Here is a 92,180-nt window from a genome sequence, read left to right as displayed (position 1 = left end):
CGGGATACCTGCTTGCACGTCCCATAACTCGAATCCTCCCAAGATCGGGAGTCTCCGGACTTACCGGGACGGCTCACAGACCGTTCTGGCATACCTTCCCAGCCCCTCGCAGGGTGTCTGGCACCTTGGGCCGCTGCCGATCCGTGCCTACACGCTGTTGGTGATTGCCGGAATCGTGGTGGCGGCCGGGATCGGTGAGCGGCGATGGGTGGACCGGGGTGGTGCACCCGGAGCCGTCTACGACGTCGCACTATGGGCGATCCCGTTCGGCCTGATCGGAGGTCGTCTCTACCACGTGGCGACGGATTGGCGGACGTATTTCGGTACCGGGGGTGCGGGCTTCGGTGCAACGCTGCGAGTGTGGGCCGGCGGACTGGGGATCTGGGGCGTGATCGCGATGGGCGGGGTCGGGGCGTGGATCGCGTGCCGGCGTCGTGGCGTATCGACGGCCGGCGTTGCCGACGCCGTGGCCCCGGGCCTTGTACTCGCACAGGCGGTCGGGCGGATCGGCAACTACTTCAATCAGGAATTCTTCGGTCGTGCAACGGACCTGCCATGGGGACTGGCGATCTTTTCCCGAGAGGATTCCGCCGGGTTCGTCGACGTACATGCGGTCAACGGGGTTTCGACCGGCGAGGTGGCGCTGGTGGTGCATCCGATATTCCTCTACGAATCACTTTGGGATGTAATAGTATTCGTTTTCCTGATCAAACTCGATCGCCGGGTTCGATTGGAGCCGGGCCTACTGTTCGTGTGCTATGTGGCTTCCTATGCGCTCGGCCGGTTCTGCGTACTGTTGCTGCGTGGAGACGGCGTCGCCGAGGGCGCGATCGGGACGGACACTGTTATCTCACTGTTCATCTTCCTGGTGGCGACGACTTACTTCGTCATCAACCGGGACACCCTCAGGATCCTGAGATCGCCGGAGGCCGTCGGGAGCGGGACGCGAAGCACCGCAGCACATACCGTCCGGCCGGTCGAAGCCGTGGCTGCGGCCGCCGTCGAGCAGACCGCCGAACAGCGCGTTGCCGCAGCTGTGGCGCATGCCAAGAATGCGCAGCAGGTGGCGCGGGACGCGGAGTCGGAACTCGCCGCCCGAATGGCACGTGCCGCGAAGGCAAGGCAGATCCTGGCCGAGACAACAGCGGCCATCACAACGAGTGCGGCCGCTCTCGTGCGTGCGCGCGAAAGCGCACGTGATGCCTTGGCGCACGCGGAGGTCGAACTCGCCGGTCGGCTGGACGCAATGCAGGCGGCTGTTCGTGCCCGCGACGACGCCGAAGCCCGTCTCGCCACGTGCGACAGCGAGGTCACGCTACTCGCGGATGTGGTCACGTATGCGGCAGCGGCCGGAGCCGTCGCAGAAGCGGCGCGGTTCGCGGCCGAAAGCGCGCACTCGGACGCCCTCGAGCGTGCTGCGACGGCACGAGAATCCCTGGCGGCCAACGTAACCGCACTGGAGACAGCGGATGCCGCGGTCGCCGATGCCGAGACCGGAGTCGACGCGGCTAAGCAGAAACTGCGTGACACCGAAGCGGCGATCGCCGAGGCCGCCGCTGAAGTCGAGGCGGCGGAGCGGTCGTACCGTGACGCCGAGGCGACGATTCCCGAGGCGGCGGCCCGGGTGGAAGCGGTGAAACGGGCGGCACGCGATGCCGCGGCCGAGGCTGACAAGGCTGTCGCAGCTGCTGAACTCGAGACCGCTCGGCGTGCGGTAGAAGAAGCCGAGGCCGCGGCCGCAGCGTGTGCCGCGGCTACCGACGCTGCCCGGCGATCGTTGGTTGAAGCGCAGGCGGCAGCTGTCGAGGTGGCGGCAGATGCCGCGGAGATCATCGCGGCTGCAACGAAGCGGGCCGACGACGCCAAGGCTGCGGTCGAGAAAGCCAAGCTCGCAGTCAAACAGACCGCCGCGGATCTGGCCGCCCGCACCGCGCAAGTGAAGAGCGTGCGCCGCGCCTTCGAGGAACTAGACGCGGCCGGTGTCCCGGAAGGCGGCGGGGACGAGCCCGAATCGGGTGGGGACGCCGTGTCGGCGGCTAGTGCGCGATCGGCCCAGCAGATCGATGTCGCCGGATGCGAAGTGCAGGAGGCAGAGACGGACGCCGCCGCGTGTGCTGCCGAAGCCCAGGCTCTGATGGAAGTCGTCAGGCGTGCGGCAGAAGCCGGCCCGACCGCCGCGAAGGCACGCGGGGCGGCGGAAGTTGCGCATCGGGAAGCGGAGGAACGTCTTGCACAGGCGCGTGAGCGCGTCGAAGCAGCGCGGAACGCGTTGCGGGGCGCGGCGAAGTGTGATCAGGGCGCATCCGCGAGTGCAGCTCCTCCCCGCACTTCGGACGCTGAGACGTTGCTCGGTGCCGGTGTCGGGGGGTGAACTCCGGCCTGCCGCCCGGGGGCGGTTCATAGGGCAGCACAAAAAACATGTGCCGCTTTGGAGGTTTGGCTGAACGTGTTGTTTTGGCTGTCGTTGACGCAGGTCACTCACCTAGGCTCGGCCTCGAACAGTCACACTTCGCGACATTGTGACGACATCAATGGGGAGCGACAGTCGGGGGGCGAGTAGTGCTCGGATCGGGGTCTTGGCGCTCGGTGGAGCGGGATTCATCTCCCCGACTGATCAGTACGCGGTGCGCTGATGGCGGCATGGTCGAGCCGGCCGGGGCGGGCCCCGAATACCGTGAGAGCGGCACCGCCGCGTGAGGGAGATCCGTGTCGCCGCCGCCAAACCCGTACGAGTACTCGGTGGGTTCTTCGCGATGTGTCTGGACACGTTCGTCCAGCTGTTCCGCGCACCGTTCGCCTGGCGTGAATTCCTGACGCAGACCTGGTTCGTCGCGCGGGTGTCGCTTGCTCCGACGTTGGTCATGTCGATCCCGTTCACTGTCCTGGCCGTGTTCCTGTTCAACATCCTGTTGAACGAATTCGGGGCCGCCGACTTCTCCGGCACGGGTGCGGCGCTCAGCACTGTCCTGCAGATCGGCCCGATCCTGACGGTGCTGGTGGTCTCAGGTGCCGGAGCGACTGCGATCTGCGCGGACCTCGGGGCGCGTACCATCCGGGAAGAGCTCGACGCACTGCGGGTCATGGGTATCGACCCGATCCAGGCGTTGGTCATTCCCCGGGTGCTGGCGGCAACCCTGGTCGCATTCCTTTTGTCGCCCTTGGTCATTCTGGTGGGCCTGTTCGGCGGGTTCGTCTTCTCGGTGTTCACCCAGCACGTCACCCCCGGGGCTTTCGTGGCAGGCCTGACGTTGTTGACCGGAATCTCTGATGTCATCATCGCCTTCATCAAGGCGACGCTGTTCGGCATGACTGCCGGCCTGATCGCGTGCTATATGGGCATCTCGGTCACCGGCGGTCCGGCCGGTGTGGGCCGGGCTGTCAACGAAACCGTGGTGTTCTCCTTCATGGCGCTGTTCGTGATCAACATCGTTGTCACCGCACTGGGATTCCGGGTCGGGCTATGAGCCAACCAGTCGACGGCATCTCTTCGCGACTGACCCGGCGATTCGACGATTTCGCCGACCACTGGGACCGGCTCGGCGCGCAGATCCAGTTTCATGTCAAGACACTGTCGGCCACCCGGGACGTCTTCGTGCATTACCGCGTCGAGTTCCTGCGGGTCATCGCGCAGATGAGCCTGGGCTCCGGTGCACTTGCGCTGATCGGCGGGACGATCGCGATTGTCGCCTTCTTGACGCTCACGACGGGCGCAATCGTGGCAGCCCAGGGTTATAACCAGTTCTCCCAAGTCGGTGTCGAGGCGTTGACGGGATTTGCGTCGGCGTACTTCAACGTCCGGATCATCGCCCCGCTGACTGCGGAATTCGCGCTGGCCGCGACAATCGGCGCCGGTGCGACCGCCCAACTCGGCGCCATGCGGATCAATGAGGAGATCGACGCACTGGAGGTTATCGGGGTTCGATCGATCGCGTACCTGGCCTCGGCCCGTGTCATCGGCGGGCTGGTGGTAGTCGTGCCGTTCTATTGCGTGGCGGTTGTGATGGCGTTCTTCGCCGCCCGGGCCGGAACGATCTACGTCTACGGGCAATCCGCAGGCGTCTACGACCATTACTTCCGCACATTCCTGAACCCGACCGATTTGTTGTGGTCGTTTGCACAGGTAGCCACTGCCGGTGTCGTCATCATGCTCATTCACACCTATTACGGGTTCACCGCCAGCGGCGGGCCGTCTGGGGTCGGCGAAGCGGTGGGGCGCGCAACCCGCGCATCGCTGCTCGCGTCGGTCGTGGTGACCGTCGCGATCACCCTGGCCGTCTACGGAGCGACCGGCAACTTTCACTTGGCAGGTTGACATCTTGGATATCGCACCGGACGAGTCCCGCATCTCCCCACGATGGTGGCCGCTGATCTTCCTTGTCGTGATGGCGTTGACCACCTGGGTGGTCGCGAACCTGTTCACCGGATCATTCCACCGCTACAAGTCGGTGATGTTGACCTCGGATCGTTCCGGCCTGGTCATGGAGACCGGCGCCAAGGTCAAACTCAGCGGCGTACAGGTCGGGCGCGTCGGCGACATCACCAGCGTCGGTGATTCGGTACGGATGAAACTGGATATCGAACCGGCTCAGCTGAAGAACATACCGGCCAATGTGGAAGCCAGAATCGCGGCGACCACTGTTTTCGGCGCCAAATACGTGGACTTGATCTATCCGGCTGATCCCAGCCCCAAGAGCGTCGTAGCGGGCGCCACACTGCGATCACAGAATGTGTCGACCGAGGTCAACACCGTTTTCGAGAACCTGGTGGGCGTGGTCCGCCAGATCGATTCGGCGAAGCTCGACGCGGTGCTGTCCGCCCTCGCCGAGGGAGTGCGAGGTCAGGGCGAGAACATGGGTCGGGCGATCACCGCGACCGACCAGGTCCTCGAGGCGGTCAACGCCCGCACCGACACGATCGCCGGTGACTGGCGAACGTTCAGAGATCTCAGCGGGACCTACGCATCGGCGGCTCCGGATATTGTCAGCACGCTCGACGCGCTGGCCACGACGAGTACGACGCTGACCACGCACGCCAAGGACGTCGATGCGCTGCTGCTGGAATTGTCGGGTTTCGCCCGGGCCGGCGACAACCTGGTCGGGCCGAACCAGCAGAACCTGGCCCACAGCATTGAAGCGCTTAAGTCGACCACAAACCTGCTGTTCAAATACAACCCGTCCCTGACGTGCACACTTGTCGGTTCGCAGGTTCTGATCGATGACTATGACCTGCCCGGTTACATGGGGGGCCGCGACGGAGCGACCCTGATCGTGGATGTCGCGCTGCTGCTCGGTGACGAGATCTACCGCTACCCGGACAATCTCCCGATCATCGCGGCCAAGGGCGGGCCCGGCGGAAAACCGGGCTGCGGCTCGCTGCCGGACGTCAAGAACAACTTTCCGGTGCGCCACCTGGTGACCAACACCGGCTGGGGAACGGGCCTCGATCTGAGACCGAACCCCGGAATCGGCCAATTCTGCTACGCGGACTGGTTCCGTGTCACGCGCGCGGTGCCGTTGCCGCCGGCAGTCAGGCAGTGTCTGCCCGGACCGGCCGTTGGCCCGCAACCGAAGTACGGGCCCGAGACGCCGCCCTACGGGGCTCCGATGTACGGGCCCGACGGGGTACCGCTCTTCCCGCACGTTCCGCCGGCGCCGGAACCCGCGCCACCGGCCGACCCGGCGCCTGCACCGCCACCGCCACCGGGATGAGCCAGATGAAACAGCCAGGGGAAGGGACACAATCGCTGTGAAGCAGAAGTTGTCGGCCACTGCTGTGCGAGTCGGGCTGTTCGTGCTCGTCATGTCTCTCGCGGTGTTCGTGTTGATCACGATCTTCGGGCAGTTCCGATTCGGAGGGGCGAGTTCGTATTCGGCCGAGTTCAGTGATGTGACCGGGCTGTCCCGACGGGATTTCGTGCGCATCGCAGGTGTGGAGGTCGGGCAGGTCCAGCGGCTGTCCCTCAACGACAACGGGACCGTGAAGGTTGAATTCAGCACCGACCACTCGGTGGCACTGACTGAAGGCACCCGGGCTGTGATCCGCTGGGACAACGTCATCGGCGGCAGGTACCTCGCCCTCGAGGAAGGCGCCGGGGGCACGAAACTGCTCGCCCACGGCAGTGCCATCCCGCTCTCGCAAACGATGCCCGCGCTCGATCTGGATGCGCTGGTGCAGGGCTTCAGGCCGCTTTTCCGGGCGTTGGACCCCGAGCAGATCAACATTCTCACCAGTCAGCTCGTCGGTGCCTTTCAAGGTCAAGGGGTCACGGTCGGTTCGCTACTCGACCAGACGGCGATGCTGACCGACACCCTGGCCGACCGAGACATGCTCATCGGTGAGGTGATCACCAACCTCAACACGGTCCTGGGGTCTCTCGGTGACAACAGTCAGCAGTTCGGGCAGGCGATCGACTCGCTTGCCGAACTCGTACACGGACTGGCCGAGCGCAAGGAGGACATCGGCCGGGGTATTCGGTACGCGAATGCGGCGACGGCGTCTATCGGCAGGCTGTTTCAACAGGGGCGCGCACCAGTGCAGCGGATCCTCAATGCGACCGATCAGGTGTCGAACAATCTGCTTGCGCAGAAGGAGGACCTCGAGTATGTGCTTGAGCAGATGCCGGAATCGGTCAAGGCGCTCAATCGGCAGGCGCTGAACGGAGACTATTTCTCGTTCTACTTCTGCGAACTGGTGCTCAAGCTCAATGGCAAAGGCGGCCAACCGATGTACGTGAAGGTGGCAGGCCAGCCGTCGGGAAGGTGCACCCCAAAGTGACGTCGTTTCAGGAACGCAATCATCTGACGATCGGCATCGTCGGCCTTGCGACGCTCGTGGCGCTCGTACTGGGTACGTGGTACTACGATTCGATTCCGCTGATCTCGGCGACGAAGCGCTATTCCGCCTATTTCGCGGAGGCCGGGGGCCTGACTCCGCACGCGGAGGTACAAGTCGCCGGTATCACGGTCGGCAAGGTCAGCGACGTCGAGCTCGACGGGCGGCAGGTCCGGGTCACCTTCCGGGTCTCTGGGAAAGTGCGCCTCGGGGATCGCACAGAGGCGGCAGTCAAGACCAAGAGCCTGCTCGGTACCAAGATGCTGGGGGTGACGCCGCGGGGCGACGGCTGGCAGAAGGGCCCGATCCCGATCGACCGGACCACGCCGGCCTATCAGCTTCCCGATGCGCTGGGTGACTTGAGCGCGGCGATCAGCGGGATCGACACCGATCGGTTGGCGGACTCGCTGCACACGCTGGCGGAGACCTTTCAGGACACGCCGCCGGACCTGCGGGTCGCGATCCAGGGCGTGTCACGCTTCGCGAAGACCATCAGCAGGCGCGATAACGAGCTGCGCACTTTGTTGGCCAACGCCCGGAAATCGACGAACGTGCTGGCGCAGCGCAGTGACCAGATCGTTCGGCTGGTCGCCGAGACGGATGCTCTGCTCAGTCAGATCAACGCCGAGAGCGTTGCGCTGGGCCAGCTGTCGGCCAACATCTCGTTGTTCAGCCGGGAGATCAGCGGATTCATCGATGACAACCAGGAGTCGCTGACTCCGCTGCTGGACAAACTGAACGGTGTTCTGACGATCGTCGAGCAGCGCAAAGAGAAGCTGCAGGAATGGCTGAAGAGATTCAACTGGCATGTCCTCGGGCTCGGTGAGGCGGTCTCGTCGGGCCCGTTCTTCAAGGCCTATGTGGCAAATGTCGTGCCGGGACAGTTCATTCAGCCCTACATCGAGTCGGCGTTCTCCGACCTGGGGCTGGACCCCAACGTCCTGCTGCCGTCGGACCGCACTGATCCGCAGGTCGGTCAACCCGGTACGCCGCCGCTACCGGTGCCGTACCCGAGGACAGGCCAGGGCGGACCACCACGGGTGTACCTGCCCGACGCGATCACGGGTAACGCCGACGACCAACCGTGTCCGCTCAACTGGGGCACCGGCTGCTATCCGCTTCGTGATGAACCGCCCGCCCCGCCGCCCGGAGGTGCGCCGCCCGGTCCGCCCGCGCCGGCGCCCCAGGACCAGCAGTCCGCGCCGGTCCTGCCGCAGCGGCCGATTTTCCAGACCGCCCCCGGTGAGGTAGTGCAAGGAGGTGCGCGGTGAGCGTCACGCGACGGACCGCCAGGCGGGCTGCGGCCGGTGTGCTCGCCGTCCTCGGGGTCGGCGGTGCGGTGCTGCTGTTCGGATCTGACCGTGGGATCGGCCGAACCCATGCGTCGGCCTATTTCGACAGCGCCAACGGGATCTACTCCGGCGACGAGATACGGATTCTGGGGGTGCGCGTCGGGGAGATCACCAAGATCACCCCGGAACCCGAACGTGTGAAGATCGATTTCTGGTTCGACAACAAGTATCGCGTCCCGGCCGAGGTCAACGCCGTCATCTTGTCGCCGTCACTGGTCAGCGCGCGGGCGGTCCAACTCACCCCCGCCTATTCCGGGGGCCCCGTGCTGGCCGATGACTCGGTGATACCCCGGGAGCGCACCGTGGTTCCGGTGGAGTGGGACCAGTTCCGCGAACAACTGCAGCGGCTGACGAAGACGCTGCAGCCGATCAAGCCGGGCGGTGTCAGCACACTCGGTGAATTCGTCGACACCGCGGCGGACAACCTGCGGGGCAGAGGCCCCGAGATTCACGAGACGATCATCGAGTTGTCACGGGCGATATCCGCGTTGGGGGATCACAGTGACGACGTATTCAGCACCGTCAAGAACCTGTCGATCCTGACGACGGCGCTGCGGGACAGCGACGACGTGTTGCGGCACCTGAATCGAAACCTCGCGACAGCCAGCTCCGCCTTGACCAGCGACCCGCAGGGGATCGCGAATGCCGTCGCGGATCTCAATGTCTTGGCGGAGAAGGCGGGCGCATTCGTGGCGAAGAACCGGGAGCCGTTGGGCGTGGTGGCGGATAGGACCGCCTCGATTACCGAAGCGCTGGGCCAGAGCATCGGGGACCTGAAGCAGTTCCTCCATGTAGCTCCCAATACCGCTCAGAACTTCCTCAACATCTACCAGCCGGCCCAGGGGACGTTGACGGGCGCGCTATCGCCGAACAACCTGAGCGACCCGATTTCGTTCGTCTGCGGTTCAGTCCAGGCGGCCTCGCGCCGCAATTCCGAGCAGGCAGCGAAACTGTGTGTTCAGTACCTCGCGCCGATAGTCAAGAATCGTCAGTACAACTGGCTACCGCTCGGCGAGAACCTGTTCGTCGGCGCCAGTGCTCGGCCGAACGAGATCACCTACAGCGAGGACTGGCTGCGCCCCGATCACGTACCGGACGCGCCGGCGCCGCAACCCGTTCCGCCCGCGCAGCCCGGTCCGCCGGCCGCCGACTTCTGGGCGGCGCTGCCGGGCCAGGTCAACGCGGCGCCGTCGAATCCGGAATCAGGCCTGACCGGGCTGTTGCTTCCCGGCGGTGCGCAATGAGACCGGCAAGCCGCAGCAGGTTGGCGATCGTGATCGCGACGCTGCTGATGGCGACACTTTCGGGTTGTGGGTGGCGCGGCCTCAACACGCTCCCGATGCCGGGCACCGAGGGGCGCGGCCCGGGCTCCTACACCGTCTATGCACAGCTGCCCGACGTCAACAATCTGCAACCGAACTCGCGGGTCCGGGTCGGCGATGTGACGGTCGGGACGGTCACCCGCATCGAACGGCAGGATTGGCATGCGCTGCTGACGATCCGCCTCAACGGCGACGTCCAGCTGCCGGCCAATGCGACCGCGGGCCTGGGCCAGACGAGCCTTCTGGGATCGCTGCACATCGAACTCGCACCGCCCAAAGACGATGCCCCGCAAGGCAGGCTCGGTGACGGCGGGCTCATCTCACTGGCGTCGGCGGCCAGCTATCCGACGACCGACCAGACGCTCGCGGTGGTCTCCACATTTCTCAACGGCGGCGGTATCCGGCACGTGGAGGAGATCACCAAGGCGTTCGCCACCGCGGTCGATGGCAGGGAGCAGGATCTCCGTAGCCTCATCGCGCGACTGGACACGTTCATGGGCGATACGAACAAGCAGACCGACGACATCATCGGTGCCACCGACAACCTGAACAACCTGGTGGATAAGTTCGCAACCCAGAAAGACGTCGTCGACACGGCGCTGCGGACAATTCCCGACGCGCTGACCGTGCTCAAGGATGAACGGGAGAAACTGACCGAGCTGGCCGATCAGCTGAGCAAGTTCGGTGAGTCCTGGTCGAATTCGATCGGTCGGACGCAGGCGACCCTGGTCGCAGAACTCAACGACCTCGCCCCGGTCGCCGAGTCGCTGGCGAACGCCGGGCCGGCGCTGCTGCGCGCCCTGCATCTGTTCCCGAGCTATCCGTTCTTCCTGGACACGGTCCCGAACTTCTTTCGGGGCGACGCCGCGAATCTGACGGCGATCATCGACTTGACCCTGAGTCGCCTGGACGCGTCGTTCTTCACCGGGACGAAGTGGGAGTGCGATCTGACGGAGCTGGAATTGCAGTGGGGCCGCACCATAGGCCAGTTCCCCAGCCCCTGCCTCAACGGCGGCTATTTCAATCAGGGCAACCCGCTCACCGTCCCATACCGCACCGATCAGGGGGCCTGACTTGATTTCCCAGAGGATCCGAGTGCAGCTGGCCGTGTTCGCGGTGATCAGTGTGATCGGCGGTTCGATAATGGGCTTCGGTTACATGCGGTTGCCGGAGCTGCTGTTGGGGGTTGGGCATTACCGGGTGACCGTCGAGTTGACGAACGCTGCCGGCCTGTACGCGACCGGAAACGTGACGTACCGCGGTGTCGAGGTCGGTCGCATCAAGGACGTCACGCTGACACCGCGGGGTGTTGCGGCGGTCCTGGCACTGGATTCCGCTGTGCCGATCCCCAAAGACCTGGATGCCCACGTGCACAGCGAGAGCGCGATCGGCGAGCAGTACGTCGAGTTGGTGCCGCGCAGCGGCGATGGCCCCGCCCTGCGGAACGGGGACGTCATCGCAGCGGATCGCACCTCGATACCACCGGATATCGGCAAACTGCTCGACGCCACCGACAAGGGCCTGATGGCGATTCCGCGGGACAATCTCCGGACGGTCGTGGATGAGTCCTACGCCGCATTCGGAGGTCTCGGACCGGAGCTCGCCAGACTGGTCAAAGGCTCCACCAAGCTGGCGATAGACGCCCGCAACAACCTGGATTCGATCACCAACCTGATCGACAACTCGGGACCCCTGATGAGGTCGCAGGTCGACACGTCGGACGAAATCCAGCGTTGGGCAGCGAGTATCGCCAGTGTCTCGGAGCAGTTGAAGTCACGTGATCGCGACCTCGTGTCACTGGTCAAGAACGGACCGGGTGCGTCAGCGCAGGCACGGGCGCTGTTCGATCGACTGCAGCCCACCCTGCCGATCATCCTGATGAACCTGGTGAGCGTGGCTGATGTGGGAGTCACCTACGCCGCGGGGCTCGAGCAGCTGGTGGTGCTGCTGCCGTCTCTCGTCGAGGTCCTGCAGGCGGCAGGGACTGCCGCGCACAACACCAAGCAGGGGATGCGCGGGGCGTATCTCAGCTTCAACCTCAACGTGAATCTCCCGCCGCCGTGTATGACCGGTTTCCTCCCGGCGCAGCAAGCACGGGTGAGCGCGCACGAGGATTATCCGGACCGGCCGGAAGGCGAATTGTATTGCCGCGTACCGCAGGACGCGATGTTTAATGTCCGCGGCGCGCGCAATCTCCCGTGCGAGACACGTCCGGGAAAGCGTGCGCCGACGGCTGCGATGTGCGAGAGCGACGAGGAGTACGTCCCGCTCAACGATGGATTCAACTGGAAGGGAGATCCCAATGCGACGATCACCGGGCAGGACATCCCCCAATTTCCCCCGGGGGTGGTAGGCGTGGCCGAATACAACCCAGCCACTGGCACCTACGTGGGACCCGATGGGGTGATGCGCCGGCAGTCGAACCTCGCCAAGGGGGCACAGCAGGGGCAGTCGCTGGAATCCATGCTGGTACCGCAGGCAGGTCTGCAGTGACCGCGGGTGACGAGACGGCGGTTGCGTCGGCGGAAACGGCCGCTGACGAGACGGTCGCCCGGAATCACCGGCGACCCAAGAAAGCGGTGGTAGTCGGTCTGATCGCAACGGTGGCGCTGGGGGGCCTGGCCGGCTGGCTGGGAATCCGACTCCACAGCTACCACCGAGACGATGCCCAACGCGCGGAGTATCTCCGGGTGGGACGGCAAGGTGCATTGAATCTGACCACGATCGACTACGAGCACGCCGAGGCGGATATCCAACGTGTCCTCGACTCATCGACGGCCGGGTTCTACGACGATTTCAAGAGCCGATCCAATGCCTTCCTCGAGGTAGTCCAGAAAGCGCAAGCGAAGTCGGTGGGAACCGTGACCGAAGCGGGTATCGAATCCATCGATGCGGACGGAGCGGCTGTGCTTGTCGGGGTGAACGTCGAGACGACGAACCTGGGATCGAAAGAGAAGACACCGCGGGCATGGCGGATGCGCGTCTCGGTGAGTCGGGTCGGGGGAGAGGTCAAGGTGTCCGATGTCGCCTTCGTCCCATAGTCGATCGGCGGCCGGCACTGGATCAGGTGAGTCATGAGGGTGGAGTCGATGACAGACACAACGCAATTAGTGGACGACGTCGTGTTCGATGCGGACCGGGAGGACGCGTCCGGGGACGCGACCGCGGAGACCGCCGCAGGCGACGTGACTTCGGCGGACGGCGCACCCGAAGAGGAAATGTCATCCGGGGAGTCGACGGGGACCGCAGATCCCGAGACGGCCCCGGGTGCCGGGCGCCGGCCGCGGTCCTGGCGGGGCGTTGCCTTTCGGTGGACCCTCCCGGGAATCCTGCTGCTGCTGGCGATCGCGGCGGCGGTCATGGCGTGGCTCGACGCTCAGGCGCGCGCGGTCGACGCCGCACGCACGGAGTCGGTTCGGGCCGCGACGGAATCGACGGAGGCGATGCTGTCCTATCAGGCGTCAACCGTCGCGGATCAACTCAAGGCGGCCGAGGAGCGACTGACGGGTTCGTTCCGGGACTCGTTTCGAGAACTCGTCCACGACGTCGTCATCCCGGGTTCGGAGAAGAAGCACATCTCGACGGTCGCGGCCGTCCCGGCCGCAGCTTCGGTCTCGGCGACTCCCAGGCACGCCGTTGTCCTGGTGTTCGTGAATCAGGTTGCGGTCGTTGACACGGAGGCGCCGACGGACACGGCGTCCATCGTCAGGGTCACGCTCGAGAAGATCGACGGGCACTGGCTGATCTCCGCATTCGAACCGATCTGATGAATCGAGGGCTGACGGTGAGCGATCCAGGTGCGCGCGGGCAATGCGGCCCGTATTCGAGGGCGGGGTGGCTTCTCGGGTTGGTTGCCGCAGGTCTGTGTCTCGCAGGCGTCTGGGCCCCCGTCGGTGTCGCCGACGTCGAGTGGGACAAGAAAATGGCATTTCTCATTCAAGTCACGGCCCGGCCCGGCTACAACTTTCCGAACTCCGACGCGGCGTTGGCATACGGGGAGGCGTTATGCGAGCAAATAGCGTCCGGACGGCCTTATCCGGTAATGATCGGCGAAGTCCAGAACGATTTCAACACCATCGATGATTATCAGGCGTCATATCTCATCGATCGCGCGGCGAACGAACTGTGCCCCGAACAGATTTGGCAGCTCCGACGGTCGGCCGCACACTATCGGCCCGCGCCCGCCGGGCCGTGATCAGGGAGATGGGTTGGATGGGTCACCAGCTGAAGTTACGGCCGGCGCTTGTGCTGCTCGGGGTCGCTGCGGTCTTCGGCGGCATTGGAGTCGCAGCGGCGGACAACGACGTCAACATCCTCATTGCGAATAACAAGCGGATGAACGACAGCGTCATAGCGAACGTGTTCACGATCCAGCACAACAGATCCGGGTGCCGAAATGACGTGCGGCCCGATGGCCGACTGATACTGGCCGCCCAACGGCACGCCAGGGATCTGATCGACAATCGGGGACTGGACTCCGACGTCGGGTCCGACGGCTCGAATCCGCAGGAGCGCGCCGAGGCGGCAGGCTACCGGGGCAGGGTGAGCGAAACGGTCGCCGTGCATCCGGCACTCGCGATCAGCGGCGTCGAACTGATCAACCGCTGGTACAACGATCCGGCGGCATTAGCCATCATGTCCGACTGTGCCAACAGTCAGATGGGCGTATGGACGGAGAACCGGATAGACCGGACGGTTGTCGTCGCGGTGTACGGGCAGCCGTCGGACCCGATGGACACCACCGGTCAGAATGTGCCGCTCGATCCCTCCCCTGACTACGACATGAGCGATGAGGTCGAGTTCGGCAACAGGTGGTGGGCGTGGATTCTGCGCGGCGTGTATCCACCGCCGGGGCAGGAGCCGCGCTGAGGCGCAGATCGGATTGCTGGGTTGCGGCGGGTTTGGAAAGGGGTGGAAAGGGGATGTCGCATGGATAGTTCAGCTCAGAGTGATGGGGTAGCGGGGCAGGCGGTCGAGCAGACAGGCGGCTGCCGAGGGTACTCCGCTGTGCTGGCCGCCCTGGTCTTGCTCACCGGACTGTGGTCGGCCGGTTTCACACCGGCGTGGGGCGCGGGCATCGAGGCGCTGATGGTGCCGTCGGCGGCGATGGGCCGCGACATACCGGTGACCTTCATGCCGGGCGGACCGCACGCGGTGGTTCTGCTGGACGCATTCAATGCCGCTCCCGAGGTGAGCAACTGGGTGACGGCCGGTGGGGCGATGAACCGGCTGACTGGGAAGGGCATTTCGGTGGTCGCTCCCGCCGGCGGTGCGTGGAGTATGTACACCAACTGGGAGCAAGACGGCGGTCGCCAGTGGGAGACGTTCCTCGTGCAGGAATTGCCGGACTGGCTGGCGGCCAACCGGGGGTTGGCGTCCGGCGGGCACGGCATCGTCGGTGCCGCGCAGGGGGGAACCGCCGCGTTGGCACTGGCCGGGTCGCACCCGGAGCGCTACCGGTACGCGGGGTCGCTGTCGGGTTTCCTGACACCGTCGAGATCCGACGTCAACGGAGCCATCACCGCGGGGATGGCTCAGTATGGTGGCGTCGACACCCAGCACATGTGGGGTCCCGCCCAGTTCGGCCGCTGGAAATGGCACGATCCGGACGTGCATGTGGCAGCGCTGTCGGCGAACAACACCCGGCTATGGGTATACAGCCCGTCGACGCCGACCTGCAGCGACCCGGCCGCGATGATCGGTTTCTGCGACGTGGCCCAGGGCAGCAACCGCGCCTTCTACCAGCATTACCACACGGTCGGTGGGGCCAACGGCCATTTCGACATCCCGCTGCAGGGGGAACATGACTGGTCGACTTGGGGTCCGCAGCTGGGGGCCATGTCGGGTGATCTCGCAGCGACGATCAGGTAGACCCAGCCGGGGGCGACTTGTCTCGTGGAGACGAAGATCCGTCCCACCTTTGGCCGCCGGACACCTATGACGAGGCGTCGGGCGACGTAGGCTTTGAACCCGGGTCAGGGTGTGAAGCGATGGGGGAAATCGGTGGACATGTTTCCGGTCAGTAGGCTTTCGGCTGCTCTCGCCTCCGGAGGGGGTGGATACCGAAGCGCACCGATCACGAATCCGTCCGCGTGACGGGCCATCTTGTCGTCGATGTGGCGGCCCTGAGTGGGACGGTCGGCGGTTCGGACTGCAACCCGCTGACACTGTCCCAGGATTCCCCGGCACCGCTGATCGATGCACTGCTGCTCGATGCACTGCTGCGCCGTGTCCCGGATGTCGCCGCACTGACCCGCGAGGCGATCGTGGGCGAGCTTCCGGTGTATGCGGTGCTGGAACCGACGGTCCTGGAACGTGACCTCACCCGTTCGATCGAATGCTGCCTGCGCTCGGGCAACGGTGGGTGCGCGATGATCGATGACGTCAAGTGCGACGAGCCGGCTGTAATCGGCGCAGCACGAGTGCGGCAAGGTATCTCAGTGGATGAGATGCTGCGAGAGTGGCGCATCGCGGTCGGGATGGTGATCAGTCATGCCCAGCTGTTGAGTCGGAAACTCGGTATCGCGGATGCTGCGGTTTTGGCGTTCGTCCGGGCTGCTCTCACTTGGTCCGACCTCGCTATGGTGGCCGCCGGTGATGCGTACCGGCGGACCGAGGTCGCGTGCCGATTCGCTGAAGATGTGCGTGCGAGCTTTGTGCGCGATGTATTACTCGGAACCATTTCCGGCGCCGAGCTGGCGATTCAAGCCGATGCTCATGGCCTAGACCCGGCCGGCAGCTACGTTGCGATTCGTGCCTTGCTGATGCCCGGCATGTCGAGGCGAAAGTTGGAGTGGGCGCTGGGATTCCATGGCGTGAGCCAACGAACGTCGGGTCTGTGCGCGGTAGTCGACGGATGTGTGGCGGGCTTCTTGAGTGAACGACCAAGCCGGGAACTGGACGTCGTCGCCGGTGCCGGGCCGGCGCTGCCGCTCGCTGAGATGGCGGCGTCGTATCGACTGGCGACGCGGGCGCTGATCACGGCTCAGAAGTTCGGTATGCGGGGGGTGCAAGACATCTCGTCAGTCGGGCTGCGTGCCGCCACGGTGGCTGACACCGAGGTCGGGAAGGCGATGCGGACGCGTTATGTCGGCCCGCTGCGGGACAGTGGGTCCGCTCAAGAGTTGCTCACGACTATTGATGCGTACCTCGCATGTGGAATGAACGTAGAACGGACTGCGAAGCAGCTGTATGTCCACCAGAACACCGTCCGGTACCGATTGGCGCGATTCGAGGAACTGAGCGGCTGCGACATGCACGATGTGGAGGATCTATTCGGGATCTGGTGGGCATTGAAGTGCCGGTAGCGAGTTGGCGTCGGCGCGGCGACGGACAGTGCGCTGAGGAGTACTGGGTATGTCCGAGTGGTTGGCCTGAGATCGGCCAGACGGGTCGGTTCTGAAATAGATCTCCTGGGTTGTGGTGCTTGACCTGTTCACAGGTGCCCGAACAGCCGTCGTAACAGCAGCGCCACCTCGACGTCGAGGCGGTCGCTGCCGATGGGTCGGCCGCGGCGTAGCTCGGCCCGGCCGATTCGGTACCGGACCGAGTTGAAGTGCAGGTGCAATTCCGCAGCTGCGGCGGTGAAACTCGATCCGCTGCGCAGAAACACGCTCAGAGTCTCGCGAAGCCGTTTATCGCTGTCAGTGTCTTCTGCAAGTGGGCCGAGCACCTCTCCGATCCACTTGTGCACCGAGTCTTGCTTCTCTTTGAGTATCGCCGCGAGCAGAATTCCCGGCTCATCTGCCGGGGTGAACCGCTTGCTCCGTGCATCCGACGCGACCGCGACTGCAAAAACGTCGGCGGCCTGTTCGTGAGAGCGACGGAACCCGGCCAGCCCGGGCTGGGGTATGCCGGCAGCAAGATACGGTGCACTGGGTTCGCTACGGACGAATTCACCGACACGCTCCAATGCCGACGTGCCGTCGCACGTGGCCAGCGGAATCCAGGCCCATCCGGTCAAGCGATCCGCGGGAATGAACAACGGCTTCTCCTGTACCCCAAGCAATTCCGCAACACGGTGCACGAACCGCTCCAGACTGGCCAGTTCGTCGTTGTTGCCGGATTCAGCTGTCGACAACACCAATGCGAGGTGCGTTCGTCTCAGTGGGTATCCGATCGAGGCGGTCATGAGATCGGTGTCGACGTCGCCACCTTCGAGAACCTCGCGGACGCGTAAGGCGCGCAAGCTGCTTCGCTTGTCCTGCCAACGATCGTGCTCTTGTTGATACGCCGCGATCGACTGTTGTGTCACCCAGTCGATGTATCCGAAGGACAGCTCGGTTATTAGCTCGAATGTATCCAGCTGAAGTTTGATTTCCAGTCCAGACGCGCGGACAGCGTCCAGCATGATGCCCAGGACTGTCTGATGCCCAAGGCGATAAGCCCGGATCAGTGCCGTGGACGCCACTTCCCGCTGAGCCAACCTGCGCGCGTATTCCATGGCCGCGGTCGGCGGCTCGAGACTCTCCAAGGGAATGTTGTTGCGAAGTGCGGTGAAGAACGTATCGATGTTGGCCGCGGTGTTGTCGCGCAACAGTTGTAGCAACTGCGTGTCGCCATGCAACTCCGAAACGTCGCGCAGGAGAACCTCCTGGGTTGCCTGAGTGACCGCACCCAGCTGGTCTCCAAGGCGAGCGATAATGCCGGCTGCGGACTCGGCCACGCGCTCGGTGTATTCACGGTTTTGTGCCGTCATGACCAGGAACCCTAGTAGCACGTCAGGCACATCGGGCGCGGGTTTGTATGCAGCGCATAAAAACACTGCGCGAGTTGGTCCGATCACTACGTCGTCGCGGGGCGGAAATCGCCGTACTTTCGTTGATGCGCCAGCAAACAGTGTCAGCTCGGTCATAAATCATCTCTCGGCGCTCGTCCACGTACTTCGCAGGCCGTACACCCAGCCGTCAACACCTTGACCGGAAATGGAGCCCCGATGTCGATCATCAATTCCATCGACAGCACCGAGCAGGAGCCCGCCGGAAGCCATGCCCTCCCGGACCCCGGTGCGCCAGTCCCGACGTTGGCATGGCCGACGGTTAGCTTATTCACCGGTTCACTCGTCGCATTCGTCATATCCACGCTCGGCTACGTCCAGGGCTGGCTGCCAGCCTGGGTGACCATTCCGGTCAACGCGACCGTCACCTTCACGATGTTCACCGTGCTGCACGACGCCATCCACTACGCGATCAGCACCGTGAGATGGGTGAACGGACTGTTCGGTCGATTGGCCATGCTGTTGATCGTGCCGATTCTGTCGTTCCCTTCTTATGCGTTCATCCACATCGAGCACCATCGGTATGCGAACGACGACGACAATGATCCCGACGCCTGGGCCTCCCATGCCCCGACCTGGCAAGCGCCGGCACGCTGGGCGTTGGCCGAACTGTTCTATGGCAAGTTCCTCATCCGCACGATTCCCAACCGGCCGAAGGCCGAGGTCGCCGAGACCGTCTTCGTGTTAGCACTGAGCGTCGTCGGACTGCTCGTGGCGATTGCCACCGGCCACCTTTGGACCCTCTCCGTCGTGTTCCTCATCCCGCAGCGCATCGGAATGTTCTTCTTGGCATGGTGGTTCGACTGGTTGCCACATCACGGACTGGAAGCCACGCAGCGCAGCGACCGATACCAGGCCACCCGCGCGCGCGTCGGGATGGAGTGGCTGTTCACCCCGCTGATGCTGTCGCAGAACTACCACCTGGTGCATCACCTGCACCCGTCCGTGCCGTTCTACCGCTACGTCAAGACCTGGCGGCGTAACGAGGAGGCCTACCTGGAGCGCGACGCCGCGATATCCACTGTCTTCGGCCAGCAACTGAATTCGGATGAATTTCGAGAATGGAAGCAGCTCAATAGCAGGCTCGGGCGCCTGGTGCCGGTGCATATGCCGGCCAGGTCGAGTGCGACTCACGCAGTGCTGCACCGCGTTCCGGTGGCATCGGTCGATCCCATCACCGATGACAGCACAATGGTGACGTTCGCGGTGCCGGAGGCGCTCCAGGACGAATTCCGATTCGAACCGGGTCAGCACGTGACGGTATGCACCAACCTCGGCGGCCAAGGCGTGCGGCGTGTTTACTCGATCTGCGCGCCGGCCACTAGGGCACAACTGCGGATCGCAGTCAAAGACATTCCCGGCGGGGCGTTTTCAGGCTTTGTGGCCAACGAGTTGAAGGCAGGAGACGTACTCGAACTGATGACCCCCACCGGCCGGTTCGGCACCCGGCTGGACCCACTGGCGCAAAAGCACTACGTGGGTTTAGCCGCCGGCAGCGGCATTACGCCAGTCCTGTCGATCCTGGAGACAGTTTTGGAAATCGAAACCGAAAGCCGCTTCACGCTGATCTACGGCAACCGCACCAAAGAGTCGACCATGTTCCGCCGCGACCTGTACCGCCTCGAATCCCGCTACGCGGACCGTCTGGAGGTCCGGCACGTGATGTCGTCTGAGCCACTGCATACTCCGGAGCTGAGGGGGCGGATCGACGCAACAAAGCTCGACCGCTGGCTGACCACCTCGCTACGGCCCAGCACCGTCGATGAATGGTTCGTGTGCGGACCGGCGGGCATGTCGACGACTGTGCATGACACCTTGCTCCAGCACGGCGTGGACGCGGAACGGATTCACTTGGAGTTGTTCACCGGCTTTACGAAAACCAAGTCCGCAGCACATCATTACCCCCCCGCCACGCTGACGTTTCGGCTGTCGGGCCAAGAGCAGACCGTCGATCTGGCAGCGGGTGAGTCGGTCCTGGAGGCAGCGCTTCAGGTCCGCGGCGATACGCCCTACGCCTGCATGGGCGGCGCCTGCGGTACCTGCCGCGCCAAGTTGCTGACCGGGACCGTCGAGATGGACCAGAACTTCGCTCTCGGACTGGCTGAATTGGACGCCGGCTACGTGCTGACCTGCCAGTCGCACCCGAGCAGCCCAACCGTTTCCGTCGACTACGACGCATAGCAGAACTTCGTGACATCGCAGCGCATAGTCGCCAGCGGACGAAGGTGCACCGGGTTCTCGTAGTCGGTGAACGATCAGCTGCTGGCTGCGTCGAGGACTGGAGCCGAATCAGCCCAACACGAAATACCGCAACCACAGATACGGCGCCGCCAGCGCCACCGAGACCACGGTGACCACGATGCCCTTGCGGGTGAACTCCCAGAATGTGATGGGATTTCCGGCTCGGCGGGCGATTCCGAGCATCACCACGTTGGCGCTGGCCCCCACCGCGGTCAGGTTGCCGCCGAAGTCGGCGCCGAGCGCCAACGCCCACCACAGCGCGTCCGGGTGCAGGTCGTTCGGGAGAGTGGTGCTCAGTTCGGCCACAATCGGCGTCATGGTGGCGACGTAGGGGATGTTGTCGATGATGCCGGACACCGGAGCAGACACCCCCAGAATTCCCATTGTGGTCAACAAGGCGTTACCGCCGGTGAGTTCGGTGGCGCCCTTGGCCAGGGCGGCGACCGCCCCGGTGTCCACCAGAGCGCCGACCATCACGAACAGACCGGCGAAGAACAGCAGGGTCTCCCACTCGACGCCGGACAGGTAGTCCGAGCGCTCCATCTTGGAGATCACGATCAACACCCCGGCGCCGAGCAGTGCCACCACCGACGGCTCGAGGTTCAGCGCGGAGTGCCCGATGAACCCGGCGAACACCCCGGCCAGCACCAGGCCGCACTTGATCAGCAGGCTGCGGTCGCGGATCGCCTCGTTCTCCTCGAGTGCCATCACGTCGGCGACCCGATCGGGGTCGACATCGAACGATCCCGGAAACAGCCGCGGCAGCAGCACGATGAAGGCGACCAGGACGATGGCGACGATCGGCGCCATGTGTACCAGGAAGGCGTTGAACGACAATCCCGCTCGGCTGGCGATGATGATGTTGGGTGGATCGCCCACCAGCGTCGCGGCGCCGCCGATATTGGAGGCGAACACCTCGGCCATCAGAAACGGTGCGGCGTTGATCTCGAGCCGGTCGCAGACCAGCAGCGTCACCGGGGCGATCAACAACACCGTGGTGACGTTGTCGAGCAGGGCCGAGGCCACTGCGGTGACCAACACCAGCAGGATCATGATCCGCAGCGGAGAACCCTTGGCGCGCTTGGCGGACCAGATCGCGACGTACTCGAACACGCCGGTCTGACGGAGCACGCTGACGATGATCATCATGCCCAGCAGCAGGAAGATGACGTCCCAGTCGATGCCGGTTTTGCGGGAGTAGAAGATGTCGTCGGAGGAGATGACGGGCAGGATGACCACGGCGGCCGCACCGGTCAACGCCACCACGGTCTTGTTGACCCGGTCGGCGGCGATGAATGCATAGGCGATCACGAAGACTGCGACCGCGAAGTAGATCATCGGTGCAGCCCCGTGGGGATCACCGGCTCGCCAAGTCCCGATAGGCCCCGTCGGCGCCCAACGATGAACATCGGGCCGAAGGCGGTCCGGTCGGCCGCAACCTCCACAGTGCACCCCCTGGATACGGAATCATTGACGCCGACCAGGCTTCCCGGCACACCGCATGAACATAAATACGTTATCAGCAGCGCCGATCAGGTCTTAAGCGCTACCGCGAGCAGTCGCGAGGCGGTGATGACGCCGTGTAGTTTCCCGTCCTTGACGACGGCGATCAGCGGGCTGCGCAGCCGGGCCATGGTGGAGGCGACTTCGATCAGGGTGTCGGCGGCACCGGCCGTCGGCACGTCGTGCAGGTGTTCGGGCAGCACGTCGCGCACCGTCTTGCCGCGCAGCTTCTCGGCGGCCCGGTCGGCCACGGACTCGCTGAGCACCCCCGCCAGCGACGGGTCGTCCTGGATATAGCCCGGCACGATGAAACGCACCACCTGGGACGCCGGCAGCACCGCATACGGCTTGCCGGCCGGGTCGATGACGACGATGCCGGGCAGCCGGTGCTCGGCCAGTAACTTTGCCGCGTCCAGGGCGTCGGAGTCGATGCCCACCACCGGGTATTCCTCAACGATGTCCTCGGCTTGCATACCGACGACCATACGGTGGGTGCTGTCTACCATGCGTAGACTGGCCGGATGCTTGAAGGGATCCGCGGCCCCGCCGATCTGCAGCACCTCTCGCAGGGGCAGTTGACCGATCTCGCGGCGGAGATCCGGGAGTTCCTGATTCACAAGGTTGCCGCGACCGGCGGGCACCTGGGTCCCAACCTGGGCGTGGTGGAGCTGACGCTGGCGCTGCACCGGGTGTTCGACTCCCCGCACGACCCGATCATCTTCGACACCGGTCATCAGGCCTACGTGCACAAAATGCTGACCGGACGCAGCCCCGATTTCGACACCCTGCGCCGCAAGGGCGGGCTGTCGGGCTACCCGTCGCGCGCCGAGAGCGAGCACGACTGGGTGGAGTCCAGCCACGCCAGCGCGGCGCTGTCGTACGCCGACGGGCTGGCCAAAGCCTTCGAGCTGACCGGGCACCGCAACCGGCACGTGGTGGCCGTCGTCGGCGACGGCGCCCTGACCGGCGGCATGTGCTGGGAGGCGTTGAACAACATTGCCGCCGGCAACCGGTCGGTGGTGATTGTGGTCAACGACAATGGCCGCAGCTATGCGCCCACCATCGGCGGTTTCGCCGACCACCTGGCCGCGTTGCGGCTGCAGCCCGTCTACGAGCGGCTGCTTGAGCGCGGTCGCGCCGCGGTGCGCGGAGTGCCGGTCGTCGGCGAGATCGGTTACCAGGTGATCCACAGCTTCAAGGCGGGGCTCAAGGACGCGCTGGCGCCACAGGCGCTCTTCACCGACCTGGGCCTGAAGTACCTGGGTCCGATCGACGGCCACGACGAGGCCGCGGTGGAGTCCGCGCTGCGCCGCGCGCGCGGCTTCGGCGGCCCGGTGATCGTGCACGTCGTCACCTGCAAGGGCAAAGGTTACGGGCCGGCCGAGAACGACGAGGCCGAGCAGATGCACGCCTGCGGCGTGATCGACCCGCTGACCGGGTATGCGACCGAAACCGCCGGCCGCGGCTGGACGGCGGTGTTCTCCGACGCGCTCATCGAGTACGGCGCCAAACGCCGCGATGTCGTCGCGATCACCGCCGCCATGCCCGGCCCCACCGGGTTGAGCCCGTTCGGGCAGCGTTTCCCCGATCGGATGTTCGACGTCGGGATCGCCGAGCAGCATGCGCTCACCTCGGCGGCCGGGCTGGCGATGGGCGGGCTGCACCCGGTGGTGGCGGTTTATTCGACGTTCCTCAACCGTGCTTTCGACCAGGTGATGATGGATGTAGCGCTGCACAAGCTGCCGGTCACCCTGGTGCTGGACCGAGCCGGGATCACCGGTCCCGACGGTGCCAGCCATAACGGCATGTGGGATCTGTCGATACTGGGGATCGTGCCCGGCATGCGGGTGGCCGCACCCCGCGACGGCATCCGCCTGCGCGAGGAACTCGGGGAGGCGCTGGAGGTCAACGACGGCCCCACCGCGCTGCGTTTCCCGAAAGGGGATGTGGGCGAAGACATTCCGGCGATCGAACGACGGTCCGGGGTTGATGTGCTGGCGGTGCCGGCGGATGGGTTGTCCTCCGACGTCCTGCTGATCGCTGTCGGCGCGTTCGCGCCCATGGCGCTGGCGGTGGCCGACCGGCTGCACAACCAGGGCATCGGTGTGACGGTGGTCGACCCGCGGTGGGTGCTGCCGGTACCCGAGGTGCTCATAGCGATGGCGGCCGCCCACAAACTGGTGGTCACCTGCGAGGACAACGGTGTCGCCGGCGGCGTCGGCTCGGCGGTCTCGGCGGCGCTGCGGCATGCGGAGATCGACGTGCCCTGCCGCGATGTCGGTCTGCCACAACGCTTCTACGACCACGCCTCGCGCAGTCAGCTGCTGGCTGAGATCGGTTTGACCGCCCAGGACGTGGCTCGCCAGATCACCGGCTGGGTGGCGGCGATGGGCAGCTGCAGCTGTGTCGAAGAGGTCAGCGAGCGGCTGGACTAGTTGGTGTCCTGACCGGCGGCCACACCATGTCGAACAACCACGCGAACGCGAACGTGTAGACGAGGAAGAACGCCAACAGGCCGATCTCGAGGCTGAATGCCTGCACCAGGGACACCTTCAGTGTCCAGGACACGATCGGCAACAGCAGCACCACCAGTCCACCTTCGAAGCCGAAGGCGTGTGCGATCCGGCGTGCCACGGTGCGGGTAGGGGAGTCCTGCCGGCGCTCCCACATCTCGAACATGGTGGTCCAGGCGAAGTTCCACACCACCGCGACCGTCGACGCCGCCACCGCCACGACACCCGAGCTGCCGCCGCCGAACCCCAGGACGGCGAGGCCCAGGGTGGTCAGCGCTATCGCGATGAGCTCGTAGCTGACGACGTAGACGATCCGGCGCAAAGCTGGTGACACGAGGTCCTCCAAGGAATATCAACCATGGGAAGTCCTTGACGGTTCGCGTCCACGGTGGCGATGACGTGAGAAGCTCCGGCCGAACACGGCATCCGGCTGCTGTTCGGGCAGTCTAGCAACGGGTCCCCCCGGGGTGCGGAAATCCGGTGGTCAGCGAGACTCGGCGCCGGGTGCTGCGCCGCCGAGAGCCCGGGCCAGCGCCGGCACCGCCAGCTCACGCTGCCAGGGCCGTGCGCCGCCGCCGACCAAAAACTCGTCGATCACCACCGTGGTGTCCGACGTCGCGGGTTTGAAGTCCCAGCACAGCCGGCGGACCAGCTCGGGGGTGAGCAGGTTCTCGGTCGGCACGTTGACCTGCTCGGACACCGCATTCAGCGCGGCGCGGGCCGCCTCCAACCGGGCGGCCGCCTCGGGCTTGCGCCGTGACCAGCGCGACGGCGGCGGTGGGCCGCTGTGGGGCTCGGCGGAATCGGCCGGCTCCGGGTTGTCGCGGGCGGCGGCCAGCGCGGCCAGCCAGGTCGCCGCGCTGCGGCGCTGCTTGGGCCCGCCGAACACCGGCAGGGCGAGCAGCTCGTCGACGGTGGTGGGGTTGGCGACTGCGGCGGCGATGATCGCCGCGTCGGGCAGGATGCGCCCGGGTGCGATATCGCGGCGCGCGGCGATCCGGTCGCGCACCGTCCAGAGTTCGCGGACGGCGGCCAGGCCGCGCCGGTCGCGGACCTTGTGAATACCCGAGGTACGCCGCCAACGGTCCCGCCGGGTCGATACGGTGAAGTCGGTGATCCGAAGATGATTGAATTCCTGGGCCGCCCAGTCGGATTTACCCTGGCCGGACAGTTGTTCGGCGATCGCCTCGCGTAGTTCGATGAGAACCTCGACGTCCAGGGCCGCGTAGTTGAGCCATTCGGCGGGAAGCGGACGCTTCGACCAGTCGGCGGCGCCGTGGCCCTTGGCCAGGCCCAGCCCCAGCAGCCGCTCCACCATCGCGGCCAGGTTGACCCGGTCGAAGCCGGCCAGCCGCCCGGCCAGTTCGGTGTCATAGAGCGCCTTCGGCCACATGCCGACCTCGGCCAGACACGCCAGATCCTGGTCGGCGGCGTGCAGAATCCACTCGTCGTCGTCGAGGACCTCGGCGACCGGGCGCAGCAGGGCCGCCGGATCCTCGCCGGCGCCGACCGGGTCGATCAGCACGGTGCCGGCACCGGCGCGCCGGATCTGGATGAGGTAGGCCCGATTGGAGTAGCGGAAGCCCGATGCCCGCTCGGCGTCCACCGCGAACGGGCCGCGGCCACCGGCCAGCAGATCGGCGGCCGCGCCCACCTGCCTGGCAGTGACCGATACCTCCGGTACCCCGTCGGCGGGGTGTGGCAGCGGAGTCGGCTGGGGCTCTTCGGTGGCCGGTTCTGTTGTCTGCTCGGACATCTCAGACGCGGGTTCGCGAGCTGAGGTCGGTGATCCCGACCGGCGGCAGGCCCGCAGCGTGTTCGAGGACCTCGCAGAACGCCTGGACATGCGCACCCAGTTCCGGGGTGGTCGCTGTCCAGGACGCTCGCAGCTCCAATTGGTGTCCGCGTGGCGGGCCGGAGATGTCGCCGTAGCGCACCGAGGTGGTCGCGGTGACGGTCCCGCCCAGCGCGGTCATGTGCTCGGTGCGTGAGCCCAGCGCCTCGACCAACCAACTCCAGGCGACCTCGGGCAGCAGCGGGTCGATCGCCTCCTGCGGATCCAGGTCGGCCTGGATGAAGGCCACCAGCCGCATGGTGCCGTCCCAGGCGTCGGTGCCGTCCGGGTCGTACAGCAGGATCAGCCGGCCGAATGCGTCGCCGTCGGAGTCCTCCGGGACGAAGTCGGTCTCGGGATGCTTGACCTCGGCGCCCAGCGCATAGCTGTAGGGCGCCAGCCGCTGCGGTGGCCGGATCGGGCCCAATTCGATCTCCGACCGCACCGTCGCGGCGTGCATCGTTGCCACCGCTTCGCGGAATGGGGCAGGCTCGGCTGATGCCACGGGTGCCGCTCCTTAACTCATCGCTGTGCGCCGCGTCGCCAGCGGCCGACCCCGGGTGCTGCTGCGCACCGCCGCGACGCGGGTCACCGGACCTCACGCTAACCCCCGGGGCCGATCGGCGCAGACAGGCGCGCCGAATTCGGGGCGGTTCAGCGAGGCTCGACGGAGGAGAGGCGAAGCTGGGACCGCCGCATGGTTACGGCGGTTCAGCGAGGCTCGACGGAGGAGAGGCGAAGCTGCGAATCACCGGCCCTTCCGGCCCCGTAACCCGGCCGTGGCAGCATTGAGGCCGATGAGTGCCCGTCGTGAGCTGCCCGATTCGCCCTACCTGGCCGCCGCCGCCGGCCGGCAACCCTCCCGGGTGCCGGTCTGGTTCATGCGGCAGGCCGGCCGGTCGCTGCCGGAATACCGAGCGTTGCGCGCCCAGCACAGCATGCTGGCGGCCTGCTTCGATCCCGAGCTGGTCTGCGAGATCACGCTGCAGCCGGTGCGCCGCCACGACGTGGATGCGGCGATCCTGTTCTCCGACATCGTGGTGCCGCTGCGCGGCGCCGGGGTGGACCTGGACATCGTGCCCGACGTCGGGCCGGTGATCGCCGATCCGGTGCGCAGCGCAGGCGATGTCGCCGCACTGAGCCCGCTGGAACCGCAGCGGGTGACGGCCGTCGCCGAAGCGGTATCGCTGCTGGTGGACGCACTCGGCGACGTGCCGCTGATCGGCTTCGCGGGCGCCCCGTTCACCCTGGCGTCCTACCTGATCGAGGGTGGGCCCAGCCGAACCCACGCCCGCACCAAGGCGATGATGCTGGCCGACTCGGACAGCTGGCATCAACTGATGACCAGGCTCACCGATCTGACCATCGCGTTCTTGACCGTGCAGGTCGACCACGGCGTCGACGCCATCCAGCTGTTCGACTCCTGGGCCGGCACGCTGAGCCTGGCCGACTACCGCAACTTCGTATTGCCGCACAGCGCCCGGGTGTTCGCCACCATGGCTGACGCCGGTGTGCCGATGACGCACTTCGGGGTGCAGACCGCCGAGCTGCTCGGCGCCATGGCGGCCGCCGGTGCGACCGTCGTCGGAGTGGACTGGCGGACTCGGCTCACCGATGCCGCTTCCCGGGTCGGCGCCGGGATCGCCCTGCAGGGCAATCTGGATCCGGCGGTGCTGTTGGCGGGCTGGCCGGTGGCCGAACGCGCGGCCCGCGGCGTCGTCGCCGACGGGCGCGCCGCGGTGGCCGCCGGAGCGTCCGGGCACGTGTTCAACCTCGGGCACGGCGTGCTGCCGGAATCGGACCCGGGCGTGCTCACCGAGCTGGTGTCGCTGGTCCATTCATTGTGACTGCATCGTATTGCGTTGTCGGAGGTGGGATTTCCGGCTTGGCGGCGGCCTATCGACTGCGCGCGATGCTTGGTGACGCGCCCAGCATCACCGTCTTCGATCCGGCCGACCGGCTCGGCGGGGTGCTGCGCACCGAGACCCTGGGCGGTATCGGCGTGGACGTGGGTGCCGAGGCGTTCGTCGCGCGCCGGCCCGAACTGCCCGCCCTGCTGGCCGAGTTGGGCCTGGCCGATCGGGAGCGGACCACCACCGGGGTGCGACCACTGCTGTACAGCCGCCGGAAGCTGCATCCGTTGCCGCCGGGCACGCTCAGCGGAATCCCGTCCTCGCCGGGGTCGATGGCCGGGCTGGTCGACGAGGAGACCATCGCCCGCATCGCCGGCGAACCCTCTCGTCCGCTGACGTTCGAGCCGGGCAGCGACCCGGCGCTGGGAGCGCTGGTGGCTGACCGGTTCGGTGAGCAGGTGGTCGCCTGCTCGGTGGATCCGCTGATCGGCGGGGTGTACGCCGGTTCGGCGGCGACGGTCGGGCTGCGCTCAGCGGTACCGGCCCTGGCCGCCGCACTCGACGACGGCGCCCCCAGCCTCACCGAGGCGGTATTGCGGGCATTACCGGCGACAACGGGCGCACCGGTGTTCGGGGCGGTCGCCGGTGGCTACCAGGTGCTGATCGACGCACTGGTGCGCCGCAGTGGTCTGCGCTGGGTCCAGTCCGCGGTGAGGCAGATCGACCCGTCGGGGGACGGTTGGCTGTTGCGGGACGCCGCCGGCGGCTACCACCGCGCCGACCGGGTGGTGATGGCCGTGCCCGCCCACGCGCTGGCCCGGCTGGCCACCGGGTTCGCCCCGCGCACCGCCGCTGCGGCCAGCGGGATCGACCATGCGTCGTCGGTGGTGGTGTCGCTGGCGGTGCCCGCCGGTGCGGCGTTCCCGGACAACTCCGGGGTGCTGGTCGCCACCGGGGAGAGGCTGCACGCCAAGGCGATCACCTTGACCTCCCGCAAGTGGGGTAGCTGGGGTTATGGCGGCAAGGTGGAGTTGTTGCGGCTGTCGTTCGGCCGGTTCGGTGACACCCGCACCCAAGCCTCCGAACGTGAGTTGGTGACGTGGGCGGTGCAGGATCTGGAGACCGTCTTCGGGGTCGTGGTAGATCCGCTCGAGGTGCGCGTACAGCGCTGGGCTGCGGCGATGCCGCAATACCGTTCCGGGCACGCCGCGCTGGTCAGCAGATTGCGTGCCGGACTGCCACCGACGGTGGCGGTCGCCGGCAACTACCTCGACGGCATCGGGGTGCCGGCCTGCGTCGCGGCGGCCGATCGCGCGGTCGCGGCCGTGATCAGCGCCACCCCGGCGCCGTAGAACATGGCGGGGCGCGTCGTGGCAGCATATGGAACATGGCGCACCTCGATTACGACAAGCTGAATTCCACCATCCGCTACGTGATGTTCTCGGTGTTCTCGGTTCGTCCCGGGGTACTCGACGACGGCCCCGGCACCCGTGACGAGGTCGCCGATCAGGCCGCCACCTTCTTCAAACAGCAGGAAGAACGCGGGGTGGTGATCCGCGGTGTCTATGACGTCGCGGGCCTGCGCGCCGACGCCGACTTCATGATCTGGACCCACGCCGAGCGCATCGAGGACCTGCAGGCCGCCTACGCCGGCTTCCGGCGCACCGCGCTGGGCCGAGCCTGCACGCCGGTGTGGAGCAACGTAGGGCTGCACCGGCCCGCCGAGTTCAACAAAAGCCATGTCCCGGCGTTCATCGCCGGCGAACCGGCAGGCGCGTACATCTGCGTCTACCCGTTCGTGCGCTCACACGAGTGGTATGTGCTGCCCGAGGAGGACCGCCGCCGGATGCTGGCCGAACACGGGATGGCCGCCCGCCCGTACAAGGACGTCCGCGCGAACACCGTGCCGGCCTTCGCGCTCGGCGACTACGAGTGGATCCTGGCGTTCGAGGCGCCCGAACTCGATCTCATCGTCGACTTGATGCGCGACCTGCGTAACACCGAGGCTCGCCTGCACGCCCGGGAGGAGATCCCGTTCTTCACCGGTCCCCGGGTCGAGGTGGAGCAGTTGGTGGCCTCCCTGCCGTGACGGGGGGATCCGGTCCCTCGGGGGCCGGCGACGCCGAACGCTTCGAGGAGATCTATCGCGCCGACCACCTCGCGGCGGGACTGCCTGCCGCCACACCGTGGGACATCGGCGGAGCCCAACCGGTGGTGCGGCGTCTGGTGGCGCTGGGCGCGATCACGGGTGCGGTGCTCGACCCGGGGACCGGTCCGGGGCACCATGCGATTCACTTCGCCGAACACGGCTTCGCGGCGACCGGTATCGATGTGTCGGAGACGGCCATCGAGCGTGCCCGTGCCAACGCCCGGGCGGCGGGGGTCTCGGTCGACTTTCAGGTGGGCGACGCCAAGACACTCGATGGTTTCACCGATCGCTTCGACACCGTCGTCGACACCGCTTTTTACAACACGTTCAGCGGCCAGGCCCAGCACGACTACCTGCGGGCGCTACACCGGGCGACCAGGCCGGGGGCCCGGCTCTACATGGTCGAGGCCGCCGACTACAACATCAACGGGTTCTTCATGCCCCCGGCGATGTCTGTCGACGAGCTGCGATCAGGGCTGCCGGCCGGCGGCTGGCGGATCAACTATCTGGGACCGACCAGCTATCTGGTCAACGTCCAGGCGGCGAGGTTCGCGGCACAGGTCGAGCAGAGCCCGGACGCACCGCCCCGGATCCGGGCGATCGCGCAGCGGCTGGCGGTCATCGAACCGCTGATGGACGGCCAGCTGGCGCACGCCCCGTTCTGGGAAGTCCACGCCACCCGTATCGACTGAACCCGGTCGCTCAAGCCTCGGCCGGCACCAGCCGCAGACAAATGCTGTTGATGCAGTACCGCTGGTCGGTCGGGGTGGGGTAGCCCTCGCCTTCGAACACATGGCCCAGGTGGCTGTGGCAGGCCGCGCACAACACCTCGGTGCGGCGCATCCCCAGCGAGTCGTCCGAGCGCAGGATCACCGCATCGGAGTCCGCCGGGTCGAAGAACGACGGCCAACCGCAGTGCGACGGGAATTTCTCTGTGCTGCGGAACAATTCGGCACCGCACGCGCGACACTCGTAGAGCCCCTCGGTGGTGGTGTCGGTGTATTCGCCGATATTCGGCGCTTCGGTGCCGGCGCGCCGCAGTACGGCGAACTCTTCAGGGGTCAGTTTGGCGCGCCACTCGTCGTCGGTGAGCGCCACCTTGGGAGACGTCATGCCTCCACGTTAGCTCTGTTCGTCTTGTCCGCCAGCCACGCCGGATCGATCCCGTCGTCGAGGCGGTCTTGTTCCCGGGCATCGAGGTAGCGGTAGCACAGCACCGCGCACACCACGATCAGCAGCAGCGACCAGCCGTAGGTGATCTTCAGGTAGTCCAGCGGCCGCCCGACGTTCATCCACCTGAAGATCAGCCACTTGTCCAGCGTCATGAACCCGTAGATGCCCAGCCATGCCGGCCAGTTGCGCAGCACCGAGTTCGGCAGCACCACCGTCATCAGGAACGGGAACAACACGATCGAGTAGTAGCCCTGGCCCAGCGACAGCACCAGGAATGACGCGGTCAGCAGCACACCCGAGGAGGTCAGCATCCAGAACCGCGGGGCGCGGGTGCGGTAGTAGCGATACAGCAGCCACAGGCTGACCGCCGCGAGCACGGTGAACAACACCCGCAGGAACAGGATCAGCGCGGGAGGCAGCCCGAAGAACATGCCGTTGCCCAGGATCGAGGAGTTGAAGTAGTCGCGGGTGCCCAAGATGTAGGGAACCGTATGGGCGAAGTAGCCGGTCGGATCGCTGGCCAGTGGAAACGCGACCACGTTGAACAGCACCGGCGCCGCGATCGCTCCGACGAACGGCCGCCACTGCCTGCTCAGCAGCGGCAGCAGCAGCAGCGGCGCCAACACCGGCTTGACCACCAGGGTCAGCCCTATCGCGACACCGGCCCACCACTGGCGGCTCTCCCGGCCGTCGAGCACCCAGCGGAAGAACAGCACCTCGGCCAGCAGGATGACGCCGTTGATGTTGGTGAAAACCAGCGTGCTGGACACGCTCTCGGTGAGGAACATCGCCGCGAGCAGGGCCGGGGCCGCCACCGAGGTCAGCCCGTATCCGAACATCCGCAGCAACAGGTATGCGGCGAGCAGGATCGCGACCGTGTTGGTGGCAATGAACGTATACCGCGACAGGGTCTCCGGCAGATACCCGAACGGCGACATCAGCAAGGTGCCGCCGGGTGAGTAGAGGTAGTGCGGGTCGACGTAGTCGAAGTGCTCGTTGTAGATGTCCAGGCCGTGCCGGAAGTTCAGCACCGCCCGGTACACCGGCTTGAAGTCGTCGGTGATGTTGCCGTTCAGCGCCAGCACCACGGCGCGGTGAATCAACGACATGATCGCCACCGGCCACAGCACCGAGCGCAGCACGGTCGCGGTGCTCGGCGCACTGGTGGGAGGCCGAAACGCGGCCAGCAGGGCGGTGCCCGCCCGGTTCGTCAGGGAGTCGGCTGCCGTCACCAGCGCACCGTACACCGAATGGCCGTGACCGCCCCAGCTCAGGCCGGGCAGTAGACGTCGGTGTCGGGTAGCTTGCCGCTGTCGAGGTAGCCGACCAGCGGCGCCACGGTGCACGGTGAATACACCGTCGCCCCGTGCCCGATGCCCTGCCACATCACCCGCTTGCTGGCCGCCCCGGCGTTGATGACGGCCGCGGCGGTGGCCGCCACGCCCTCCTCGCCGACGATCGGGTCGTTTTGCACCCCGAGCAGCAGCACGTCGATCTTGAGCTCCTTCGGCGGCTCCGGGGTGGCGCTGCTGGGCCAGCTCAGGCACTGCACCAGGTCGAGGGCGCCGACGGTGCCGAACTGCGGGTACAACTTGCCCCACGCGACCACCAGTTCCCGGACCCGGTCCGGCGTGGGCCGGTTGAGCGCGTCGGCGCACGAGTTGATGAAGTGGCCGTCGCTGCCCACGGTGCCCTGGGCCCGGTTGATCAGGTTGTTCAGCAGATTGGCGTCGCCGGCATGCGCCGTCGCCAGCGCCCTGGCCAGTTCGTTGGTGCTGTTGACGCGGTCTCCGGTGGGGTAGCCCAGAGCGGTGACGATGGCATGGGTCACCGCGGCCACCGAGGCGCCGGCCGGGCCGTGCCCGGACCGGGCGGAGTCCAGCACCTCGTCGACGACGCCCTTGGGGTCGGGGGCCAGGGCGCAGTTCACCGCGACGCACTGAGCGGCGAACGCGTCGAAGGCCGCTTCCTGACCTTTGATCCGCTGCTCGGCGGCGGCCTCGGCGGACACCCCGAGCGGGATGGGGGAGTCCAGCGCCAGCCGGGCCACCTTGCCGGGATGGGAGCCGGCGTAGGCCAGGGCGACCTGGGCGCCGTTGCCGATCCCCAGCAGCGCCAGCGCCGGAATGTCCCAGATGCTGCGCAGCCGTTCGAGGTCGGTGGCGGCGTGGGTGTTGTCGTAGGACGACTCGCCGGGAGAGATGGAGTCGGTGCAGTCGGTGGTGGCGTTCATCGCGACCGTGCCCAGGTTGGCCACCGGGTCGTCGCCGGGGGCGAACTGCGCCAGGTTCCACATCGCGTCGCGCTGGGAGCGCTCGCGGCAGTCCACCGGGCTCGACATCCCGGTGCCGCGCCGGTCCACGGCGACGATCGGGTGGCCATCGAGCACGTCGGCACCGCCCCGCGCCAGCCAGATCGGCAACTGCAGCGACGACGGCAGGTCCCAGCCGGTGGTGAAGACGACAGGCCCGGCGTCGGCCGGGGTCTGCACCGAGCGGGCCCGCACCACACCGATGCTGATCGCCGAGGAGCCGCCGCCGAGCGGGTCGACGTCGGCGTCATAGCTGGCGCAGTCCAACCGCACACCGGGGGTGGCGGGCACCGCGGCATCACCGAACAGCCGTGCCGTGCAGTCATGCCAGGGCAGATCGTTCTTGGGTACCTGGACCGCCGGCGGCCCGGCCGTGTCGGAGGTGGCTTCGGGTTGCCCCTGCGGTCCGGCGCCGGAGTTGGTGGCGAAGCGCGGGTTCGCGGCCAGGCCGGGCGCACAGCCGACCAGCACGCTTGCCACCGGGAGGGCGGCCGCGAGCGCGATCCTGGCGAACCTGCGGTGGCTGGTCATGCCTGTCACCTTATAGGCGCGCGCCTTTGACGTAGCGGCCGTAGAGGTAGCCGGATTCGTCGGCCAGCAGATGTGCGCAGTGCATCGGGGTCACCACCTCGCCGGGGCCGGTGGCGATGCGGCGGGCCAGGCCCCCGACGAGATACGGGGCGACGGTCAGGCACAACTCGTCAAGAAGATCGCGTTCGATGAACGAGCCCAGCAGGGTTGGGCCGCCTTCGGTGAGCACCCGAAACTGTCGGCGCGCGGCCAGTTCGGTCAGGACCGCGGCCTCATCGACCTGGTCCGGGTCGCGGCCGGAGCAGTCCAGGATCTCCGCGCGCCCCGCCAGTCGCCGCCGGGTGGCATCGACCGCCGACGCGCTGGTCAGCACCAGTGGCGGCAGTTCGGTGTCGGTGAAGACCCGCAATTCCCGGTCCAGCTGCCCGGACCGGCTGACGATCGCCAGCTGGGGCACTTCGGACTGGCCGCGGTCGCGGCGGCGCAGGCGCTCGGCAACATTGAGACGGGCTCCGCCATAGTTTTCGACCCGGACCGTGCCCGCGCCGACCAGCACGATGTCGGCGAGTGCCCGCAGCAGCATGAACAGCGTCCGATCACCCGGGCTGCCCAGACCGCCGGACTTGCCGGCCAGCGTTGCGCCGCCATCGATGCTGCCGATGAAGTTGGCCCGCAACCAGATGCGCGGGCTATCGGATTCGGGGTAGGCGTACAGCCGGGCCAGTTCGGCGTCGTCGACGGGGCGCGTCGAGTCCAGCCGGGTGAACCCCGGGTCTGCGCTGAGGTCGGACATGGCCACGATTGCACCATGTGGCTAGAGTTCCTGCGTGCCTAATCCCGCCGTCGAGGGAAGCGACCACCTGGTGGATCGGCATCCGGCCGTCTCACCGGAGCGGTTGATCGCGCAGCTCAAGCCGCCACCGACGTTCTCTGCTGCCAGCTTCGCCAGCTACCGGCCCGACCCGGCCCAGCCCACCCAGGCGGCGGCCGTGGCGGCTTGCACCACGTTCTGCGCGCAGGCGCTGGTGCGACGGGTCGGGAGACGCAGACTGCTCGGCAGGCGGGAGGTGCTGCCCGGCGTGGGGCTGTACCTCGACGGCGGGTTCGGCGTCGGCAAAACCCATCTGCTGGCTTCGGTCTACCGCGAGATCACCGAGACCGCCGAGGTGACGCAGCCCCCACGGACGGCGTTCGCGACGTTCATGGAACTCACCCAGCTGGCCGGCGTGTTCGGGTTCACCGAGTGCATCGAGTTGCTCGGCGGGTACACGGTGGTGTGCATCGACGAGTTCGAACTCGACGACCCGGGCAACACCACCCTGGTGTCGCGGCTGCTGTCGGAACTGGTGGCGCGCGGGGTGTCTGTTGCCGCCACGTCGAACACCCTGCCCGAGCAGCTCGGCGAGGGACGCTTCGCCGTTCAGGATTTTCTGCGCGAAATCAGCGCGCTGGCAAGTATTTTCACACCGGTGCGGGTCGACGGCCCGGATTATCGGCACCGGGACCTGCCGCCGGCGCCCGAGCCGCCCTCGGCGCAGCAGGTCGCGCAGCGCGCCGCGGCGCTGCCCGGCTCGACACTGGACGACTTCGACGCGTTGTGCGCGCACCTGGCCACCATGCACCCTTCGCGGTACCTGACGCTGATCGAAGGCGTCACGGGCGTCTTTCTCACCGGTGCGCATCCGATCGAGGATCAGAACGTGGCGCTGCGCCTGGTGGCACTGACCGACCGGCTTTATGACGCGGGCATCCCGGTGGTGGCCGCGGGGGCGAAGCTGGACGGCATCTTCAGCGCCGAGATGCTGGCCGGGGGCTACCGCAAGAAATACCTGCGGGCCACCTCCCGACTGCTGGCGTTGAGCAGCGGCGGCTAGCGCGGCTCGACGCAGCAGAGCCGAAGCTCGACTGCCGCATCAAACCCGCCGGCTAGCTCACAGATTCCACTGCGCCAGGCGCAGGCCGGTGTTGCGGGAGAGCATCACCACGTGAGTGACCAAGCCGCGGTAGACATCCCAGTAGACCCCGCCATTGACGGTGGAGCCCGCCGGCGCGTTCGTCAGCAGCGCGTCCAGGGTGGTGGGGTCGTCGGTGTGCTTGGACGGGTAGGCGTCGCCGCCGGGTGTGACACCGTCGAAGGTGACCGAGGCCGCCATGATGTAGGCGTTGGGCACCGAGATGGGGTGGATCGTCACGTTCGCCCGCCAGGGACCGCCCTGGGCGCGCCAGCGCGGCGTCCCGTTCTGGCCCCAGCCCGGCGGGATCTCGCTGGGCACCACATCGTGCAGGGTCACGTCGGCGATGATCTTGCCGAACGCCTCGTCCTGGTATTGGATGCGCAGCGTGTCGCCGAGTCGGCCGATCGGGGCCTCCGGGGTGGTGGTGGGCGTGGCGTATCCAGCGGCCGGCGTCATCAGAGCCAACGCGGTGACCAGGGAAGTGACGACGGCCAGAATCCAGCGATGCATCATGTCCTTCTTCGGTTGCTTGTGGGCATGATGGCACATCGCTGTTGCGGGTGCAGCAGCTTGGCCGGCCAGGTCGCCAGGTCGGTCAGCTGCCGGTGGTGGCCTCGCCGGCTGCCGGGCCCGGGGTGAGCGACTCCAGAGCGCGCGCCAGGTCGATCTCGGCCCGTTCCCGGTCCACTCCGGCGCGATGTAGCGGTCCGCTGTCGTCTTCGGATTCGAGCAGGGCCAGCAGCAGGTGTTCGGTGCCGATGTAGTTGTGGCCGAGGCGAAGTGCGGTGCGGAAGGTGAGTTCCAGGGCTTTGCGGGCCGGACCGCTGAACGGAATCAATGCGCGGGGTTCGGCGTCGCCGGGGGGAAGGGTGACCCCGGCCGCGACGGCGCCCGGCTCGATGTGCTGCGCGGCGAGCAAGGCGGTGGCCAGCGCGTGGGGATCCTGCAACAGGCCCAGCACCAGGTGGTCGGGGGTGATCTCGGCGTTGTGCGCCCGGTGGGCGCTGTTCTGGGCCGCCACCACCGCGCTGCGCGCCCGCGGCGTGAAGCGGGCGAAGCCCTGCTCGGCGTCGAGAGGGGCGGCCTCGGCGCGCGGGACGAACCGCTTCTGCGCCGCCTGTTTGGTGACGCCCATGCACTTGCCGATGTCCGTCCACGACGCGCCGGACCGCCGCGCTTGGTCGACGAAATGCCCGATCAGGTGGTCAGCGACCTCGTCGAGGTGCTCGGCTGCCAGCACGGCGTCGGTCAACTGCTCCAGCGGGTTGTCGTGCACGCCGGTGATGGCGTTGATGAGGTCGTCGAGACGGACTGCGGGGGTGAGGGGAGTGGGATTGCCCATATCGTCAACTATAGGTTGACGATATCCGGTGCGTCAACCGTTGATTGACGGGTCCACAGGGGTGGCTAGGAAAGTGCCCATTCGCCGAAGTCGTCGGCGAACCCCGACGACGGCGCGTATTTGACCTTGGTTGGGCTGACTCCGTGGGGCAGGGCGAACACCACGCAGCCGGTAGCGGACTCACCCGGGTCGAGTTCGAAGATGCCGGACTCGAAATTCGTGCATTCGCTGACGTTGTTGAGGTCGGGCGCGTAGCTGTGTCCGTCGGAGCCGAACACCATCGTGTTGATGTTGACGTCGCCGTCGATGGCCACTGTCCCCGGGTCGGCGATCTTGAGCTCCGTGGCGATGTAGGCGGCCGCGGAATCTCCCTTGCCGGGCGTGACGGTCGCCGGGCTGATGACGCGTACCAGGGTGACCGCGATCGTGCTGCCGTCGGCCCGGGTCAGAGTCAAGGTGTCGCCGGTGCGCCCGGATTTCGGTGTGGCCGTGCCGGATCCGGCTGCACCGGACGATGTCGGTCCGCTCGCCGATTCCGCAGGGCTGGAACACGCCGCCAGCGCACCCGCAGACAACAGGGCAGCTACCGAGAGGGCGAAGGGTCGATTCAGGGGGCTCATTTTTTCGCTACCTTTCCACCTACGCGTGCGTTGCTACCGATTGTGCCGCCTACCTGCTCGGTGGCTCGGACCGACCCACGATTCGGCCGGATCACCGCAAATGCAACTAGGCCAGGCCGGTGGCTTTGAGCGGGCAGATCCACCCGGCCGACGTGCTCAGCGGCAGGGAGGACCCGTGGTGAGTGGGTGGCGAGGGGGCCCGGCAGGTGATTGGTCGGCCGATCGCAGTCGGCTCAGAGTCCGGTTGCGGCAACCCCGTATTCCGCCTGTTCAGGGGAGAACCCGTCAAATTCGAGCTGGTCGATAAGCCCGCCACGGGAGAAGGACGTGTAACCCAAGTAGTCCGTTGCCTTCTTCGCTGCCTGTTCGTTCCAATCGACGGTGAGGCTGTCGACCGCATATGTGGAGTCCTCAGTTGAGAACTGGTCGAACTTCAGTTGGTCGATGAGGCCTTGGCGGGAGAAGGCGGTGTAGCTGAGGTAGTCCTCAGCTTTGCTTACAGCGTTCGCTTGGCTCGCTGGACTGAGCGGCAGTGCGGGCATAAGAGGGGCTGCGCTTGTCGCACCTGCGCTGATAGCACTGATCGCCAGGAACCCAAAGGCGGCGAGCGCAGCGAGAGGCTTTTGGTTCATAAATTCGGACTGTAGCGCTGTTTAGTAACATCAGGAACGTTTTTAAAGGAGTTCTATCTGGAAAATTTCGTCCATCGCTGGTGTTAGGGCTGGGTCGTTTTGCGGCCCCGCCTGTGGTCGTCGGTGACGACGCCGCCTAGTCGCAGCGCAACAACCCGGGCGTCGACAGGGATTGCCGCATGGTCACGTCGTGGTTGGCGCCGGCCATGACAGCAGAGATTGGGGTGGTTGCATGGTGGCCCCTTATCGGGTCGCCACCGGGCCGAGGTCCTATTCAGGTTCCACGCCCTGGTCGTGCCGCCGGTTAGGCGGGGTGACCAGGGTCGATCGTGGTGCGCGGTACTGGGATTGAACCAGCGACCTCTTCCGTGTCAGGGAAGCGCTCTCCCGCTGAGCTAACCGCGCTTAGAGCCAAGGAACGGAGGTGGAGACGGGAATCGAACCCGTGTGCACGGCTTTGCAGGCCGTTGCCTCACCACTCGGCCACTCCACCGCAAGGGTTGATGCCACTCGACACCCTCGAGCGGATGACGGGATTCGAACCCGCGACCCTCACCTTGGCAAGGTGATGCGCTACCAACTGCGCTACATCCGCGTGCCACGAGCGAGATCGTCGCCCGTCGCGAAGCTGAACATTAGTCCAACGGTGTGAGACAGCACAACTTGCCCTGTCGGATCGGCGAGTCGGCCGAAATTCGGCCTGCGCATTGAGGCTCCGCCGACGTGGCGTGCTAATCTTCGTCCTCGTTCGTCCGGTCTCGTAGCTCAGGGGGAGAGCGTCCGCCTCACACGCGGAAGGTCGCTGGTTCGATCCCAGCCGGGACCACTCTTTCGAACTGCACGAGCGCCGTTTGCGCTGTCCATAGTCGGTCCGTTCTGTCCGGCGATCGTTGCCGCGATGCCCGTTTCGGTCCTGTCACGCGACGCGCCTCGCCGGCGGGTCCGCGCGCCGATGACTGGCATACTCGTCCCGCATGGGGGCGACCGAACTGGCGATCCCACCCGACCGGTCCCGTTCGCTGCAACCCAGTGAACTTTCGCAGGCATCGGTGTTGGGTGCATTGAGCGCGGCGATCGCGATCATCGCCGTCGTCATCCCGATGGGGGGATGGCTGGGAATACTGGGCACGGTGCCGATCGGGCTGCTGGCCTACCGATACCGGATGCGGGTGGCGTTCACCGCCACGGTCGCCGCCGGTGTGATCGGATTTCTGGTCGCCGGCTTCAGCGGGTTCTTGACGGTCGTGCTCTTCTCCTATGTCGGCACGCTGGCCGGCATCGTCAAACGCCGCCACCGCGGCACGCCGACCGTCATCGCGATCTCCCTGGTCGCCGGTGGCCTCCTCGGTGCCGCCGGCGTCATCGTATTGACCGCCCTGACGGGACTGCGGGAGCTGGTGTTCCGCGTGATCACCGCCACGGTGGACGGGGTCGTGTCGATCATGACGTGGATACCGCAACTGCAGGAGCCCGCCCAAGACGTCAAGCAGTTCTTCACCGAGGCGCTGCACTACTGGCAGGTGCTTGTCCTCGGCTACGCCGTCGTCATGATCGTGGGCGCCTCGGTAATCGGTTGGTGGGTGCTGTCGCGGGTGCTGCAGCGGCTCGGTGGCATCCCTGATGTGCACAAACTGGACGCGAGAAGCGAAAGCGGGCCGATTGGGCCGGTGCCGATCCGACTGGACGAGGTGCGCTACCGCTACCCGAACGCCGAGCACGACGCGCTGCCCGCGGTCAGCCTGGATGTGCGGGCAGGCGAATACGTCGCGGTCACCGGAACCAACGGCTCGGGGAAGACCACGCTGTCGCTGATCCTGAGCGGCCGCGAACCGACATCGGGCACCGTGCAACGCCCCGGCGCAGTGGGGCTCGGTCAGATCGGCGGCACCGCGATCTTGATGCAGCACTCGGAAAGCCAGGTGCTGGGCACCCGGGTCGCCGACGATGTGGTCTGGGGGCTGCCGCCCGGCAAGGGCACCGACGTCGAGCGGTTACTGACCGACGTCGGCCTCGGCGGCCTCGGCGAACGCGACACCGGCGGCCTGTCCGGTGGTGAACTGCAGCGACTGGCGATGGCCGCCGCTCTGGCGCGGGAGCCGGCGCTGATCATCGCCGACGAGATCACCGCCATGGTCGACCAGCAGGGCCGGGAACAACTGCTCGGCCTGCTGTCCGGCCTGAACGAGCGTTACCGCACGACCCTGGTCTACATCACCCACTACACCCAGGAGGCCGAGGCCGCCGGCCGCACGATCAACCTCAACGCTTCGCTGGACAACACCGCGATGGTCGAGACGCAAGCTCCGCCGGTTTCGACGGTTGCGGTGGGCCACCAATCCAGCAGACCGATGCTCGAACTGGCCGGTGTCAGCCACGAATACGGCTGCGGCACGCCATGGGCGAAAACCGCGCTGCGCGATGTCAGCTTCGCGGTGCATGAGGGTGACGGAGTGCTGATCCACGGCGGCAACGGTTCCGGTAAGTCGACGCTGGGATGGATCATGGCCGGATTGAGTGCGCCGACCACGGGCGAGTGCCTGCTGGACGGACGTCCCGTCCACGAGCAGGTCGGCGCGGTCGCGTTGACGTTCCAGGCGGCCCGGCTGCAGTTGATGCGTCCCCGCGTCGACCTGGAAGTGGCCTCGGCGGCAGGCTTTTCACCGGATGATCACGACCGGGTGATCGAGGCGCTGGAGGTCGTCGGCCTGGACGCCGCGATCGCGAAGCGACGCATCGACCAACTCAGCGGCGGCCAGATGCGCCGCGTGGTACTGGCCGGGTTGCTGGCCCGCTCGCCGCGGGTATTGATCCTCGACGAGCCGCTGGCCGGGTTGGACGCCGTCAGCCAGCGCAATCTGCTGCGGCTGCTCGCCGACCGGCGGCGTGAAACCGGTCTGACCGTGGTGGTCATATCGCATGACTTCGCCGGGATGCAGGAGTTGTGTCCGCGCACCCTGCATCTGAGCAACGGCGTGCTGGCATCGGCCGCGACCGGGGAGATAGCGTGACGCAGACTTCGCCGGCGAAGAGCCCGGCCCGCCGCCCGCCCCGTCCGCTGGTGCTGCTGCGTCCGGTCCCCGGGCGATCCGCCATCCACGAGCTGTGGGCCGGCACCAAACTGATTGTGGTTTTCGGCTTTTCGGTGTTGTTGACGGTTGACCCGGGATGGTCGACCCTCGGACTGACCGCGGCACTGGTGCTGATCACGGCGCGGGTCGCACATATTCCCCGCGGCGTGCTGCCAACGGTGCCGCGTGGACTGTGGATCGTGCTGGCCGTCACCGGCGCGATATCGGCGTTGGCCGCCGGCAGTCCGGTGATCCACGTGGGCGCGGTCTCGGTTGGACTCGGTGGCGCACTGAACTTCCTGCGTTTCCTCGTGCTGTCGATCGTGTTACTCGGCTTGGGTGCACTGGTGTCGTGGACCACCAATGTGGCCGAGATCGCGCCTGCGCTGGCTACTTTGGCTCGTCCACTGCGGCCGTTGGGGATCCCGGTCGACGACTGGTCGGTCGCTGTGGCGCTGGCGCTGCGCGCTTTCCCGATGCTGATCGACGAATTCCGGGTACTCGAGGCCGCCCGACGGCTGCGGCCCCGGCAGACTCTGCGGACCCGCGCGGCCCGCCTGCGGCGATTGGCGGTCGAGTTGCTCGACCTGACCGTCGCCGTTGTCACCGTGACGCTGCGGCGTGCCGACGAGATGGGCGATGCGATCACCGCCCGCGGCGGTGCCGGTCAGATTTCAGCCGCTCCGTCGCGGCCGAAATCAGCTGACTGGGTGGTGCTTTCGATCGCCGCGGGCGTGTGGGCAGCAGCGTTGGCGGCGAAGCTGACGCTGGGCGGCTAGCCGCTGCGGTCCTACGCTCAGAACCGCGCCAGCGTTGCCACGTCCGCCATCGCGCAGTGCGGGATGCGTTCGGCCGCGCGCAGCAGGAAATTGAGCTTGGCGATGCGCTCACCCGACCGCGGCGCGCCGTTTTTCTGGAACGGCGCCCCGATGCCCACCGCCAGGTCCATCACGACGTCGTCGATGACACCGCCCGCCCGGCCCGACGGGATCGTCAGAATGGCGTTCTGGGCGGCGTATTCGAAGCAGTCCAGTGCCTCGGTGATGGTCCCGACCTGATTGGGTTTCATGATGAAACCGTCAACGGCCGAGGTCTTTACGGCGTGTTCCAGGCGGCGGCGATTGGTGACGATCAGGTCGTCGCCGAGGATGATCGAGCGGTTGATGGTCTGGACCGCTTGGGTGAAGCCATCCCAGTCGTCGCCGTCGAGCAGGTCCTCGATGAACAACATCGGGAAGTCCTCCGACAGCGCCCGGGCGTAGTCGATCAGAGCTTCCGCGGTCACCCGTTCACCGTTGAGCGGGTAGGTATGGGTGTTCTTGTCGTATACCTCGCTGGATGCGCAGTCCAGTGCGAACGCCATCATGTCGGCACAGCCGGCGCGCTCGACGGCCTCGGCCAACACCCCCATCACGACCCGTGGGTCGCTGGACGGAGCGACGTACCCGTAGGACGGCGCGATCAGCGGCGCACGGCCGAATCGCTTGGCCAGCACCTCGCCGAGTTCGGCGAACAAGCTGACCCCCTTCTCGATCGCCGACTCGATGGAGTCGGCCCGATAGGGCACGACGAGGAACTCGTTGAAGGGCTGGAAGACCTCCCCGTAGCGGCCACCATTGATCATGTTGAAGCTGGGCGCGGGCACGGTGGCCGGCGGGTCGAGCCCCAGCAGTGCGCTGACGTAGGTATACGTGGGCGTACCCGCCGCCGCGGACGCCGCGCGCAGCAGCGCGACCGAGGTGGAACAGATCGCATTTCCGCCGAGCCGGTGTTTGTCCGGCGTGCCGTCGAGCTCGATCATCACCCGGTCCAGGGTGCGCGGGTCGTCGAGCTCTTCACCGACCAGAACCGGGGCGATTTCGTCGACTACGGCGGAGACGGCGCGGTGCACGCTCAGCCCGCTGTATTCCGCTCGGTGTCCATCACGCAACACGAACGCCTCGTGCACACCGATCGAAGTTCCGGCCGGCGACGCGCCACGGCCGACATGCCCGGTGTCGGTGGTGATTTCGACCTCTACGAGCGGTCGAGCCTTGCAGTCCAACAGCTGGCGGGCAACGACCGATGCGATCCTAATCAGCGAACTCCCGCTACCAGACGATGTTCAGGGCACGCCGGTTGTTGCCGGTGTGTTGGGCAATGCCCATCAATGGGCGACGCGCGGGCTACACCGAGGCGCTCACACCATCTCGGGCGCGTTCAGATGGGCGATCGCCAGGTCGAACTCGGCGACCTCCAGCACCTCGGCGCCGGCGTCGTTGACGGCCATGGCCCAGAGCGCCTGTTCACCGCCACGGCTGGCGACCATCGCCGCACGGTCGTCGAAGCTGATCGACGACACGGCCCGTCCCGAGGGCCGGTCCACCAGCAGGGTGGTGCTGCAGAACCCGTAGAGGTCCGCCATCTCCGGCATCAGCGCCAGCTTGTAGGTGTCGATCAGCCGCTCGCACCGGGCCGGGTCGGTCTGCAGCCAGGTGACGCGCACACCGGCGTGGCGCCGAGACCGGTGATCGCGGCGCACCGCGGCGATCTCCCAGCGGGTGATCTCGGCGGTGGCGTGGAAGATCTCGGTGGCGCGGTCGCACAACTGCTGGGCGCCGGCCTCGCTGGCGCGCAGGGTGTCCTCGTCCAGCCATGACGAGGTGACGATGCACCGGCCGCCGTCGCGGTCGACCAGCATGGACATTCCCCCGCAGCCGTCCATGTCGGCCAGGGTCGGCATCACCACGCCACGGACGTGAGTGATCCCCTCATCGAGGAAGGACGGATGGGCGTGAATGGTGGTTGCTCGCGCGAACATGTAGGCCTCCGAGTAATCGGGGCGACGCCCGGCAGCGCCGCCGGTCCCTTCCACCATGCTCCGGCAACGGCGCGGGGACAACCCCTATTCGGCGCCTTCTTGGACGGGGTCGGCCTCGTAACGGTGCTGCGCTTCCAACTCTGCGATCTGAGCACCGATGCGTCCCCGCAACGCCATGGTGCCGACGACGCCACCGAGCACCGCGACCAGCAACGCGACCCAGGAGAATCGGGACAGCCAGTGCTCGGCGGCCATTCCGGCGTAATAGACCAGGGCGGTGGTGCCGCCGGCCCAGCAGATCGCTCCGGAGATGTTGGCGGCAAGGAAGTGCGAGTAGCGCATCTTCAACGCCCCGGCCAGCGGACCGGCCAGGATGCGCAGCAGCGCGACGAACCGGCCGAAGAACACCGCGCTGGTACCCCAGCGGGCGAACAACTGTTCCGCGTAGGCCACGTGACCGGGACCGAAGTGCTTCGGGAACCGCCGGCCCAGGCGGTCGAAGAGCGGCATGCCGAAGCGCCGCCCGATCGAATATCCGATCGAATCACCGATCACCGCGCCGATAATGGCCGCCACCGCGACCCCGGCCGGGTCGACCGCCAGGTCGTGGCGTGACGACAGCAGGGCGGCGCCGACCAACATGACTTCGCCGGGCAACGGGATGCCCAGGCTCTCGATCCCGATCACCCCACCGACCAGCAGGTAGACCAGCACGGGCGGGATCGACTGCAACAGGGCGTCCACCGGCATGCGGCCAAGCATGCCTGACGCCGCCCGGATACGCCCGCCCAGACCGTCGTCAGCCGAATAGGAGTCGCCTTGTAGCGTTATCCGGCGCAGCCGGTGGTCGAATCGAGGAGCGGCAGTGGAGTTCAATCTCGCCCAGGTGTTCTCTGCGGTGGCGACGGCCATCGGAGACCGGGATTGCGTCGTATTCGGCGACCGGAGATTGACCTACGCCCAGATCGAGGACCGTTCGCGCCGGTTGGCGCGGGCGCTGCACGAGCGTGGCCTGGGCGTGCGCCGCGAGCGCTCCGAGTTGGCCGGGCACGAATCCGGGCAGAGTCATCTGGCGCTGTATCTGGCCAACGGCAACGAATATCTGGAAGGCATGCTGGGCGCCTACAACGCCCGCGTCGCCCCGTTCAACGTCAATTACCGCTATGTCGCCGACGAACTGATCTACCTACTGGCCGACGCCTCGGCCGAGGCGGTCATGTACCACGCGCGGTATGCCCCCACGCTGGCCGCGGCGCTGCAGCGCGCCGGCGACCGGCTGCCGGAGATGCTGTTGATCCACGTCGACGACGACTCAGGCAACCAACCGCTGCCCGGCGCGGTGCGCTATGAAGAACTGCTGGCCGCCACCTCGGCCGCCCCGCTGGACCTGCCGCTGTCCGCGGACGACCTGTACGTGCTCTACACCGGCGGCACCACCGGCATGCCCAAGGGCGTGCTGTGGCGCCAGCACGACATCTTCATCAACGCGATGGGCGGCCGCGAGTTCGGCACCGGCGTCATCCCCGCCGGCCTGGACGAACTCGTCGAACGCGCGCGGGCGGGAGGCCCCGGCTCGATGACGGTGGCGCCGCTGATGCACGGCGCCGCTCAGTGGGCGGCATTCATCACGCTGCTGGGCGGGCGGCCGTTCGTGATGTCGGCGACCACCGATCGGTTCGATCCGGTCGAGACCTGGAAACTGGCCAGCCGTGAGCGGGTGATCTCACTGTCGATCGTCGGCGACGCCTTCGCCCGGCCACTTGCCGATGCGCTGGAAGCCGGCGATTACGACCTGTCGGGCCTGTTCGTGCTGGCCAGCGGTGGTGCGCCGCTGACCGTCCCGATCAAGCAACGCTTCTTGGACCTGCTGGGGCACCTGTCGATCCTCGACGCCGGCGGCTCGTCGGAGACCGGTGCGCAGATGGGCCAGACCACCAGCCGCGACCAGGCTTCCACCGGCCGATTCAGCCCGAACCCGGGCGCGGTGGTGGTCAGCGAGGACATGACGCGCATTCTGAAAGCCGGGGACGACGAGATCGGCTGGCTGGCGCAGCAGGGCTACGTCCCGCTGGGGTATCTCGGCGACGCGGAGAAGAGCGGGCGCACCTTCCCGATCATCGAAGGCGTCCGGCATTCGGTCCCCGGTGACCGGGCGCGCTGGGACGCCGACGGCGGCATCGAGCTGCTCGGCCGCGACTCGGTGACCATCAACTCCGGTGGCGAGAAGATCTTCGCCGAAGAGGTCGAAGCAGCTGTCGCCCGGCATCCCGCCGTCTACGACGTCGTGGTGGTGGGCCGGCCCAGCCAGCGGTGGGGCCAGGAGGTCGTCGCCGTGGTGCAGTTGGCCGAGGGCGCCGCCGCCGAGGCCGACGACATCATCACCGAGGCGGGCCGCCACATCGCCCGCTACAAGCTGCCCAAGGACGTGGTGTTCTGCGAGCGCGTGCAGCGCTCGCCGTCCGGGAAGGCCGATTACCGCTGGGCCAAGGCGCAGGCGGCCACGGTCAGCGCTTAGCTGAACCGGGGCTTGCGCTTCTCCCGGATGGCGGCCAGCCCCTCGTGCACATCCGGGCCGGAGAATCCGAGGAACTCCAGCCCCAACGCGGTCTCGAAGGCCGGCGCGAACTGCCGGTACCAGTAGTTGAGGCTGTGTTTGGTGAAGCGGATCGCGTCCTGGGCGCCGTGCGCCAGGTCGTCGGCGATACGGGTCGCGGTGGCCAGTACCTCCTCGTCGTCGACGCACTTGGAGACCAAGCCGATCCGTTCGGCCTCCTCGCCGTGCAGCGTTTCGCAGGTCAGCAGGTAGTACTTGGCCTTGGCCATGCCCACCAGCAGCGGCCAGCAGATCGCCGCGTGATCTCCTGCGGCCACGCCGAGCTTGGTGTGGCCGTCGATCAGCCGGGCGGTGCGCCCGGCCACCGAGATATCGGACAACAGCGCCACCACCAGCCCGGCGCCGACGGCGGGGCCGTTGATCGCCGAGATCACCGGTTTGGAGAAGTTGACCATGTTCAGCACCAGGTCGCGGGCCTCGCGCAGCACCTGCATCCGCCCTGGGTACTCGCCGATGGTCTTCTCGATCAGGTCGAAGCTGCCGCCGGCGGAGAAGGCTTTGCCCTCGCCGCGGACCAACACCGCCCGCACCGAGTCGTCGCGGTCGATCGCCGGCCACACATCGGCCAGGTCCCGGTGCATCTGGGGGCCCACCGAATTGAGCCCGGGCGCGTCCAGCACCATCTGCAGCACACCGTGATCGCCGGTCTCGAGCCGAAGGGTGGGGAAGTCGCTGTAGCGGGAGTCGTCTGCCATCAGTCGTTTCTACACCGACCACCGCCGCCGGCGCGGCTCAGCAGCAACCCTTGCCTTTCGACACCGCCGGGTTGGCGCCGCCGCCGGGCTTGTGGGCCACGATCGCCACACCGGCCAGCTGTTCGCGGTGCACCCGGAAGGTGCGGCGCATCGCCAGCACCCGCCGTCGTGCATCACGGTGCAGCACAAGATTTTTCGCGAACCGCAGTGCCCCGAAGAACCCTTCGTCGGCCAGCAGGCGACGCGGCTCGAGCAATGCCATCGGCGCGGTGCTGATCGCGTCGACGACCAGCTCGTGCTCGGCCAGCAGCTGCATCCACTCGGCGACGGTCAGCGGCCGGGCGTTGACCCGGATCGACGCCGCCAGCGCCTGTTGGATGTCGGATTTGACCTGCTCGTCGATGCTGTTCGGGGTCAGGGCCAGCTCGTGGATTCCGTAGCGCCCGCCGGGACGTAGCAGGCGGGCCGCCTCGGCGATGATCGCGTTCTTGGCGGCATCGCTTTGCATGCTCAGCAGCGCCTCGCCGATCACCACGTCGGCGCTGCCGTCGGGCAGCCCGGTCTCGGCCGCGTCGGCGACCAGGACCTGTCCGCCATGCTCTCCGACGAGGCGCTCTACATTGCCGGCCGCGTCGGGATCCTTCTCCGCGCCGACATACGAACGTGGCTGATGCGCAAGGATTTCCATGGCGGTACGACCCAGCCCCGGGGCCAGCTCAACCACGTCGGAGTTGGGCAGGCCGGCGCGCTCGAGCAGGCCGCGGGTCAGCTCGATGCCGCCGGGCCGCAGCACCCGTTTACCGAGCCGTGCCAGCAGCCAGTGGCCGGCGACGCTGGCGGCGTCACGGTCCGAGGAGGGATGAGACGGCAATCGCTGCGCCCGGGCGGGTCCCATCAGCCAGTTGCCATCAGGCTCAAAAACTGACGCTTCTGATGAATCGTCAAGTAGCGCAATCCATCCGAACCGGCGACGAACTGGCGTCGGGACCGTTTGGGCATCCACAGCAGCGCGCCGGCGGCGAGTTCGATCGTGTCCAACTCGGTGGTGAGCGCAGCGCTGCCGGACAGCACGTGGATCAAGGCGTCGAACTCCGGGCCCACGTGCATGCCGGTGTCCTGGCCGGCCGACAGGCTGGTCACGTCGGCGTCGATCTCGCGGTTCTGCACGTCGAGCTGCCAGACCACCCCGGCCGGGTCGGGTTCGACACCCTCGCCGGTGGCCGTGGTGTCGGTCAGAATCCAGGGCACCGCGGTCGACGAGAGCCGGGAGATCCTGGTCCGCCACAGCGCGCCGCGTTCGCGACCCTTCTCCAGGTATTCCCAGCTGAAGCTGCCGGGGTGTTCGCGTTCGAACTCAAGGCGCAGAGGCTCCGGTTCGTGGTCGTTGAGCAGCACAAACGACTCGCCGGCAGCCAACTTGGCGAAGGTCGCGAAGATCGTCTTGTGCTTCTCTGGTTTGGGTAGCACCCGGGCGTCGAGTTCGGCCTCCGACATTTAGGCCTGCCTTTCTAGTTTCTACAAAATCCGTTGTGTAAACTCTACGCCCATGGCATATGTGATCGGGAAGCCGTGCGTTGACGTGATGGATCGGGCCTGCGTGGAGGAGTGCCCGGTCGACTGCATCTACGAAGGCGGGCGAGCCCTCTACATCCATCCGGATGAATGTGTGGACTGCGGTGCCTGCGAGCCGGTTTGCCCGGTCGAGGCCATCTACTACGAGGATGACCTTCCGGACGAGTTGCAACCCCATCAGGCCGACAACGCGGAGTTCTTCACCGAGGCCTTACCGGGGCGTGACGAGGCGCTCGGCTCACCCGGTGGCGCCGCCAAGATCGGCCCGCTCGGCATCGACACCCCGCTGGTGGCCAGCTTTCCTCCCCAGGGGGAGTGAGCGACATCGCCAAGCCGCCTGGGCCACACGGAGGACGTCGTCTTGACGTTCTTCGGCTGGTGCAGGCCGCGGACGAGCCGCTGAGCATCGCGCAGATCGCTGACGAGTTGGGGGTGCACCCCAACACCGTGCGTTTCCACCTGGACACCCTGGTGGAGGAAGGACGCGTCGAGCACACCGAACCCGACCACAAGGGACGGGGCCGCCCGGCGCTGATGTTCCGGGCGATCCGGCAGATGGACCGCGGCGGCACGCGCCGGTTCCGGCTGCTCGCCGAGATCCTCACCATCGGTCTGGCCGCTGATCAGGATCCCGGCGCCAAGGCGCTGGCCGCCGGCCGGGCCTGGGGGCAGCGACTGCGGCCGCTGAACCGTCCGGCCGAACCCGTCGACGCCGAGGAGTCGACCGACCAGCTCGTCGACATGCTCGACGAGCTGGGATTCGAACCCGAGCAGCTCGACCCCGATGACGCCGGCGAGAAGCAGCTCGGTCTGCGGCACTGCCCATTCCTTGAGCTCGCCGAGACCTCCACCGAAGTGGTCTGCCCGATCCACCTGGGTCTGATGCAGGGTGCGCTGGAGGCCTGGGATGCACCGGTGACGGTCGAACGCCTCGACTCGTTCGCCAAGCCCGATCTGTGTGTGGCGCACCTGAAGTCGGTGAAGCTTGACGAGCCCACGACGGCCCAGAACGGGGTCCGGATCGAACCGTTGCCCGCGGAGTCCCTACGAGTGGAAGGAACCACCGGGTGAGCATTGCCTCCGCCGTCGCGATCGCCGCGACATTTCTGTGGCTGGGCATGGTGACCGCGATCTCGTTCATGGAAGCGCCGCTGAAGTTCCGCGCGCCCAATGCGACGATTCCGATCTGTCTGGGGATCGGCCGGTTGGTCTTTCGGGCCCTCAACTCCGCCGAGCTCTTCTTGGCCGCCGCCATCGCCGCGTCGTTCGTGTCGCAGCGGCCGACGACCGCCATCGTGGTGACGTTCGCGGTGGCCTTGGCGATGCTCTTGGCCCAGCTGCTGGCGGTGCGCCCTCGCCTGAGCCGCCGCGCCGACCAGGTACTGTCCGGCCTGGATGCGCCCCGCTCGCGCGCGCACTACGCCTACGTCGGCCTGGAAGTGATCAAAGTCGCCGCGCTGGTGCCACTGGGCATTCTATTGCTGTCTCGCTGAGCTGTCCGACCGAACACACCCACCCGCCGAGTGAGAAGGAATACCAATGGAATCGACCTCCCTGACCACGTTGGCCGACGAGAAGCTGGCCGACGCCAAGCAACACCACAGCGGGCGCTCGGCCCACACCGTCTACGGCGGCTCCGTGCACCACCTGCGCCAGACTCTGGTCGCACTGCAGGCCGGTCAGTCGCTGGCCGAACACGACAGCCCGGGGGAGTCCACCCTGCAGGTGCTGCGCGGCCGGGTGCGGCTGACCGCAGGCGACGAGGCCTGGGAGGGCTCGGCCGGGGAGCTCGTCAACCTGCCCCGTACCCGCCACTCGCTGGAGTCGCTGGAGGACTCGGTGGTGTTGCTGACCGTCGCCAAGAGCGTCTCGCACTGAGCGTGCCCCCGGCGCAGCTCTGCACGCCCTGGTCGCTGTGCGCCGGGCTGCGGGTGCCCATCGTCAACGCTCCGATGGGCGGGGTGGCCGGCGGGCGACTGGCCGCCGCGGTCACCGCGGCGGGCGGGCTGGGCATGATCGGGATGGGCAGCACCGCCACGGCGGCCTCGCTGGCCACCGAGTTGGCCCTGGCCGGTCAGATGAGGCTCGGAATCGGCTTGGTGGACTGGGTGATCCGCGACCAACCCGACCTGCTCGATACCGCTCTGGCTGCCCGTCCGGCGCTGCTCTCGGTCAGCTTCGGCGCCGACCTGTCCTGGGTGCAGCGCGCCCACTCAGCCGGAATATCGGCCGCCACCCAGGTCTATGACGTCGAGACCGCCCGCCGCGCGCAGGACGCCGGGCTGGACGTACTGGTGGCCCGCGGCGCCGAGGGGGGCGGGCACGGGGAGATCAGGCTCGCCACACTGCCGCTGCTCGATGCCGTCCTGAACGCCGTGACGGTGCCGGTGCTGGCCGCCGGCGGGATCGCCTCGCCGCGCAGCCTGGCCGCGGTGCTGGCGGCCGGGGCGGCCGGCGCCTGGCTGGGCACCTGCCTGTCGGCCTGTCCCGAGGCGCTGACGGGCGAGGGCGCCCGTCGCGCGCTGATCGCCGCGGACGGCACCGACACGGTCACCACCCGGGTGTTCGACGTCGGACAGCGGCTGGACTGGCCGGCCCGGTTCCCGTCGCGGGTGTTGCGCAACGACTTCGCCGGCCGCTGGGCGGGCCGCGAGGAGACGCTGGCCGACGATGAGCAGGCCGGCGCGGAACTGGCGGCCGGTATCGCCGCCGAAGACCAGCGCATCGCCCCGGTCGACGCGGGCCAGGGCGTGGGACTGCTCAGCGACAGCCGTCCGGTGGGCACGATCCTTCATGAGCTGTGCACCGGGGCACACGATCTGCTGGCGCGCTGGGCCTAACGCGGGTCGGGTGGGTCACCGGCGGTCAGCACCACGCAGCACCGAGACGGGTCGGGCGCCAGGCGGGCATGCGGGCAGTGCGGCATCAGCGCATCGGTGACGCCGTTGATCAGTGCGAGATTCATGGCGCAGGCCAGCTCTGTCTGGGACTGGGCCAGCGCGTGAAACGGGCAGTTGGCCAGATACACCTCGCCGCCGACGCCGTCACGCGGCTCGTAGCCGTGTTCGGTGAGCACTTCGGCGGCCAGCTCGAGTGCTGCGGCGGCGTCGGTCGGTGGCCGCTCCTCGGTGGCCGCGGTGCCGAGTTCACGGCCGTAAGCGCGGGCCAGCCGGTCGAGCGCCTGGATCGCCGGGGTCCCGGTCTGGGCGGATTCGGCGATCGCATCGGCCATCAACTGGCCCGCCAGTTCATATTCCCGCGGCGGGAGGCTCACCGCGATTTCGCACGACGAACGCCGGTAGCGCTTCGACGGCCGACCCGCACCGGGTCCTGAGCGGCCGGTCAGCCGGGCATAGTCGCTCTCCAGCAGTCCATCGGCCTCTAGCCGGTCCAGATGGAACTTGGCCTGGTGGCGCGCGATCCCGGTCGCGGCGGCAGCCTCGTCACGGCTGACCGGGGCGGGTTGGGAGGCGACGAATCGATACAGCTCGCGGCGAACCGGATCGGCCAGTGCGCCGATTCCCGTCACATTGCGGTCCAGATTGGCCATCGTCAGCGGATTTCTATCAGACAAGGTTCTTGACGTTAGATTCTACGCGTTCTAACGTACAAAGTGTAGGCATTTAGAAACGAGGAGGATGTTCATGAGTACGACCAATCTGGGCTCACCTGCCCTTTCGGAGCGTTTGAAGGACCCGCTATTCGAGGCGTTCTTTCTGCTTCGCACCCTGTTCACGGTTGCCCCGATTCTGTTCGGCCTGGACAAGTTCTTCAATCTGCTGACGCACGTCCCCGGCGGCGTGGGCCCGAGCCACTGGGACAAGTACCTTGCCGGCTGGATCAATGACATCCTGCCAGGCAACGCCGACCAGGCCATGTATCTGATCGGTGCCATCGAGATCGTCGCCGGTGTCCTGGTAGCGGCCGCGCCGCGGATCGGTGCCTGGGTGGTGGCAGCTTGGCTCGCCGGCATCATCATCGACCTGCTCACCTTGTCCGGCTACTACGACGTCGCCCTGCGTGACTTCGGCCTGCTGGTCTCCGCTGTGGTGCTGGCACGGTTGGCTCAAGCCGTGCACACCCGTCAGGTGACCTGACGCCGGCCACAGTCGCATCCGGCTCGCGGCCGCGCCACGGCTGAACCCGAACAGCCGTGGCGCGGTCGCGCCGTATCGGGGCGTCACACCGCCCGCAGATAGCGTCTGGCGATAGCGCGCTGCGCCACCGAAGCCAGCGGCCCGCCGGCCCTGATCCACCATGTGGCGGGCCGGGAGAACGCCCGCACGTGGGCGTAGACCGTGTCATCGGTGGGGTCGTAGCGCACCGAGAACAATTCCTCGCCGGATTCGGGGTGTCCGGGCAGGGTGCCGTAGGCGAAGCCACGCCGGTCGGGTTCCGAGACGACGTACACCACGCGACAGGGTGCGCCCAAGAAGCCGAGCCGCACCACCACCGTCGTGCCCACCGTGGCGACGTCGCTGTCCGCTCGCACGCCCAAGCCGGCACCTCGCTGCATTCCCCAGTGCAGCACCGCATCGCCCGCCTGCTCGAAACGCTGCCGACCGCGCCCGATCGGCGCGGCGTGCTCCAGGTGCTGATACCCCGCCGGCAGTGCCCCGGCGGTGGCGCCCACCTCGGCGTAGGTCAGCGGTAGCTCACGCAGCTTGCTCAATTCCACCGGACCAACCCTGCCACCGTGGGCGCGGCGTCCGCCCGCTAATGGCCTGAACGTTAAATAGACGGGTGAAAGCCCCACATGCCGGCGGCGGTTTCAACCCGCCCGAACCGACCCAGCAGGGCGGGCCGGACTATGGCCGGTTCCTCGAGACGATGCGTGCCCTGCAGGACCACGCCCGCGCCGTCGACGCCCCCGACGAGGTGATCAGCCGGGCCGCCGACGCGCTGCAGCAAGTCTGCGACCTGTTGGCCCCGTTCGACAGCGACGAATGGTCGTCGCCGTCGGGTCGCCGGCTGGATCTGCCCATGCGCGGCAACCTGCTGCCGGTGCCGATGAAAATCAAGAAGGCCGACGACGGCCGGCTGCGCGGCTGGGCCCGATTCCGGCGCTTCCACCTGGGGCGCAACGGCGCCGCACACGGCGGCGCCATCGGCCTGCTATTCGACTCGGTACTGGGCACCGCGTCATGGCTGCTGACCGGTGGGCCCTACCAGCGCACCGCCTACCTGCACGTCAACTACCGCAACATCGTCCCGATCGACAAGGAATTGCAGATCGAGGCGTGGATCAGCCGCACCGAGGGCCGCAAGATCTTCGTCGAGACGACGCTGCGCGACGGCGACACGACCCTGGCCGACGGGGAGGCGTTATTCGTGGTGCTCAAACCCGGCCAGCCGTGACGCCGGCGCACTCAGCGAGCGGTGGCCTCCGAAGGCCCGGACAACCCCGATAGCATGGTCGCGGACGTTTCGACCACCTCGCATCCCCTTGGAGACCACGCCATGAGCGCGCCTGCACAGCCCGCCCGCATCCGGGTTCCTGCCGGCACCACCGCCGCCGATGCGGTGCGCTCGGCGGGCCTGCCCAGTAGAGGGGCGCCGGATGCGATCGTGGTGGTGCGCGACGCGCAGGGCAAGCTGCGCGACTTGAGCTGGATTCCCGACACCGACGCCGAAGCGATCCCGGTGCCGGCCGACACCGAAGACGGCCGCAGCGTCATCCGGCATTCCTGCGCGCACGTGCTGGCCCAGGCCGTGCAAGATCTGTTCCCGGCCGCCAAGCTCGGTATCGGCCCGCCGATCACCGACGGCTTCTACTACGACTTCGACGTACCCGAGGCCTTCACCCCCGAAGATCTGACCGCGCTGGAGAAGCGGATGCGGGCCATCATCAAAGACGGCCAGCTGTTCGCGCGGCGGGTCTACGAGTCGCAGGACGCCGCCCGCGCCGAGTTGGCTTCCGAGCCCTACAAGCTGGAACTGGTGGACGACAAGTCCGGCGACAGCGACATCATGGAAGTCGGCGGTGATGAGCTCACCGCCTACGACAACCTGAACCCCCGCACCCGGGAACGGGTTTGGGGTGACCTGTGTCGCGGCCCGCACATCCCGACCACCCGATTCATCCCGGCGTTCAAACTCACCCGCTCCTCGGCCGCCTACTGGCGCGGCGACCAGAACAATGCCAGCCTGCAGCGGGTCTACGGCACCGCATGGGAATCCCAGGAGGCACTGGACCGTCACCTCGAATTGATCGAGGAGGCGCTGCGGCGTGACCACCGCAAGCTCGGCGTCGAGCTGGACCTGTTCAGCTTTCCCGATGAAATCGGTTCGGGCCTACCCGTTTTCCATCCCAAGGGCGGGATCATCCGCCGCGAGCTCGAGGATTACTCGCGGCGCAAGCACATCGAGGCCGGCTACCAGTTCGTCAACACCCCGCACATCACCAAGGCGGCGCTGTACGAAACCTCCGGTCACCTGCAGTGGTATTCCGAAGGCATGTACCCGCCGATGCACATCGACGCGGAATTCGCCGAGGACGGCACGCTGCGCAAGCCCGGCCAGGACTACTACCTCAAGCCGATGAACTGCCCGATGCACCACCTGATCTTCCGGTCACGCGGGCGTTCATACCGGGAACTTCCGTTGCGGCTCTTCGAGTTCGGCAGCGTGTACCGCTACGAGCGGTCCGGTGTGGTGCATGGGCTGACCCGGGTCCGCGGGATGACCCAGGACGACGCGCACATCTACTGCACCCGAGAAACCATGCGCGACGAACTGGCCTCGTTGCTGCGTTTCGTGCTCGACCTGCTCGCCGACTACGGCCTGGACGACTACTACCTGGAGCTGTCCACCAAGGACCCGGAGAAGTACGTCGGCTCCGACGAGGTGTGGGCGGAAGCGACCGAGACGTTGCGCGAGGTCGCCGAGGCCTCCGGGCTGACCCTGGTTCCCGACCCGGGCGGTGCGGCGTTCTACGGGCCGAAGATCTCGGTGCAGGTCAAAGACGCCCTCGGCCGCAGTTGGCAGATGTCGACCATTCAGCTCGACTTCAACATGCCCGACCGGTTCGAGCTGGAGTACACCGCGGCGGACGGCACCCGGCAGCGCCCGGTGCTGATCCACCGGGCCCTGTTCGGCTCGATCGAGCGTTTCTTCGGTGTGCTGACCGAGCACTACGCCGGAGCGTTCCCGGCCTGGCTGGCCCCGGTGCAGGTGGTCGGCATCCCGGTGGCCGACCAGCACGTGGCATACCTGGATGAGCTTGCCGCGCAACTGCGCAGCCTTGGGGTGCGGGTAGAGGTGGATGCCAGTGACGACCGGATGCCCAAGAAGATCGTCAACCACACCAACGCGCACGTGCCGTTCATGCTGCTGGCCGGGGACCGCGACGTCGACGCCGGTGCGGTCAGCTTCCGGTTCGCCGACCGCACCCAGATCAACGGCGTGCCTCGCGACGAGGCGGCCGCCGCGATTGCCGACTGGATCGCCACCCGCGACAACACCGTGCCGACGGCGGAGACGCTGAAGCCAGGCCTCAAGGCCGGTGAAGCCAAGTGAGCGGCGACGAGGACGGTGACCGCGCGATCGTGGACACCGGTGTCGGTGACCCCGACCGGCTGGAGCGACTGTGGACGCCCTATCGGATGACCTATCTGGCGGAGGCGCCACTCAAGCGTGACCAGGCGGGGTCGGCGAGATCCACGAGGCCGTTCACCGACATCCCCACCCTGTCCGACGAGGACGGGCTGGTGGTGGCGCGCGGTGAAAACGTCTACGCGGTGCTCAACCTCTACCCGTACAACCCGGGTCACCTGATGGTGGTGCCCTACCGGCGGTTCTCGGAGTTCGAAGACCTCACCGAAGCCGAGGGCGCCGAGCTGATGATGTTCATCCAGAAGGCCATCCGCGTGATCAAGGCGGTGTCGCGTCCGCACGGGTTCAACGTCGGCCTGAACCTGGGCGAGTCGGCCGGCGGATCGCTGGCCGAGCATCTGCACGTGCACGTGGTGCCGCGCTGGGGCGGCGACGCGAACTTCATCACCATCGTCGGCGGCTCCAAGGTGATCCCGCAGTTGCTGCGCGACACTCGCCGGCTGCTCGCCGACGAGTGGGCGAAACAGCAATGAGCAGACTGTCTTTCCTGTCCCGAGCGACGTTCGCCGGTATCACCACGCCGGTGGCGCGGGGCTTCCTGCGGGCCGGGCTCACCGCCGACATCGTCACGATCATGGGTACCGCCGGTGCGGTGCTGGCGGCGCTGACACTGTTCCCGACCGGTCAGCTGTTCGCCGGCACGCTGGTGGTCTGGTTCTTCGTGCACTTCGACATGGTCGACGGCGCGATGGCCCGCTTGAGCGGGGGCGGCAGTGCGTTCGGCGCGGTCCTGGACGCGACCTGCGACCGGATCAGTGACGGTGCGGTGTTCTGCGGGCTGGCCTGGTGGGCGGCCTTCGGCCTGGACAGCCCCCCGCTGGTGGTCGCGACGTTGATCTGCCTGGTCACCTCGCAGGTGATCTCCTACATCAAGGCCCGCGCCGAAGCCAGCGGCCTGCGCGGCGACGGCGGCTACATCGAACGGCCCGAACGGCTGATCATCGTGCTGGTGGGCGCCGGCCTGTCCGACCTGCCGGTCTACCCGTTGCCGTGGGCGCTGCACGTGGCGATGTGGCTGCTGGCGGTGGCCAGCCTCATCACCTGCGCCCAGCGTCTGCACACGGTACGCACCTCGCCGGGCGCGGTGGAACCGTTGCACGGCGCCGACGGCGAGGGAACCCCGGGAGCGTGACTTTCATCCCGAGCGGTCTGCGAGTTCCCGGGCTGAGCCAGCTGGACGCGTGGGCCACCGATGCCGGCTTCGCCGCGGGCTGGATGGTGGTGCGCGCGATGCCGGAATTTCTCGCCCGCAACGCCTTCGACGCCGGTGCCATGTTCGCGGCCCGCGGCGGAGGACCCGAGCAACTGCGCAAGAACCTGGCTCGCGTGCTGGGGGTGGCCCCGGCCGAGGTGCCGCCGGCGCTGATGCGCGCCTCGCTGGCCTCGTATGCCCGGTACTGGCGGGAGGCGTTCCGGCTGCCCACCATGGACCATGTGGCGCTGGCGGCGCAGCTGCACGAGTCGGTGATCGGGCGCGACAATGTGGCCGATGCGCTGGCGGCCGGGCGTGGGGCGGTGCTGGCGCTGCCGCACAGCGGCAACTGGGACATGGCCGGGGTGTGGCTGGCTCAGACCCATGGCGGGTTCACCACGGTCGCCGAGCGGCTCAAACCGGAGTCGCTGTATCGCCGCTTCCTCGCTTTCCGCGAGAGCCTGGGTTTCGAGGTGTTGCCAACGTCTGGTGGTGCGCGCCCGCCGTTCGCGGTGCTGGCCGAGCGGCTGAAGGACAACGGGCTGGTGTGCCTGATGGCCGACCGCGACCTGACCCGCAGCGGGGTGCCGGTCGACTTCTTCGGGGAGTCCACCCGGATGCCGGCCGGCCCGGCCAAACTCGCCATCGAGACCGGCGCGGCACTACTGCCCGCGCACGTCTGGTTCGAGGGCGACGGCTGGGCGGTGCGGATCGGCCCGCCGCTGGACTGTTCCAGCGGTGACGTCGGCGCGATCACCCAGGCGTTGGCGGACAAGTTCGCCGACGGCATCGCCGAGCACCCCGAGGACTGGCACATGATGCAGCCGCAGTGGGTGGCCGATCTGCCCGAATCACGGCGGGCGCGCCTGCGGGAGAGCGGATGAGGATCGGCGTGGTCTGCCCCTACTCATTCGACGTGCCGGGCGGGGTGCAGGCCCACGTGTTGCAGTTGGCGGAGGTATTGCGTGCCCGCGGCCACGAGGTCAGCGTGCTGGCACCGGCATCGCCGCACGTGAAACTGCCCGACTATGTCGTGTCCGCCGGCAAGGCCGTCGCGATTCCCTACAACGGGTCGGTGGCTCGGCTGCAGTTCAGCCCGGCCGCACACCGCAAGGTGAAACGATGGCTCGTGGAGGGTGACTTCGATGTCCTGCACCTGCACGAGCCGAACGCCCCCAGCCTGTCGATGTTGGCGCTGAACCTGGCCGAGGGCCCGATCGTGGCCACCTTTCACACCTCGACGTCCAAATCGTTGACGCTGAGCGTGGCGCAGGCCCTGTTGCGGCCGATGCACGAAAAGATCATCGGCCGCATTGCGGTCTCGGATCTGGCCCGGCGCTGGCAGATGGAGGCACTGGGATCGGATGCGGTGGAGATCCCCAACGGCGTCGACGTGGCCGCGTTCGCCACGGCGCAGCCGCTGCCCGGCTATCCGCGCACCGGTCGTACGGTGTTGTTTCTTGGCCGCTACGACGAGCCCCGCAAGGGAATGGCGGTGCTGCTGGGTGCGCTGCCGGCGCTGGTCGAGAAGTTCGCCGATGTTCAGGTGCTGATCGTCGGCCGGGGTGACGAAGCCGAATTACGCAGCGATGCAGGCGCATTGGCTGAACATCTGCGATTCCTGGGTCAGGTCGACGACGCCGAGAAGGCATCGGCACTGCGCAGCGCCGACGTGTACTGTGCGCCGAACACCGGCGGGGAGAGCTTCGGAATCGTGCTGGCCGAGGCGATGGCCGCCGGCGCCGCGGTGGTCGCCAGCGACCTGGACGCCTTCCGCCGGGTGCTGGGCGACGGCCAGGCGGGCCGGCTGGTCTCGGTCGACGACCACGCTGCGCTGGCTGCCGCGCTGATCGAGGTACTCGACGACGACGCGCTGCGGGCGTCCTATGTCGCGGCGGGCCGCGAGGTGGTGCGCCGCTACGACTGGTCGGTGGTGGCCGACCAGATCATCCGGGTCTACGAGACGGTTGCCGGCGTCGGCCGCAAGGTCTCGGTGGGCGACTGATGGGTCCGACGATCCTGGGCGCCGTGCTGGTGCTGGTCGCGGTGGCGGTGCTGGCCGCCGCGGTGGGCTGGGCGTATCAGACCGCCAACCGGCTCAACCGGCTGCACGTGCGCTGCGACCTGTCCTGGCAGGCACTGGACGCCGCGCTGGCGCGCCGTGCGGTAGTGGCCCGGGCCGTCGCGATCGAGGTCTACGGCGACGCGGTGGCCGGGCGACGACTTGCTGCCGTGGCCGATGTCGCCGAGCGGGCGTCGCGAGACGCGCGCGAGACGACCGAGAACGCGTTGTCGGCCGAACTGGCGATGGTCGACTCCGCGTCGTTGCCGCCCGCGATGGTCGCCGAACTGGCCGACGCCGAAGCCCGGGTGCTGCTGGCCCGCCGGTTCCACAACGATGCGGTCCGCGACACCGTGGCGCTGCGTGAGCGGCCACTGGTCCGGGCCTTGCGGCTGGGCGGAACCGCGCCGATGCCAACGTATTTCGAGATCGTTGAACGGGCCGGCATGATCGCCCACGGCGACCACGGCGTGCTGGACCCGCGCGTCTCGGCGCGGGTGGTGCTGTTCGACGAGGCGGGGGCGGTGCTGCTGTTGCGCGGCTGCGACCCGGCCCTTCGCGACGACGCGGCAAACCCCGCACCGCGCTGGTGGTTCACCGTCGGCGGGCAGGTGTTGCCCGATGAGCCGCTGGCCGATGCGGCGGCGCGCGAACTGGCCGAGGAGACCGGTCTGCGGGTCGACCCCGGCGAGCTGGTCGGGCCGATCTGGCGCCGCGACGCCGTCTTCGAGTTCAACGGGGAGCGACTCGACAGCCAGGAGTTCTTCTTCGTCTACCGCACCGGCCGGTTCGAGCCATCCGGCGCCGGTCGGACCGGACTGGAAAAGCGCTACCTGCACGGCCACCGCTGGTGCGACGCGGCCGCGATCACCGAATTGACCGCCGGAGGGGAGCAGGTCTACCCGCTGCAACTCGGCGAGCGCCTCGCCGAGGCGGCCCGGCTGGCCGACGCTGCCGGCGCGACACCACAGGTCCGCCGGATCACCTGAGCGTGAGCAGACCCGAGGACCCCCTCTCATGCCCCGAATTGGGGGATCATGTGTCTGCTCGCGCCATGGTTGGCCAGCGCGGCGCGGCATAGGATCCTGCAATGCCATCTCATCGCGCTGTTCACGTACCGTCCGCCGGTGCGCCGTTGGCCCTCGTCGACGTCGACACTCCCACGCCGGGGCCCGATCACGTCCGGATCGCCGTTGCGGCCTGCGGTGTCTGCGGCACCGACCACGGCATCGTCAACGGCGGGTTTCCCGGCCTCAGCTGGCCGTTGACCCCCGGACACGAGATCGCGGGCACCATCGCCGAACTGGGTGCCGGCGTGACGGGTTGGGCGGTGGGCGACCGGGTGGCGGTGGGCTGGTTCGGCGGCCACTGCAACCACTGCATTCCCTGCCGCAAGGGCGATTTCATCTACTGTGCCAACGGGCAGGTGCCCAGCTGGCACTACCCGGGCGGGTACGCCGAATCGGTGACCGTCCCGGCCAACGCGCTGGCGCGGATCCCCGATGCGCTGTCCTTCGCCGAGGCCGCGCCGATGGGGTGTGCCGGGGTGACCACCTACCACGCGCTGCGCTCGACGCGGGCATTGCCGGGAGACCGGGTCGCGATCCTCGGCGTGGGCGGCCTGGGCCACTTGGGAGTGCAGTTCGCCCGGGCGATGGGTTTCGAAACCATCGCTATCGCGCGCGGCCCCGGCAAGGCCGACGACGCCCTGGAGTTGGGTGCCCACCACTACATCGACTCGACCGCCGGGGATGTCGGCGAGGCGATGCGGGCACTCGGGGGTGTGTCGGTGGTGCTGGCCACCGCGGCGAACTCGGCGGCGATGGCCGACACGATCGGCGGCCTGGATCCGCGGGGGGAGCTCGTGATCATCGGTGTCACCGCCGATGCGCTGCCCATCTCACCGATGCAGTTGATCTCGCCGGGCCTCAGCGTCGTCGGTCACCCGTCGGGCACTGCCCGCGACGTGGAGGAGACCATGGCGTTCGCGGTGCTGTCCGGGGTGCGGGCCCGTATCGAAGAACGGCCGCTGGCCCAGGCCGCCGAGGCGTACGCCGCCATGGAGCAGGGCCGGGCCCGCTACCGCATGGTCTTGACCATGTGAGGTGTCACCGGCTCACGTGGCCCGCGTCGTAATCCCAGCGGGTCGGTGGCTTCATTCCCGGCGGCGTCCACCCGATGAACAGGTGCCCGCCGCGATGCGCGCGAGACGTCGGCTCGATCCCCAGCAGTTCGCGTACCTCGGTGATGGGTTTGTCCAACAGCTCCTCGTAGGGCGCGGCCATCAGATTGTCGGCGCGTTGTCCACGGCGCACCGCCTCGCGGAAGTAGCGCAGTTTGCGGCGCGGGGAGGCGGGGATGACAGACCCCAGCAGGCCCAGGCTGAGTGCCTTGAGCCCACTGGACGGTTCCATCTGGCCGCAGTGGAAGCCCAGGTTGCCGAACTCCCCGCCCATGTCCGGACCGTAACCGCCCAGGGTGTGGAACATGTCGTGCAGGGCCGTGCCGCGCCGCATCATGTAGAAGAAATCGTCGTCCCAGCCGCGGCGCTCGGCGATCGGGCGGATCACCGTGTCGACATCGAACACGCCGGCATCGAGTCGATTGGTGTGCAGAAACGACCGATAGGCGTGGCCCAGCGAACCCGCCGGTAGCGAGGCCAGGTAATCGTCGTCGCCCAGCAGCGCCAACAGGTCGGGCTTCTCGGCGAACAGCCGCCGGCCGTTGGGGTGTGCCCGCAACTGGTGGTAGCTGCGCGCCAGGATCGGCGCTGCCAGGCCCACGATCAGCTCGAAGGCCGACCCCCCGTTCTTGCCCGGGTTGGCCAGCAGCCGCCATGAGCCGAAGACCGCCGGCCAGTCACGCCGTTCGGGTACACCAGTAAGCGTTGCGGCCATGCGACGATCCCTTCATCGGATGCTTCGATAATAGACATTTGAATGGAGATGTCCATATATGTCGGCGAAGACGGCCCGCGGCCGGGGCAGGCCGCCCGGCGGTGGCAATCCGCCCGAGCACGCGCGGGAGTTGCTGCTTGACGCAGCGGAACGGTCGTTTGCGCTTCGGGGTTACCGCGCATCCACGATGCAGGTCATCGCGCGGGAAGCCGGCTACACGCGCGCGGTGATCTACCGGCATTTCGGCAGCCGGGACCAGCTGCTGGACGCGCTGGTGGTGCGGGTCGCCGCACGAAAAATGGCGGCCATCGCCACCCGGCTGGAGACCACGACCGACCCCGGCGAGCTGGTGACCGAGTCACTGGTGATCGTGGCCACCGAAGTCGGTCGGGACCCCCTGCTGCGGGTCATCTCCGAGCACACCGACGAGGGCAATGTTGCCGCGATGATCGCCCGGTCGGCAACCCTGAGCGAGGTGCTGGCCGGGCAGTTCGAGATGGGGTTTGGCCAGGCGGGCGACACCCTGCGTGCCGGACTTCGCCCCGGCGACGCCGCCCGGTTCGTGCTGTCGGTCGCCTTGGGGTTACTGCTGGGGCTGATCCCCGGCGTAGGCGACGCCGACCAGGTCCGCCGCTACGCCCGAACGTTCGTGTTGCCCGCGCTGCTGGCCGATCCACCGCCGCCCGGGCCGGTGTTCGTCCCGCTGGACTGAGAGCCGAAAATCGGCTGGCCCCCGCCCACTACACTGAGCGAGTAACCCGGTCAGCAAGGAGAAACATTCAGTGGACAGCGCGGCGCAGAACGGGCAGACCGGCACGGCGCGGGTCAAACGCGGCATGGCCGAGATGCTCAAGGGCGGCGTCATCATGGACGTCGTCACGCCTGAGCAGGCCCGGATCGCCGAGGGGGCAGGTGCCGTCGCGGTGATGGCACTGGAGCGGGTGCCCGCCGACATCCGCGCTCAGGGCGGGGTGTCGCGGATGAGCGACCCCGACATGATCGAGGGCATCATCGCAGCGGTCACCATCCCGGTGATGGCCAAGGTGCGCATCGGGCATTTCGTCGAGGCGCAGATCCTGCAGAGCCTCGGGGTGGACTACATCGACGAGTCGGAGGTGCTCACGCCGGCCGACTACAGCCACCACATCGACAAGTGGCAGTTCACCGTTCCGTTCGTATGCGGGGCGACCAACCTGGGTGAAGCGCTGCGCCGGATCACCGAGGGGGCGGCCATGATCCGCTCCAAGGGGGAGGCCGGCACCGGGGACGTCTCCAACGCCACCACCCACATGCGGGCCATCGGCGGCGAGATCCGTCGTCTCACGTCGCTGGCACAAGACGAATTATTCGTCGCGGCAAAGGAACTGCAGGCCCCCTACGAGCTGGTCGCGGAGGTCGCGAAGGCCGGCAAACTGCCGGTGACGATGTTCACCGCCGGTGGGATCGCCACCCCCGCCGACGCGGCGATGATGATGCAACTCGGCGCCGAGGGCGTGTTCGTCGGCTCCGGCATCTTCAAGTCCGGCGATCCGGCGGCGCGCGCCGCGGCCATCGTCAAGGCCACCACGTTCTATGACGACCCCGACGTGCTGGCCCGGGTGTCGCGCGGGCTGGGCGAGGCGATGGTCGGCATCAACGTGGAGGACATCGCCGCACCGCACCGGCTTGCCGAACGCGGCTGGTAGACATTCTCCGTGGCGATCGAAGAGATTCTCGATCTCGAACAACTCGAGGTCAACATCTACCGCGGGAGCGTGTTCAGCCCCTTCTCCGCTGACCATCAGCGCACCTTCGGCGGGCATGTCGCCGGGCAGGCCCTGGTCTCGGCGGTGCGCACCGTGGAACCGAGATTCCGGGTCCATTCGCTGCACGGCTATTTCCTGCGGCCCGGAGATGCCAAGGCGCCCACGGTTTTTCTGGTCGAGCGGGTGCGCGACGGCGGTTCGTTCTGTACGCGGCGGGTCAACGCGGTGCAGCACGGCGAGACGATCTTCAACATGTCGGCGTCATTCCAGAGTGAGCAACGCGGCATTGAGCACCAGGATGCGATGCCTGACGCACCCGAGGCGGAGGATCTGCCGGATATCGGTGAGATGAAGGCCTTCGACGACGAGGGGTTCAAGGCGTTCGCCGAGTGGGAGCTGCGCAAGGTGCCGCGCGAGCTGTTGCCGCACATTCCGGGCAGGGTCGCCGAGCAGCAGGTGTGGTTCCGTCATCGCGACCGGCTGCCCGACGATCAGGTGCTGCACATCTGTGCGCTGGCCTATATGAGCGACCTGACCCTGCTGGGTTCGGCCTGGTCGGTCCACCCCGCCGACCGTGACCACCTGCAGGTGGCGTCGCTGGATCACGCGATGTGGTTCATGCGCCCCTTCCGGGCCGACGAATGGCTGCTCTATGACCAGTCGTCGCCGTCGGCGGGCGCCGGCCGGGCGCTGACCCAGGGAAAGATCTACAACCGATCCGGCGACATGGTGGCCGCAGTGATGCAGGAGGGGCTGACCCGCTACCCGTCCGGGTACCAGCCGACCGGCGAGTGAGTAGCCCGCGCATCGGCGTGCTGGCACTGCAGGGCGACGTACGCGAGCACCTTGCCGCACTGAATGCCGTCGGCGCCGAGGCGGTGTCGGTGCGCCGTCGCACGGAGCTCGACGACGTCGACGCCCTGCTGATTCCCGGTGGGGAGTCGACCACCATGAGTCATCTGCTGCGCGAGCTTGCGCTGACCGACCCGCTGCAGGCCCGGCTGGCCGACGGGATGCCGGCATATGGATCCTGTGCGGGAATGATTCTGCTGGCCACCGAGATCGCCGACGCGGGCGCCGAGGGCCGGGCCGCCATCCCGTTGTCGGGAATCGACATGACCGTGCGGCGCAACGCCTTCGGTCGGCAGGTCGATTCCTTCGAGGGCGATCTGGCGTTCGCGGGCCTGGATGGGCCGGTGCACGCGGTGTTCATCCGGGCGCCCTGGGTGGAGCGGGTCGGGCCCGGGGTCCAGGTACTGGCACAGGCCGCCGGACACCCGGTTGCGGTGCGGCAGGGCGGGGTGCTGGCCACCTCATTCCACCCGGAGATGACCGGCGATCACCGGATCCATCGGCTGTTCATCGACATCGTCGCAGGGCAAGCCTGATCGGTCCTCAGCCGGCGGGGTGCACGCCTGCGCCGACTGCCCGGTCATTGCGCGTGTACCGGGCAGAGCGCATCGCTGCCCTCCACGGTATTGTGACCCGGCTCATAGTAAACACCCGATGGCGCAAGCAAGGTGCACGGTGCCGGAGCGCGGACGTCGTGGCCGTAGACTCACTGGGCGACCTTTTCTCCAGCCACAGTGAGGTAGGACGGCTATGAGCGGCCATTCCAAATGGGCCACCACCAAGCACAAGAAGGCCGTCATCGACGCCCGCCGCGGCAAGAACTTCGCCCGGTTGATCAAGAACATCGAGGTCGCGGCGCGGGTCGGCGGCGGAGATCCGTCGGGTAACCCGACGCTGTATGACGCCATCCAGAAGGCGAAGAAGAACTCGGTGCCCAACGACAACATCGAGCGGGCCCGCAAGCGCGGCGCCGGTGAGGAAGCCGGCGGGGCGGACTACCAGACCATCACCTACGAAGGCTACGGGCCCAACGGTGTTGCGGTTCTCATCGAGTGCCTGACCGACAACCGCAACCGCGCCGCCGGCGAGGTGCGGGTGGCGATGACCCGCAACGGCGGCACCATGGCCGACCCGGGTTCGGTCGCCTACCTTTTCAGCCGCAAGGGGACGGTCACCCTGGAGAAGAACGGGCTGACCGAGGACGACGTGCTGGTGGCGGTGCTGGAGGCCGGCGCTGAAGACGTCACCGACCTGGGGGAGAGCTTCGAGGTGATCTCGGAACCGGGTGACCTGGTGGCGGTGCGCACCGCGCTGGTGGACGCCGGCATCGACTACGACTCGGCCGAGGCCGGCTTCCAGCCGTCGGTCAGCGTCGCGGTGGACGTCGATGCGGCCCGCAAGGTGTTCAAGCTGGTCGAGGCCCTCGAGGACAGCGACGACGTTCAGAACGTGTGGACCAACGTCGACCTGTCCGACGAGGTGCTGGCCGCGCTCGAGGCCGAGTAGCGACCCGCGCCGGTGTCTGCGATTCATTTCATCTCTGGCCTGCCGCGGTCGGGCTCGACCCTGCTGGCCGCACTGCTGCGGCAGAACCCGCGCTTTGAGGCCGGGATGTCGGGCCCGCTGGCCGGATTGTTCGGCGCCCTGCTCGGCGAGATGAGCGCCCGCAACGAGTTCTCGGTGTTCATCGACGACACGAAGCGGGAACGGATCCTGCACGGGCTGTTCGACAGTTTCTACGCCGACTGCCCCGCCGAGGTGATCTTCGATACCAACCGGGCCTGGTGCGGCTGGATGCCGGCGGTCTCGCGGTTGTTCCCCGAGGCGAAGATGATCGCCTGCGTGCGCGAGTTGCAGTGGGTGGTCGACAGCATCGAGCGATTGATCCAGCGCAACGTGTTCACCCCGTCGTCGATCTTCGGTTTCAACCCCGGCGGCACCGTCTACACCCGGGCAAACGGCGTGGTGGGACAAGACGGAATGGTCGGCGCGCCCTACGACATGCTCAAACAGGCTTGTTACGGCGCGCAGCGGGACCGGCTGCTGGTGGTGCAATACGAGTCGCTGACCACCGACCCCGAGCGCACGATGCGCGCCATCTACGACTTCATCGACGAGCCGGTGTTCGAGCACAGCTTCGACAACATCGACTACGACGTCACCGACTTCGACGAACGCGCCGGCACGCCGGGGCTGCACACCGTGCACGGCGCGGTCAGAGCGCAGCCGCGCGACACGGTACTGCCGCCGGACCTGTTCGGCCGGTTCGTCCGCGACGCATTCTGGCGCGACCCGGCGAGCATTCCCGCCGGCCTGCGGGTGGTGTGAGGACGGCGCGATCCGCGACCGCGACTCCGCGTGTCCTGCCGGGGAGCGTCGGCCCCGACCGCTACTGTTCGAACAGGTGTTCACTACGGTAGGGAGCGTGCGGTGCGGGTGATGGGTGTCGACCCCGGGCTGACCCGCTGCGGGCTGTCGGTCGTCGAGGGCGGCTCCGGGCGCCAGGTCACCGCCCTGGACGTCGACGTGGTGCGCACCCCGGCCGATCAGCCCCTGCCGCAGCGACTGCTGACGATCAGCGACACCGCCGAGTACTGGCTGGACACCCACCGACCCGATGTCATCGCCGTCGAGCGGGTGTTCTCCCAGCAGAATGTCTCCACTGTGATGGGCACCGCCCAGGCGGGTGGGGTGATCGCAGTGGCGGCCGCCCGGCGTGGCATCGACGTGCATTTCCACACGCCCAGCGAGGTCAAGGCCGCGGTGACCGGCAACGGCGCGGCCGACAAAGCTCAGGTGACGGCTATGGTCACCAGAATCCTTGGGCTGCAGCAAAAGCCGACACCCGCCGACGCGGCGGACGCGCTGGCGCTGGCGATCTGCCACTGCTGGCGCGCCCCGATGATCGCGCGGATGGCGGCCGCCGAGGCGTTGGCGGCCGAACAGCGCCGCCGCTACGCCGCCAAGCTCAAGGCGGCCCGGGCATGATCTCCTCGGTGCGCGGTGAGGTCATCGACATCGCACTCGATCACGTGGTGGTCGAGGCGGCCGGGGTCGGCTACAAGGTGATGGCCACACCGGCGACACTGTCGACGTTGCGCCGCGGCGGCGAATCCCGATTGATCACCGCGATGATCGTGCGGGAAGATTCGATGACGCTGTACGGCTTTCCCGACGCCGACGCGCGTGATCTGTTTCTGACCTTGATCGGGGTGTCGGGGATCGGGCCCAAGATCGCCCTGGCCGCCCTGGCGGTCTACGACGCGACCGCGCTGCGCCGGGTGCTGGCCGACTCCGACGTCACCGCGCTGACCCGGGTGCCCGGGATCGGTAAGCGCGGGGCGGAGCGCATGGTGCTGGAACTGCGCGACAAGATCGGGCCGGTGGCGGGGGAGGGCGGCGTCTCCGGTGCAGCCGTGAATGGCCACGCGGTGCGCGCACCGGTGGTCGAAGCCCTTGTCGGGCTTGGCTTTGCCGCCAAGCAGGCTGAAGAGACCATCGACAAGGTGCTGGCCGAGGCCCCTGAAGCCAGCACGTCTGACGCCCTGCGGACCGCGCTGAGCCGGCTGGGGAAGACCAAATGAGCGAACCCGACGACCGCGACGAGACCGAAGCCCGCGAGGTGTCGCCGGCGCTGACCGTCGGCGAGGGCGATATCGACGCCGGTCTGCGCCCGCGCAGCCTGGCCGAGTTCATCGGTCAGGCCCGGGTACGCGAACAGTTGCAGTTGGTGATCGAGGGCGCCAAGAACCGTGGCGGCACACCGGATCACATCCTGCTGTCCGGCCCGCCCGGCCTGGGCAAGACCTCGTTGGCGATGATCATCGCCACCGAACTGGGCAGTTCCCTGCGGGTCACGTCGGGGCCCGCGCTGGAACGTGCCGGAGATCTCGCGGCGATGCTGTCGAATCTGGTCGAGCACGATGTGCTGTTCATCGACGAGATCCACCGCATCGCGCGGCCCGCCGAAGAGATGTTGTACCTGGCGATGGAGGACTTCCGGGTCGATGTCATCGTCGGGAAAGGCCCTGGGGCGACATCGATTCCGCTGGAAGTGGCACCGTTCACCCTGGTCGGCGCGACCACCCGCTCCGGTGCACTGACCGGTCCGCTGCGCGACCGGTTCGGGTTCACCGCGCACATGGATTTCTATGAGCCGGCCGAGCTGCAGCTGGTGCTGGCGCGTTCGGCGGCGATTCTGGGCATCGAGCTCGGGGCTGAAGCGGCCGCCGAGGTTGCGCGTCGCTCACGCGGCACCCCGCGGATCGCCAACCGGCTGCTGCGCCGGGTGCGCGACTACGCCGAGGTGCGCGCCGACGGGGTGATCACCCGCGACGTGGCCAAGGCCGCGCTGGCGGTCTACGACGTCGACGAGTTGGGTCTGGACCGCCTCGACCGGGCGGTGCTGTCGGCGTTGACCCGCAGTTTCGGCGGCGGCCCCGTCGGGGTGTCCACGCTGGCGGTGGCGGTGGGGGAGGAAGCGGCCACCGTTGAAGAGGTCTGCGAGCCGTTCCTGGTGCGCGCCGGGATGGTCGCCCGCACTCCGCGGGGCCGGGTCGCGACCGCGGCGGCCTGGACACACCTGGGCATGATTCCACCCGCCGGGGCCGGCGGATTCGGGCAGTCGGCGCTGTTCGACTCCGACTGAATCGTCGGCTACAGCTTCGCCAGCTCCTCGGCCAACACGTCGAGGCCCTCTGCCAGCAGCTCATCGCTGATGGTCAATGGCGGCAGCAGCCGCAGCACGTTGCCGAACGTGCCGCAGGTCAACACGATCACGCCGGCCCGATGACATGCCGACGCCAGCGCTTTGGTCAGGGCCGGGTCCGGTTCGGCGCCGTCGGGCTGCACCAGCTCCACGGCGATCATGGCGCCGCGGCCGCGAACGTCGCCGATGCGGTCGTCGTCGGCCTGCAGTCGGCCCAGTCGCTCGAAGACCACCCGCTCGATGTACCGGGCCCGCCCCACCAGATCGTCGGCCTCGACGGTCGCGAACGCCCCCAGTGCCGCCGCGCACGCCACCGGGTTACCACCGAATGTCCCGCCCAGGCCGCTGACCTGGGGGGCGTCCATGATCTCGGCGCGACCGGTGACCGCTGACAGCGGCAGACCACCGCCGATGCCCTTGGCGGTACAGATCAGATCGGGCTCGATGGGTTCGTGTTCACAGGCGAACATCGCCCCGGTGCGCGCGAAGCCGGTCTGCACCTCGTCGGCGATGAACACCACGTCGTTGTCGCGGCACCATGCCAGCAGCGCGGGCAGAAAACCCGGCGCCGGGACGATGAACCCGCCCTCGCCCTGGATCGGCTCGATGACCAGCGCGGCCAGGTTGTGGGCGCCGATCTGGCTCTCGAGAACACCGATGGTGCGCTGTGCCGCCCGCTCGCCGTCGCTGCCCAGCTCCTTGTCGATCAGGCCGTCGCGGTAGGGATAGGACGTCGGCGCCCGGTAGACGTCGGGCGCGAACGGCCCGAACCCGCTCTTGTACGGCATCGACTTGGCCGTCAGCGCCATCGTCAGGTTGGTTCGGCCGTGGTAGCCGTGGTCGAATGCCGCCACCGCCGATTTCCGGGTGTAGGACCGGGCGATTTTGACGGCGTTCTCCAGGGCCTCCGCGCCGGAGTTGAGCAGCAGTGAGCGTTTCTCGAAGGCACCCGGGGTGAGCCGGTTCAGGGCTTCGGCGACGGCTACATACCCCTCGTACGGGGTGACCATGAAGCAGGTGTGGGTGAATTGGCCGACCTGCTCGCGCACCCCGTCCACCACGCGCGGCGCGGCGTTGCCGACGGTCGTCACCGCGATGCCCGAACCCAGATCGATCAGCCGGTTGCCGTCGACATCCTCGACGATGCCGCCGCCGGCGCGAGCCGCGTAGACCGGCAGCGTGCTGGCCACCCCGCGCGCGACAGCCGCCGCGCGGCGGGCTGCCAGCCGCGCCGAGCCGGGTCCTGGGATCTCGGTGGCCAGGTGACGGCTCTGCGGCAGCGGCGGGACAGACATCGGCGCTCTCCTTTGCGGTCCTTGGGAATCCTTGCCGCGGTTCAGACCTGGCCGAGTGGCCGGCAGGCGTTGCCGAAGGGGTTCCACCATTCACCGGGCGGGCAGTCCAGCGGCGTCGGCCCCTGGCCCAGGGGCATGCAGGTGTTGGTGCTCGGCTCCCAATACTGGCCACCCGCGCACTCCAGCGGCGTCGGCCCCTGGCCGAGAGGCATGCAGGTGTTGGTGCTCGGTTCCCAGTACTGACCGCCCGGGCAGTCCAGCGGCGCCGCCGAACCGACGGCGGGCATCGCGATCGCTCCGACCGCCAGGGGAGCTGCCGCCAGCGCAACGGCGGTAGCCAGACCACACGCGAAGTTCCTCATCGGCCAACCTTCCTCAAGAATCCTGACCCCCGATTTCCCACACAGCCTAAGGGGCGAACAGCAGTCCCGACTCGGAGTCGCCCGACACAATGGCAGACTGTTGGCATCACTGCGGCCCGTCACTCCTGATCCGGTGCCGAAGATCTAGTACGAACAATTCGAAAGATCGGTTCTCGTCATGAACAACATGGTTGCCTTCCTGCCACTGCTCGTCGTCATGGGCGCCTTCATGTTCTTCGCCTCGCGGCGGCAGAAGCGTGCGATGCAAGCCACCATCGACCTGCACGAGTCGCTGCAGGTGGGCGACCGTGTCCACACCACCTCCGGGATGGAGGCCTCGATCACCGGCATCACCGACGACACCGTCGATCTGGAGATTTCGCCCGGCGTGGTGACCACCTGGATGAAGCTGGCAGTCCGGGACAAAATCGAGCCGGAGGACTTCACCGCCGAAGCCGCGGTCGAACAAGCCACCGAAGACGCCTAGCGGCGATCGCAGCGGGTCGGCGCCATCGGACTAGCCCCCGACGCACCCGACGCGCGGAACGCCCGCCCAACGACCGAGCCTGCCAGCCGGGCACGTACCCTTTTGCGGGTGCAGTCGAACTGATCGTCGCGAGCGGACCAAGCGCGGACCAGCCCCGACGATCGCGAGAGCGCATCGTGCAATGAGCGAAGGAGACTCAACAACGTGGCATCGCCTTCGGCGCCGGTGCACCCTGCCCGCAACCTGGCGGTGTTCCTGGCAATGCTCATCGGCGTCTACCTGCTGGTGTTTCTGACCGGAAACAAGGTGGCCGAGCCCAAGCTGGGCATCGACCTGCAGGGCGGCACCCGCGTGACGCTCACCGCCCGCACACCGGACGGCTCCGCCCCGACTCGCGAGGCACTCAACCAGGCGCAGCAGATCATCAGCGCGCGGGTAAACGGTCTGGGGGTGTCCGGCTCCGAGGTCATCATCGACGGCAGCAACCTGGTCATCACGGTGCCGGGCAGCGACGGCAACGAAGCGCGCACCCTCGGGCAGACGGCCCGGCTCTACATCCGGCCGGTGGTCAGCGGGGTGTCGGTGGAAGAAGCCAAGCAGGCCGGCGGCGGTCAGATGCCCGGCCTTCCCGGCGGGCCCGGACGGCCGCCGGGAATTCCCGGTGTCCCGGGTGGGATCCCCGGCGGTGTCCCCGGTCTCCCCGGCGGAGTCCCGGGTGTTCCGGGTGGAGTCCCGGGCGGAGTCCCCAGCATCCCGGGCCTGCCCGGCTCGCCGGCCACCGGTGGCCAGGCCGGTTCGGGCGAACAGGGTCTGCCGGGTGGATACGGGGCAGGCGGTGCAGGCACGTTCGGCGGCAACGGCGAGCTTCCGCAGCAACCCCTGATGCCGCCGGCTCAGCCGCGGCCCTACCCGCAGGAGCCGACCCCGACACCGGGCACCACCTCGGAGAGCCCCGGGTCGGAGGACGAGACCACCGTGCCGGGCGCCCCCTCGGAGACCACCCAGCCGGGTGCGCCCGCCCAGGTGCCGAATCCCGGTGCGCAGCTGCCGGGTATGCCCCCCATCCCCGGCCTGCCCGGTCAGCCTGGGCAGCCGCAGGGCCTGGCGGCCCGCATCGCCGCCGAGAAGCGGCTGCGGCAGAGCGACAACAAGGTGGTGCAAGCGCTGGCCCTGCAGATCCAGGCCAGCCGGTGCGACAAGGAAGACATCCTGGCCGGCAACGACGACCCGGACCTGCCGCTGGTGACCTGTTCCCAGGACCACCAGACTGCGTATCTGTTGGCCCCGTCGATCATCAGCGGCGACCAGATCGCCGACGCCAGCTCGGGAATGGACCAGCGCAGCGGCGCCAACATCGTGCAGGTTCAGTTCAAGAGCGCTGCGGCTGACATCTGGGCCGACTACACCGCGGCCCACATCGGCACCCAGACCGCGTTCACGCTGGACTCGCAGGTGGTCAGCGCGCCGCAGATCCAGGAGGCCATCCCGGGCGGTCGCACCCAGATCACCGGCGGTTCACCGGGATTCACTCAGGACGCCTCGCGACAACTGGCCAACGTGCTGAAATACGGGTCGCTGCCGCTGTCGTTCGAGTCCTCGGAAGCCGAAACCGTTTCGGCCACACTGGGAATGACGTCGCTGCGGGCGGGACTGATCGCCGGCGCGATCGGCTTGGTGCTGGTGCTGGTCTACTCGCTGCTCTACTACCGGGTGCTCGGCGTGCTCACCGCGTTGTCGCTGGTGGTCGCCGGCGCCATGGTCTACGCGATCCTGGTGCTGTTGGGCAGGTATATCAACTACACGCTCGACCTTGCCGGCATCGCCGGTCTGATCATCGGTATCGGCACCACCGCCGACTCGTTCGTGGTGTTCTTCGAGCGCATCAAGGACGAGATCCGGGAAGGTCGCTCGTTCCGCTCCGCGGTGCCGCGCGGGTGGACGCGGGCGCGCAAGACGATCGTGTCCGGTAACGCGGTGACCTTCCTGGCCGCGGCGGTGCTCTACTTCCTGGCTGTCGGGCAGGTGAAGGGCTTCGCCTTCACGCTGGGGCTGACCACCATCCTCGACCTGGTGGTGGTGTTCCTGGTGACCTGGCCGCTGGTGTATCTGGCTTCCAAGTCGCCGACGCTGGCCAAGCCGAGCTACAACGGCCTCGGTGCGGTGCAGCAGGTCGCACGCGAGCGGCGGGCGGTGGCGAAATCGGGCGGCCGAACGGGTGGCAGATCCGGAGCCAAAACGGGCGCACGGGTGAGCGCCCAGTCGACGGGACAGGGATAGCCAGATGGCCAAACCGAGCACCAGTGGCGGCGCGAAGCGCGCGACGAAGTCCGCGAAAAGCGACGCCGGCGCAGTCGAACTCACCGAGACCGGCACCGCGGTCGAGGAGACGGCCCGCAAAGTCGCCGGCACTCCACGACCGCCGCAGCACGGCTTCCTGTCGCGGCTCTACACCGGTACCGGCGCGTTCGAGGTCATCGGCAAGCGGCGGATGTGGTACGCGATCAGCGGCGCGATGGTCGCGATCGCCATCTTGAGCATCCTGATCCGCGGCTTCACCTTCGGCATCGACTTCGCCGGCGGCACCAAAGTGTCGTTCCCGCGCGGCGACACGTCGATCACCCAGGTCGAACAGGTGTTCCGCGACTCCGTCGGCAGAAGCCCCGAATCGGTGGTCGTGGTCGGCAACGGCACGTCGGCGACCGTGCAGATCCGCGCCGAGACGCTCACCAACGAGGAAACCGAGAAGCTGCGCGACGCCCTGTTCGACGAGTTCCAGCCCGTCGCACCCGACGGGCAGCCCAGCAAGCAGGCGATCAGCGACTCGGCGGTGTCGGAGACCTGGGGCGGGCAGATCACCCAGAAGGCCGTGATCGCGCTGGTGGTGTTCCTGCTGTTGGCTTCGCTCTACATCACCGTGCGTTACGAGTGGTACATGACGCTCGCGGCGATGATCTCGATGGTCTTCGACGTCGCCGTCACCGCGGGCGTGTATTCGTTGGTCGGGTTCGAAGTCACCCCGGCCACCGTGATCGGGCTGTTGACCATCCTCGGGTTCTCCATCTACGACACCGTCATCGTGTTCGACAAGGTGGAAGAGAACACCCATGGCTTCGAGCACAAAACCCGGCGCACCTTCGCCGAAGAGGCCAACCTGGCGGTCAACCAGACCTTCATGCGGTCGATCAACACCAGCCTGATCTCGGCGTTGCCGATCATGTCGCTGATGGTGGTGGCGGTGTGGCTGCTGGGGGTGGGGACACTCCAGGACCTCGCGCTGGTGCAGTTGGTCGGGGTCGTCGTCGGCACCTATTCGTCGATTTATCTGGCCACGCCGCTGCTGGTCAGCCTGCGGGAACGCACCGAGTTGGTGCGCAATCACAACCGCCGGGTGATGCGGCGACGCACAGTCGCCTCCGGTTCGAAAGCCGCACCGGCCGATGACACAGCTGACACCACCGAGGACGACGAGATCGACGAGGTCGAGACGACCGCGGCAGCGAGCACCGCTGCGACGCCGGCCGGTCCGACGCCGGGCGCCAAGCCGGCACGCCCCACCAGCCGGCGCACCCAGCGTCCGACCGGCAAGTCGGACACCGGACGGTAACGCCGATGGCGGCCCGCTGGCGGCAAGCGGCGGCGTGGGTGGTGGCGGTCGCCACCGCGGTGGGCGCTTGGTCGGTGTCGGCGTGCACCGGCCCTTCCGTCGATCAGATCGACTACGCCGTCGACGGCGGCCTGAGCACCTACAACACCACCTCGGTGGCCGGCGCTGCCTCGGCGGGGCCGCAGGCGTTCTCCCGGACCCTGACCGGCTTCGGCTACCACGGGCCGGAAGGGCAGATCCTCACCGACCACGACTTCGGCAGCATCTCGGTGGTGGGCCGCGCCCCGCTGGTGCTGGACTACCAGATCGCCGAGGCGGCGGTCTATTCCGACGGCAAGCCCATCACCTGCGATGACCTGGTGCTGGCGTGGGCGGCTCAATCCGGGCGGTTCGGCGGCTTCGACGCCGCCAGCCGAGCCGGCTATCTCGATATCGAGCACATCGAATGCCAGCCCGGTGCGAAGAAGGCCAGGGTGTCGTTCTTCCCCGACCGCAACATCGTCGATTACGAGGAGCTGTTCACCGCGACGTCGATGATGCCGTCGCACATCCTCAACGACAAGCTCGGCCTGAACATCACCGAGGTGCTGCTGGGCGAGGTCGCACCGGCCGAGGAGGTGGTGACGAAGATCGCCCAGGCCTGGAACACCACCTGGCAGCTCGACCACAGTGCGGACCTGCGGCACTTTCCGTCGTCGGGTCCCTACAAGATCGACTCGGTGCTCGACGGGGGCGCCGTCGTGCTGGTCGCCAACGACCTCTGGTGGGGCGCCAAGCCGGTCACCAAACGGGTCACGGTGTGGCCGCAGGGCGCCGACGTCGCCGACCGGGTCAACAAGCGCGTCGTGGAGGTCGTCGACGTGGCGACCGGCTCCGCCGGATCCCTGATCACCCCGGACGATTATCAGAGCAGCGACACCCCCTCGGGCGGTATCGAGCAGCTGATCTTCGCCCCGGCCGGGCCGCTGTCGGAGATTCCGGCCCGCCGGGCGGTGGCGCTGTGCACCCCGCGTGACGTCATCGCCCACGACGCGGGCGTGCCGATGGTCAACTCCCGGCTGAACACCGCCATCGACGACGCGTTCGACCAGGCCGAGAACGTGCCCGAGGCCGAGCAGTTCGCGCACGCCGACCCGAACGCCGCCCGCGACATGCTGGCCGGAAAGCCCCTGACGGTGCGGATCGGCTACCGCGGTCCCAACACCCGGCTGGCCGCGGTGATCGGCGCGATCAGCGCCTCCTGCGCGCCGGCCGGTATCACCGTCACCGAGGTGGCATCCGACGGCATCGGGCCCCAAGCGCTGCGGGACGGGCAGCTCGACGTGCTGCTGGCGAGCACCGGCGGGTCCACCGGCAGCGGCTCGACCGGGTCGTCGGTGATGGACGCCTACGAGCTGTTCAGCGGCAACGGCAACAATCTGTCCGGCTACCACAACGACCAGATCGACGGCATCATCTCCGCGCTGGCGGTCACCGCCGATCCGGCAGAGCTGGTTCGGCTGCTGGCGGAGAGCGCGCCGGTGCTGTGGGCCGACCTGCCGACCCTGCCGCTCTACCGTCAGCAACGCACCCTGCTGTCGTCGAAGAAGACTTACGGCGTCGCCGCCAATCCCACCCGTTGGGGCGCCGGCTGGAACATGGACCGTTGGGCCTTAGAGGGGTGACGGAGGGTGAGGCAACAGTGAAACCGGCCGGACGGCCCGACGGTGCTGTCGCCGAGATCATCGCGTCGTTGACCCGCGAGGTGGCCGACTTTCCCGCTCCCGGAATTGCGTTCAAGGACCTGACGCCGGTGTTCGCCGACGCCGCCGGGCTGGCCGCGGTCACCGACGCGCTGGCCCGCATCGCTGCCGGGGTCGACCTGGTGGCCGGCATCGACGCGCGAGGATTTCTGCTGGCCGGGGCGGTCGCCGACCGACTCGGGCTGGGTGCGCTGGCCGTGCGCAAAGGCGGCAAGCTGCCTCCGCCGGTGCTGTCGGAGGCCTATCAGCTCGAATACGGTAGTGCGGTGCTGGAAATCCCGGCCGACGGAATCGAGTTGGCCGGCCGGCGGGTATTGATCGTCGACGACGTTCTTGCCACCGGCGGTACCCTGGCGGCCACGCAGCGGTTGTTACGGCGCGCCGGGGCCGAGGTCGTCGCGGCCGCGGTGGTGCTGGAGTTGGCCGAGATGGGCGGGCGCGCCGCGGTGGCGCCGTTGCAGCTCACGAGCCTGCGTCTGATTTAGCCGATATTCTCGGGGGCGGAGGTGCAGGGAGTGGGCTCGGAACAAGGCTCAGCAGAGGGCTTCGACGAAGGGTCGGTCCAGGACCGGCGTGACGCCGAGGGCGCCCAGCCGGTGGTGGTCTTCCAGGCGCCTGCCCAGGACTCGCCGACCGAGCGCACCGATCTGCTCAAGGTGCCCACCAGCGCCTCCCGGCGAGTTCGGGCCCGGATCGCCCGCCGGATCACCGCCCAGCGCGGCGCGCTGAGCCCGGTGCTGGAGCCGCTCGTCGCGGTGCACCGACAGTTCTACCCGAAGGCGAACCTGGCGTTGCTGCAACGCGCCTACGAGGTCGCCGACCAGCGGCACGCCACCCAGTTGCGGCACTCGGGGGACCCCTACATCACTCATCCGGTGGCGGTCGCCACCATCCTGGCGGAGCTGGGGATGGACACCACGACGCTGGTGGCCGCGGTGTTGCACGACACCGTCGAAGACACCGGCTACACGGTGGAGGCGCTCACCGGTGAGTTCGGCGACGAGGTCGCCCACCTCGTCGACGGGGTGACCAAGTTGGACAAGGTGGTGCTGGGCACCGCGGCCGAAGCGGAGACGATCCGCAAGATGGTCATCGCGATGGCGCGTGACCCTCGAGTGCTGGTGATCAAGGTCGCGGACCGGCTGCACAACATGCGCACCATCCGCTTCCTGCCGCCGGAGAAGCAGGCCCGTAAAGCCCGCGAAACGCTGGAAGTCATTGCGCCACTGGCGCATCGGCTGGGTATGGCTACCGTCAAGTGGGAGCTGGAGGATCTGTCGTTCGCGATCCTGCACCCGAAGCGCTACGAGGAGATCGTCCGGCTGGTGGCCGACCGGGCACCCTCGCGGGACACCTATCTGGCCAAGGTGCGCACCGAGATCGTCAACACGCTGGGGAAGTCCAAGATCGCCGCGACCGTCGAGGGCCGCCCGAAGCACTATTGGTCGATCTATCAGAAGATGATCGTGCGGGGCCGCGACTTCGACGACATCTATGACCTGGTGGGCTTGCGGATCCTGTGCGATGAAATCCGGGACTGCTATGCGGCGGTAGGCGTGGTGCACTCGCTGTGGCAGCCGATGGCGGGCCGCTTCAAGGACTACATCGCCCAGCCGCGCTACGGCGTCTACCAGTCCCTGCACACCACGGTGATCGGTCCGGAGGGCAAGCCCCTGGAGATCCAGATCCGCACCCGCGAGATGCACCGCACCGCCGAATACGGCATCGCCGCGCACTGGCGCTACAAGGAAGCCAAGGGCCGCAACGGTGTTCCGCATCCGAACGCCGCCACCGAGATCGACGACATGGCCTGGATGCGCCAGTTGCTGGACTGGCAGCGGGAGGCCGCCGACCCAGGCGAATTCCTGGAGTCGCTGCGCTACGACCTGGCCGTCAAGGAGATCTTCGTCTTCACGCCCAAGGGCGACGTGATCACGCTGCCGAACGGCTCGACCCCGGTCGACTTCGCCTACGCCGTGCACACCGAAGTCGGCCACCGCTGCATCGGCGCCCGCGTCAACGGCCGGCTGGTGGCGCTGGAACGCAAGTTGGAAAACGGGGAAGTAGTCGAGGTTTTCACCTCCAAGGCCCAGAACGCCGGGCCGTCACGGGACTGGCAGCAGTTCGTGGTGTCGCCGCGGGCCAAGGCCAAGATCCGGCAGTGGTTCGCCAAGGAGCGCCGCGAGGAGGCGCTGGAATCCGGCAAGGATGCGATCGCCCGCGAGGTGCGCCGGGTGGGTCTGCCGTTGCAGCGGCTGGTCAACGGCGAGTCGATGGCCGCGGTGGCCCGCGAACTGCACTACAGCGACGTGTCCGGCCTCTACACCGCGGTCGGCGAGAACCACATCTCGGCGCACCACGTCGTGCAGCGGCTGGTGGCGCAGCTCGGTGGGGTGGACCAGGCGGAGGAGGACCTGGCCGAGCGATCCACCTCGCTGACCGCCCCGCGCCGCGAGCGGCACACCGACGATGTCGGTGTCGCGGTGCCCGGCGCGACCGGTGTGCTGACCAAGCTGGCCAAGTGCTGCACCCCGGTGCCCGGCGACGAGATCATGGGCTTCGTCACCCGCGGCGGCGGGGTGTCGGTGCACCGCACCGACTGCACCAACGCCGACTCGCTGCGCGACCAGGCCGAGCGGATCATCGAGGTCAAGTGGGCGCCGTCGCCGTCGTCGGTGTTCCTGGTGGCCATTCAGGTCGAGGCGCTCGACCGGCACCGGCTGCTCTCGGATGTGACCAAGGTGCTCGCCGACGAGAAGGTCAACATCTTGTCGGCATCGGTCACCACGTCGCGGGACCGGGTGGCGATCAGCCGGTTCACCTTCGAGATGGGTGACCCGAAGCACCTCGGGTACCTGCTCAACGTGGTCCGCAACGTCGAGGGCGTCTACGACGTCTACCGGATCACGTCCGCTGCCTGATTTTTGCGCTACTTTTTGCGCGAACGTGCGTGTCCCCGCCCCGACACTCCGTGACGAGACCGGATTCACGCACGGTCGTCGGCCGGTAAGCGGCTAACCGACGGTCCGGAAGCTGTCGGGACCGGCCGCCGCCCAGTCGGATTCCCAGGACGCGGGGCGCTCGTACAGCAGCTGGCCGGGCCGGAGCCATTCGTAGATCTCGGCGTAGCTGCGCACGATCGACGGCGAAACCCGCTTGCGCAGCATCTCCGGGCCGAGCTGCCCGGGGCCGACGGCGCCCAGCGAGCCGATCATCTGCATCGCCTGATGGACCGTCGCGGCCTGGTAGCGCTGCACCCGCACACTCTTGTCGGCGACGTTGAGCGCGCGTGCCCGGCGGGGATCCTGGGTGGCCACCCCGGTGGGACAGGTGTTGGTGTGGCAGCGCTGCGCCTGAATGCAGCCGACCGCCATCATCATCGCGCGGGCCGAGTTTGTGTAGTCCGCGCCCTGGATCAACCGTTTGACGACATCGGTAGCGCCGGCGACCTTGCCGCTGGCGCCCAGTTTGACCTTGTCGCGCAACCCCATTCCGACCAGCACGTTGTGGACCGTCATCAATCCGTCGGTCAGCGGCATCCCGACGTGGTCCTCGTATTCCAATGGTGCGGCCGCTGTGCCGCCTTCGGCGCCGTCGACGATGATGAAATCCGGTGCGGTGCCCTCGTCGACCATCGCCTTGCAGATCGCCAGCACGTCGGTGCGGGTGCCGACGCACAGCTTGAACCCGGTGGGCTTACCACCGGCCAGTTCCCGCATCTGCGCGATGAACCGGATCAGCTCGCGCGGCGTGGAGAACACCGAATGGGCAGCCGGACTGATGCACTTCTGGTGTGCGGGAACACCACGGTAGCGGGCGATCTCCTCGCTGACCTTGGCCGCCGGCAGTACGCCGCCCAGCCCGGGTTTGGCACCCTGACTCAGTTTCAGCGACACGCATTTGACGGCCGGGTGTGCGGCCTTGTCGGCGAATTGCGCCGGGTCGAAGCGGCCGTCGGTGGTGCGGGTTCCGAAGTATCCCGAGCCGATCTCCCAGACCAGGTCGCCGCTGTGCTCGGTGTGATACGGGGTCAGGCCGCCCTCGCCGGTGTCGTGGGCGAAGCCGCCCAGTGCGGCACCCTTGTTCAAAGCCAGGATGGCGTTGCTCGACAGCGCCCCGAAGCTCATCGCCGAAACATTGAGCAGCGCCATGGAATACGGCTGTTTGCAGTCGGGCCCGCCCACAAGAACCCGTGGTGGGGTCTCGGGCACCGGTACCGGGGCGACCGATTGCGCCAGGTACTCGTAGCCGACCTCGTCGATGTCGCGTTCGGTGCCGTAGGCCTGCTCGCTGTGCACGCCCTTCGCGCGTTCGTAGATGGTCGTACGGCGATCGCGGTCGAATGGACGGCCGTCGAAGTTGCGTTCGATGAAGTATTGCTGCAACTCGGGCCGCAGCGCCTCCAACAGATACCGCAGGTGGCCCACTACCGGATAGTTGCGCAGGATCGTGTGCCGACGCTGGGTCAGGTCGTAGGTGCCCAGAGCGGCCAGCAGCCCGGCCGGCACCGCCAGCCACCACCACACCGCCGACACCGAAACCGCTGCGGCAGCAGCGATTGCGGCGATGACACCGGCGATGGCGACTGCCGCGAATCGGTACATCTTTCTCCCTCTACACATCCGCGAGCGTGCGTAAACCCGGTCCAGACACGGCGTGTCGGACCGGGAGCACGCTTCCCCGCAAGCGGCAGATCCCCCCAGTTCGTGCCGAGAGTGCTATCCGCTAGTCGGCGCGTACCGACTTGATGGTCACCTTCGTCGCCGGCGGGCCGTCCTGGCCGCCGCCCCTGACACCGGCCTCGGCGATCTTGTCCAGCGTGTCCAACCCGTCCTTCTGGATCGTGCCGAACACCGTGTACTGCGGCGGCAGCATCGAGTCCTGGTACACCAGGAAGAACTGGCTGCCGTTGGTGCCGGGGCCGGCATTGGCCATCGCCAGGGTGCCGCGCGGGTAGCTCACCGGTTGCTTGGCAGCCGGGTCGTTCGGCGCGTACTGGTCGGTGGGGTACTCGTTGGCGAACTCATACCCCGGGCCGCCGGTGCCGTCGCCGGCCGGATCGCCGCACTGCAGCACGCCCAGCATCGGCGAGGTGGTCAGCCGGTGGCACTGGGTGTCTTTGAAGAAGTCCTTGGCACCCAGGCTGATGAAACTGTTGACGGTGCAGGGGGATTGGCCGTTGTTGAGCATCAGCCCGATGGGGCCCTGGTCGGTCAGCATCGACACGCTCACCTCGGCCGGCTCGGTCGGAACCTTGCCGGACCGCGGCGGGTCGACCGGCTTGCTGGCCGGCCGCGCCTTGGGGTACTGGCAGTCGGCGCCCAGGCTCGGCGACGCGGTGAACATCGGCAGCTGCCCGGGCTCGCCGGGTGATACCCCGGAATCCCCAGCCGCATCGGAGGCCTCCGATGACGAGGAGGCATTGACGTTGCCCGAATCGCCGTCGCCGCGCAGCACCACGGTCACCACACCGACTACCAACAGCGCGGCCACCACCGCGCCGGCGATCATCAGTATGCGGCGCTGCTTGCGGGCTGCCAGGGCGCGCTGCTCCACCTGTTGGTCCAGATTGCGCTTGGCGTTTTCGCGTCGTTCTGAGTTCGTGGACACCGCCGGGTTACCTCCCTGGCTCGCTGGTGAATCGGGTCTACAGTCTGCCAAAGTCTGCCAGCACCGCCCGCGTCCACGCCGGGAGGGCGCGCAATGGGAAACTGGTCGACGTGTTGGTCACCGGATTCCCCGCCGGGATGTTGGCGTGCAACTGCTATGTCCTGGCCCAGCGGCAAGGCGCCGACGCGATCGTCGTCGACCCCGGGCAGCGCGCGATGGCCCGGCTGCGCCACGTCCTCGACGAGAATCGGCTGACGCCGTCCGCGGTGCTGCTCACCCACGGCCATATCGACCACATCTGGTCTGCGCAGAAGGTCTCCGACACCTATGGCTGCCCTACCTACATCCATCCCGAGGACCGCTTCATGCTCACCGACCCGCTGCGATCGCTTGGCACCCTGCCGGGCCAGGCGCTCTTCGGCGCACTGAGCAAGGTGATGTTCTCCGAGCCCAAGCAGCTGTTCGAACTGGACCGCGACGGGGACAAGATCGGCCTGGGCGACACCACCGTCACAGTCGACCACACCCCGGGGCACACCCGCGGTTCGGTGATCTTCCGGGTCGAAGGTGACGCCGCCGAGGTGGTGTTCAGCGGTGACACCCTGTTCCAGAACTCGGTCGGCCGCACCGACCTGCCCGGTGGCAGCGGCCGCGAGCTGATGACCTCGATCGTCGACAAGCTGTTGAGCCTGCACGACACGACCGTGGTGCTGCCCGGCCACGGACCCAAGACCACCATCGGCGCCGAACGGCGCGGTAACCCGTTTTTGGAAGGGTTGAGCGCGTGAGCACCTTCGCCGCACCCAAGGGGGTGCCCGACTACTTCCCGCCGGCCTCGGCGTCTTTCGTGGCGGTGCGTGACGGGTTGTTGACCGCCGCCCGCCGCGCCGGCTACGGCGACGTCGAGCTGCCGATCTTCGAGGACACCGCGCTGTTCGCTCGCGGCGTGGGGGAGTCCACCGACGTGGTGTCCAAAGAGATGTACACCTTCGCCGATCGCGGGGATCGCTCGGTGACGCTGCGGCCCGAGGGCACCGCGGGGGTGGTGCGCGCGGTGATCGAGCACGGGCTGGACCGCGGCCAGCTGCCGGTCAAGCTCTGCTACTCGGGGCCGTTCTTCCGCTACGAGCGTCCGCAGGCCGGCCGGTACCGGCAGTTGCAGCAGGTCGGGGTGGAGGCGATCGGTGTCGACGATCCGGCGCTGGACGCTGAAGTGATCGCCGTCGCCGACGCCGGCTTCCGGTCGCTGGGTCTGGACGGATTCCGGCTGGAGATCACCTCGCTGGGTGACGACACCTGCCGGCCGGCGTATCGAGAACTGTTGCAGCAGTTTCTGTTCGGCCTCGATCTCGACGAGGAGACTCGCCAGCGCGCGCAGATCAACCCGCTGCGGGTGCTCGACGACAAACGCCCGCAGGTGCGGGAGATGACCGCGGCGGCTCCGCTGATGCTCGATCACCTCTCCGATGCGGCCCGGACGCACTTTCAAACCGTGCTGGCACACCTGGACGCACTCGGGGTGGCCTATGTGGTCAACCCGCGCATGGTGCGCGGCCTGGACTACTACACCAAGACCACCTTCGAATTCGTGCACGACGGACTGGGCGCGCAGTCGGGCATCGGCGGCGGCGGCCGCTACGACGGGCTGATGAGTCAGCTGGGGGGACAGGACCTGTCCGGGATCGGCTTCGGACTCGGCGTGGACCGCACCCTTTTGGCGTTGTCCGCCGAGGGCAAGGCGGTGGGGGCGACCACCCGATGCGACGTGTTCGGGGTGGGTCTGTCCGAGGCGGCCAAGCTGCGATTGGCGGTGCTGGCGGGGGAGTTGCGGGCCGCCGGGGTGCGCGTCGACCTGGCGTACGGGGATCGTGGCCTCAAGGGAGCGATGCGCGCCGCCGACCGCTCGGGAGCCGCGGTAGCGCTGGTTGCCGGTGATCGCGACCTGGAGGCCGGCACCATCGGCGTCAAGAGCCTGGCCACCGGGGAGCAAGTCGAGGTGCCGATCGACGGCGTGGTGGCCGAGGTCCTGGGCCGAGTGCAGCGAGATTGCAACCAGGCCGGAAAAACCGGCGAAACGCCTGCGTGAGTGCAATCTCGCGGATGTAGCGCGATGCGCGGCAGACCGTCCGGTGGTGCCGCTCCGGTACCGTGACGCGGTATGACGACCATGCGGAATGCGACAGTCAGGTTCGGGACGGTGCTGCTGGCGACGGCCGGACTGCTGGCCAGCCAGGCGACGTCGCTGGCGGACCCGGAGTCTTCGGCAGAATCCCCGGCGCCATCTCCGACCGAGAGTGCGCCCGAGCCTTCGGCCGAAACCTCCCCGACGAAGAGCCCGACCGCCGGACACGAGGTCACCTACACCATCACCGCCACCAGCGACCTGACCGGCAACATCTCCTATATCAAGACCGACCCGCCGAGCATGGCGGCCTACAACGCCAACTCCTCGGACTACCTGGAGACCGTGCGGGTGCCCATCGGTGGGGGACAGCCGCTGGTCTACACCGCCATGCTGGCCGACCCGGGCCAGTGGGCGCTGGTGACCGCCAGCGGGGGCCTGAGGATCAACCCCGAGTTCCACTGCGAGATCGCCGTCGACGGCCAGGTGGTGGTGTCCCAGCAGGGCGGCAGCGGCGTGACCTGTTCGACCCGGGCCTGGTGACCGCAGCTCAGTCGGCGAACACGTATACCCACGCCCACGCACCGGAGCGCAGCGGCACCGAAATCCGCCGGTAGGTGTCGACTTCATAGGCGTCGGCGGCGGCCAGCTCGGCGGCGCTGATCGCGAACACTGTGCCGGGGACAGCTGCGTCGTGGAGATCCGAACGCCGCAGGATCGGATGGCGGTCACTGCCGCTGACGGCCACCACCTGCGGGTCGGTGATCGTGACGTAGTCGAGGTCATAGCCGATGATCGCGTCGGGACTGCCGTCGATTTCGCGCCCGAAGGTGCTGCGTTGCACCTCGGGTAGCCGCAGCGTGCCGTAGGAGAACAGCAGCTCGGTGCTCACCGCGCGGTGCCGGTTTCCTCGGCAGCCACCACCACGACCTCGGCCGGCCCGCTGCCCACGGTGCGGATACGGTGACTGATCGAGGCATCGAAGTAGGCGCTGTCGCCGGCCGCCAGGGTCCAGGTCTCATCGCCGTACTCCAGCTCCACCGTGCCGGCGTGGACGAAAATGAATTCCTGGCCACTGTGCAGCGGATGGGTGTCGTGCGGGGTGCGCCCGGGGGGCCGTACCACGAACGGGGACATCGACTTTCCCAGCATTCCCGACGCCACCGCCCGGTAACGCTGTCGATCTGCGCTGCGGTCGGCGGCCCGGTCGACAGCGATCTTGTCTTCATCGGCGCGTTCGGAGAACAGTTGCGCCACATCGACATCCAGGGCCTGGGCTACCTTGATGGCCGTGGCGATGGACGGTGTACTGCGGCTGCGTTCGATCTTGGACAGGTAGCTCTTGGTCAGCCCGGTTGCCTCGGCGAGGCCTTCGAGGGTGAGCCCCCGCTGTTTGCGGACGGTGCGCAGCAGTGCCGTCATGAGGCCATGATGACACAGGCCAATGACACAAGGTGTCCTATCGCATAGGGTGGTGTCATCAACCCGAGGAGTTGCCATGGGCACCACGTTCGACGATTCCAAACCCGATCTTATGCAGCGTGCAGAGCGCCAGTTCGCGGAGAACTTCGCGCAACCCCAGTGGTCCACCCGCCAGAAAGTGGCTCTGACCTGCCGGGTGCTCTCCGACCGCGGCCACGATTCGGGTCTGGCCGGCCAAATCACCGCTCGCGCCGAGCAGCCCGGGACCTACTACACCCAGCGGCTGGGCCTGGGCTTCGACGAGATCACGCAAGACAACCTGCTGCTCGTGGACGAAGACCTGAACGTCCTAGACGGCCCGGACGCCACGGCAATGGCCAACCCCGCCAATCGATTCCACAGCTGGATCTACCGGGCACGCCCGGACGTGCAATGCATCGTGCACACCCACCCGTTCCACGTTGCCGCCCTGTCGATGCTGGAGACCCCGCTGGTCGTCTCGCACATGGACACCACGCCGCTCTATGACGACTGTGCGTTCCTGCCGCTGTGGCCTGGAGTACCGGTCGGCAACGAGGAGGGCGAGCTCATCTCGCAGGCCATCGGCGACAAGAAGGCGATCCTGCTGGCGCATCACGGTCAGATCGTGGCCGGTGCCAGCGTGGAGGAGGCGTGCTCCCTGGCGGTGCTGATCGAACGCGCCGCCGCGCTGCAGCTGACCGCCATGGCCGCCGGGACCATCAAGGAACTGCCGGAGGGCCTGGCCCGCGAAGCCCATGACTGGACGCTGCTGCCCAACCGCAGCGCGGCGAATTTCGCCTACTACGTCCGTCGGGCGCTGGCCGGCCACCCCGACGCGATCACCCGATGAGTAAGGAACATTTCGTGGCAGCACAATTGCACGGCATCATCGGCTATCCGATAACCCCCTTCAGCGACGGCGGTGTCGACACCGCGGTATTGACCACCGTCATCGACCGCCTCATCGAGGCAGGGGTGCATGCCATAGCCCCGTTGGGCAGCACCGGTGAGCTCGCCTACCTCAGCGAAGGTGAGTTCGACGAGGTCGTCGACGCCTCGGTCGCGGCGGTCGCCGGGCGGCTGCCCGTGCTGGTCGGGATATCGGACCTGACCACTGCGACGACGGTCCGCCGAGCCCGTTACGCCGCGCAGGCCGGCGCCGACGCGGTGATGGTCGCGCCGGTGTCGTACTGGAAGCTGTCCGAGCGGGAGATCACCACCCACTACGCGGCCGTGTCCGACGCCGTCGACATCGACATCGTCGCCTACAACAACCCGGCCACCTCCGGAGTGGACATGAGCCCCGAGCTCCTGGTGGACATGTTCGAGAACATCGAGCACGTCACCATGGTCAAGGAGTCCACCGGGGATCTGACCCGGATGCTGCGAATCGCCAAGCTGTCCGACGGGCGCCTGCCGTTCTTCAACGGCAGCAACCCGCTGGTCCTCGACGCGCTGCGGGCCGGGGCCGCCGGCTGGTGCACAGCGGCCCCCAACCTGCGTGCGCAACCGTGTCTGGACCTCTACGCCGCGGTCACCGCAGGCGAGCTCGATAGGGCGCAGGCACTCTACGACGACCTGAAGCCGCTACTGGAGTTCATCGTGGCGGGCGGACTGTCCACCACGGTGAAGGCCGGCCTGGAGTTGCTCGGAGTGCCGGCCGGGGCACCGCGGCGCCCACTGTTGCCGCTCGACGACGCCGGCCGCGCCGAACTGCGCGGGCTACTCGCCGTCTGACTACTAACCCAGATCAGCTGCAGCGAAGGTGTCGCACTGGTTGGGGTCCCCGGTCTGATAGCCGACGGTGAACCAGTGCTGACGCTGCGCCGAGGCGCCGTGGGTCCAGGACTCGGGGTTGACGTGGCCGGTGGCGGCCTGCTGGATGCGGTCGTCACCCACCGATGACGCCGCAGACAGCGCGTCGCGGATGTCGTCATCAGTCAGTGGCTTCAGAAACGGCACCCCGGTGCTCTTCTGCTTGGTCACCGCCGCGTAATGCGCCCACACCCCGGCGTAGCAGTCGGCCTGCAACTCGGTGCGCACCCCGGCGCCGCTCGCGCCCTGCGCGCCGTGCTGGGCCCGGCCGAGCACACCGCGCAGGTTCTGCACGTGGTGGCCGAACTCGTGGGCCACCACATACTCCTGCGCCAGCGGCCCGCTGCTGGAGCCGAACTGGTCGACGAGCACCTGGAAGAAGTCGGTGTCGAAGTAGGCGGTCTGGTCGGTGGGGCAGTAGAACGGCCCGACGGCGCTGCTGGCAGCCCCGCACCCGGTGCTGGTCTGCCCGCTGAACAGCTGTACCTGCGGGCGGGTGTAACCGCGCATCAGGTCCGACCACACCGCGTCGACGGAATTGGCGGTGGCCACCACCCGGCACTGCACGTATTTATTGGCGTCCTCGCCGGTGCGGCATTTCTCGAGGTCGAAACCCGGCGCCGTGTACTGCCCGCGATCCACCGGCTGCTGGCTGAGCACATCGCCGGGATCGGCCCCCAACAGCAACGCCACCACCATGATCACCAGGCCGGCGACCCCGCCGCCGATGGCTATCCCACGGCCGCCGCCGCCGGACGAGGTGGTGCTGGTATCGATTTGCATACCTTCGTTGAAGGTCATCGCACGCTCCGTGGGATCGTCCGTAGGTTTCGGTGGCCGGCCGGCCGTCGGGCCACATTAGCTTTACACACCCGAACGGGCCGGAACCTCGGGTTTACCGCGACAAATCCGAGCGCTTGATTAACCGAAACCAGTCTTGTCTGACCAGTTCCCAAACCTTTACTGAATGTTTGTCGCGGTGCTGTACGGGGTGGTGATGCCGGTGTTACGTTCTGCATCCGGCTGCAAGTGGACAACACTCCACCGCGGCCGCCCACAGCTATCTCCGGAGAGGGTGTCTGCTCGGTGAACACGTCAGCGCGTCTAGTTGCGTCTCAGTGTGACGCTCGGGCGAGCTGTCGATCACATCGACAGGCAAAGCTTTATCAGACCGTTATTACACGGGGTCAGCTAGAGTGACGTGCGTCAACTGCTGACACAGACTTCGATCGCGTAACACCACATTGCTGCAGGTCCAGGAGGAAAGATGTCATTCGTAACCGCTCAGCCGGAGGTCCTGACGGCGGCTGCGGGCAGCCTGTCGGGGATCGGTGACTCTATGACCGCAGGCATGGCTGCCGCGGCGGCGCCCACCACCGGTGTGATACCGCCTGCCGCCGACTTGGTATCCGCGATGACGGCTGCCCAATTCTCGACCCACGCGCAACTGTTCCAGCAGGTCAGCGCCCAGGCCGCGGCGGTTCACCAGCAGATCGTGGCCACCCTGGGCCGTAACGCGAGTTCTTACGCCCTCACCGAGGCTGCCAACGCCACTGCGGCCGGTTGAGTCGGGGCGTATCGATGAGCTTCAGTGTGTTTCCGCCGGAGATCAACTCCGGCTTGATATATACCGGGCCGGGTTCGGCGCCCCTGCTGGAGGCGGCGGCGGCCTGGACCAACCTGGCCGCCGAGCTGTCGACGTCGGCGACGGCGACGCATTCGGTGGTCGCCAACCTGGGTTCGACCTGGACCGGGATCGGGTCGGCGACGGCGACGTCCTCGGTGGCGCCCTACGTGGCCTGGTTGCAGCAGGCGTCCGCCACCGCCACCCAGAATGCGGCCTTGGCCACCCAGGCGGCGGCGCTGTTCGAGGCGGCACGCTCCGGCTCGGTGCCACCGCCGGTGATCGCGGCGAACCGGGCGATGCTGCTGGCGTTGATCTCGACCAACTTCTTCGGGCAGAACTCCACCGCGATCGCGGCGACCGAGGCGCAGTACGAGGCGATGTGGGCCACCGACGGCGTCGCGATGGACACCTACAACGGGTCGGCCCAGGCCAACAACAACCTGATGACGACGCAGTCGCCACCGCCGAACTCTGCTCAGGCGACGCAAGCCGGTCCGGCTGACGGAAGCAGCGGAGCTCCGCAACCGGGCACCGGCGTTCCTCCCACCCCCAACCCGGGCTACGACCTCTCGACCGTCGGTGGGATCTTGAACTCGATGGGGCTGGGCGATGCCGGCATCACCGATTCGACACTGCTCGCCACCCCGATCAGCTCCCTGGTGTCGCCCATCAACACACTGAGCTCGCCGGCCATGATGGCGGCGAGGATATTGCCGTCGCTGCTGATGCAGATGGCCCGGATGGGGTCGATGGGATCCTCGCTGGCCGGCCAGACCGCCGGCACCGCCGCGAACGGCACCGGCACCCTGATGACGCAGATCGGCGACTTCGTCAACGACAAGCTGCAAGGCGCCGTCGGCGTGCTGGCCGGCCACTTCAGCTCGGCGACCAACGCCATCTCCGCCAAGCTCGGCCAAGCCGCCTCGATGGGCGCGCTCAAGGTGCCGCAAGCCTGGTCGATGGCCGCCGACGGTATGGTTCGCGCCGCCCCGGTGCTGCCGTCGACCACGGTCAGTGCCCCCATTCAGACCATGTCGGGGTCCTCGGGACTGCCGGGTGGCCCGTTCGGCAACGCGATGATGGGCGCGATGGCCGGACGAGGTCTCGGCGCGGTCGCCGCCAAGGCCCCCAAAGTTATGCCCCGTTCGCCGGCCGGCGGGTAACGGAAGGGGCCTGAACATACGTGTCCGCTGGGCGGCCGCCCGGCACCACAACGAATTCCGAGCAAGAAGGAGAATTTCATGGCAACACGCTTTATGACCGATCCGGACGCGATGCGTTCGATGGCGGGTCGTTTCGATGTGCACGCGCAGACG

General features: G+C 67.6%; 91 protein-coding genes, 4 tRNA genes and 1 pseudogene. 63 read left to right on the top strand and 33 right to left on the bottom strand.

Annotated elements, in window-relative coordinates:
• The first annotated feature begins 43 nt into the window (after positions 1-43).
• The 15 genes from ACZYY4_RS21030 to ACZYY4_RS20960 all read left to right on the top strand — a co-directional run bounded on the left by ACZYY4_RS21030 (position 44) and on the right by ACZYY4_RS20960 (position 16,812).
• Positions 44-2,371 carry a prolipoprotein diacylglyceryl transferase family protein gene (locus tag ACZYY4_RS21030; RefSeq protein ID WP_463811991.1) on the top strand — a complete coding sequence of 776 codons (2,328 nt, stop codon included), beginning with the start codon at positions 44-46 and terminating at the stop codon, positions 2,369-2,371.
• 382 nt (positions 2,372-2,753) lie between these two features.
• On the top strand, positions 2,754-3,464 hold the full coding sequence (locus tag ACZYY4_RS21025; RefSeq protein ID WP_463811990.1) for an MlaE family ABC transporter permease: 711 nt from the start codon (positions 2,754-2,756) through the stop codon (positions 3,462-3,464).
• Positions 3,461-4,312 (top strand): ABC transporter permease, encoded by an 852-nt coding sequence (locus ACZYY4_RS21020; RefSeq protein ID WP_463811980.1) that lies wholly within the window; start codon positions 3,461-3,463, stop codon positions 4,310-4,312. The genes ACZYY4_RS21025 and ACZYY4_RS21020 overlap by 4 nt, the downstream gene beginning before the upstream one ends.
• A 4-nt stretch (positions 4,313-4,316) precedes the next feature.
• Positions 4,317-5,708 carry an MCE family protein gene (locus tag ACZYY4_RS21015; RefSeq protein WP_463811979.1) on the top strand — a complete coding sequence of 464 codons (1,392 nt, stop codon included), beginning with the start codon at positions 4,317-4,319 and terminating at the stop codon, positions 5,706-5,708.
• A 37-nt stretch (positions 5,709-5,745) separates the two neighbouring features.
• Positions 5,746-6,774: an MCE family protein gene (locus ACZYY4_RS21010; RefSeq protein ID WP_463811978.1), complete on the top strand. Its 1,029-nt coding sequence runs from the start codon at positions 5,746-5,748 to the stop codon at positions 6,772-6,774.
• Positions 6,771-8,102 carry an MCE family protein gene (locus ACZYY4_RS21005; RefSeq protein ID WP_463811977.1) on the top strand — a complete coding sequence of 444 codons (1,332 nt, stop codon included), beginning with the start codon at positions 6,771-6,773 and terminating at the stop codon, positions 8,100-8,102. Before ACZYY4_RS21010 ends, ACZYY4_RS21005 begins: the two co-directional genes overlap by 4 nt.
• Positions 8,099-9,427 (top strand): MCE family protein, encoded by a 1,329-nt coding sequence (locus ACZYY4_RS21000; protein WP_463811976.1) that lies wholly within the window; start codon positions 8,099-8,101, stop codon positions 9,425-9,427. The genes ACZYY4_RS21005 and ACZYY4_RS21000 overlap by 4 nt, the downstream gene beginning before the upstream one ends.
• Positions 9,424-10,578 carry a virulence factor Mce family protein gene (locus tag ACZYY4_RS20995; RefSeq protein ID WP_463811975.1) on the top strand — a complete coding sequence of 385 codons (1,155 nt, stop codon included), beginning with the start codon at positions 9,424-9,426 and terminating at the stop codon, positions 10,576-10,578. The genes ACZYY4_RS21000 and ACZYY4_RS20995 overlap by 4 nt, the downstream gene beginning before the upstream one ends.
• Positions 10,579-10,600: 22 nt before the next feature.
• Entirely contained in the window at positions 10,601-11,998 is a 1,398-nt protein-coding gene (locus ACZYY4_RS20990; RefSeq protein WP_463811974.1) for an MCE family protein, read from the top strand.
• Positions 11,995-12,546: a mammalian cell entry protein gene (locus tag ACZYY4_RS20985; protein WP_463811973.1), complete on the top strand. Its 552-nt coding sequence runs from the start codon at positions 11,995-11,997 to the stop codon at positions 12,544-12,546. Before ACZYY4_RS20990 ends, ACZYY4_RS20985 begins: the two co-directional genes overlap by 4 nt.
• Positions 12,547-12,594: 48 nt before the next feature.
• Positions 12,595-13,272 (top strand): hypothetical protein, encoded by a 678-nt coding sequence (locus ACZYY4_RS20980; RefSeq protein WP_463811972.1) that lies wholly within the window; start codon positions 12,595-12,597, stop codon positions 13,270-13,272.
• Positions 13,273-13,289: 17 nt separating this feature from the next.
• Positions 13,290-13,700, top strand: a complete 411-nt coding sequence (locus tag ACZYY4_RS20975) for a DUF732 domain-containing protein (RefSeq protein ID WP_463811971.1) — start codon at positions 13,290-13,292, stop codon at positions 13,698-13,700.
• A 140-nt stretch (positions 13,701-13,840) separates the two neighbouring features.
• Positions 13,841-14,374 carry a CAP domain-containing protein gene (locus ACZYY4_RS20970; RefSeq protein ID WP_463811989.1) on the top strand — a complete coding sequence of 178 codons (534 nt, stop codon included), beginning with the start codon at positions 13,841-13,843 and terminating at the stop codon, positions 14,372-14,374.
• Between the two features lie 60 nt (positions 14,375-14,434).
• Positions 14,435-15,376, top strand: a complete 942-nt coding sequence (locus tag ACZYY4_RS20965; protein ID WP_463811970.1) for an alpha/beta hydrolase-fold protein — start codon at positions 14,435-14,437, stop codon at positions 15,374-15,376.
• 221 nt (positions 15,377-15,597) lie between these two features.
• A complete protein-coding gene (locus ACZYY4_RS20960) occupies positions 15,598-16,812 on the top strand; it encodes a PucR family transcriptional regulator (RefSeq protein ID WP_463811969.1) in 1,215 nt (404 codons plus the stop codon).
• A gap of 128 nt (positions 16,813-16,940) precedes the next feature.
• On the opposite strand, the gene ACZYY4_RS20955 is transcribed toward ACZYY4_RS20960, so the two are convergent.
• Complete coding sequence (locus tag ACZYY4_RS20955) at positions 16,941-18,359, bottom strand: PucR family transcriptional regulator (protein ID WP_463811968.1); 1,419 nt, start codon at positions 18,357-18,359, stop codon at positions 16,941-16,943.
• Positions 18,360-18,440: 81 nt separating this feature from the next.
• Here ACZYY4_RS20955 and ACZYY4_RS20950 point away from each other — a divergent pair, with 81 nt between their 5' ends.
• Entirely contained in the window at positions 18,441-20,462 is a 2,022-nt protein-coding gene (locus tag ACZYY4_RS20950) for a fatty acid desaturase (RefSeq protein ID WP_463811967.1), read from the top strand.
• A 108-nt stretch (positions 20,463-20,570) separates the two neighbouring features.
• On the opposite strand, the gene ACZYY4_RS20945 is transcribed toward ACZYY4_RS20950, so the two are convergent.
• Together ACZYY4_RS20945 and ACZYY4_RS20940 are read right to left on the bottom strand one after the other, a co-directional pair.
• On the bottom strand, positions 20,571-21,860 hold the full coding sequence (locus ACZYY4_RS20945; protein WP_463811966.1) for an ArsB/NhaD family transporter: 1,290 nt from the start codon (positions 21,858-21,860) through the stop codon (positions 20,571-20,573).
• A 194-nt stretch (positions 21,861-22,054) separates the two neighbouring features.
• Positions 22,055-22,498: a CBS domain-containing protein gene (locus tag ACZYY4_RS20940; protein ID WP_463811965.1), complete on the bottom strand. Its 444-nt coding sequence runs from the start codon at positions 22,496-22,498 to the stop codon at positions 22,055-22,057.
• 48 nt (positions 22,499-22,546) lie between these two features.
• On the opposite strand from ACZYY4_RS20940, the gene dxs reads away from it, so the two are divergent.
• The gene (gene dxs, locus ACZYY4_RS20935; protein WP_463811964.1) at positions 22,547-24,460 is read left to right on the top strand and encodes a 1-deoxy-D-xylulose-5-phosphate synthase; all 1,914 of its coding nucleotides are present in this window, start codon (positions 22,547-22,549) and stop codon (positions 24,458-24,460) included.
• On the opposite strand, the gene ACZYY4_RS20930 is transcribed toward dxs, so the two are convergent.
• The 3 genes from ACZYY4_RS20930 to ACZYY4_RS20920 all read right to left on the bottom strand — a co-directional run bounded on the left by ACZYY4_RS20930 (position 24,441) and on the right by ACZYY4_RS20920 (position 26,832).
• The gene (locus ACZYY4_RS20930) at positions 24,441-24,872 is read right to left on the bottom strand and encodes a PACE efflux transporter (protein WP_463811963.1); all 432 of its coding nucleotides are present in this window, start codon (positions 24,870-24,872) and stop codon (positions 24,441-24,443) included. The two genes, dxs and ACZYY4_RS20930, sit on opposite strands and share 20 nt — an antisense overlap.
• A gap of 150 nt (positions 24,873-25,022) precedes the next feature.
• On the bottom strand, positions 25,023-26,294 hold the full coding sequence (locus ACZYY4_RS20925; RefSeq protein WP_463811962.1) for an HRDC domain-containing protein: 1,272 nt from the start codon (positions 26,292-26,294) through the stop codon (positions 25,023-25,025).
• A 1-nt stretch (position 26,295) separates the two neighbouring features.
• Positions 26,296-26,832, bottom strand: a complete 537-nt coding sequence (locus ACZYY4_RS20920; protein WP_463811988.1) for a DUF3000 domain-containing protein — start codon at positions 26,830-26,832, stop codon at positions 26,296-26,298.
• A gap of 337 nt (positions 26,833-27,169) precedes the next feature.
• On the opposite strand from ACZYY4_RS20920, the gene hemE reads away from it, so the two are divergent.
• Genes hemE through ACZYY4_RS20900 form a run of 4 tightly spaced genes read left to right on the top strand, consistent with a single transcriptional unit; the run spans position 27,170 to position 31,066 of the window.
• Positions 27,170-28,219 (top strand): uroporphyrinogen decarboxylase, encoded by a 1,050-nt coding sequence (hemE, locus tag ACZYY4_RS20915; RefSeq protein ID WP_463811961.1) that lies wholly within the window; start codon positions 27,170-27,172, stop codon positions 28,217-28,219.
• Positions 28,213-29,577, top strand: coding sequence for a protoporphyrinogen oxidase (locus tag ACZYY4_RS20910; RefSeq protein ID WP_463811987.1), 1,365 nt, complete (start codon positions 28,213-28,215; stop codon positions 29,575-29,577). Before hemE ends, ACZYY4_RS20910 begins: the two co-directional genes overlap by 7 nt.
• A 35-nt stretch (positions 29,578-29,612) precedes the next feature.
• Positions 29,613-30,314: a hydrogen peroxide-dependent heme synthase gene (gene hemQ / locus ACZYY4_RS20905; RefSeq protein ID WP_463811960.1), complete on the top strand. Its 702-nt coding sequence runs from the start codon at positions 29,613-29,615 to the stop codon at positions 30,312-30,314.
• Positions 30,311-31,066, top strand: a complete 756-nt coding sequence (locus ACZYY4_RS20900) for a class I SAM-dependent methyltransferase (protein ID WP_463811959.1) — start codon at positions 30,311-30,313, stop codon at positions 31,064-31,066. Before hemQ ends, ACZYY4_RS20900 begins: the two co-directional genes overlap by 4 nt.
• A gap of 10 nt (positions 31,067-31,076) precedes the next feature.
• Here the strand turns inward: ACZYY4_RS20900 and msrB are convergent, their stop codons facing one another.
• Genes msrB through ACZYY4_RS20880 form a run of 4 tightly spaced genes read right to left on the bottom strand, consistent with a single transcriptional unit; the run spans position 31,077 to position 35,182 of the window.
• Positions 31,077-31,487 carry a peptide-methionine (R)-S-oxide reductase MsrB gene (msrB, locus tag ACZYY4_RS20895; RefSeq protein WP_463811958.1) on the bottom strand — a complete coding sequence of 137 codons (411 nt, stop codon included), beginning with the start codon at positions 31,485-31,487 and terminating at the stop codon, positions 31,077-31,079.
• On the bottom strand, positions 31,484-32,794 hold the full coding sequence (gene aftC / locus ACZYY4_RS20890; RefSeq protein WP_463811957.1) for an arabinofuranan 3-O-arabinosyltransferase: 1,311 nt from the start codon (positions 32,792-32,794) through the stop codon (positions 31,484-31,486). The genes msrB and aftC overlap by 4 nt, the downstream gene beginning before the upstream one ends.
• Before the next feature lie 23 nt (positions 32,795-32,817).
• Positions 32,818-34,389, bottom strand: coding sequence for an alpha/beta fold hydrolase (locus ACZYY4_RS20885; protein ID WP_463811956.1), 1,572 nt, complete (start codon positions 34,387-34,389; stop codon positions 32,818-32,820).
• Positions 34,390-34,399: 10 nt separating this feature from the next.
• Positions 34,400-35,182: a pyrimidine reductase family protein gene (locus tag ACZYY4_RS20880; protein ID WP_463811986.1), complete on the bottom strand. Its 783-nt coding sequence runs from the start codon at positions 35,180-35,182 to the stop codon at positions 34,400-34,402.
• A gap of 34 nt (positions 35,183-35,216) precedes the next feature.
• On the opposite strand from ACZYY4_RS20880, the gene zapE reads away from it, so the two are divergent.
• On the top strand, positions 35,217-36,263 hold the full coding sequence (zapE, locus tag ACZYY4_RS20875; RefSeq protein ID WP_463811955.1) for a cell division protein ZapE: 1,047 nt from the start codon (positions 35,217-35,219) through the stop codon (positions 36,261-36,263).
• Between the two features lie 57 nt (positions 36,264-36,320).
• Here zapE and ACZYY4_RS20870 read toward each other — a convergent pair whose 3' ends face one another.
• The 7 genes from ACZYY4_RS20870 to ACZYY4_RS20840 all read right to left on the bottom strand — a co-directional run bounded on the left by ACZYY4_RS20870 (position 36,321) and on the right by ACZYY4_RS20840 (position 39,533).
• Complete coding sequence (locus tag ACZYY4_RS20870; protein ID WP_463811954.1) at positions 36,321-36,854, bottom strand: hypothetical protein; 534 nt, start codon at positions 36,852-36,854, stop codon at positions 36,321-36,323.
• Between the two features lie 85 nt (positions 36,855-36,939).
• Positions 36,940-37,686 (bottom strand): Clp protease N-terminal domain-containing protein, encoded by a 747-nt coding sequence (locus ACZYY4_RS20865; protein ID WP_463811953.1) that lies wholly within the window; start codon positions 37,684-37,686, stop codon positions 36,940-36,942.
• Positions 37,687-37,751: 65 nt separating this feature from the next.
• The gene (locus ACZYY4_RS20860; RefSeq protein ID WP_463811952.1) at positions 37,752-38,306 is read right to left on the bottom strand and encodes a DUF4352 domain-containing protein; all 555 of its coding nucleotides are present in this window, start codon (positions 38,304-38,306) and stop codon (positions 37,752-37,754) included.
• 233 nt (positions 38,307-38,539) lie between these two features.
• The gene (locus tag ACZYY4_RS20855) at positions 38,540-38,938 is read right to left on the bottom strand and encodes an Ltp family lipoprotein (protein WP_463811951.1); all 399 of its coding nucleotides are present in this window, start codon (positions 38,936-38,938) and stop codon (positions 38,540-38,542) included.
• Between the two features lie 330 nt (positions 38,939-39,268).
• Positions 39,269-39,343, bottom strand: a tRNA-Val gene (locus ACZYY4_RS20850).
• Between the two features lie 17 nt (positions 39,344-39,360).
• Positions 39,361-39,431: transfer RNA gene (locus ACZYY4_RS20845), tRNA-Cys, on the bottom strand.
• Positions 39,432-39,460: 29 nt separating this feature from the next.
• A tRNA-Gly gene (locus ACZYY4_RS20840) sits at positions 39,461-39,533 on the bottom strand.
• 159 nt (positions 39,534-39,692) lie between these two features.
• On the opposite strand from ACZYY4_RS20840, the gene ACZYY4_RS20835 reads away from it, so the two are divergent.
• The 3 genes from ACZYY4_RS20835 to ACZYY4_RS20825 all read left to right on the top strand — a co-directional run bounded on the left by ACZYY4_RS20835 (position 39,693) and on the right by ACZYY4_RS20825 (position 42,785).
• Positions 39,693-39,764: transfer RNA gene (locus ACZYY4_RS20835), tRNA-Val, on the top strand.
• 148 nt (positions 39,765-39,912) lie between these two features.
• A complete protein-coding gene (locus ACZYY4_RS20830) occupies positions 39,913-41,946 on the top strand; it encodes a DUF2232 domain-containing protein (protein WP_463811950.1) in 2,034 nt (677 codons plus the stop codon).
• Positions 41,943-42,785, top strand: a complete 843-nt coding sequence (locus tag ACZYY4_RS20825) for a CbiQ family ECF transporter T component (RefSeq protein WP_463811949.1) — start codon at positions 41,943-41,945, stop codon at positions 42,783-42,785. The genes ACZYY4_RS20830 and ACZYY4_RS20825 overlap by 4 nt, the downstream gene beginning before the upstream one ends.
• Before the next feature lie 17 nt (positions 42,786-42,802).
• Here ACZYY4_RS20825 and eno read toward each other — a convergent pair whose 3' ends face one another.
• From eno to ACZYY4_RS20810, 3 genes are all read right to left on the bottom strand, one after another.
• Positions 42,803-44,086, bottom strand: coding sequence for a phosphopyruvate hydratase (gene eno, locus ACZYY4_RS20820; RefSeq protein WP_463811985.1), 1,284 nt, complete (start codon positions 44,084-44,086; stop codon positions 42,803-42,805).
• A gap of 99 nt (positions 44,087-44,185) precedes the next feature.
• The gene (locus ACZYY4_RS20815; protein ID WP_463811948.1) at positions 44,186-44,806 is read right to left on the bottom strand and encodes a hypothetical protein; all 621 of its coding nucleotides are present in this window, start codon (positions 44,804-44,806) and stop codon (positions 44,186-44,188) included.
• Positions 44,807-44,890: 84 nt separating this feature from the next.
• Positions 44,891-45,556 carry a DedA family protein gene (locus ACZYY4_RS20810; protein ID WP_463811947.1) on the bottom strand — a complete coding sequence of 222 codons (666 nt, stop codon included), beginning with the start codon at positions 45,554-45,556 and terminating at the stop codon, positions 44,891-44,893.
• A 115-nt stretch (positions 45,557-45,671) separates the two neighbouring features.
• Between ACZYY4_RS20810 and ACZYY4_RS20805 the strand changes: the two genes are divergently transcribed.
• On the top strand, positions 45,672-47,321 hold the full coding sequence (locus tag ACZYY4_RS20805; RefSeq protein WP_463811946.1) for an acyl-CoA synthetase: 1,650 nt from the start codon (positions 45,672-45,674) through the stop codon (positions 47,319-47,321).
• Here ACZYY4_RS20805 and ACZYY4_RS20800 read toward each other — a convergent pair.
• Genes ACZYY4_RS20800 through ACZYY4_RS20790 form a run of 3 tightly spaced genes read right to left on the bottom strand, consistent with a single transcriptional unit; the run spans position 47,318 to position 49,609 of the window.
• Positions 47,318-48,115 carry an enoyl-CoA hydratase/isomerase family protein gene (locus ACZYY4_RS20800; RefSeq protein ID WP_463811945.1) on the bottom strand — a complete coding sequence of 266 codons (798 nt, stop codon included), beginning with the start codon at positions 48,113-48,115 and terminating at the stop codon, positions 47,318-47,320. The genes ACZYY4_RS20805 and ACZYY4_RS20800 overlap by 4 nt on opposite strands.
• Positions 48,116-48,152: 37 nt before the next feature.
• Positions 48,153-49,010: a class I SAM-dependent methyltransferase gene (locus tag ACZYY4_RS20795; RefSeq protein ID WP_463811944.1), complete on the bottom strand. Its 858-nt coding sequence runs from the start codon at positions 49,008-49,010 to the stop codon at positions 48,153-48,155.
• The gene (locus ACZYY4_RS20790; protein WP_463811943.1) at positions 49,010-49,609 is read right to left on the bottom strand and encodes a DUF2249 domain-containing protein; all 600 of its coding nucleotides are present in this window, start codon (positions 49,607-49,609) and stop codon (positions 49,010-49,012) included. The genes ACZYY4_RS20795 and ACZYY4_RS20790 overlap by 1 nt, the downstream gene beginning before the upstream one ends.
• A 52-nt stretch (positions 49,610-49,661) precedes the next feature.
• Between ACZYY4_RS20790 and fdxA the strand changes: the two genes are divergently transcribed.
• The 5 genes from fdxA (at position 49,662) to ACZYY4_RS20765 (ending at position 52,527) form a co-directional block, all read left to right on the top strand.
• A complete protein-coding gene (gene fdxA, locus ACZYY4_RS20785) occupies positions 49,662-50,006 on the top strand; it encodes a ferredoxin (RefSeq protein WP_463811942.1) in 345 nt (114 codons plus the stop codon).
• The gene (locus ACZYY4_RS20780) at positions 50,003-50,758 is read left to right on the top strand and encodes a helix-turn-helix transcriptional regulator (protein ID WP_463811941.1); all 756 of its coding nucleotides are present in this window, start codon (positions 50,003-50,005) and stop codon (positions 50,756-50,758) included. Before fdxA ends, ACZYY4_RS20780 begins: the two co-directional genes overlap by 4 nt.
• Positions 50,755-51,180, top strand: coding sequence for a hypothetical protein (locus ACZYY4_RS20775; RefSeq protein ID WP_463811940.1), 426 nt, complete (start codon positions 50,755-50,757; stop codon positions 51,178-51,180). Before ACZYY4_RS20780 ends, ACZYY4_RS20775 begins: the two co-directional genes overlap by 4 nt.
• Before the next feature lie 46 nt (positions 51,181-51,226).
• Positions 51,227-51,565, top strand: a complete 339-nt coding sequence (locus ACZYY4_RS20770) for a cupin domain-containing protein (protein WP_463811939.1) — start codon at positions 51,227-51,229, stop codon at positions 51,563-51,565.
• 74 nt (positions 51,566-51,639) lie between these two features.
• Positions 51,640-52,527 (top strand): NAD(P)H-dependent flavin oxidoreductase, encoded by an 888-nt coding sequence (locus ACZYY4_RS20765; protein ID WP_463811984.1) that lies wholly within the window; start codon positions 51,640-51,642, stop codon positions 52,525-52,527.
• Here the strand turns inward: ACZYY4_RS20765 and ACZYY4_RS20760 are convergent.
• Positions 52,524-53,237 carry a helix-turn-helix transcriptional regulator gene (locus ACZYY4_RS20760; RefSeq protein WP_463811983.1) on the bottom strand — a complete coding sequence of 238 codons (714 nt, stop codon included), beginning with the start codon at positions 53,235-53,237 and terminating at the stop codon, positions 52,524-52,526. The two genes, ACZYY4_RS20765 and ACZYY4_RS20760, sit on opposite strands and share 4 nt — an antisense overlap.
• A 94-nt stretch (positions 53,238-53,331) precedes the next feature.
• On the opposite strand from ACZYY4_RS20760, the gene ACZYY4_RS20755 reads away from it, so the two are divergent.
• The gene (locus ACZYY4_RS20755; protein WP_463811938.1) at positions 53,332-53,784 is read left to right on the top strand and encodes an Rv2617c family stress response/phage resistance protein; all 453 of its coding nucleotides are present in this window, start codon (positions 53,332-53,334) and stop codon (positions 53,782-53,784) included.
• Positions 53,785-53,867: 83 nt separating this feature from the next.
• On the opposite strand, the gene ACZYY4_RS20750 is transcribed toward ACZYY4_RS20755, so the two are convergent.
• On the bottom strand, positions 53,868-54,365 hold the full coding sequence (locus ACZYY4_RS20750; RefSeq protein ID WP_463811937.1) for a DUF1990 domain-containing protein: 498 nt from the start codon (positions 54,363-54,365) through the stop codon (positions 53,868-53,870).
• A gap of 65 nt (positions 54,366-54,430) precedes the next feature.
• Here ACZYY4_RS20750 and ACZYY4_RS20745 point away from each other — a divergent pair, with 65 nt between their 5' ends.
• From ACZYY4_RS20745 to ACZYY4_RS20710, 8 genes are all read left to right on the top strand, one after another.
• Positions 54,431-55,045 carry a PaaI family thioesterase gene (locus ACZYY4_RS20745; protein WP_463811936.1) on the top strand — a complete coding sequence of 205 codons (615 nt, stop codon included), beginning with the start codon at positions 54,431-54,433 and terminating at the stop codon, positions 55,043-55,045.
• 102 nt (positions 55,046-55,147) lie between these two features.
• A complete protein-coding gene (gene thrS, locus ACZYY4_RS20740; protein ID WP_463811935.1) occupies positions 55,148-57,205 on the top strand; it encodes a threonine--tRNA ligase in 2,058 nt (685 codons plus the stop codon).
• Complete coding sequence (locus ACZYY4_RS20735) at positions 57,202-57,774, top strand: ATP adenylyltransferase (RefSeq protein ID WP_463811934.1); 573 nt, start codon at positions 57,202-57,204, stop codon at positions 57,772-57,774. The genes thrS and ACZYY4_RS20735 overlap by 4 nt, the downstream gene beginning before the upstream one ends.
• Positions 57,771-58,433, top strand: coding sequence for a phosphatidylinositol phosphate synthase (gene pgsA, locus ACZYY4_RS20730; RefSeq protein ID WP_463811933.1), 663 nt, complete (start codon positions 57,771-57,773; stop codon positions 58,431-58,433). Before ACZYY4_RS20735 ends, pgsA begins: the two co-directional genes overlap by 4 nt.
• A gap of 17 nt (positions 58,434-58,450) precedes the next feature.
• Positions 58,451-59,377, top strand: coding sequence for a phosphatidylinositol mannoside acyltransferase (locus ACZYY4_RS20725; RefSeq protein ID WP_463811982.1), 927 nt, complete (start codon positions 58,451-58,453; stop codon positions 59,375-59,377).
• A complete protein-coding gene (locus ACZYY4_RS20720; protein ID WP_463811932.1) occupies positions 59,374-60,498 on the top strand; it encodes a glycosyltransferase family 4 protein in 1,125 nt (374 codons plus the stop codon). The genes ACZYY4_RS20725 and ACZYY4_RS20720 overlap by 4 nt, the downstream gene beginning before the upstream one ends.
• Positions 60,498-61,544 carry an NUDIX hydrolase gene (locus ACZYY4_RS20715; RefSeq protein WP_463811931.1) on the top strand — a complete coding sequence of 349 codons (1,047 nt, stop codon included), beginning with the start codon at positions 60,498-60,500 and terminating at the stop codon, positions 61,542-61,544. The genes ACZYY4_RS20720 and ACZYY4_RS20715 overlap by 1 nt, the downstream gene beginning before the upstream one ends.
• A gap of 101 nt (positions 61,545-61,645) precedes the next feature.
• Entirely contained in the window at positions 61,646-62,659 is a 1,014-nt protein-coding gene (locus ACZYY4_RS20710; protein WP_463811930.1) for an alcohol dehydrogenase catalytic domain-containing protein, read from the top strand.
• Between the two features lie 4 nt (positions 62,660-62,663).
• On the opposite strand, the gene ACZYY4_RS20705 is transcribed toward ACZYY4_RS20710, so the two are convergent.
• The gene (locus ACZYY4_RS20705) at positions 62,664-63,452 is read right to left on the bottom strand and encodes a Coq4 family protein (protein ID WP_463811929.1); all 789 of its coding nucleotides are present in this window, start codon (positions 63,450-63,452) and stop codon (positions 62,664-62,666) included.
• Between the two features lie 58 nt (positions 63,453-63,510).
• On the opposite strand from ACZYY4_RS20705, the gene ACZYY4_RS20700 reads away from it, so the two are divergent.
• The 9 genes from ACZYY4_RS20700 to ruvB all read left to right on the top strand — a co-directional run bounded on the left by ACZYY4_RS20700 (position 63,511) and on the right by ruvB (position 70,697).
• Positions 63,511-64,164 (top strand): TetR/AcrR family transcriptional regulator, encoded by a 654-nt coding sequence (locus tag ACZYY4_RS20700; protein ID WP_463811928.1) that lies wholly within the window; start codon positions 63,511-63,513, stop codon positions 64,162-64,164.
• A 70-nt stretch (positions 64,165-64,234) separates the two neighbouring features.
• Entirely contained in the window at positions 64,235-65,137 is a 903-nt protein-coding gene (gene pdxS / locus ACZYY4_RS20695; protein ID WP_463811927.1) for a pyridoxal 5'-phosphate synthase lyase subunit PdxS, read from the top strand.
• Between the two features lie 9 nt (positions 65,138-65,146).
• Entirely contained in the window at positions 65,147-65,992 is an 846-nt protein-coding gene (gene tesB / locus ACZYY4_RS20690) for an acyl-CoA thioesterase II (RefSeq protein WP_463811926.1), read from the top strand.
• Positions 65,989-66,585: a pyridoxal 5'-phosphate synthase glutaminase subunit PdxT gene (pdxT, locus tag ACZYY4_RS20685; protein ID WP_463811925.1), complete on the top strand. Its 597-nt coding sequence runs from the start codon at positions 65,989-65,991 to the stop codon at positions 66,583-66,585. Before tesB ends, pdxT begins: the two co-directional genes overlap by 4 nt.
• Before the next feature lie 214 nt (positions 66,586-66,799).
• Positions 66,800-67,555 carry a YebC/PmpR family DNA-binding transcriptional regulator gene (locus ACZYY4_RS20680; protein ID WP_463811924.1) on the top strand — a complete coding sequence of 252 codons (756 nt, stop codon included), beginning with the start codon at positions 66,800-66,802 and terminating at the stop codon, positions 67,553-67,555.
• A gap of 12 nt (positions 67,556-67,567) precedes the next feature.
• Positions 67,568-68,377 (top strand): sulfotransferase family protein, encoded by an 810-nt coding sequence (locus ACZYY4_RS20675; RefSeq protein ID WP_463811923.1) that lies wholly within the window; start codon positions 67,568-67,570, stop codon positions 68,375-68,377.
• A gap of 102 nt (positions 68,378-68,479) precedes the next feature.
• Positions 68,480-69,037, top strand: a complete 558-nt coding sequence (gene ruvC / locus ACZYY4_RS20670) for a crossover junction endodeoxyribonuclease RuvC (RefSeq protein ID WP_463811922.1) — start codon at positions 68,480-68,482, stop codon at positions 69,035-69,037.
• Complete coding sequence (gene ruvA / locus ACZYY4_RS20665; RefSeq protein WP_463811921.1) at positions 69,034-69,633, top strand: Holliday junction branch migration protein RuvA; 600 nt, start codon at positions 69,034-69,036, stop codon at positions 69,631-69,633. The genes ruvC and ruvA overlap by 4 nt, the downstream gene beginning before the upstream one ends.
• Positions 69,630-70,697 carry a Holliday junction branch migration DNA helicase RuvB gene (gene ruvB, locus ACZYY4_RS20660; protein WP_463811920.1) on the top strand — a complete coding sequence of 356 codons (1,068 nt, stop codon included), beginning with the start codon at positions 69,630-69,632 and terminating at the stop codon, positions 70,695-70,697. The genes ruvA and ruvB overlap by 4 nt, the downstream gene beginning before the upstream one ends.
• Before the next feature lie 8 nt (positions 70,698-70,705).
• Here ruvB and gabT read toward each other — a convergent pair whose 3' ends face one another.
• Both gabT and ACZYY4_RS20650 read right to left on the bottom strand, forming a co-directional pair.
• On the bottom strand, positions 70,706-72,052 hold the full coding sequence (gabT, locus tag ACZYY4_RS20655) for a 4-aminobutyrate--2-oxoglutarate transaminase (RefSeq protein ID WP_463811919.1): 1,347 nt from the start codon (positions 72,050-72,052) through the stop codon (positions 70,706-70,708).
• A gap of 41 nt (positions 72,053-72,093) precedes the next feature.
• Positions 72,094-72,414: a hypothetical protein gene (locus ACZYY4_RS20650; protein WP_463811918.1), complete on the bottom strand. Its 321-nt coding sequence runs from the start codon at positions 72,412-72,414 to the stop codon at positions 72,094-72,096.
• A 178-nt stretch (positions 72,415-72,592) separates the two neighbouring features.
• On the opposite strand from ACZYY4_RS20650, the gene yajC reads away from it, so the two are divergent.
• From yajC to ACZYY4_RS20620, 6 genes are all read left to right on the top strand, one after another.
• On the top strand, positions 72,593-72,901 hold the full coding sequence (gene yajC / locus ACZYY4_RS20645) for a preprotein translocase subunit YajC (RefSeq protein WP_463811917.1): 309 nt from the start codon (positions 72,593-72,595) through the stop codon (positions 72,899-72,901).
• 204 nt (positions 72,902-73,105) lie between these two features.
• A complete protein-coding gene (secD, locus tag ACZYY4_RS20640) occupies positions 73,106-75,178 on the top strand; it encodes a protein translocase subunit SecD (RefSeq protein WP_463811916.1) in 2,073 nt (690 codons plus the stop codon).
• A gap of 4 nt (positions 75,179-75,182) precedes the next feature.
• Positions 75,183-76,505: a protein translocase subunit SecF gene (gene secF / locus ACZYY4_RS20635; protein WP_463811915.1), complete on the top strand. Its 1,323-nt coding sequence runs from the start codon at positions 75,183-75,185 to the stop codon at positions 76,503-76,505.
• A gap of 5 nt (positions 76,506-76,510) precedes the next feature.
• Complete coding sequence (locus tag ACZYY4_RS20630; RefSeq protein WP_463811914.1) at positions 76,511-78,169, top strand: ABC transporter substrate-binding protein; 1,659 nt, start codon at positions 76,511-76,513, stop codon at positions 78,167-78,169.
• A 17-nt stretch (positions 78,170-78,186) separates the two neighbouring features.
• Complete coding sequence (locus tag ACZYY4_RS20625) at positions 78,187-78,732, top strand: adenine phosphoribosyltransferase (protein ID WP_463811913.1); 546 nt, start codon at positions 78,187-78,189, stop codon at positions 78,730-78,732.
• Between the two features lie 111 nt (positions 78,733-78,843).
• Positions 78,844-81,168 carry a RelA/SpoT family protein gene (locus ACZYY4_RS20620; protein WP_463811981.1) on the top strand — a complete coding sequence of 775 codons (2,325 nt, stop codon included), beginning with the start codon at positions 78,844-78,846 and terminating at the stop codon, positions 81,166-81,168.
• A gap of 93 nt (positions 81,169-81,261) precedes the next feature.
• Here the strand turns inward: ACZYY4_RS20620 and ACZYY4_RS20615 are convergent, their stop codons facing one another.
• Together ACZYY4_RS20615 and ACZYY4_RS20610 are read right to left on the bottom strand one after the other, a co-directional pair.
• The gene (locus ACZYY4_RS20615) at positions 81,262-82,851 is read right to left on the bottom strand and encodes an FMN-binding glutamate synthase family protein (RefSeq protein WP_463811912.1); all 1,590 of its coding nucleotides are present in this window, start codon (positions 82,849-82,851) and stop codon (positions 81,262-81,264) included.
• Between the two features lie 121 nt (positions 82,852-82,972).
• Positions 82,973-83,857 carry a peptidylprolyl isomerase gene (locus ACZYY4_RS20610; protein ID WP_463811911.1) on the bottom strand — a complete coding sequence of 295 codons (885 nt, stop codon included), beginning with the start codon at positions 83,855-83,857 and terminating at the stop codon, positions 82,973-82,975.
• A gap of 110 nt (positions 83,858-83,967) precedes the next feature.
• Here ACZYY4_RS20610 and ACZYY4_RS20605 point away from each other — a divergent pair, with 110 nt between their 5' ends.
• The 3 genes from ACZYY4_RS20605 to ACZYY4_RS20595 all read left to right on the top strand — a co-directional run bounded on the left by ACZYY4_RS20605 (position 83,968) and on the right by ACZYY4_RS20595 (position 86,522).
• A complete protein-coding gene (locus ACZYY4_RS20605; RefSeq protein WP_463811910.1) occupies positions 83,968-84,645 on the top strand; it encodes an MBL fold metallo-hydrolase in 678 nt (225 codons plus the stop codon).
• Positions 84,642-85,943: a histidine--tRNA ligase gene (gene hisS / locus ACZYY4_RS20600; protein WP_463811909.1), complete on the top strand. Its 1,302-nt coding sequence runs from the start codon at positions 84,642-84,644 to the stop codon at positions 85,941-85,943. Before ACZYY4_RS20605 ends, hisS begins: the two co-directional genes overlap by 4 nt.
• Before the next feature lie 72 nt (positions 85,944-86,015).
• Complete coding sequence (locus ACZYY4_RS20595) at positions 86,016-86,522, top strand: hypothetical protein (protein ID WP_463811908.1); 507 nt, start codon at positions 86,016-86,018, stop codon at positions 86,520-86,522.
• A gap of 7 nt (positions 86,523-86,529) precedes the next feature.
• Here the strand turns inward: ACZYY4_RS20595 and ACZYY4_RS20590 are convergent, their stop codons facing one another.
• Positions 86,530-86,871 (bottom strand): gamma-glutamylcyclotransferase family protein, encoded by a 342-nt coding sequence (locus ACZYY4_RS20590; protein WP_463811907.1) that lies wholly within the window; start codon positions 86,869-86,871, stop codon positions 86,530-86,532.
• Positions 86,868-87,401 (bottom strand): helix-turn-helix domain-containing protein, encoded by a 534-nt coding sequence (locus tag ACZYY4_RS20585; RefSeq protein ID WP_463811906.1) that lies wholly within the window; start codon positions 87,399-87,401, stop codon positions 86,868-86,870. The genes ACZYY4_RS20590 and ACZYY4_RS20585 overlap by 4 nt, the downstream gene beginning before the upstream one ends.
• A 76-nt stretch (positions 87,402-87,477) precedes the next feature.
• Between ACZYY4_RS20585 and ACZYY4_RS20580 the strand changes: the two genes are divergently transcribed.
• Together ACZYY4_RS20580 and ACZYY4_RS20575 are read left to right on the top strand one after the other, a co-directional pair.
• On the top strand, positions 87,478-88,272 hold the full coding sequence (locus tag ACZYY4_RS20580; protein WP_463811905.1) for an aldolase: 795 nt from the start codon (positions 87,478-87,480) through the stop codon (positions 88,270-88,272).
• A gap of 14 nt (positions 88,273-88,286) precedes the next feature.
• A complete protein-coding gene (locus ACZYY4_RS20575) occupies positions 88,287-89,159 on the top strand; it encodes a dihydrodipicolinate synthase family protein (protein ID WP_463811904.1) in 873 nt (290 codons plus the stop codon).
• A 3-nt stretch (positions 89,160-89,162) separates the two neighbouring features.
• Here ACZYY4_RS20575 and ypfJ read toward each other — a convergent pair whose 3' ends face one another.
• Complete coding sequence (ypfJ, locus tag ACZYY4_RS20570; RefSeq protein WP_463811903.1) at positions 89,163-90,038, bottom strand: KPN_02809 family neutral zinc metallopeptidase; 876 nt, start codon at positions 90,036-90,038, stop codon at positions 89,163-89,165.
• A 466-nt stretch (positions 90,039-90,504) separates the two neighbouring features.
• On the opposite strand from ypfJ, the gene ACZYY4_RS20565 reads away from it, so the two are divergent.
• The 3 genes and pseudogenes from ACZYY4_RS20565 to ACZYY4_RS20555 all read left to right on the top strand — a co-directional run.
• A complete protein-coding gene (locus ACZYY4_RS20565) occupies positions 90,505-90,804 on the top strand; it encodes a PE family protein (protein WP_463811902.1) in 300 nt (99 codons plus the stop codon).
• A gap of 14 nt (positions 90,805-90,818) precedes the next feature.
• A complete protein-coding gene (locus ACZYY4_RS20560) occupies positions 90,819-92,027 on the top strand; it encodes a PPE family protein (protein WP_463811901.1) in 1,209 nt (402 codons plus the stop codon).
• A 78-nt stretch (positions 92,028-92,105) separates the two neighbouring features.
• Positions 92,106-92,180 (top strand): annotated as a pseudogene (locus ACZYY4_RS20555) (WXG100 family type VII secretion target); the annotation flags it as partial.

This window comes from Mycobacterium sp. IDUB_21, from assembly GCF_055419425.1.
This window is presented reverse-complemented; position numbering and strand designations above follow the sequence as displayed.

Excerpts from the sequence above, each read along its gene's own strand:
- thrS (WP_463811935.1), top strand. The coding sequence starts at position 55,148 with ATGAGCGCGCCTGCACAGCCCGCCCGCATCCGGGTTCCTGCCGGCACC.
- gabT (WP_463811919.1), bottom strand. The coding sequence starts at position 72,052 with ATGTCTGTCCCGCCGCTGCCGCAGAGCCGTCACCTGGCCACCGAGATC.
- ACZYY4_RS20860 (WP_463811952.1), bottom strand. The coding sequence starts at position 38,306 with ATGAGCCCCCTGAATCGACCCTTCGCCCTCTCGGTAGCTGCCCTGTTG.
- ACZYY4_RS20705 (WP_463811929.1), bottom strand. The coding sequence starts at position 63,452 with ATGGCCGCAACGCTTACTGGTGTACCCGAACGGCGTGACTGGCCGGCG.
- ACZYY4_RS20580 (WP_463811905.1), top strand. The coding sequence starts at position 87,478 with ATGGGCACCACGTTCGACGATTCCAAACCCGATCTTATGCAGCGTGCA.
- ACZYY4_RS20565 (WP_463811902.1), top strand. The coding sequence starts at position 90,505 with ATGTCATTCGTAACCGCTCAGCCGGAGGTCCTGACGGCGGCTGCGGGC.
- ACZYY4_RS20770 (WP_463811939.1), top strand. The coding sequence starts at position 51,227 with ATGGAATCGACCTCCCTGACCACGTTGGCCGACGAGAAGCTGGCCGAC.
- ACZYY4_RS20720 (WP_463811932.1), top strand. The coding sequence starts at position 59,374 with ATGAGGATCGGCGTGGTCTGCCCCTACTCATTCGACGTGCCGGGCGGG.
- ACZYY4_RS21020 (WP_463811980.1), top strand. The coding sequence starts at position 3,461 with ATGAGCCAACCAGTCGACGGCATCTCTTCGCGACTGACCCGGCGATTC.
- ACZYY4_RS20680 (WP_463811924.1), top strand. The coding sequence starts at position 66,800 with ATGAGCGGCCATTCCAAATGGGCCACCACCAAGCACAAGAAGGCCGTC.
- ACZYY4_RS20765 (WP_463811984.1), top strand. The coding sequence starts at position 51,640 with ATGGGCGGGGTGGCCGGCGGGCGACTGGCCGCCGCGGTCACCGCGGCG.
- ACZYY4_RS20790 (WP_463811943.1), bottom strand. The coding sequence starts at position 49,609 with ATGTCGGAGGCCGAACTCGACGCCCGGGTGCTACCCAAACCAGAGAAG.
- ACZYY4_RS20630 (WP_463811914.1), top strand. The coding sequence starts at position 76,511 with ATGGCGGCCCGCTGGCGGCAAGCGGCGGCGTGGGTGGTGGCGGTCGCC.
- ACZYY4_RS20945 (WP_463811966.1), bottom strand. The coding sequence starts at position 21,860 with ATGATCTACTTCGCGGTCGCAGTCTTCGTGATCGCCTATGCATTCATC.
- ACZYY4_RS20965 (WP_463811970.1), top strand. The coding sequence starts at position 14,435 with ATGGATAGTTCAGCTCAGAGTGATGGGGTAGCGGGGCAGGCGGTCGAG.
- ACZYY4_RS20880 (WP_463811986.1), bottom strand. The coding sequence starts at position 35,182 with ATGTCCGACCTCAGCGCAGACCCGGGGTTCACCCGGCTGGACTCGACG.
- ACZYY4_RS20920 (WP_463811988.1), bottom strand. The coding sequence starts at position 26,832 with ATGCACGCCGCGACGGTGCGGTCGGAGATCGAATTGGGCCCGATCCGG.
- ACZYY4_RS20585 (WP_463811906.1), bottom strand. The coding sequence starts at position 87,401 with ATGACGGCACTGCTGCGCACCGTCCGCAAACAGCGGGGGCTCACCCTC.
- ACZYY4_RS20940 (WP_463811965.1), bottom strand. The coding sequence starts at position 22,498 with ATGCAAGCCGAGGACATCGTTGAGGAATACCCGGTGGTGGGCATCGAC.
- ypfJ (WP_463811903.1), bottom strand. The coding sequence starts at position 90,038 with ATGACCTTCAACGAAGGTATGCAAATCGATACCAGCACCACCTCGTCC.
- hemQ (WP_463811960.1), top strand. The coding sequence starts at position 29,613 with ATGGCGCACCTCGATTACGACAAGCTGAATTCCACCATCCGCTACGTG.
- ACZYY4_RS20760 (WP_463811983.1), bottom strand. The coding sequence starts at position 53,237 with ATGGCCAATCTGGACCGCAATGTGACGGGAATCGGCGCACTGGCCGAT.
- ACZYY4_RS20755 (WP_463811938.1), top strand. The coding sequence starts at position 53,332 with ATGAGTACGACCAATCTGGGCTCACCTGCCCTTTCGGAGCGTTTGAAG.
- ACZYY4_RS20815 (WP_463811948.1), bottom strand. The coding sequence starts at position 44,806 with ATGTTCGCGCGAGCAACCACCATTCACGCCCATCCGTCCTTCCTCGAT.
- ACZYY4_RS20595 (WP_463811908.1), top strand. The coding sequence starts at position 86,016 with ATGACGACCATGCGGAATGCGACAGTCAGGTTCGGGACGGTGCTGCTG.
- ACZYY4_RS20615 (WP_463811912.1), bottom strand. The coding sequence starts at position 82,851 with ATGTACCGATTCGCGGCAGTCGCCATCGCCGGTGTCATCGCCGCAATC.
- ACZYY4_RS20800 (WP_463811945.1), bottom strand. The coding sequence starts at position 48,115 with ATGGCAGACGACTCCCGCTACAGCGACTTCCCCACCCTTCGGCTCGAG.
- ACZYY4_RS20560 (WP_463811901.1), top strand. The coding sequence starts at position 90,819 with ATGAGCTTCAGTGTGTTTCCGCCGGAGATCAACTCCGGCTTGATATAT.
- ACZYY4_RS20830 (WP_463811950.1), top strand. The coding sequence starts at position 39,913 with ATGGGGGCGACCGAACTGGCGATCCCACCCGACCGGTCCCGTTCGCTG.
- ACZYY4_RS20710 (WP_463811930.1), top strand. The coding sequence starts at position 61,646 with ATGCCATCTCATCGCGCTGTTCACGTACCGTCCGCCGGTGCGCCGTTG.
- ACZYY4_RS20855 (WP_463811951.1), bottom strand. The coding sequence starts at position 38,938 with ATGAACCAAAAGCCTCTCGCTGCGCTCGCCGCCTTTGGGTTCCTGGCG.
- secF (WP_463811915.1), top strand. The coding sequence starts at position 75,183 with ATGGCCAAACCGAGCACCAGTGGCGGCGCGAAGCGCGCGACGAAGTCC.
- ACZYY4_RS20650 (WP_463811918.1), bottom strand. The coding sequence starts at position 72,414 with ATGAGGAACTTCGCGTGTGGTCTGGCTACCGCCGTTGCGCTGGCGGCA.
- dxs (WP_463811964.1), top strand. The coding sequence starts at position 22,547 with ATGCTTGAAGGGATCCGCGGCCCCGCCGATCTGCAGCACCTCTCGCAG.
- ACZYY4_RS20970 (WP_463811989.1), top strand. The coding sequence starts at position 13,841 with ATGAACGACAGCGTCATAGCGAACGTGTTCACGATCCAGCACAACAGA.
- ACZYY4_RS20925 (WP_463811962.1), bottom strand. The coding sequence starts at position 26,294 with ATGTCCGAGCAGACAACAGAACCGGCCACCGAAGAGCCCCAGCCGACT.
- msrB (WP_463811958.1), bottom strand. The coding sequence starts at position 31,487 with ATGACGTCTCCCAAGGTGGCGCTCACCGACGACGAGTGGCGCGCCAAA.
- ACZYY4_RS21025 (WP_463811990.1), top strand. The coding sequence starts at position 2,754 with ATGTGTCTGGACACGTTCGTCCAGCTGTTCCGCGCACCGTTCGCCTGG.
- ACZYY4_RS20955 (WP_463811968.1), bottom strand. The coding sequence starts at position 18,359 with ATGACCGAGCTGACACTGTTTGCTGGCGCATCAACGAAAGTACGGCGA.
- ACZYY4_RS20795 (WP_463811944.1), bottom strand. The coding sequence starts at position 49,010 with ATGGGACCCGCCCGGGCGCAGCGATTGCCGTCTCATCCCTCCTCGGAC.
- ruvB (WP_463811920.1), top strand. The coding sequence starts at position 69,630 with ATGAGCGAACCCGACGACCGCGACGAGACCGAAGCCCGCGAGGTGTCG.
- ACZYY4_RS20950 (WP_463811967.1), top strand. The coding sequence starts at position 18,441 with ATGTCGATCATCAATTCCATCGACAGCACCGAGCAGGAGCCCGCCGGA.
- yajC (WP_463811917.1), top strand. The coding sequence starts at position 72,593 with ATGAACAACATGGTTGCCTTCCTGCCACTGCTCGTCGTCATGGGCGCC.
- pgsA (WP_463811933.1), top strand. The coding sequence starts at position 57,771 with ATGAGCAGACTGTCTTTCCTGTCCCGAGCGACGTTCGCCGGTATCACC.
- hemE (WP_463811961.1), top strand. The coding sequence starts at position 27,170 with ATGAGTGCCCGTCGTGAGCTGCCCGATTCGCCCTACCTGGCCGCCGCC.
- ACZYY4_RS20865 (WP_463811953.1), bottom strand. The coding sequence starts at position 37,686 with ATGGGCAATCCCACTCCCCTCACCCCCGCAGTCCGTCTCGACGACCTC.
- ACZYY4_RS20870 (WP_463811954.1), bottom strand. The coding sequence starts at position 36,854 with ATGCATCGCTGGATTCTGGCCGTCGTCACTTCCCTGGTCACCGCGTTG.
- ACZYY4_RS20715 (WP_463811931.1), top strand. The coding sequence starts at position 60,498 with ATGGGTCCGACGATCCTGGGCGCCGTGCTGGTGCTGGTCGCGGTGGCG.
- ACZYY4_RS20980 (WP_463811972.1), top strand. The coding sequence starts at position 12,595 with ATGACAGACACAACGCAATTAGTGGACGACGTCGTGTTCGATGCGGAC.
- ACZYY4_RS20885 (WP_463811956.1), bottom strand. The coding sequence starts at position 34,389 with ATGACCAGCCACCGCAGGTTCGCCAGGATCGCGCTCGCGGCCGCCCTC.
- ruvA (WP_463811921.1), top strand. The coding sequence starts at position 69,034 with ATGATCTCCTCGGTGCGCGGTGAGGTCATCGACATCGCACTCGATCAC.
- ACZYY4_RS20700 (WP_463811928.1), top strand. The coding sequence starts at position 63,511 with ATGTCGGCGAAGACGGCCCGCGGCCGGGGCAGGCCGCCCGGCGGTGGC.
- ACZYY4_RS20995 (WP_463811975.1), top strand. The coding sequence starts at position 9,424 with ATGAGACCGGCAAGCCGCAGCAGGTTGGCGATCGTGATCGCGACGCTG.
- ACZYY4_RS20810 (WP_463811947.1), bottom strand. The coding sequence starts at position 45,556 with ATGCCGGTGGACGCCCTGTTGCAGTCGATCCCGCCCGTGCTGGTCTAC.
- fdxA (WP_463811942.1), top strand. The coding sequence starts at position 49,662 with ATGGCATATGTGATCGGGAAGCCGTGCGTTGACGTGATGGATCGGGCC.